At 54.6% G+C, this 115,343-nt stretch carries 105 protein-coding genes and 1 riboswitch (1 of these 106 running past the window's edge); of the genes, 51 read left to right on the top strand and 54 right to left on the bottom strand.

What is annotated here, in order from left to right; translation table 11 throughout:
• The 5 genes in view from rfbD to ACP5OT_RS09125 are tightly spaced (at most 2 nt apart) and all read left to right on the top strand, a layout consistent with a single transcriptional unit that may run on beyond the window.
• Positions 1–204: the final stretch of a dTDP-4-dehydrorhamnose reductase gene (gene rfbD, locus ACP5OT_RS09145; RefSeq protein WP_424674518.1), read on the top strand. It extends 645 nt beyond the left edge of the window; only the last 204 of its 849 coding nucleotides appear in the window; its start codon lies off the left edge, out of view; its stop codon occupies positions 202–204.
• Between the two features lie 2 nt (positions 205–206).
• Positions 207–1,163, top strand: coding sequence for a glycosyltransferase family 2 protein (locus ACP5OT_RS09140; protein ID WP_424674526.1), 957 nt, complete (start codon positions 207–209; stop codon positions 1,161–1,163).
• Positions 1,160–1,945: a dolichyl-phosphate beta-glucosyltransferase gene (locus ACP5OT_RS09135; RefSeq protein ID WP_424674517.1), complete on the top strand. Its 786-nt coding sequence runs from the start codon at positions 1,160–1,162 to the stop codon at positions 1,943–1,945. The genes ACP5OT_RS09140 and ACP5OT_RS09135 overlap by 4 nt, the downstream gene beginning before the upstream one ends.
• On the top strand, positions 1,945–2,232 hold the full coding sequence (locus ACP5OT_RS09130; RefSeq protein ID WP_424674525.1) for a YhbY family RNA-binding protein: 288 nt from the start codon (positions 1,945–1,947) through the stop codon (positions 2,230–2,232). The genes ACP5OT_RS09135 and ACP5OT_RS09130 overlap by 1 nt, the downstream gene beginning before the upstream one ends.
• Positions 2,229–2,609: a hypothetical protein gene (locus ACP5OT_RS09125; protein WP_424674516.1), complete on the top strand. Its 381-nt coding sequence runs from the start codon at positions 2,229–2,231 to the stop codon at positions 2,607–2,609. The genes ACP5OT_RS09130 and ACP5OT_RS09125 overlap by 4 nt, the downstream gene beginning before the upstream one ends.
• Here ACP5OT_RS09125 and ACP5OT_RS09120 read toward each other — a convergent pair.
• Complete coding sequence (locus tag ACP5OT_RS09120) at positions 2,572–3,027, bottom strand: hypothetical protein (protein ID WP_424674515.1); 456 nt, start codon at positions 3,025–3,027, stop codon at positions 2,572–2,574. The two genes, ACP5OT_RS09125 and ACP5OT_RS09120, sit on opposite strands and share 38 nt — an antisense overlap.
• Positions 3,028–3,192: 165 nt before the next feature.
• On the opposite strand from ACP5OT_RS09120, the gene ACP5OT_RS09115 reads away from it, so the two are divergent.
• The 3 genes from ACP5OT_RS09115 (at position 3,193) to ACP5OT_RS09105 (ending at position 8,561) form a co-directional block, all read left to right on the top strand.
• Positions 3,193–3,690, top strand: a complete 498-nt coding sequence (locus tag ACP5OT_RS09115; RefSeq protein WP_428111287.1) for a flavin reductase family protein — start codon at positions 3,193–3,195, stop codon at positions 3,688–3,690.
• A 63-nt stretch (positions 3,691–3,753) separates the two neighbouring features.
• The gene (locus tag ACP5OT_RS09110; protein ID WP_428131954.1) at positions 3,754–7,812 is read left to right on the top strand and encodes a response regulator; all 4,059 of its coding nucleotides are present in this window, start codon (positions 3,754–3,756) and stop codon (positions 7,810–7,812) included.
• Positions 7,813–7,955: 143 nt separating this feature from the next.
• Complete coding sequence (locus ACP5OT_RS09105) at positions 7,956–8,561, top strand: hypothetical protein (RefSeq protein ID WP_424674512.1); 606 nt, start codon at positions 7,956–7,958, stop codon at positions 8,559–8,561.
• 65 nt (positions 8,562–8,626) lie between these two features.
• On the opposite strand, the gene ACP5OT_RS09100 is transcribed toward ACP5OT_RS09105, so the two are convergent.
• From ACP5OT_RS09100 to ACP5OT_RS09080, 5 genes are all read right to left on the bottom strand, one after another.
• Positions 8,627–9,082, bottom strand: coding sequence for an anti-sigma factor (locus ACP5OT_RS09100; protein ID WP_424674511.1), 456 nt, complete (start codon positions 9,080–9,082; stop codon positions 8,627–8,629).
• A gap of 3 nt (positions 9,083–9,085) precedes the next feature.
• A complete protein-coding gene (locus ACP5OT_RS09095; RefSeq protein ID WP_424674510.1) occupies positions 9,086–9,760 on the bottom strand; it encodes an RNA polymerase sigma factor in 675 nt (224 codons plus the stop codon).
• Between the two features lie 149 nt (positions 9,761–9,909).
• Positions 9,910–10,122, bottom strand: a complete 213-nt coding sequence (gene yidD, locus ACP5OT_RS09090) for a membrane protein insertion efficiency factor YidD (protein ID WP_424674509.1) — start codon at positions 10,120–10,122, stop codon at positions 9,910–9,912.
• 4 nt (positions 10,123–10,126) lie between these two features.
• On the bottom strand, positions 10,127–10,765 hold the full coding sequence (locus tag ACP5OT_RS09085; protein ID WP_287904450.1) for a 4-vinyl reductase: 639 nt from the start codon (positions 10,763–10,765) through the stop codon (positions 10,127–10,129).
• A gap of 79 nt (positions 10,766–10,844) precedes the next feature.
• Complete coding sequence (locus tag ACP5OT_RS09080) at positions 10,845–11,354, bottom strand: MogA/MoaB family molybdenum cofactor biosynthesis protein (protein ID WP_424674508.1); 510 nt, start codon at positions 11,352–11,354, stop codon at positions 10,845–10,847.
• A 300-nt stretch (positions 11,355–11,654) separates the two neighbouring features.
• Here ACP5OT_RS09080 and ACP5OT_RS09075 point away from each other — a divergent pair, with 300 nt between their 5' ends.
• The 3 genes from ACP5OT_RS09075 to ACP5OT_RS09065 are packed head-to-tail and all read left to right on the top strand — an operon-like array spanning position 11,655 to position 13,046.
• Complete coding sequence (locus tag ACP5OT_RS09075; protein WP_424674507.1) at positions 11,655–12,050, top strand: metal-sulfur cluster assembly factor; 396 nt, start codon at positions 11,655–11,657, stop codon at positions 12,048–12,050.
• Positions 12,043–12,417: a hypothetical protein gene (locus tag ACP5OT_RS09070; protein ID WP_428131952.1), complete on the top strand. Its 375-nt coding sequence runs from the start codon at positions 12,043–12,045 to the stop codon at positions 12,415–12,417. The genes ACP5OT_RS09075 and ACP5OT_RS09070 overlap by 8 nt, the downstream gene beginning before the upstream one ends.
• Positions 12,372–13,046: an amidohydrolase family protein gene (locus ACP5OT_RS09065; RefSeq protein WP_428131949.1), complete on the top strand. Its 675-nt coding sequence runs from the start codon at positions 12,372–12,374 to the stop codon at positions 13,044–13,046. The genes ACP5OT_RS09070 and ACP5OT_RS09065 overlap by 46 nt, the downstream gene beginning before the upstream one ends.
• 128 nt (positions 13,047–13,174) lie before the next feature.
• On the opposite strand, the gene aroQ is transcribed toward ACP5OT_RS09065, so the two are convergent.
• The 11 genes from aroQ to infC all read right to left on the bottom strand — a co-directional run bounded on the left by aroQ (position 13,175) and on the right by infC (position 29,260).
• Positions 13,175–13,618, bottom strand: coding sequence for a type II 3-dehydroquinate dehydratase (aroQ, locus tag ACP5OT_RS09060; RefSeq protein ID WP_424674504.1), 444 nt, complete (start codon positions 13,616–13,618; stop codon positions 13,175–13,177).
• Between the two features lie 37 nt (positions 13,619–13,655).
• Entirely contained in the window at positions 13,656–18,806 is a 5,151-nt protein-coding gene (locus ACP5OT_RS09055; protein ID WP_428131947.1) for a beta strand repeat-containing protein, read from the bottom strand.
• A gap of 10 nt (positions 18,807–18,816) precedes the next feature.
• Positions 18,817–22,443 (bottom strand): beta strand repeat-containing protein, encoded by a 3,627-nt coding sequence (locus ACP5OT_RS09050; protein WP_424674502.1) that lies wholly within the window; start codon positions 22,441–22,443, stop codon positions 18,817–18,819.
• Between the two features lie 224 nt (positions 22,444–22,667).
• Positions 22,668–23,663, bottom strand: a complete 996-nt coding sequence (locus ACP5OT_RS09045) for a sugar phosphate isomerase/epimerase family protein (RefSeq protein WP_424674524.1) — start codon at positions 23,661–23,663, stop codon at positions 22,668–22,670.
• A 115-nt stretch (positions 23,664–23,778) separates the two neighbouring features.
• A complete protein-coding gene (locus ACP5OT_RS09040; protein ID WP_424674501.1) occupies positions 23,779–24,702 on the bottom strand; it encodes a DMT family transporter in 924 nt (307 codons plus the stop codon).
• Complete coding sequence (locus ACP5OT_RS09035; RefSeq protein WP_424674500.1) at positions 24,699–25,571, bottom strand: hypothetical protein; 873 nt, start codon at positions 25,569–25,571, stop codon at positions 24,699–24,701. The genes ACP5OT_RS09040 and ACP5OT_RS09035 overlap by 4 nt, the downstream gene beginning before the upstream one ends.
• A gap of 3 nt (positions 25,572–25,574) precedes the next feature.
• A complete protein-coding gene (gene pheS, locus ACP5OT_RS09030) occupies positions 25,575–26,624 on the bottom strand; it encodes a phenylalanine--tRNA ligase subunit alpha (protein ID WP_424674499.1) in 1,050 nt (349 codons plus the stop codon).
• A gap of 50 nt (positions 26,625–26,674) precedes the next feature.
• Positions 26,675–27,454, bottom strand: a complete 780-nt coding sequence (locus tag ACP5OT_RS09025; protein WP_424674498.1) for a TrmH family RNA methyltransferase — start codon at positions 27,452–27,454, stop codon at positions 26,675–26,677.
• A gap of 284 nt (positions 27,455–27,738) precedes the next feature.
• Positions 27,739–28,098: a 50S ribosomal protein L20 gene (gene rplT / locus ACP5OT_RS09020; RefSeq protein WP_287904416.1), complete on the bottom strand. Its 360-nt coding sequence runs from the start codon at positions 28,096–28,098 to the stop codon at positions 27,739–27,741.
• 150 nt (positions 28,099–28,248) lie between these two features.
• Positions 28,249–28,455: a large ribosomal subunit protein bL35 gene (locus ACP5OT_RS09015; RefSeq protein ID WP_287904413.1), complete on the bottom strand. Its 207-nt coding sequence runs from the start codon at positions 28,453–28,455 to the stop codon at positions 28,249–28,251.
• Between the two features lie 55 nt (positions 28,456–28,510).
• Positions 28,511–29,260 (bottom strand): translation initiation factor IF-3, encoded by a 750-nt coding sequence (gene infC / locus ACP5OT_RS09010; RefSeq protein WP_424674523.1) that lies wholly within the window; start codon positions 29,258–29,260, stop codon positions 28,511–28,513.
• A 226-nt stretch (positions 29,261–29,486) separates the two neighbouring features.
• A riboswitch (TPP riboswitch) is annotated at positions 29,487–29,609 on the top strand.
• Between the two features lie 105 nt (positions 29,610–29,714).
• On the opposite strand from infC, the gene thiM reads away from it, so the two are divergent.
• From thiM to ACP5OT_RS08990, 4 genes are all read left to right on the top strand, one after another.
• Positions 29,715–30,551 carry a hydroxyethylthiazole kinase gene (thiM, locus tag ACP5OT_RS09005; RefSeq protein ID WP_424674497.1) on the top strand — a complete coding sequence of 279 codons (837 nt, stop codon included), beginning with the start codon at positions 29,715–29,717 and terminating at the stop codon, positions 30,549–30,551.
• 59 nt (positions 30,552–30,610) lie between these two features.
• Positions 30,611–31,276, top strand: coding sequence for a thiamine phosphate synthase (gene thiE / locus ACP5OT_RS09000; RefSeq protein WP_424674496.1), 666 nt, complete (start codon positions 30,611–30,613; stop codon positions 31,274–31,276).
• Between the two features lie 31 nt (positions 31,277–31,307).
• Positions 31,308–32,099 (top strand): bifunctional hydroxymethylpyrimidine kinase/phosphomethylpyrimidine kinase, encoded by a 792-nt coding sequence (gene thiD / locus ACP5OT_RS08995; RefSeq protein ID WP_424674522.1) that lies wholly within the window; start codon positions 31,308–31,310, stop codon positions 32,097–32,099.
• Positions 32,100–32,229: 130 nt separating this feature from the next.
• Positions 32,230–33,039 carry an SDR family NAD(P)-dependent oxidoreductase gene (locus ACP5OT_RS08990; RefSeq protein WP_424674495.1) on the top strand — a complete coding sequence of 270 codons (810 nt, stop codon included), beginning with the start codon at positions 32,230–32,232 and terminating at the stop codon, positions 33,037–33,039.
• Between the two features lie 67 nt (positions 33,040–33,106).
• On the opposite strand, the gene ACP5OT_RS08985 is transcribed toward ACP5OT_RS08990, so the two are convergent.
• From ACP5OT_RS08985 to ACP5OT_RS08910, 16 genes are all read right to left on the bottom strand, one after another.
• On the bottom strand, positions 33,107–34,090 hold the full coding sequence (locus tag ACP5OT_RS08985; RefSeq protein WP_428131944.1) for a LamG domain-containing protein: 984 nt from the start codon (positions 34,088–34,090) through the stop codon (positions 33,107–33,109).
• Between the two features lie 67 nt (positions 34,091–34,157).
• Positions 34,158–35,477 (bottom strand): NAD(P)/FAD-dependent oxidoreductase, encoded by a 1,320-nt coding sequence (locus tag ACP5OT_RS08980; RefSeq protein WP_428111265.1) that lies wholly within the window; start codon positions 35,475–35,477, stop codon positions 34,158–34,160.
• Positions 35,474–36,514: a lysylphosphatidylglycerol synthase transmembrane domain-containing protein gene (locus ACP5OT_RS08975; RefSeq protein WP_424674492.1), complete on the bottom strand. Its 1,041-nt coding sequence runs from the start codon at positions 36,512–36,514 to the stop codon at positions 35,474–35,476. The genes ACP5OT_RS08980 and ACP5OT_RS08975 overlap by 4 nt, the downstream gene beginning before the upstream one ends.
• A 110-nt stretch (positions 36,515–36,624) precedes the next feature.
• On the bottom strand, positions 36,625–37,278 hold the full coding sequence (locus ACP5OT_RS08970; protein ID WP_424674491.1) for a phosphodiester glycosidase family protein: 654 nt from the start codon (positions 37,276–37,278) through the stop codon (positions 36,625–36,627).
• A 386-nt stretch (positions 37,279–37,664) separates the two neighbouring features.
• Positions 37,665–38,132: a flavin reductase family protein gene (locus ACP5OT_RS08965; protein WP_424674490.1), complete on the bottom strand. Its 468-nt coding sequence runs from the start codon at positions 38,130–38,132 to the stop codon at positions 37,665–37,667.
• Positions 38,129–38,626, bottom strand: coding sequence for an acyl-CoA thioesterase (locus ACP5OT_RS08960; RefSeq protein WP_424674489.1), 498 nt, complete (start codon positions 38,624–38,626; stop codon positions 38,129–38,131). Before ACP5OT_RS08960 ends, ACP5OT_RS08965 begins: the two co-directional genes overlap by 4 nt.
• 94 nt (positions 38,627–38,720) lie before the next feature.
• Positions 38,721–39,860, bottom strand: a complete 1,140-nt coding sequence (locus ACP5OT_RS08955) for an ABC transporter permease (protein ID WP_424674488.1) — start codon at positions 39,858–39,860, stop codon at positions 38,721–38,723.
• A gap of 24 nt (positions 39,861–39,884) precedes the next feature.
• Complete coding sequence (locus ACP5OT_RS08950) at positions 39,885–41,438, bottom strand: ABC transporter ATP-binding protein (RefSeq protein ID WP_424674487.1); 1,554 nt, start codon at positions 41,436–41,438, stop codon at positions 39,885–39,887.
• A gap of 190 nt (positions 41,439–41,628) precedes the next feature.
• The gene (gene add / locus ACP5OT_RS08945; protein WP_428111261.1) at positions 41,629–42,669 is read right to left on the bottom strand and encodes an adenosine deaminase family protein; all 1,041 of its coding nucleotides are present in this window, start codon (positions 42,667–42,669) and stop codon (positions 41,629–41,631) included.
• Positions 42,670–42,726: 57 nt separating this feature from the next.
• The gene (gene prfA, locus ACP5OT_RS08940) at positions 42,727–43,812 is read right to left on the bottom strand and encodes a peptide chain release factor 1 (protein ID WP_424674485.1); all 1,086 of its coding nucleotides are present in this window, start codon (positions 43,810–43,812) and stop codon (positions 42,727–42,729) included.
• Between the two features lie 158 nt (positions 43,813–43,970).
• Positions 43,971–44,174 carry a 30S ribosomal protein S21 gene (gene rpsU / locus ACP5OT_RS08935; RefSeq protein ID WP_012256396.1) on the bottom strand — a complete coding sequence of 68 codons (204 nt, stop codon included), beginning with the start codon at positions 44,172–44,174 and terminating at the stop codon, positions 43,971–43,973.
• Between the two features lie 212 nt (positions 44,175–44,386).
• The gene (locus ACP5OT_RS08930) at positions 44,387–46,294 is read right to left on the bottom strand and encodes an alpha-amylase family glycosyl hydrolase (protein WP_424674484.1); all 1,908 of its coding nucleotides are present in this window, start codon (positions 46,292–46,294) and stop codon (positions 44,387–44,389) included.
• Positions 46,295–46,354: 60 nt separating this feature from the next.
• Positions 46,355–47,455 carry a sugar ABC transporter permease gene (locus ACP5OT_RS08925; RefSeq protein ID WP_424674483.1) on the bottom strand — a complete coding sequence of 367 codons (1,101 nt, stop codon included), beginning with the start codon at positions 47,453–47,455 and terminating at the stop codon, positions 46,355–46,357.
• Positions 47,448–48,527 carry a carbohydrate ABC transporter permease gene (locus ACP5OT_RS08920; protein ID WP_424674482.1) on the bottom strand — a complete coding sequence of 360 codons (1,080 nt, stop codon included), beginning with the start codon at positions 48,525–48,527 and terminating at the stop codon, positions 47,448–47,450. Before ACP5OT_RS08920 ends, ACP5OT_RS08925 begins: the two co-directional genes overlap by 8 nt.
• 88 nt (positions 48,528–48,615) lie before the next feature.
• The gene (locus ACP5OT_RS08915) at positions 48,616–49,851 is read right to left on the bottom strand and encodes an extracellular solute-binding protein (protein ID WP_424674481.1); all 1,236 of its coding nucleotides are present in this window, start codon (positions 49,849–49,851) and stop codon (positions 48,616–48,618) included.
• 75 nt (positions 49,852–49,926) lie between these two features.
• Positions 49,927–50,379, bottom strand: a complete 453-nt coding sequence (locus ACP5OT_RS08910; RefSeq protein WP_424674480.1) for a MarR family winged helix-turn-helix transcriptional regulator — start codon at positions 50,377–50,379, stop codon at positions 49,927–49,929.
• Between the two features lie 231 nt (positions 50,380–50,610).
• Here ACP5OT_RS08910 and ACP5OT_RS08905 point away from each other — a divergent pair, with 231 nt between their 5' ends.
• On the top strand, positions 50,611–52,167 hold the full coding sequence (locus ACP5OT_RS08905; protein ID WP_424674479.1) for a PucR family transcriptional regulator: 1,557 nt from the start codon (positions 50,611–50,613) through the stop codon (positions 52,165–52,167).
• A gap of 65 nt (positions 52,168–52,232) precedes the next feature.
• On the opposite strand, the gene ACP5OT_RS08900 is transcribed toward ACP5OT_RS08905, so the two are convergent.
• Positions 52,233–53,642 carry an LCP family protein gene (locus ACP5OT_RS08900; protein ID WP_428111256.1) on the bottom strand — a complete coding sequence of 470 codons (1,410 nt, stop codon included), beginning with the start codon at positions 53,640–53,642 and terminating at the stop codon, positions 52,233–52,235.
• A gap of 190 nt (positions 53,643–53,832) precedes the next feature.
• Here ACP5OT_RS08900 and gnd point away from each other — a divergent pair, with 190 nt between their 5' ends.
• The 4 genes from gnd (at position 53,833) to ACP5OT_RS08880 (ending at position 57,998) form a co-directional block, all read left to right on the top strand.
• The gene (gene gnd / locus ACP5OT_RS08895; protein WP_428111254.1) at positions 53,833–54,735 is read left to right on the top strand and encodes an NADP(+)-dependent, decarboxylating phosphogluconate dehydrogenase; all 903 of its coding nucleotides are present in this window, start codon (positions 53,833–53,835) and stop codon (positions 54,733–54,735) included.
• Positions 54,736–54,759: 24 nt separating this feature from the next.
• Complete coding sequence (gene zwf, locus ACP5OT_RS08890; protein WP_424674476.1) at positions 54,760–56,280, top strand: glucose-6-phosphate dehydrogenase; 1,521 nt, start codon at positions 54,760–54,762, stop codon at positions 56,278–56,280.
• Between the two features lie 155 nt (positions 56,281–56,435).
• Complete coding sequence (locus ACP5OT_RS08885; protein ID WP_424674475.1) at positions 56,436–57,569, top strand: glucose-6-phosphate dehydrogenase assembly protein OpcA; 1,134 nt, start codon at positions 56,436–56,438, stop codon at positions 57,567–57,569.
• Positions 57,570–57,629: 60 nt separating this feature from the next.
• A complete protein-coding gene (locus ACP5OT_RS08880; RefSeq protein WP_424674474.1) occupies positions 57,630–57,998 on the top strand; it encodes a hypothetical protein in 369 nt (122 codons plus the stop codon).
• A 121-nt stretch (positions 57,999–58,119) separates the two neighbouring features.
• Here the strand turns inward: ACP5OT_RS08880 and secA are convergent, their stop codons facing one another.
• The 3 genes from secA to ACP5OT_RS08865 form a co-directional block, all read right to left on the bottom strand.
• Entirely contained in the window at positions 58,120–61,098 is a 2,979-nt protein-coding gene (gene secA / locus ACP5OT_RS08875) for a preprotein translocase subunit SecA (RefSeq protein WP_424674473.1), read from the bottom strand.
• An 89-nt stretch (positions 61,099–61,187) separates the two neighbouring features.
• Positions 61,188–63,410 (bottom strand): HD domain-containing phosphohydrolase, encoded by a 2,223-nt coding sequence (locus ACP5OT_RS08870; protein WP_424674472.1) that lies wholly within the window; start codon positions 63,408–63,410, stop codon positions 61,188–61,190.
• Positions 63,376–64,440 carry a sensor histidine kinase gene (locus ACP5OT_RS08865; RefSeq protein ID WP_424674471.1) on the bottom strand — a complete coding sequence of 355 codons (1,065 nt, stop codon included), beginning with the start codon at positions 64,438–64,440 and terminating at the stop codon, positions 63,376–63,378. The genes ACP5OT_RS08870 and ACP5OT_RS08865 overlap by 35 nt, the downstream gene beginning before the upstream one ends.
• 168 nt (positions 64,441–64,608) lie before the next feature.
• Between ACP5OT_RS08865 and ACP5OT_RS08860 the strand changes: the two genes are divergently transcribed.
• Positions 64,609–65,223: a sialidase family protein gene (locus ACP5OT_RS08860; protein WP_424674470.1), complete on the top strand. Its 615-nt coding sequence runs from the start codon at positions 64,609–64,611 to the stop codon at positions 65,221–65,223.
• On the opposite strand, the gene ACP5OT_RS08855 is transcribed toward ACP5OT_RS08860, so the two are convergent.
• Positions 65,224–66,852 carry an McrB family protein gene (locus ACP5OT_RS08855; RefSeq protein ID WP_428111250.1) on the bottom strand — a complete coding sequence of 543 codons (1,629 nt, stop codon included), beginning with the start codon at positions 66,850–66,852 and terminating at the stop codon, positions 65,224–65,226.
• The gene (locus ACP5OT_RS08850; RefSeq protein ID WP_424674468.1) at positions 66,852–67,517 is read right to left on the bottom strand and encodes a hypothetical protein; all 666 of its coding nucleotides are present in this window, start codon (positions 67,515–67,517) and stop codon (positions 66,852–66,854) included. The genes ACP5OT_RS08855 and ACP5OT_RS08850 overlap by 1 nt, the downstream gene beginning before the upstream one ends.
• 320 nt (positions 67,518–67,837) lie before the next feature.
• Between ACP5OT_RS08850 and dnaX the strand changes: the two genes are divergently transcribed.
• The 4 genes from dnaX (at position 67,838) to ACP5OT_RS08830 (ending at position 71,402) form a co-directional block, all read left to right on the top strand.
• A complete protein-coding gene (gene dnaX / locus ACP5OT_RS08845) occupies positions 67,838–69,679 on the top strand; it encodes a DNA polymerase III subunit gamma/tau (RefSeq protein WP_428111248.1) in 1,842 nt (613 codons plus the stop codon).
• A 175-nt stretch (positions 69,680–69,854) separates the two neighbouring features.
• On the top strand, positions 69,855–70,157 hold the full coding sequence (locus tag ACP5OT_RS08840) for a YbaB/EbfC family nucleoid-associated protein (protein WP_015941905.1): 303 nt from the start codon (positions 69,855–69,857) through the stop codon (positions 70,155–70,157).
• 18 nt (positions 70,158–70,175) lie between these two features.
• Positions 70,176–70,793 carry a recombination mediator RecR gene (gene recR, locus ACP5OT_RS08835; protein ID WP_424674466.1) on the top strand — a complete coding sequence of 206 codons (618 nt, stop codon included), beginning with the start codon at positions 70,176–70,178 and terminating at the stop codon, positions 70,791–70,793.
• A 237-nt stretch (positions 70,794–71,030) separates the two neighbouring features.
• The gene (locus ACP5OT_RS08830) at positions 71,031–71,402 is read left to right on the top strand and encodes a hypothetical protein (RefSeq protein WP_424674465.1); all 372 of its coding nucleotides are present in this window, start codon (positions 71,031–71,033) and stop codon (positions 71,400–71,402) included.
• Here ACP5OT_RS08830 and ACP5OT_RS08825 read toward each other — a convergent pair.
• The 4 genes from ACP5OT_RS08825 to ACP5OT_RS08810 all read right to left on the bottom strand — a co-directional run bounded on the left by ACP5OT_RS08825 (position 71,397) and on the right by ACP5OT_RS08810 (position 75,135).
• Positions 71,397–71,825, bottom strand: a complete 429-nt coding sequence (locus tag ACP5OT_RS08825; protein ID WP_424674464.1) for a DUF3037 domain-containing protein — start codon at positions 71,823–71,825, stop codon at positions 71,397–71,399. The two genes, ACP5OT_RS08830 and ACP5OT_RS08825, sit on opposite strands and share 6 nt — an antisense overlap.
• Positions 71,806–72,582 (bottom strand): HipA family kinase, encoded by a 777-nt coding sequence (locus ACP5OT_RS08820; protein WP_424674463.1) that lies wholly within the window; start codon positions 72,580–72,582, stop codon positions 71,806–71,808. The genes ACP5OT_RS08825 and ACP5OT_RS08820 overlap by 20 nt, the downstream gene beginning before the upstream one ends.
• Entirely contained in the window at positions 72,582–74,333 is a 1,752-nt protein-coding gene (locus tag ACP5OT_RS08815) for an alpha-amylase family glycosyl hydrolase (protein ID WP_428131942.1), read from the bottom strand. The genes ACP5OT_RS08820 and ACP5OT_RS08815 overlap by 1 nt, the downstream gene beginning before the upstream one ends.
• A gap of 127 nt (positions 74,334–74,460) precedes the next feature.
• Positions 74,461–75,135: a uracil-DNA glycosylase gene (locus tag ACP5OT_RS08810; RefSeq protein ID WP_424674461.1), complete on the bottom strand. Its 675-nt coding sequence runs from the start codon at positions 75,133–75,135 to the stop codon at positions 74,461–74,463.
• Between the two features lie 102 nt (positions 75,136–75,237).
• On the opposite strand from ACP5OT_RS08810, the gene ACP5OT_RS08805 reads away from it, so the two are divergent.
• The 8 genes from ACP5OT_RS08805 (at position 75,238) to ACP5OT_RS08770 (ending at position 84,460) form a co-directional block, all read left to right on the top strand.
• Positions 75,238–76,122 (top strand): alpha/beta fold hydrolase, encoded by an 885-nt coding sequence (locus ACP5OT_RS08805; RefSeq protein WP_424674460.1) that lies wholly within the window; start codon positions 75,238–75,240, stop codon positions 76,120–76,122.
• Between the two features lie 157 nt (positions 76,123–76,279).
• A complete protein-coding gene (locus tag ACP5OT_RS08800) occupies positions 76,280–77,335 on the top strand; it encodes an SAF domain-containing protein (protein WP_428131940.1) in 1,056 nt (351 codons plus the stop codon).
• A 105-nt stretch (positions 77,336–77,440) separates the two neighbouring features.
• Positions 77,441–78,691: an AAA family ATPase gene (locus tag ACP5OT_RS08795; protein ID WP_424674458.1), complete on the top strand. Its 1,251-nt coding sequence runs from the start codon at positions 77,441–77,443 to the stop codon at positions 78,689–78,691.
• Between the two features lie 50 nt (positions 78,692–78,741).
• Positions 78,742–80,133, top strand: coding sequence for a CpaF family protein (locus tag ACP5OT_RS08790; protein ID WP_424674457.1), 1,392 nt, complete (start codon positions 78,742–78,744; stop codon positions 80,131–80,133).
• 43 nt (positions 80,134–80,176) lie between these two features.
• Entirely contained in the window at positions 80,177–81,175 is a 999-nt protein-coding gene (locus tag ACP5OT_RS08785) for a type II secretion system F family protein (RefSeq protein ID WP_424674456.1), read from the top strand.
• A 9-nt stretch (positions 81,176–81,184) separates the two neighbouring features.
• A complete protein-coding gene (locus tag ACP5OT_RS08780) occupies positions 81,185–82,120 on the top strand; it encodes a type II secretion system F family protein (protein WP_424674455.1) in 936 nt (311 codons plus the stop codon).
• Positions 82,121–82,122: 2 nt separating this feature from the next.
• Positions 82,123–82,479 carry a DUF192 domain-containing protein gene (locus ACP5OT_RS08775; RefSeq protein WP_424674454.1) on the top strand — a complete coding sequence of 119 codons (357 nt, stop codon included), beginning with the start codon at positions 82,123–82,125 and terminating at the stop codon, positions 82,477–82,479.
• Between the two features lie 16 nt (positions 82,480–82,495).
• Positions 82,496–84,460, top strand: a complete 1,965-nt coding sequence (locus ACP5OT_RS08770; protein ID WP_424674453.1) for a glycosyltransferase family 39 protein — start codon at positions 82,496–82,498, stop codon at positions 84,458–84,460.
• A 15-nt stretch (positions 84,461–84,475) separates the two neighbouring features.
• On the opposite strand, the gene ACP5OT_RS08765 is transcribed toward ACP5OT_RS08770, so the two are convergent.
• The 4 genes from ACP5OT_RS08765 to ACP5OT_RS08750 all read right to left on the bottom strand — a co-directional run bounded on the left by ACP5OT_RS08765 (position 84,476) and on the right by ACP5OT_RS08750 (position 87,180).
• The gene (locus tag ACP5OT_RS08765; RefSeq protein WP_424674452.1) at positions 84,476–84,658 is read right to left on the bottom strand and encodes a hypothetical protein; all 183 of its coding nucleotides are present in this window, start codon (positions 84,656–84,658) and stop codon (positions 84,476–84,478) included.
• Positions 84,658–85,236, bottom strand: coding sequence for a stage II sporulation protein M (locus tag ACP5OT_RS08760; RefSeq protein WP_428131938.1), 579 nt, complete (start codon positions 85,234–85,236; stop codon positions 84,658–84,660). The genes ACP5OT_RS08765 and ACP5OT_RS08760 overlap by 1 nt, the downstream gene beginning before the upstream one ends.
• Positions 85,237–85,420: 184 nt before the next feature.
• Complete coding sequence (locus ACP5OT_RS08755; RefSeq protein ID WP_428131936.1) at positions 85,421–86,227, bottom strand: isopentenyl phosphate kinase; 807 nt, start codon at positions 86,225–86,227, stop codon at positions 85,421–85,423.
• 5 nt (positions 86,228–86,232) lie between these two features.
• Positions 86,233–87,180, bottom strand: a complete 948-nt coding sequence (locus ACP5OT_RS08750; protein WP_424674449.1) for a decaprenyl-phosphate phosphoribosyltransferase — start codon at positions 87,178–87,180, stop codon at positions 86,233–86,235.
• A gap of 162 nt (positions 87,181–87,342) precedes the next feature.
• Here ACP5OT_RS08750 and rdgB point away from each other — a divergent pair, with 162 nt between their 5' ends.
• The 4 genes from rdgB (at position 87,343) to ACP5OT_RS08730 (ending at position 90,157) form a co-directional block, all read left to right on the top strand.
• Positions 87,343–87,948, top strand: coding sequence for an RdgB/HAM1 family non-canonical purine NTP pyrophosphatase (rdgB, locus tag ACP5OT_RS08745; protein ID WP_424674448.1), 606 nt, complete (start codon positions 87,343–87,345; stop codon positions 87,946–87,948).
• A gap of 69 nt (positions 87,949–88,017) precedes the next feature.
• Positions 88,018–88,938, top strand: a complete 921-nt coding sequence (locus ACP5OT_RS08740; RefSeq protein ID WP_424674447.1) for a branched-chain amino acid transaminase — start codon at positions 88,018–88,020, stop codon at positions 88,936–88,938.
• Positions 88,939–89,120: 182 nt separating this feature from the next.
• The gene (locus ACP5OT_RS08735; protein ID WP_424674446.1) at positions 89,121–89,828 is read left to right on the top strand and encodes an ABC transporter ATP-binding protein; all 708 of its coding nucleotides are present in this window, start codon (positions 89,121–89,123) and stop codon (positions 89,826–89,828) included.
• A gap of 131 nt (positions 89,829–89,959) precedes the next feature.
• Complete coding sequence (locus tag ACP5OT_RS08730; protein WP_424674445.1) at positions 89,960–90,157, top strand: hypothetical protein; 198 nt, start codon at positions 89,960–89,962, stop codon at positions 90,155–90,157.
• A gap of 80 nt (positions 90,158–90,237) precedes the next feature.
• On the opposite strand, the gene pknB is transcribed toward ACP5OT_RS08730, so the two are convergent.
• Both pknB and ACP5OT_RS08720 read right to left on the bottom strand, forming a co-directional pair.
• On the bottom strand, positions 90,238–92,040 hold the full coding sequence (gene pknB, locus ACP5OT_RS08725) for a Stk1 family PASTA domain-containing Ser/Thr kinase (RefSeq protein ID WP_424674444.1): 1,803 nt from the start codon (positions 92,038–92,040) through the stop codon (positions 90,238–90,240).
• Positions 92,041–92,072: 32 nt separating this feature from the next.
• Positions 92,073–92,579 (bottom strand): ribonuclease H-like domain-containing protein, encoded by a 507-nt coding sequence (locus ACP5OT_RS08720; RefSeq protein WP_424674443.1) that lies wholly within the window; start codon positions 92,577–92,579, stop codon positions 92,073–92,075.
• Between the two features lie 188 nt (positions 92,580–92,767).
• Here ACP5OT_RS08720 and ACP5OT_RS08715 point away from each other — a divergent pair, with 188 nt between their 5' ends.
• Positions 92,768–93,727 (top strand): nucleoside hydrolase, encoded by a 960-nt coding sequence (locus ACP5OT_RS08715; RefSeq protein WP_428131932.1) that lies wholly within the window; start codon positions 92,768–92,770, stop codon positions 93,725–93,727.
• A 12-nt stretch (positions 93,728–93,739) separates the two neighbouring features.
• Here ACP5OT_RS08715 and murJ read toward each other — a convergent pair whose 3' ends face one another.
• The 3 genes from murJ to ACP5OT_RS08700 all read right to left on the bottom strand — a co-directional run bounded on the left by murJ (position 93,740) and on the right by ACP5OT_RS08700 (position 97,455).
• Complete coding sequence (gene murJ, locus ACP5OT_RS08710; RefSeq protein WP_424674441.1) at positions 93,740–95,293, bottom strand: murein biosynthesis integral membrane protein MurJ; 1,554 nt, start codon at positions 95,291–95,293, stop codon at positions 93,740–93,742.
• A 5-nt stretch (positions 95,294–95,298) separates the two neighbouring features.
• Entirely contained in the window at positions 95,299–96,411 is a 1,113-nt protein-coding gene (locus ACP5OT_RS08705; protein ID WP_424674440.1) for an LCP family protein, read from the bottom strand.
• Positions 96,412–96,651: 240 nt separating this feature from the next.
• Complete coding sequence (locus ACP5OT_RS08700; RefSeq protein WP_424674439.1) at positions 96,652–97,455, bottom strand: biotin--[acetyl-CoA-carboxylase] ligase; 804 nt, start codon at positions 97,453–97,455, stop codon at positions 96,652–96,654.
• A gap of 149 nt (positions 97,456–97,604) precedes the next feature.
• On the opposite strand from ACP5OT_RS08700, the gene ACP5OT_RS08695 reads away from it, so the two are divergent.
• The 5 genes from ACP5OT_RS08695 to ACP5OT_RS08675 all read left to right on the top strand — a co-directional run bounded on the left by ACP5OT_RS08695 (position 97,605) and on the right by ACP5OT_RS08675 (position 102,955).
• Entirely contained in the window at positions 97,605–97,739 is a 135-nt protein-coding gene (locus ACP5OT_RS08695) for a hypothetical protein (RefSeq protein ID WP_015941933.1), read from the top strand.
• A gap of 144 nt (positions 97,740–97,883) precedes the next feature.
• Positions 97,884–100,226, top strand: coding sequence for a hypothetical protein (locus ACP5OT_RS08690; RefSeq protein WP_428111226.1), 2,343 nt, complete (start codon positions 97,884–97,886; stop codon positions 100,224–100,226).
• Positions 100,223–101,182, top strand: coding sequence for an ABC transporter ATP-binding protein (locus ACP5OT_RS08685; protein ID WP_424674437.1), 960 nt, complete (start codon positions 100,223–100,225; stop codon positions 101,180–101,182). The genes ACP5OT_RS08690 and ACP5OT_RS08685 overlap by 4 nt, the downstream gene beginning before the upstream one ends.
• Before the next feature lie 10 nt (positions 101,183–101,192).
• On the top strand, positions 101,193–102,254 hold the full coding sequence (locus ACP5OT_RS08680) for an ABC transporter permease (protein ID WP_424674436.1): 1,062 nt from the start codon (positions 101,193–101,195) through the stop codon (positions 102,252–102,254).
• Between the two features lie 551 nt (positions 102,255–102,805).
• Entirely contained in the window at positions 102,806–102,955 is a 150-nt protein-coding gene (locus ACP5OT_RS08675; protein WP_424674435.1) for a hypothetical protein, read from the top strand.
• Positions 102,956–103,177: 222 nt separating this feature from the next.
• On the opposite strand, the gene lexA is transcribed toward ACP5OT_RS08675, so the two are convergent.
• Positions 103,178–103,828 carry a transcriptional repressor LexA gene (gene lexA, locus ACP5OT_RS08670; protein ID WP_424674434.1) on the bottom strand — a complete coding sequence of 217 codons (651 nt, stop codon included), beginning with the start codon at positions 103,826–103,828 and terminating at the stop codon, positions 103,178–103,180.
• Between the two features lie 182 nt (positions 103,829–104,010).
• Here lexA and ACP5OT_RS08665 point away from each other — a divergent pair, with 182 nt between their 5' ends.
• The 8 genes from ACP5OT_RS08665 (at position 104,011) to ACP5OT_RS08630 (ending at position 112,420) form a co-directional block, all read left to right on the top strand.
• The gene (locus ACP5OT_RS08665; protein ID WP_428131929.1) at positions 104,011–105,426 is read left to right on the top strand and encodes a hypothetical protein; all 1,416 of its coding nucleotides are present in this window, start codon (positions 104,011–104,013) and stop codon (positions 105,424–105,426) included.
• A gap of 8 nt (positions 105,427–105,434) precedes the next feature.
• The gene (acpS, locus tag ACP5OT_RS08660) at positions 105,435–105,860 is read left to right on the top strand and encodes a holo-ACP synthase (protein ID WP_424674432.1); all 426 of its coding nucleotides are present in this window, start codon (positions 105,435–105,437) and stop codon (positions 105,858–105,860) included.
• A gap of 130 nt (positions 105,861–105,990) precedes the next feature.
• Positions 105,991–107,631 (top strand): NAD(P)H-hydrate dehydratase, encoded by a 1,641-nt coding sequence (locus tag ACP5OT_RS08655; RefSeq protein WP_424674431.1) that lies wholly within the window; start codon positions 105,991–105,993, stop codon positions 107,629–107,631.
• 24 nt (positions 107,632–107,655) lie between these two features.
• The gene (locus tag ACP5OT_RS08650; RefSeq protein WP_424674430.1) at positions 107,656–108,960 is read left to right on the top strand and encodes a pyrimidine-nucleoside phosphorylase; all 1,305 of its coding nucleotides are present in this window, start codon (positions 107,656–107,658) and stop codon (positions 108,958–108,960) included.
• Positions 108,961–109,024: 64 nt separating this feature from the next.
• Positions 109,025–109,408: an FmdB family zinc ribbon protein gene (locus tag ACP5OT_RS08645; protein ID WP_424674429.1), complete on the top strand. Its 384-nt coding sequence runs from the start codon at positions 109,025–109,027 to the stop codon at positions 109,406–109,408.
• An 81-nt stretch (positions 109,409–109,489) separates the two neighbouring features.
• Positions 109,490–110,662: an ArsA family ATPase gene (locus ACP5OT_RS08640; protein ID WP_015941945.1), complete on the top strand. Its 1,173-nt coding sequence runs from the start codon at positions 109,490–109,492 to the stop codon at positions 110,660–110,662.
• 110 nt (positions 110,663–110,772) lie between these two features.
• Positions 110,773–110,937, top strand: a complete 165-nt coding sequence (gene rpmG, locus ACP5OT_RS08635) for a 50S ribosomal protein L33 (protein ID WP_015941946.1) — start codon at positions 110,773–110,775, stop codon at positions 110,935–110,937.
• Positions 110,938–111,013: 76 nt separating this feature from the next.
• Positions 111,014–112,420: a DUF4129 domain-containing protein gene (locus ACP5OT_RS08630; protein ID WP_428131926.1), complete on the top strand. Its 1,407-nt coding sequence runs from the start codon at positions 111,014–111,016 to the stop codon at positions 112,418–112,420.
• Between the two features lie 20 nt (positions 112,421–112,440).
• Here the strand turns inward: ACP5OT_RS08630 and glmS are convergent, their stop codons facing one another.
• Positions 112,441–114,303: a glutamine--fructose-6-phosphate transaminase (isomerizing) gene (gene glmS, locus ACP5OT_RS08625; protein ID WP_424674427.1), complete on the bottom strand. Its 1,863-nt coding sequence runs from the start codon at positions 114,301–114,303 to the stop codon at positions 112,441–112,443.
• Positions 114,304–115,343: the final 1,040 nt, after the last annotated feature.

The raw sequence follows: 115,343 nt of genomic DNA, 5'->3' as shown, positions 1-115,343 counted from the left end.
GAGTTTGCCGCCGAGATCTTGCGCCAAGCGAGGATTGATATGCCGCTGCTACCGATCCGGTTACGTGATTTTCAGCGCGATAGTACCCCGCCACCCTACACACCGTTGGCGAATATCGCCGGGGCTGCACTCGGGATTACCTTCCGTCCGTGGCAGGAGGCCGTTGCCGATTATCTGGAGCGTCTGCGGTCTGCGCACGTATGACCATGATCGATGTCATCATTCCTAATTACAACGGACGTGAGTTATTACCGACGTGCCTCGACTCGTTGCGGGCGCAGACACGGCGTGATTTTCAGGTAACGGTGGTTGATGACGCGAGCACCGATGACTCGGTCGCACTGATCCGGTCCCGTTATCCTGAAGTGCAAGTGGTGCAGTTGCCCCAGAATCGCGGTTTTGCGGCTGCCGTCAATGTCGCTTTGGCGCAGACGGATCGGCCGTTTGTGGTACTGCTCAACAATGACACAGAGGCCGATCCACAATGGTTGGCAGCGTTGATCGGTGCGCTCGAACGTTGGCCGCAGTTTGCTTTTGCCGCCTCGAAGTTGCGATTGTTTGATCGGCGTCACGTACTCCATTCAGCCGGTGATTTTTACCGATTGAACGGTGAGCCAGGTAATCGCGGTGTGTGGGAAGTTGATCGTGGTCAATACGATGTATTTGTCGAAGTGTTTGGGCCGTGTGCCGGCGCAGCGGCGTATCGGCGAAGCGCTTTGGAGTTGCTTGCCACAGATGGGTATGTATTCGACGAAGAACTGGTGATGTACTGCGAAGACGTTGATCTGAACTTGCGTGCGCGACGAAGGGGGTTGCGCACGATTTTTGTGCCGACAGCGGTGGTGTATCATCGGCTGAGTGCGAGTGGTGGTGGCGTCTTGGCAAGTTATTATTGTGGCCGCAACATGCCGTTGGTGTGGGTAAAGAATATGCCCACTCCGTTGGCCCGTCGCTATTGGCCAGCTTTGCTTCTTTCCCAACTGCGGTTTGCCCTCCACAGTCTGCGCCATATTCGCGAACCGGCTGCACGGGCACGTTTGCGCGGTCAGTTTGACGGTTTACGTGCGTTACCCCGCTTTCTTGCCCGTCGCGCTGCTAAGGTCCACGAAACAGCCACGTTCATTGCCGCGGTAGATCGCTCTAGCTATGCGAGATTCCCATGACGACCATTGATGCCCCATTCCTATCGATTGTTATTCCTGCCTACAACGAGGAGCGACGCCTACCATCTACCCTCGCAACCATCATGGCGTTTCTCGCCCACGAACCGTATACCGCCGAGGTGATCGTTGTTGATGATGGAAGCGACGATCGGACTGCTGAGATCGCAGCGACAACTCCCGGCGTGACCGTGTTACGCTGCGAGCATCGGGGAAAAGGTTTTGCGGTACGGGCCGGTGCTTTAACCGCGCGGGGTTCGATTATTTTACTCTGCGATGCTGATCTGGCAGTACCGATTGAAGAATGGTCGCGGTTGCGGGCTGCAATTGAGGCCGGTTATCCGATCGCAATTGGCTCGCGTGAAGGTCTCGGTGCATCGCGTGAAGGTGAACCGTGGTATCGTCACGTAATGGGCCGAGTGTTTAACTGGATCATCCAGATGCTTGCCCTACGTGGGATTAACGATACCCAATGCGGCTTCAAGGCATTGCGTCGTGACGTAGCCTGTGATCTCTTTAAACGGATGCGCATTTACGGCGATGATGCCCCGGTGGTCCGTGGTCCGGCCGTCACCGCCTACGATGTAGAATTGCTGTTTCTTGCCCGACGGCGTGGCTATTCGATTGCTGAGATTCCGGTTATTTGGCGCTATGGCGCCGAAACAAAGGTGAACCCATTACGCGATTCGTGGCGTAATCTGCGCGATGTGCTGCGAGTACGCCTCAACGATCTTTGTGGACGTTACGATACGACTTCAGCCCCGGTCGAGGAGGTTGCACCGTGATGAAACCCGCTCAACGTGCGTATTTACGTCGGCTCGCCCATCCGTTGCCGGTGACGGTTATGATCGGTAAGCATGGACTGACTGAAAATGTGCTCTCGAAGATTGAACAAGAACTCGACGCTCACGAATTGATCAAGATGCGCTTTCTTGATTACAAAGATCTGAAAGAGCCGTTGTTAGAGGCGATTGTCGCGACAACAGGTGCTGAATTGGTGGCAACGATTGGTCATACTGCCATTCTCTATCGTCAGCATAGCGACCCGGCACAGAGGAAGATTGTGCTATGAATACGAAAGCCTTACAACGCGGGTTTTGGCTCTCGTTTTGGTCGGTCGTCACTATTATGACGGTGCGGGGGGCGCTTATTCCGGCACGACTGCGCAATCCACGGATCACGAGTCTCAGCGGAATCGGGCCGGTGTATGCAATGCTCAGTTGGGGATATAGTGCAGGCGGCCGACCGGTGAATGTCATTTTTGATTTGCAATTCACCGGTGGCGCCACAGGGAGTGTGACCGTTGATGGTGAAGCGTTGGAAGCCGAGGTGCCATTGATCGGCATAGCACACATCGGCGAGGCTTACACGATTACGGCGACGTTGGTCTACCGCTGGCTTGGGTGGACGTTTACTCGCCAGATGCAGGTGTCGGGTCAGGTTGGTTAGCCTGTGCTTCGAGTTCGGCAATGCGAGCGCGGACTTCTGCGGCTAGTCGCTGCAATTCGCGGTTTACCACATATTGCCATTCTGCCGCTTCGTGATCTTCAAGCGCACCACCACCATATTTGAGTTCCATAGCCAAATGCCATCCCTTCCGTTCCGCGAACTTCTCGATCTCCGCGCAACGGCTCGGTGGCCAACGCCGGCGAATGAACTGGCGAAATGCTCGTTCCATTCGCCCCGATCCGTCAGGATTGAGTGATGGGAGCGAGAAGAATGGCTCCTGATCGCGTGGATCGGGCGCGGTGGCTTTACTGAAGTAGAGGGTGCGCTGGGTGATTGAGTAGCGCCATTCGCCATCGCCATGGTAGTTGCCGGGGTTGTTGGCGATGGCACCGGTCAGCATGCGGTCGGTGATGGTCATAGTGGCACCTGTTCTACACAAACCGATCTTACGACAGTAGCCCGTTCAGTACAGCATAGCACAGAGCCTATAAAGAGACAACTGGGACTTTCACTATTTTACGCTGACACCGAATTGGCGTATACTTCCATAAGGAAGATATTTTGAAATGGGTAGAGCTATTCTATGACGATTGATCCACGAGAGTATCGAGCAACGATCGGTCTCTTTGCCACCGGTGTCACCGTTATTACGGCAGATGATGGTAAACAGGTGCGGGGGATGACGGCTAATTCCTTGACATCGGTTTCCCTCGAGCCACTACTCTTGTTGGTTTGCGTTGACCGTAAGGCACGGATGGCTCCGGTGATTAGTGCAGCAACGCACTTTGCCGTCAATATTCTGCGGACCGATCAGGAAGCGATAGCACGTCATTTTGCCGGGCGTCTACAGCCCGATCTCGAAATCCTATTTACCGAACTAGCCGGGGCGCCGGTGTTGCACGATAGTCTGGCCACACTTGTATGCCGACGTGATCGGATTCTTGATGGTGGTGATCATGTAATCGTTCTTGGTCAGGTCGTTGCGCTCAGACGTGCCCCCGAAGGAGAGCCATTGCTCTATTTTGCCGGTTCATACCGTCAACTAGCAGAGCCGTCGCCAACATTGGCAGCAGCCGATTAGCTGTGCTACGATACACTCTGGTAGTAGAGAAGGCTTTTTTGCCTTCCTACCGGAGTTTTACCTATGGGCCGGTTGTACCAGCGCTATCTGTTTGGTTTCAGCCTTGTATATGCTGTACTCATCTGGCTAGACGTACAGCTTGCGTTGGTGCGCTCTGATACCCTATTAGTGTGGTTTGCTACCGGGTTGTCAATCGGTGGCGTATTGGCCTTTGGGAACCGGGCGCTTTGGCCGGTCCTCTTTGGGATGCTCGTCGGATGGAGCGTCGTATGTTGGCAACTAGGCCTTGAGCCGTACCTCCTGATCACCGTGACGATGCTGTTTGCCTTCAGCGCCGTAGGGCAGGCGTGGTTGGCCGGTTGGTTAGTGTGCCGATTTGGTCGTTCACTGCCACCCGCTTCGTTGCGCTGGGGGTTGCATACGTGCGGATTGCTGGCGCTGGCTGTACTACCGGTGCCGGTGTTATGGTTAACGGTACTAACTGCCCTAGATGTGGTGGTGGTATCCGATCTGTGGATCGCTGCTCTCCAATGGTGGCTCAATCTCCTGACCGGCGTTTGGTTGGTCGCACCTTGGGTGGTTTTGGCTGTTACCTATTGGCGACGAAAACCAATACGTGAGCCGTGGCTGTGGCCGGTAAGTAGTCTACTGCTAGCGTTGTTATTGCTTACCCTCCAGCTCGTTTGGCGCGATGCACAGCAGCGTTACGCAACAAAGGTGCAGTCCGAAGCAGACGAAATAGTGAGCGTTATTGATGATCGTTTGCTCCGCTACGAACAGGCGATGCAGAGCCTGAGTGCATTCTTTTATGCGTCACAGTTTGTAGAACAGCACGAGTTTAGTGTTTTTGGGCGCATGATCCTCGAACAACTACCGGCGGTGCAGTCGGTGGGATGGGTGCGTCGGGTACGACAGGCCGAGCGGTTAAACTTTGAGTATGATCAGCAGGAGCGTGGGATACCCGACTTTGTAATTCGCGAACCGGGTGTTACGGGGCCACCAACCGCAGTCCGCGATGAATATTACCCGCTGATCTACGTTGAACCATTCGCGACTCGTCGTGCATTGTTGGGGATGGATATGGCTATGGAGCCATACCGACGCGATGCGTTGTACCAGGCACGTGATAGTGGACAAGTGGTGATGACAGGGCTGATTCAGCCCTATGCGACCGATGTCGAATCGCCGGCTGTGCTCTTGATCATGCCGGTTTATACGTCTGGCCCACCTCCGCAAACCGTGGAGGAGCGACGGCAACGGATTCAAGGTGTGGTCTTGATGCTCGTATCACCGGCAGAGCTGCTCAAACAGGCGCTACAACCTATCGCTGCCCCCGATTTCGACATCCTTCTGATTGATGCAAGTGCAGTGCCACCTCGTCCCCTCGCCTTTCATTCGTTAGCGACAACGCAGGTCGATACAGTACCCGACCCGGTGAGCTATGTGCGTGAGGCAATCATTATTCACGAACTATCACGTTATGGTCGCGTATGGCAAGTTGCGGTCCGTCCCGGACCGACCTATCCACAGCGTTGGTTAGATGGGGATGCCATACGGCGTAGTGTGTTGGCGGTAGGTAGTGTAGCGATCTTTTTTCTCTTCGTTGGTGTGCGCCAGCGTCACGAAGTTCGCCAGCGTCGGCTCACGCGGACCTACGCCCTGCTTAGTGCCATCAACCAAATGATTATTCGCGAACGTGAACCACTGCGTATCTTTCAGGCAGTCTGCCAAATTGCCGTGAAACAGGGTGGTTTTCGGATGGCGTGGGTAGGGTTACGGAATACGACGAATAACCGTCTTGAGCCGGTTGCAGTTGCCGGTAAGGCAGATGATTATCTTGCCCAACTCGATATTGCGTTAACCGAAGATAATCCCTGTCCCACAGCGCAAGCATTGCTCCTCAAGCAGGCGATCATTGTCAACGATGTTGCTAACGATCGGCGGGTAGCGATATGGCGTGAGTCGGCGTTACGTTTAGGGTATCGTGCATTGGCGAGTTTTCCAATAGTGGTTGATGGTGAAGTATATGCCACGCTCAGTTTGTATGCCGCTCAGCCGGGATTTTTTGATACAGCGGAAGTTAAGTTGCTGAGGGAACTGGTGCAGGATATTGCCTTTGCCATTGTCGTTGGGCGGCAAGAAGCTCAACTACGGGCGAGCGAACAACGGAATCACTTGATCGTTAGTACGTTACCCGATATCGTATTTCGCCTCAACCGGGAAGGACGGATTATCGATGTTGCGGCCAGCAATACGAACAGTTTGCTCAAACCACCGGCAGAAATTCTGAACCAGACGTTGGAAGACTTGAGCGATGTGCTGAGTTCAGAAGTGATTAGCCAGCTTCACTCGGCATTGATAGCCGCTTTTGCCAGCGGCGAACTACAAACGGTGGCGTATGAGATGCTCTTTTCAGGTCAAGAACGCTTCTTCGAGGCGCGGGTCAAAGCCATCCCGACCGGTGATGAAGCGATTGTGCTGATGCGCGACATCACTGCCTGGCGAGTTGCCGAATTGCAGTTGCAAGCCGAGCGTGATTTGTTGGCGCAGCGTGTCGCGGAACGTACTGCCGAACTTAGTCGGGCCAATGCTGAACTGGCCCGGTCGGTGCGGGTCAAAGATGAATTTCTCGCTAATATGAGCCACGAGTTACGCACGCCACTCAACACCATCCTTACCCTGAGTGAGAGCTTGCTGGAAGAATTGCGCGGTCCGCTCAACGAACGGCAACGGGCATCAATCCAATTGATTGAAACGAGTGGTCGTCATCTATTAACGCTCATCAACGATGTGCTCGATGTGGCAAAGATTGAGGCAGGACGGATGGAGCTGGTCAAAGAGGTGGTTGCGGTCAGTGATGTGTGTGAGTCCAGTTTAGTTTTAATTAAAGAACAAGCGGCCAAGAAACAGATTCGGCTGCATTGTGTCATCGATGTTCCGCATACCCGTTTCCTCGCCGATCCGCGTCGTTTGAAGCAGATATTGGTCAATCTGTTGAGCAACGCCGTTAAGTTCACATCGGAAGGTGGTTCGATCGAGTTACGGGTGACTACCGATACGGCGCAAGGAACGATTGCGTTTGCAGTCAGTGATACAGGAATTGGGATTGCACCTGACCAGTTGCCACGACTATTTCAGCCGTTTGTGCAGCTTGACAGCAGTCTCACCCGACAACACGAAGGGACGGGCTTGGGGTTGGCGTTAGTGAGGCGGCTGGCCGATCTTCACGGCGGTAGTGTGAGTGTTACCAGCACGCCGGGATCAGGTAGCGTATTTACCGTCACGTTACCTTACCAACCACTCCAGTATGCGGTATCGAATACTGCGGCAAATGATCCATTACCGCCGGTGCGATCGGCACTGATTATTGAAAGTTCAGCCGTCGTTGCCGAACAACTAGCCCGCTACCTCGCCGATCAAAACATTCAGCCGGTGGTGTGGTTGTATGGTAATGGTGCGGTTGAGCAAGTAGCAGCCGTGCATCCTGATTTAATTGTGCTCAGTGTCGAGATGTCAGATCGCTCCGGCTGGGAGATTCTCGCCGATCTGCAACGTGATCCAGAGCTACGCCGCATTCCCGTGATCCTTGTCTCGGTAGTTGATGAACCGGAGCGAGGTTTTAGTGCAGGCGCTGCGGCGTATCTCGTCAAGCCGATCAATCGGGCGATGCTAAAGCAAGCATTGAGCCAAATCTCGTTTTCGGCTGTCTTACCCGCTGAGCCGGTAGTAGGAAAGGGTAACGGTGCGCGAGTGCTGGTTGCTGAAGACAATGAGATGAATCTCATGGTCTTGAGTGAATATCTGCAAGCTTGTGGTTACGAGGTGTGTGTGGCGCGGAACGGACGTGAAGCGTTACAGATGGCAGCAGAGTGGCAACCGAATCTCATCATTATGGATATCCAGATGCCTGAACTTGATGGCTTAGAGGTCATCCGTCAGTTACGGGCGCAGGCAGTGTATGCGACTACGCCGATCATTGCGGTAACGGCACTAGCGATGCTGGGTGATCGTGAACAGTGTTTGCTGGCCGGTGCAACTGACTATCTCACCAAGCCGATTAGTTTACGTCGGTTGGCTCAACAAATCGAACGATTGCTGACTCACTCGCCACATGCCAGATAATTCCGTTTCATCGGGTAAGCTGCATGTGCTACAATCAGACATAAGATAAGGCCGATGCAGTGCCTTTTTCCTGCGTTCGTATACCCGTACTTCCATCGGCCAATGGCGTTCGGCAACATCACAATCCTCGCGAGGAACGCACTATGTTTACCCGAATCGCGCTCAGCTTGTTGTTAGGGTTTATTTGCGGCACGACCGGTCTGGTCTTTATGCCGGATCTGGCGCGTGTGATGGGGCCATTGATCTGTGTTGGTGAGCTCCAGCCGGTACGCGATGAAGGGTCACTCCATTTTCGTTGCCGCACGGTTAATGGTACTGAGCAGCGACTTGATCTGAGGCAGATGCTACCGTATGCCGTGATCAGCACTTCCTTGCTCCTCATTCCACCGGTACACACAGCGATTCGCCGGTTTGAGCGTCGTTATATACTGATCCGGCAGGCGATGGAGCGTGATCTAGCGACTTCAGTGCCGGTACGTGCCGAGGTATTGAAGGTTGAGATGGTCGGCTCGTACAAACGGGCAATTCTCATGCGGGCGGTTGAACTTGAACTAACGCTATGGGTATATCCACCGGCGAATCGTCCGTATGAAGCACGGGTGCTGTGGCTCGTTGAAGAGACCGGTTTGCCTAAATTGCATCGCGGTACCATGCTCAATGGCCGGATCAACCCGTTGCGGCCACAGCGGGTCTACCCGGACGAAGAGTGGGCCAGCTATCTTTGGTCTGAACCGGTACCGACGGCATAAATGATGGGGTAGGTTGTCCACCTATCCCCACCCTGTCTTACCTCACCTGTTGGTACGATTATCGGCTATTGGTTGTGGGCAAGCTGGTGTTCCGATTGGGCAGCGTCGAGTAGTATCCAGAGAATGACTGCCAGCAATATCCAGTGCAACTGATCACGGATCAGAGCAGCGATACCGATCACTTCGCGGGCAAAGGGCACCATCGTATACAGCATCTGGAGGAAGCGGTCTGGCCATGCTTCCAGTTGAGTGAAGATCGTGTCAATACCAAGCTGGAACCAAAGGATCTGGTAGAAATAGGCTGCGCCAACAATTGAGAGCAGTGACGTTATGACGATCAAACCCAAAGCAAGATAAAGACGCCAGCGCGGCAGTGGTGCATCGGGGGTTGGGGGTACAGTTGCACCGGGCACCAGTTGTAGCAGACGGTTGGTCAGCTCTGGTGGTGCTTCCCACCGCAACTCGTGGCGGAGAGCTGCATCGAGCAATTCTTCTGGTGGTGTTGGCAATGGCGTGCTCATCCTTCACCTCCTCCCCCACCCCGGCAGCAGGCGTAGCGGTGTAATACACAGCAAGTGTTCGTCAGCCGGCTTCTGTGTCGGCTGACGAACAGCACGCGCTGTTGGTGGTTCATCGGCTTGTAACAGTTGGGCTAATCGCTCCTTACCGCGGCGGATGTGACTCTTGACCGTATTGAGCGGTAGGTCAAGGATTTCGGCAATATCGGTATACTTCAGGTCCTCGAAATAATACAGCGTAAGCACCAGCCGGTAATGTGGTTCAAGTTGTTCGAGCGCTCGTCGTACTTCTAGACGTAACTGGTTTAAGTCTAGGGACTGGGCAGGATCGATCAAGCGGTCAGTATCAGCCACCGTATGCAAGGCATCGAACTCATCGTCGTCGGGGGTAGGTGGCACAATCGGCGCTTGCCGTCCACGTCGACGGAGTTCATCGCGGCACAGATTCACGACGAGCCGGTACAGCCATGTGGTAAAGCGACTTTCGCCGTTGTACTGAGGAAGAGTACGAAACAGACGAATAAAAGCCTCTTGGGTCAGATCGGCGGCGTCATCAGCATTTTTCAACACGCTCATCGCGATGCTATAGACATAATGCTGTTGACTAATAATCAGATCGGTCAATGCCTGTTGATCGCCCTGTTGGGCACGCACAATCGTCTCGCGAGATGGTTCAGCCACAGTTCATACTCCTGATACCATCGGCGGTATCACATCCTCGCTGTAGCTCAGAGACAGCGAGCTTGGCTGAAGATATAGACGACGGCGCGGTGGAAAAAGTTGCGCAGAAAAAAACCGAGCGCCGCAGTCACGCGGCGCTCAGAATATGCTTACGGTACCGGATCGTAACCGCCGCGAGCGAAAGGATGGCAGCGAGCAATACGTTTAATCGTCAGCCAGCCACCACGCAAGGCACCGTACTTCTGTATCGCCTCGTAGCCGTAGTGCGAGCAGGTGGGGGTATAGATACAGCTCGGCGGCGTCCACGGCGAGATGGCGACTTGATAAAACCGAATGATTTTTAGAAGTAGCCAGCGGAGCATACGGTTACTCCAATGGATCCTTACCGATAGCAAAGGCGCACGACTCACAATTCCCCTGACCGATACATGAGATCTGCTCAACGGCGAACCGGCGTCCACCGCTCACCCAGGCGGTAGCCTCTTCGAGGATACCACGGGCGATATAGAACACCGGGCCGGGTTCAGGTCGGGTAATGCAGTTTGAGCAGCGGGTAATGTGGTAGACAAAGCGCCCGCGTTCCTCCTCGACATGGCTCGACTGGTCGGAGAAGCGGTCAAATGTTTGGGCAGTGGCGTTCAGCACGATCTTGAGTTTCATGGTGATCGGCATCAGCTTCAGTGCCAAATCCGCCATCCCAAGTAGCGGGCCGAACTCCTTCAGACCAAGCGAGAACGCAACCCGTCCGGCGCGCAACTCAAGACCGCGTGCTCCACGCGGCCCGTACATCGTGCCGAGCGCGACCGAATACTTCGAGATAGCCTCAAAGGGAAACTCGCGCTTCAAGTCGTTTGGCGGATAGGCATCGATGTACTGGTGCAGATCGGCAAGCCGGAGCAGGGCCTTCACGCCGTTCTGACCCATGACTTCCTCCAGCGACAGGAAGCAGAGTCGGCCGATCTTGTTAGGGTAGTACAGGCCGCGGAAGGCTTCTACTGACGTCATGGGTTCTCTGGCTCCTTCTCACAGCAACGAAGAGAACGATTTGTTCCACGAATGCTCATACTATAACAGAAAATCGCTATTAGCGCACCGTCTCCCATACCAAATGCGCTAGTTCGGGCAAGATGAGGCGTTCCATGCCGAGCTGGACGGCGTTAGGTGAACCCGGTAGACAAAAGATCAGTGTTTCACCGAAGACACCGGCAGTTGCACGTGAGAGCATTGCTGCCGGCCCAATTTCGGCGAAGGAGAGCATGCGGAATAGCTCACCAAAGCCGGGCAACCGTTTCTCGAGCAAGGCATCAATCGCTTCAAAGGTGCTGTCACGTCGGGCAATTCCGGTGCCGCCGTTGGTGATGATAACTTTACACCCTTCAGCAGCAAAACGACGCACCATCTCTACGATCTGCGCCGGCTCATCTCGCACCACGGCATATTGTACCACATTATGACCGGCTTGCGTCAATGTAGTACGAATAAAGTGCCCACTTTCATCGGTGGCTTCAGTACGGCTATCGCTAATCGTGAGGACTGCACAAGGAATGGATGCCGTTTGTGCTGCTGCCGACTGACGGTGTTCTTGGTGACCCATAGGATAGCCCTCGCCGTTGGTTAACTTGCTGTATCCTACCATATTTTGGGCAGATGTGCCAATGCGAGAACGACAAGCACGCAGTTGGTATACTGTCGCAATCAGTTCTCGATAAATGTGATAAACACTGAGGCAAATTTCTGCACTGTTATCTTGCAAATACCTTGTATTCCAAATCGGAATGTGATATAGTTGTCTCAGATCTCATCCCATCTTCACCCCTAATATTCCACAGCGTAGCGTTCCTCCTTTGCGTTCTCTCCTCGATTCGGTATTCGGCCTGCATCGGTGGAGGTGTCAATGTTAGCAACCACAACGGTTGGTGTCGATCACGATGAGGTGATAGCCGCTCTACGGCGCTGTTACGACCCATGCTGCAAGGAGCGACAGGTGAGTGTCGTCGATATGGGGCTGGTTGAGCGGGTAACGGTTGACGGTACACAGGTGGGGATCGATATTATTCTTACCACCGGTTGGTGTCCGTTTGCCGTTCATCTGCTGCAAATGATGGAAGAGGAGGTGAAGCGACTGCCCGGGGTCGAGCATGTGCAGGTGAACATTACGTGGGATACACCTTGGTCACCGGAACGGATGTCAGCTTTAGCCCGTGAACGGTTGCGGTTGCCACTTGAACAGTTGCTACCACTACGTGAAGCTCGGCTGCGGAGTGCGCAACAGGAGGTGCGCAATGATTGAAGACGCCTTTGTGTTCGATTGTGTCTGTCACGTGTTTAATTTTGATAAATCGAATGCGTTCGGCAAACCGGGTGAGATGTTTATTGATCATCTCTACGCCTTTCACCAAGTGCTGAATGCGCCCGGTGAGAAGACCCTCAGCCCCGAAGAGTATATGCGCCAGTGGCATCCTGAAGAGATCGGGCGCATGGTGTTTGATGAAAGCCCGACCGATATGATCGTCGCCCAACCGCTGCCGCTGACCGATTTGTTCAAAGATGGCTTGTCGTCGTGGGAGCGGTGCGCCGAGATGGCACGGCTCTACCCGGATCGAGCCATCTTTTGGGGACGATTAATCCCCTCGAGGGCAAAAAAGCGCTCGATCTGATGGAGATTCAGGTGAAGGAGTATGGCGCACGCGGGTTTAAGCTCTATAATGTCCGCTACGATTATGGTCAGCCCTTCCCATGGCGGATGGATGACCCACGAGTCGCCTTTCCAATCTTCGAGAAGGCGCTGGAATTAGGTGTCAATATCATCGGTGTGCATAAGGGCGTGCCGCTTGGCCCACAACCCATCGAACATACCCAAGCATGGGATATGGATGGTGCGGCGGCGAATTTCCCCGAGATTAACTTTATCATCTTCCACGTTGGCTTACCCTTCATCGATGAGGTGTGCTGGCAGTTGGTGCGCTATCCGAACCTCTATGCCTCGATTGCGGCAACGGTCAATTTCGTAACGCGGTCGCCGCGGGTGTTTGCCGAGACGATGGCGAAGCTGCTCTTCTGGTGCGGCGAGGATAAGATTATCTACGGTGGTGAGACGCCGATCTGGCATCTACGTGGTGCACTCAAGGCGTTCTGGGAGTTTGAACTGCCCGAAGATATTGTTGAAGGCTATGGTTGTGGCCAGTTAACGAAAGAGGCGAAGAAGAAGATTTTGGGCTTGAATCTGGCCCGCCTGCACGGGATTGACGTTGAGGAGAAGAAACGTAGCCTCGGTTTGGCAGCGTGACGAGTGACGGCTCCACGATGAGGTGAGGTACCGGCGGGTGCCATCTGTGGCAAGAGGGGTGATCGTCGGTTCACCCCTCTTGCGTTCTTTCGGTGTTGTGTTGGTGGTGCATAAGGCCACCGATACTGTTACGTGTCACGTAGCTCAGTTAATAACCATTCCAGCGCTAAGAGATACCCTCGCCAACCCAACCCGGTAATCTGACCACGTGCAATCGGGGCAATGACCGAGGTGTGACGAAACGCTTCGCGTTGATAGACGTTCGACAGATGAACCTCGATGATCGGCGTCGAAAGCATAGCAAGGGCATCACGCAAGGAGAGGCCATAATGCGTGAGGGCGCCCGGATTGATGATAATGCCCTGTGCATCCCAACCGTGGCGTTGAATGGCGTCGACGAGTTCCCCTTCGTGGTTCGATTGAATGCAGATGACCTGAACATCTGCCTCGGCACCACGCTGTTGGAGGGCGGTGTTGATGTCGGCCAGCGTGGTGGTGCCGTAGATGTGGGGTTCACGTCGGCCCAACATGTTCAGGTTGGGGCCGTGAATTACGAGAATGGTAGCTGTCATCACCGTGTTCTCTTTGGTATTGTTTCCAATTGATGATTTAGCGACTTACCAGTGGTATAAAGATCGGTTCGCCAAACATATCTGCCCGATAGAGATAGATCATTGAAAGCCGAATCCTACTCTGTTGTGACGGATCGCGCCGCGATGTCGCAGTAAGCACCAGGTCGTGGCGCAGTGCTGCCGGCTGGATCGGCGGGAGGTTGACGATGACCCTGATCCCAACATCGCGTTGGCCGCCGTTGAGGGTAATTTCGTTGGGGATCACCGTCACCCCGAACCTACTATCCAGCCCACTCACTGTCAGATCGAAGGTGTCGAGCGCATTGCCCAGATTTTCGAGTTCGATCCCACTAAAAGTGAGCCGGTTGATCCCAGACGGGATGCCACGTAGACGGTCACTGCTCAGTACGACACCGGTTACCAGCCCTACCCTCACCCGATCGAGCACACTTGCTTTGACCGACGGATCACTGCGAGAGATAGCAGTGACTCGCAAATTGCTCAGCACGGTATCGGCAGCAAGACCTGCTGGTAAGGTTAACAAGACCGCAATTTCACGACTTTCACCCGGTCCTAAATCAATTTGGTTCGGTGTCGCAATGGCGCTTAATCCGTCGCCTTGAAGTGCGGTAATAGTGTACGAATCGGCGCTGAAACCGATGTTGCGTACCGTGTGCGTAATGACGGTAGTCATGTCGGGTAATGCGATCACGTTACGTTCTGGTTCGATTACTACATTCCGTAAAGCACCGACTTGGATGGTGTGCTCGGCGCTTGCCAGTATGGTTGTGTCGCCGGTGGCGCGGGCAGTAACGGTGATCAGATTGCTGGTACCGGGTGGTGCGGTGGCAGGGACAGTGACAGTCACCGTAATGAGCATACTGCTTCCCGGCGTGAGGACGGGCGTGGTGACCGGTTCGATGACCGGTGCTGACCAACCGGGATCGGCACTCTGGGCGGCCAAATCATAGGCAGTAGTGGTTGAGCCGCTGTTCTGGAGGGTGTGGGTCAAGACAACGGTTGCGCCCGGCGTACTGTTCACCGTTGTGCCCGGCGAGAGTACAGCTCCGTTCACCGCATTGACGGTGACGCTATCAGCAACATCGGCATATACTGTCGGATTGCCTTGCGAGGTGGCGCGGATGGCGGCGGTTGCGGTTGCGCCGGCGGCGATGCCGGTTGGAACCGTGATCTGCACGGTCACCGTGATACTGGCATTACGCGCAAGGATAGGCGTCGCCACCGGATCGACCGTCGCCGTCCAGCCGCTCGGTAACCCGCTGAGGCTGAGGGTGAAGCGGTCGGGTGCATTGCCGGTGTTGGTCAAGGTGTGGGTAAAGGTGACGGTTGCCCCCGGATCGGCATTCGCATCGAGCGGGGTGGGCGCGAAGCTCAGATTGCGGATCGTCGTCACCGTTACCGTGGCGGTTGTACTCGCCGTGCTATCGGGTGCAGGCGGGGTCTGGCCGCCGTTACGGGCAATTGCACGCACTTCGATTAGCGTATCGCCGCCATCAGCCGTCGCTGGCACATCTACTTGTAAGGTGTATGTACAGGTGCTGCTATTGGTCGGCACTGGCGAGGGGCAGGTGGTGCTGCTACCGGCGAGGTTCCAGCCGGTAGGTAAGGTTTGCTCAAAATCAAACGGGGCCGGCGCATTGCCGCCGTTGCGCACGGTGATAGTGATCGTTGCCGTCGCACCGGGATCAACCGGGTTAGGGGCCACGATTGGCGTACCCACAAAGATCGGCGTGCCGCCGCCGATGACCTGCGCCGTGCCAGTCGCCGTGCGGTTGGCTGGCGGGTTAGCGCCGCTGGTGACACCGGCTTGGACGGTAAAGTTGTAGAAGCCAACCGGCTCACTGGCGCCAGCGGTAACGGTGAGAGTGATCGGGCGCGATTGTCCGGCGGCCAAGGTGAAGTTGCTGGCTGGGGCGGCGGCAAACGTCAGGCTGGAAGCGGGAGTTGTGCCGGTCGGTGGTGTGATGAGAAAGGTATCGGTAAAGTTGCCGGTGTTGGTCAGCACATAGCTAAACTCAACCGAACTGCCCGGTGTCAATTGGCGGGTGGTTGGGTCCAGAGCAGTAAACTCGAAGCTGCGCACCACCGGAACGCGCACAGTATCGGTCGTCGGCGGATCGCTCTGCTCCGTGAAGATCTGCGTGCCCTGCTGACTCACCGCGCGCACGCGGAATGCAAACGGGTAATCACCGGCAATGAGGGTTCCACTATCCGGTACATTGACGACAATGGTGAGTGTCGTCGTGGCACCGGCAGTCAGTGTTGTGCTGCCGAATGTAGCCGAAACAATACTCCATCCGGTCGGTGGCGTACCGCTGAATGCCGGTAAGCCGCTGCTGCCGTCAGGTCGGATCACGCTGAGATTACCGGTCAACTGGCCGGTATTGGTCACAGTATGGGTAAAAGTGATCGTATTCCCGCTGCGTTCGATAATGTAACCGGGCGAGACTACCGGTTGCGCGGGAGTAATGGTCGCGGCTTGGGCAACGGTCGTTAGGGTGATACTGTTCGAGACCGTTTGATCGCTGCGTGCGGTAACAGTCGTGGTGTCGGTATCACCGGCTGCCGCTGTAAACGGCACGAGAACGCCGATCAGTATCTCGGTGCTGCCTTGGGGTGGCACCTCGACCAGAGCGGGACCGCTCGTCCAGCCGCGATCGCTGGTAAGGTTTAAGGTATAGGTACGGGTGACCGATGCAGTATGGCTAAGAGTCAACGTGTACGTCGATGTGCTACCGATACTCACAACCCGACTACTGCCACCGGTCACGGTGAGCGTAGCGGTTGGTGTGGCACAGGCATCGGTGGCACTGACGTTGAGCGCGTTGGAGAACGGTGAACTATTGCCGGTTGTCGGATTGTGGACGGTAGCGGTGATATAACCAAGACAACCGGTAACGTTGGCGCTGAAACTGCCGCCGGTTGTCGTCGTAACGCTGGTCAAGAAGACCGGCCCCTCCCGATCGCGGTCGGTAATACTGGCGCTGGTGGTAAAGATTTCGACTACGCAGTTTGCTCCGCAGCCCGTCGATCCGGTGACAATTGGCGAACCGGCGGTAATCGGGTTGAAGGTTGGCGCGACTAACCCACCGTTAGCTCCACTACCAAGGCTAATACCGTCACCTTCGTTATTTTGGGTCGTGTTGCGCGAGATCAATACTCCCGAAATACTGTTGGCGACAAAGATACCATGACCGAAACTTAACCGACCATTGCGCACCAATCGGTTGCCGATTAGTTGGTTGTTGCTACTGTTAACGGTAATGCCGTGAGCGGTACTGAAGGGGTTTACATTAGCCTGGCCGGTAAAGGCGATAAGGTTATTTTCAATTCGATTATTACTACCACTATTGAGTTGGATACCATCTTTACGAGTAGTCGTACCACTTCCCGGTGTCTCGCTACTCGAAGCGCGGACACCGATACGGTTACCAACGATCAGATTACTACTCGCATTATTACGTATATTGATGCCGCGGTCGACGCCACCAATGAGATTGTTACGTACTGTCGTATTACTGACGCCACTTAGTCGTAATCCTTCACTCTCGGCAACAATGCTGCTGGCAAGGATGCCGTTACCATCAGCCCGCACACCGAGATAGTTCCCCTCTACGATGTTGCTGTTAGCGGTACAGGTAGTGCATGGTTCGATCAATACCGCTGCCCCCGATCCGGTATAAGCAAAGTTACCGGCGGCGATCACATTACGGTCGGACGGGTTGGGTCCGCCGATCTGCGAATTACTACCGTTCTCAATATAGACCGTGGCGTCACCAGTACCGTAGCCAACAGTTGGTTGGTTGATAGTGGTGGTGGTTGTTTGGGAACCAGTTGGATCGGTACCCAGATAGTTGCCCCGCACAATCGTGTTACCGGATCGAATGCGGATCGCATTCGTGCGCGCACCGACAATCACGTTGCCCGGCCCGATAACGGTGTTTACACTGTTGCGTCCAACGAAAACACCTTCACCACCGTTCACTTGATTGATCGTGCCGTTACCGACCGGGAAGGGATTACCACCTGCATTGAGGGCAACACCGATCCAGTTCCCGACAATAGTCATAGGGCCGGTCGCGAATTGGGTATCGCTGATCACAATCCCGCCGTTGGTGTTGCCGCTAATATAATTTCGCCCACCCACCGGGTCAATTGGATCACCGATCACCGTGTCGATTGCACCGTACACAGCGCCGCCCGAAACTAAAATACCGATCCGGTTGGCAATAACCGTACCGGTAGGTGTAACGCCGATCCAGTTGCCGGTAATCCGGGTAGTACGTGGAATGCTGGGCGAGCCGGCGCTTGTCGAGTTGCTAAAGAGCACAATACCGGCAGCGTTGGAACCGAGATAACCACCGATCACATTACCACTGATAATGGTGTCGCGGGCATATTGCTCAATAGCGATACCACCGAGGTTTGTCGTTAACGGTGTGACCGGTAGGGCGGCATCGCCGGCAACGGTCGTGCCGATGTAGTTGCCAAGGATTTGGTTACCACTAACGAAGGCAGTGCTCGTGGTATTACCAATCGAAATATCGGCAATGACATTACCACTTATGACATTACGATCAGACGGATCACCGGTTCCGATCCGGTTATTGCTTGCGCCACCATCGACGAGGATACCATACCCCGTGTTCGGTTCAGGCAAACCGTTCAGATGGCCGATCCAGTTATTAGCGATCAGATTGTTCTGCGCATTGTTATACAGGTAAATACCGGCACCGCCGACACTGGTACCGCGACTAAAGCGGATAATCACCAGTCCGCGAATAACGTTGTTATTGGATGCGATGCCCAAACCATGCGCTGGGATCGGGGTATCGTTAGCGTCACGCAACTGTTCGCCGCTGATGACCACCGTATGCCCATTGCCACCGTCAATCGTGGTATTGCCTTCGGTTAGTGGTGGTAGCCCGGCGTTTTGGATGTAGATCGTTCCGCTCACGCTAAAGGTGATCGTGTCGGGGATACCATTACTGTTCGCGGCATTGATAGCTTCGCGCAGTGTACATCCGTTGGCACTGGTGGTACAAGTCCCGTCGTCGGTGTCGGCCAGTGAGTTAACTACAAATGCAGCGGCGTAGACCGGTTTGGTTGTAGGCAACAAGCCGATCAAGATAATTATCAGGATGGCAACGTGCAGATGACGGTGCATAGGGCCATTCCTACTGGAGTATGAGCGGAATCCAGACTACCGGTACCAAGACGCCTGATGAGTCGCGGACAATTGCTGTATTCTGAACTTCTGCCCCGCTCAGCGGTTCAGTCGAACCGGGGATTGATGCCCAAATGCGTAACGTTTCGCGGCTACCGGGCAAAATCAATTCACTGATCCGTACTCGGACACGTAACGTAATCTGATTAATCCGACCGGCGCCGGCGATGTTGTCGAGTGTCACCGTATTGCCGCTGATCGTAACACCACTCGTTCCTGACTCAAAGGCTACCATTGTACTGCCACGGCTGGCGGCAAAATTGAGTTGGAAGGTTGCGCGGCCATTGCTGGTATTGCGCAGCGTGTGCAAGAAGACGACCTCGCGACCAGCTTGCACGTCTTGTTCATAGCTGCTGCGTAATTCGGCCCCATACCGCAACCCGACGCTGGTTGTGTCACTCATCGTGATGGTTTGTGCGCCGAAGCCACGTGGGGTAGCGGTAATCACGGTTGTGGCCCGTAGCGGATTACCGTCGGGGTCGGTAGTCTGGGCGGCTGACGGTACAGTGATACGAACTGCAATCTCGGCGCTGGCTCCCGGCGCTAATGTAACCGTCGGTGTCAACACAGTGGTGTTGTAGGTGTCTAGTCCAATCGGATCGGCGGTAGCGGCACTAACGTCAACCGGCACCGTCACATTACCATTGTTAGTGATGCGGTGGTGGTAGATGTACGTGTCGGCAGGGAGAACGGTCGCTGTACTATTAACCGGATCGGCGATGAGTACCGGTAGAGCCTGGACGGTGGTAGTGAGGGTTTGTGTAATCGGATTGAGAGCCGGCGCCGTTAGCGAGAGGGTTGTCGTGTCGGTAATCGGTACTTGCACCGATGGATGAGAACCCGTCGGCAGCGTGAGGGTAACGGTAAGGAGCTGGCTGGCACCAGGCAAGAGGGTAAAGCGTTCGCTCGGCGCGACGGTCGCTGTCCACCCGCTGAGGGTTCCGGTTGTGGTAAGCCGGATCCGATTAACGCCAAGGTTTCCGTGGTTTTCGATCCGTAGTCGGTAGTTGATGGTGCTACCGGGAGCAGCACTCTGTTCAATCGGATCGATTGGAATCAGTCGTAGATCAAAGACCGGTGTGAAGGAACGGAAGACTGAAGTATTACCGAATTGGTCGGTAGCCGCGAAGACGAGCTGACGATAGCTCTGTGGTGGCGGACTAAGAAGTGTGCTGAATGCACCGGCCCCATTCACACTGACATTAGCGAGTTGCTGCCAACCTTGCTCGTCCGGTGTCGGTAGATCGGGATCGGTGCTGTAAATTTGGATGGAACAACTAACACATGCCGATACCGGCTCAAGATTTGCTTCCTGTTCGGCAGTACTGGTAAAGACATTCCCACTCACACCACCGTCTTGGAAGAGCTGGAGGTTAAACGGCGGATCGATGCTATGGTTTGGCCGGTCGAGGTTCTGATCAGGATCAGGTAGTGTGCCGTTGTACAACGTTGTATTGACCAACGCGATCCCGCCCAGCGTATTGGCCGCCATCTGATTTTGTGTAATACTGACGCGGCGGGCGTTGTCGGTAACGCGGACGCCGTAACCGGTGTTAGCGCGTAATCGATTGGTCGTGATGGTAACACCGAGGCTCGTACCGCCAACTTGAACTCCATCTCCGTTGTTCTGCTCAATGACGTTATTATTGTTGATGGTGATGGCGGATGAATGAGTCAGTTGAATCCCATCATCTGCGTTGAGGCGGATTTGATTGGCAGCGAGGGTAGCCGTTGTCACATTGGTGAGGGCAATGCCAATCCTGGCCGGACGAGGGAGCGGGTTCGACCCACCGTTCGGATCGGCGATCCAGCCGATTTGATTCTGCTGAACGGTTACCTGCTCGACATTATGTAGTTCAATACCGGTATTGCTACCATCACCGGCGATCAGATTGTTGGCAATGGTTATCTGTGCGCTGTTCCCGACTCTAATTGCAGGGCCGTTGTTTGGGGCAGCAACACTAAACGCATCACCGGTTGTATCGCGGCGCAGCCCGAAGGTATTAGCACGAATAGTAATGGTTAGATTAGTCGTGCCACCGATCTCGATCCCAGGGCCATTGGTTGCTGCAATCACATTTCCACTACTATCACCGATGGTTACGTTGGCGCTATTGACTACCGTAATCCCGGCGCTCGTACTACCGAGTGCAGTACGACCATCGGCACTGAGACCGATGATATTACCGTCGAGCGTTACCCGGCCCACATTATTGATGTGAACATCATAATTGGTGTTGGCAGCAATGACCGATCTGGTCATTGTCACTTCAGCAACACCATCAAACCGGATACCGCCATTATTGACAAAGGTTGTTGTGACGTTGGGGAGAACGCCGACAAACGTGCGCGTGATGGTGGCGTTAGCAACCCCGTTACCGATCCAAATACCTGGTCCACCGTTACCGCCGATCTGCACATCTCCGTTATCACTGCCGATTGTTGCCGTGCCGGTGCTTTCGCTAAATCGGATCCCACCCTGGTTGTTCGGGCGGGTGCTCGTGCGGCTCCGACTTAGCCCAATCACTGTATACCCATTGATCATTGTTTGCACCGGTGCCGCTCCACCACCACTCCGCACGTGTATTCCATACCCGTTGTTACCGCTGATCACGAGCGGTTGGGTGACGTTAGGGCTGCCGATCATCGTTCCTCGGGCGCCATCTTCGATCCGGATACCATCGCCGCCGTTACCAAACGCCGGTTCACCGTCGAGATTTACGCCGATAAGGTTACTACTGATGGTTGTCGTATAAGTCTGTGTGCCGCCGATAAGAATACCGCTCAATGAATTCGCACCGATGATATTGCGTTCAGCATTTGTGGCGCCGCCGACAATGTTGAGTTCAGTTCGGGCATTAGGATCGATGGTAAGGTCGCTCAGAATCTGAATACCGTACCCACCGTTCGATCGAGCGACGGTTGAGGTTGTGAACAGCACACCGATCCGATTGGCCTTGATCGTGTTTTGTGAAGCGTTTGTGATGACAATCCCATTCGCGATATTACCGGCAATCGTATTCGGTTTGGTTACATCACCAATCTGATTATTACGGGCCGCACTGCCAATGATCACGATGCCGTTGCGATTCCGCTGGGCATCGGGTGGCACTGTTCCATCAAGCTGTAGTCCAATAATGCAATTCCGCACCGTATTACCGGCGCTGCTGATATAGATCCCACTGCCGCGATAGCTTCCGGCATCGCTACTAGCACCATAGATGACCAATCCTTCAATCGTGGCATTACCACCGTTCAGTACTAAACCCGCATCGGCGCCGTTGGCATTAATAGCAATCAGTGGAGTGCCAAACGATAGATCGGCGCTAATCACCACGTTTGGTCGGGTTAGCGGAGGCAGTCGTTCGGTTAGCGTAATGACGTAAGGAGGGGTGCCTACAGTACCTTCGGTGATCAAGTTGAAGTTGATACTGATCGGGTTTGTCCCGGAGGTGGCGTTTGCTTTGGCGATGGCTTGGCGCAGACTACAATTGTTGTTAGCGAGCGAGTCGATACAATGGTTATTCAGATCCGTGACTGCTGTATCGGCCAGTGTATCGACAAAAAACTCGGTCACTTCTGATTGCCCCAGACTCACTTTGGGCCATAGCAGTATACTTGCGATGAACAGAAGAATCGCAATCCACCATACTCTGCGCCTGTACATATCCTTTGCCTCAACGAACAATACGCAGCATTGAGGGTGCTGGTCACCCTTGATGTGCTTTGGCTTACCTGTTGCTGTTGATTGTAGCATGGCGGATTGGAATGATGTCGAGCAACAGGTCTTTAGTCCTGATTTTACAAGCGAGGTAAGACCCCAATGGTGCGCAGGTAGGCGATTGAAGTTGCGTACTGTTGATCTTCGTATAGACTGATCTGCTCTTCACCGGAACCGCGTTCCCACGGCGTGCGCCAGTCATCGTCACGGAGGCGCATCGTTTGGGCAAACAGCCGCAAGACCGGCAGCACCTCACGCACATCGCAGGGCGGATACCCTTGCCACCAGTCATCATCGAGAATACGCACGTGACGAGCACTATGACTGACCAGCTCAATCTGACACGCGACATCAGGCGCATACTGCTCGATCAGGCCAAACAGACGACGAATGTCCAGGTCGCCCTCGCCGAGCGCACAACGCACGAGTCGCCAACCTTGGGTGGTGGGGTACGTTTCATAATCGGCCAGATGTACATTCCGAATCAGTGGGCCGAGCCGTTCAAACGCCGTATACGGTGTTTCACCGACAACAAGGCAGTTCACAGCATCGAAGCAGACACCGATGAAGGGGCTATCGACTGCGGTGCAGATCGCAGCAAGATCGGCGCTCGTTGCATCCTGATGGTTTTCAACTGCCAGCACAATATTGTGTTCGGCGGCCAGATCGATCACCGCACGCAGACGGGTCGTGACATCGGCCAAATGTGCCGACCAGTTGTCGGTGAAAGAACGACGATACCCTTCAAGTACTGGGCTGATCAGGACACGCAGCACGTGTGCACCGAGTATCGCCGCTGCCGGAATATGAGCCTTTAACAGTTCGATGTCGACAATCTCGCTATCAACAACCGGTGTGAGACCACAGCGATTGCACCGCTCGCGGAGTGTACTGAGCCGGTTGGGCGACAGATCGGGTAGCATACTGAGGGGAAACTCAATACTTTGCAGACCGGCGCGGGTTGCCAGAGTGATGATATCTTCGACACCAAGTGGATGACTAACGGCACGCACCGTCCCACGCCCGATCAGGCCACAGCGATAGCTAAAACTTAAAGCGGAAAGACCGATGAACACGGCCAAACCTCATCAACACCAATAGTGTAGAACATTATGATACCACACGTGGCAGACGACGTGATTCGCGCGGGGTATGGAGACACGGATAGTGTTCTCCATTATTTACCCACTACTATGTACCGGCAGGTTGTTGAGTTGTGCTAGACGGAGCACGCTGTTCGGCGATGGAAGCTATCGCAATTCCGCTAAGCAGCAGCACGATCCCGCCGAACTGTAAGAGTGCCAGTGTCTCACCGAACAAGAAGAAGGCCAGCAGGGTTGAGCCGATGGGTTCGCCGAGAATAGCCACCGCGACGTAGGTCGCCGACAGACTGCTGAGCGCGTAGTTAAAAGCGGTATGACCAAGGAGTTGCGGGCCAACTGCCAGGCCAAGAATGAATAGGTAGGTGATCGGTGAGAAACCGAAGAATTGCTGACCGGTCACGATAGCCCACACGATCAGCACCACGGCTGCACTGGTGTAGACGAGCCAAATGTAGGCCAAGACTGATAATCGTCGGCGGAGATCGCGCCCGATCAGGAGGTAAGCGCTCGCAGTCATGGCACCGATCAACGCCAGTGCGTTCCCAAGCAGTGGGTTGCTTTGTACAAGATTGGTACTATCGCTCACGCTGATGGCAATTGTCCCGATGAGGGTCAGGGCAATCCCGAGCAGCGTCGTCCAATGCAGACGTTCACGAAAGAAAAAGAGCGATGCCAATCCGACCCAGAGCGGGTTTGTCGAGACCAGAGCCGCGCTGCTTGCAACCGAAGTATACTCCAATGAGCTGATCCAACTGGCGAAGTGAATGGCCAGAAAGACACCGGCTCCCATACCGAAGAGCACATCACGTCGGCGAAGCTGACGGATCTCGTGTCCGGCCCGACTCAAGGCCAACGGGGTCAAGATGAGTGCTGCCAGCCCAAGTCGGCCGGCGGCAATACTCAACGACGACATACCGGCCCCTTGCGCGTAACGGATCATGATCGAAGCCGTTGACGCGATCAGCACACCGGCGAACAGAACGGTATATAGCCACAAACGATGTCGGTTCATGCAGTTACTTTCGTCCAGCGTATCAGCGAAGCAGCGACCCAGGTCGGTGGTGGTGTCTGGTACAGTTGGGTGGCATCACTCGCCACCAGATCGAGAATCTCGCCGTGGAGGGGGCCGCGCAGGAAGCGGAAGACCTGCCCCGCATCACGGGCATCGCTTTTCGCGCGAACACAATGTTGGTTATACCCCCAATAATCTCCGGCAGCGAGTAAATGGATGCCTTCTTCAATGGTTTGGCGAGCCAGGGCAAGACCACCGGCTTCGGGAGCAAGCGATTGTTCAGGCGGATCGCCGTAACCGATACCGTGATGAAAGGGATCGGCGGTAGAGACGATGACGGCATCACGGGCCAGTTCGACCAGCTCGTCGATACCGGGCAACGCTTCAGGATGACCACCGGCCAGATAGGGATAGCGTTCGATCACCTGTGGCCCGCGAATACCGCGGCGACGAGTTTCTAGATCCCAAAAGAAGCGGAAGCTGTAAAGGGCATGGTCAAGCTGCCATTCATTACCACGGTCGAGACCCGGTCCCTGAATGCCCCAGTAGCGTTCGTGAGTAGGCGAACCACCGGCAGCTACCCGTCGGCGGGCCTGTTCCATCTCATCGTTCCACGCATGCAGCACACTAATCACCAATACACGGTCGGCGCCGCTATCGAGGCAGGCGTGAACTGCGGCGGCAATCTGGTACCCACAATCAGCTACCCCGGCATGCGGAAAGACGATCACGCCACCGGCAGCCAAGGTGGGTGCTAGATCCCACTGTCGTGCTCGCTCCAGTAACTCATAACCACCACGCTCGCCGAGCGCTTCGTGTTCGGCCCGATACAGATCGTGAATGGCTCGATTCAGCTCATCATGGCGCATACCTTACCCAAATTGCTCGACAAAGCGCTGATCGCCACTATAAAACCAACGGATGTCATCGATGCCGTATTTGAGCATTGCAACCCGTTCGGGGCCAAACCCACCGGCAAAGCCACTAAACTCAGCCGGATCGTAACCGCCGTTGCGCAACACATTCGGATGCACCATCCCACAGCCACCGATTTCAAGCCAGCCCGCATACTTACAAATCCGGCAGCCCTTTCCACCGCAGAGGAAGCAGGTCACATCCATCTCGGCGCTTGGTTCGGTGAAGGGGAAGTAGCTTGGGCGTAGCCGCACCTGCGTACCCGGCCCAAACATACGCTCGGCAAAGAAGCCCAATGTTCCCTTGAGATCGGCCATCGTCACATGACGACCGACTGCCAAAAACTCAAACTGGTGGAACATCATCTCGCTACGCACCGTCACTTGTTCATTCCGATAGACCTTGCCGGGGATCAGCACGCGCAGCGGGTTGGGTGCATTCTTTCGCATCGCGTGAATCTGGCCGGGAGAGGTGTGGGTCCGCAACAGTACCGATGGCGCACCGGCCGGCATCTCAACATAAAACGTGTCTTGCATATCGCGGGCCGGGTGATCGTCGGGGAAATTGAGCAGGCTGAAGTTAAAGGCATCGTATTCAACTTCAGGGCTTTCCCAAACCTGAAACCCCATTTCGGCGAAGATCTGCTGCACTTGACGCAAAATTTGGTTGGTGAGATGGACATACCCAACAGCAGGTCGGCGACCGGGCATCGTAATATCGATCCGTTCAGCAGCCAACTCAGCAGCAATCGCCTGGGCTTCCAACCGTTCTTTGGCGGCTGCGAACGCTGCTTCTAACTGTTCACGCAACGAGTTCACACGCTGGCCGGCCAAAGGTCGTTCGGCGACAGGGAGGGTACCGAGACTGCGGCTGAGGCGGGTCAGACGACCCTGCTTACCGATGAAGCGGCTCTTCCATTCGGTGAGGGCTGTCAGATCGGTAACGGTGTTGAGAGCGTCAAGTGCTTCTTGTTCGAGTGTAGTCAGTTCATCGAGCAGTGTGGTCATGCGGCACCATTTGCTTGTGATACGGGCAGTATTTGCGTTGCTATTATACCTTAGTTATGAGGTATGTTAGCTAACGGGTGTTCTGAGCGAATGGTTTGCTGGCGAAGCGCTTCAAACAGAATAATACTGCCGGCCACCCCGGCGTTTAGCGATTCGATAGGTCCGGCCATCGGGATGGTAATGGTGGAATGGGCAAGGGTACGCGCTGCGGTGCTCACACCGTGGGCTTCATTCCCGATGATCAATGCCGCCGGTTGGCGCCAATCGACAGTGTAGTATGGCTGTTGCGCAGCGCTATCGGCAGCGTATACCGTGTAGCCGGCCAATTCGGTTGCAATGTCGTCCCATGGGAGTAGGCGGAGTGGCACAATGAAATGTGCTCCCATCGCCGCCCGGGCAACTTTCGGGCTAAATGGGTCGGCTGTACCGGGAGCACAGATCACAAGACCTACTCCGGCAGCGGCTGCCGAGCGCAGCAAGGTACCTACGTTACCGGGATCTTGGATCTCGTCGAGTATGAGGCGGAGGCCGGGACGAGGTGGGAGGTCGGGCCAGGCGACCGCCGCAACCACTCCCTGTGGTTGTTCGGTATCGGCAGCAGCGGCGACGACAGCAGGAGTGGCCGGGAAACAGCGTGGCAAGTCTTGGAGCTGGGCAAGCAATGTCGCACCTGCTGCCGTTGTCGCTAATTGGTCGGGTGCATACAAGACTACCTGTAGATGGGCACCGGCGGCCAACGCATCGCTCACAAGACGGACACCTTCGATCACGAAACTACGCTCACGTCGGCGAAGTCGAGTGGTATCGGCCAGAGCACGCAGTCGTTTCACATGTTGATTCGCGGTGCTGGTAATCACAGTGTGTTAACCCAAGTTGTCTCCTACAGCGCCATTATACGACGGGAATGCCACAGACAGAGGATTTGTGCACCATCGCCTCGCTCGGTGCCGGTCCTGGTGGGTGTGATGCGGGTATCGGCCCACATTCGCCGGCAAGGCGGTGAAAGACACTTTGCAGACGATGGTTATGACAGAAAATTAGGTAGCAAGCAACCGGCTCGCTACCTGAAACCTCGGTAAACTATCGAGTATCGGAACGTCTTACGTCACTTACCTTAGGCTGCAACTGCTGCCTGCGCTTGTTGCACGATGCGGCTAAACGCCTGCGGATCACGCACAGCCAGATCGGCCAGCATCTTACGGTCAATCTGGATGTTAGCCTGCTTCAGCGCATTTACCAAGCGGCTGTAGGTCGTACCGTTAAGGCGCGCAGCGGCATTAATCCGCATAATCCACAAGCGGCGAAAATCGCGCTTACGCCGACGCCGGTCGCGGTAAGCATCGGCGAGGGCGTGCATCACTGCTTCGTGGGCCACTTTATAGTGGCGACTGCGGGCGCCACGGTATCCCTTCGCCTGTTTTAACAGTTTCTTATGGCGCTTACGCACCATTGTGCCACGCTTGACACGAGCCATATCTGTTCTCCTTTAGCGGATAGGTCAGGGGGTGGCAAACCGAACCCTGAACTACATCCGAACTCAAACGATTAACATGCTGGTATAACGAATTCGCAGAGATACTACTCTGCGGTAACAGGAACTGTGAGCAAGGTGTAGCCCACAAGCTTAGTCAAGGCCGTAAGGCAAGGCTACTTGCAGCAACCGGCGATTAGCCGGTGAGGTGGGTTGATCCTTACCCCACGCACGTTGTGAGCGGCTAGGCCGATTGCGCTTATTGCCACGCACACCACGCTGTTGCAGAAACTTACCTGACGCCGTTATTTTAAAGCGCTTTTTAGCACCTTTGTGCGTCTTCATCTTCAACTTTGGCATGAATAACTCCTTTACCGCGACCGAATCGGCAATATGCAAGCCGGTCTCGCATTAGTTACCGTCGCCGTCGCTCGCGCTCATCGTCCTCGTTGTCCTCGTCGTCCTCATCTGCGTCGTACTCCTCATCGATGATCTCATCGTCTTCGTCGTAATCTTCATCGATAAGGTCGTCTGCTTCTTCATCCTCCTCAACTTCCTCATCAGGAGGCGGCGTGTCAGATGTTGTGCTGCTGGTTTGAGCAGGGGCAGCACTTGTTGCCGCAGCCTGGCGCTGTGCAGCAGCCTTTTGGGCCTGCTGAGCTGCTTTCAGCACCTTCGCGTTCGGTGCTAGCAACATCGAAAGCACGCGGCCTTCCATCAGTGGTTTTTGCTCGATGATAGCAATATCACTTAACTGTTCGGCAATCTCATCGAGCATCTTGCGCCCGATTTCCGGGTGAGCCACTTCGCGGCCACGGAAGCGCAGGTTAAACTTCACTTTATCGCCGGCCAACAAAAAGCGCCGCGCTTGATTCGCCTTGACAGCGATATCGTGATCATCGGTTTTGGGCATCAGCCGGATCTGTTTGAGTTCCGACTGTTTCTGATTACGGCGCGCTTCACGCTCCTTCTTGCTCTGCTCGTAACGGAACTTACCGTAATCGAGCAGACGACATACCGGCGGAACCGCATTGGGTGCAACCTCAACGAGGTCGTACCCCCGCTCCTCAGCCATTGCCAGCGCCTCGCGTAAGGGGACGATGCCGACCTGCGTACCGTTTTCGTCGATCAGGCGGACTTCACGGGCGCGAATGCGATTGTTGATGCGAAACCGGTCTCTGATAGCGCGACTCCTTCGTCTGGTGAGCGATGACGGTTGTCGTCAGGTCAACCGTCATCGTAACGACTTTCCTCAAGTTAGACGACAATACAACATATCCGTGAACAGATTGCTCACGTCAAGCCTGCATTATACCAGTCTGTAAAAATGCCGTCAAACTGTCGCCGGTAGGAATTGCATACGCCGTCTATCCATGCTATGATGAGACTAACATGGATGCCAGGGGAGCCTGGGGGAGCCGGGCTGAGAGGGTACCTTTGGCTATTGCCACCGGTACCGACCCTCTGAACCTGATCTGGGTTATGCCAGCGGAGGGAGGAGCAGTTCGCAGACTCGCTATCTGAGTCTGTGCGATCGAGTATAACCGTCCTGCCGCGGCAGGGCGGTTTTTTTACCCCTATCGCCGCGCTCGTCCGTTCACTGGCGCAAGGAGGTTGTGATGACGTTCAATGACCGGATCGCCGAGTTGCGAGATCGGGTGCGCCAGCAGCGCCCTCTCATTCACCACATTACCAATTTTGTCGTAATGAACGATACGGCTAATGTAACCCTGCATATCGGTGGGCTACCGGTGATGGCGCACGACCGAGAGGAAGTGGCCGAGATGGTGGCGGCTGCTGGAGCGTTGGTGCTGAATGTTGGTACGCTTTCACCAGATTGGATCGAGGCGATGCTCATTGCCGGCAAGCGGGCAAATGAACTCGGTATTCCGATTGTACTCGATCCGGTCGGGGCTGGCGCAACATCGTTGCGCACGAGTAGTAATCGCCGCCTGCTGGAGACGTTGCAGGTTGCTGTGATCCGTGGAAATTCGGGTGAGATCGGTGCCTTAGCCGGGATGGGTGGTGTCGTGAAAGGGGTTGAGGCGGTCGTTGAGGCCGATGATCCGCTGGCCGCTGCCCAGGCACTGGCCCGTCAGTATCACACGGTGGTAGCCGTGACCGGACGACGCGATCTCGTCACCGACGGATCGCGGGTGTTGGCGGTTGATAATGGTCACGAATGGCTCAAGACGCTGACCGGTACCGGTTGCTCGGCAACAACGGTTATTGCCGCCTTTGCCGCAGTCGAGCGTGATTATCTCTTTGCCGCTGCTGCCGGCTTGGCTTGTTTTGGTTTGGCGGCTGAGCTGGCTGCACCACAGGCACGTGGTCCGGCCAGTTTTAAAGTAGCCTTCTATGATGCGATCTATCACCTCGCAACCGATCAGATTCGGGCAGGTGCGCGGGTAGTCGATCTCAGTACGGAACAGAGTAAGACAGTGGCGCAGTCGTAGTCGTGAGTGGTCGGTATGTGTGGTGCGGTGCCAGCATACCGGCCTTGTGAGGAATGGATATGGCGCTCAGGCAAGCCGTTGATTGGAGTTTGTATGTCGTTACCGATGCCGGTTTCTCCCGTGGCCGTTCGCATGTAGCGGTGATCGAGGCTGCAATTGCCGGTGGCGCAACGGTAGTGCAGTATCGGGAAAAGCAGGCCCCGACCCGACAGATGGTAGCCGAAGCTCAGGTCTTGCGTGAGTTGACGCGCCGCACCGGTGTGCCATTGATTGTCAATGACCGCCTCGATGTCGCGTTAGCTGTTGATGCCGACGGTGTGCATCTCGGTCAAGATGATATGCCGGCGGCGTTGGCCCGTCGCTTGATCGGTCCTGACAAAATCCTGGGTATTTCGGTGAATACGTTAGCTGAAGCTGTGCAAGCGGTGCAAGACGGCGCCGATTATCTCGGTGTCGGGCCGATCTTTGCCACACCAACCAAACCGGATGCTGCACCACCGATTGGTGTAGATGGTCTACGCTTGATCCGTCAGCACGTGTCGTTGCCAATCGTGGCGATTGGCGGAATCAATGCCACGAATGCGTCTGAGGTCATGGCTGCCGGTCCTGACGGGATTGCCGTGGTGTCGGCAGTGGTCGCCGCCGAAGATATTGCGGTTGCGGCCCAGGAGTTGCGTGCGATGGTAAACGCAAGCCGCCAACGCCGTGAAGCTGCGTCAGATTGAGGATACATATGGAAGAGGAGGCGAAATGCCGATGAGCTTGCCACGTTGTCTGACCATTGCCGGTTCCGATTCAGGAGGTGGCGCCGGTATTCAAGCCGATCTGAAAGCTTTTGCCGCCCTCGGTGTCTATGGGATGAGTGCTTTGACAGCGGTGACGGCGCAGAACACCATCGGTGTCCAGGCGGTGTTTGAATTACCGGCGGTATTGGTGGCACAGCAGATCGATTCGGTGGTTACCGATATTGGTGTTGATGCCGTCAAAACCGGTATGTTGGCGAATGCTGAGATTATTGCCGTTGTGGCCGAGAAAGCGCGCACCTACCGCTGGCCGTATCTAGTGGTCGATCCGGTGATGGTTGCTAAAAGCGGCGATCTATTATTACGCCCAGAGGCACGAACCGCACTGATCTCACTCCTGTTTCCACTGGCAACCATTGTGACACCTAACTTGCCCGAAGCAAAGGCGTTAACTGGTCTGAACATCACTTCTGTTGCCGAGATGGAACAGGCCGCCCAGCAGATTCATGCGCTCGGTCCACGGTGGGTGTTGGTCAAGGGCGGTCATTTGGCCGATGATAGCGTTGATGTGTTGTACGATGGCCATGGGTATCGTTATTTCAGTTCATCACGGATCGAGACAAGGCATACCCACGGTACTGGCTGCACGTTTGCCTCGGCGATTGCTGCCGGGTTAGCAAAAGGTTTGTCGGTGCCTGAGGCAGTGCAGGCAGCGAAGGACTACATTACGCTCGCTTTGCAACACGCACCCGGCCTGGGGCAAGGCCATGGTCCGGTGCATCACTTTGCCGCATGGTATAGGTGATGCAGGGGCGGGGGGATGGTGTACGTGCGGTCGCCTGGACCGGTACTATTCGTTGACGAAACAGATAATTAGGCGTATGGTATCCTCGTCGGTCAGCATGTGGCCGACATCTAAGGATGAGGATACCAGCATGCTTGTCAACAACAAAGTCATCGTTGTTACCGGTGGTGGTAGTGGCATCGGTCGAGCGCTTGTTTTGCACCTCCTGACCAAGGGGGCGCGCGTCGCTGCAGTTGATCTGAACCCGACTACCTTACAGGAGACGGCACAAATGGCCGGTTCATCGGCGAATCGGTTGTCTACCCACACGGTCGATATTACCGATCGGGCAGCGGTAGCGGCCCTGCCCGATCAGGTTATCGCGGCTCACGGGGTCGTTGATGGTTTGATCAATAATGCCGGCATCATCCAGCCGTTTCTACGGGTGCCTGATCTTGATGAAGCCACCATCGAACGGGTGATGAAGGTCAATTTCTACGGTACTGTATGGATGACCAAAGCCTTTTTGCCCCATCTCCTCTCGCGACCTGAAGCGCATATCGTTAATGTTTCGAGCATGGGCGGCTTTTTACCGGTACCGGGCCAGACGATCTATGGTGCGGCGAAGGCGGCGGTGAAGTTGTTTACCGAAGGTCTCTATGCAGAATTGCTCACAACAAACGTGTGTGTCACGGTTGTCTTTCCCGGCGCGGTGAGTACCAATATCGTTGCCAATTCGGGCGTGAATCGGTTACCGACGGGGACGACCAATAACCGGCGTGCGCCGACGGCACTTGCACCAGAGCGCGCGGCTCAGATAATTGTTGAGGGTATCGAACGCAACCGGTATCGGGTGTTAGTCGGGAGTGATGCGCGGTTGATGGATCTCCTCTCGCGCCTTAATCCGCAATTTGCGGCGCGCTTTATCTTTCGCCAGATGAAGAGTTTATTGCAGCAATAGCCATCACCAAGCAGTGCTGAAGTTTCTCTTCATGACTTTATAATCATCTGGATAAAGGCACGCGGCGTTAAGTTAAGGGGGTGCTGCTGGTGAAAGGGGTGTCGGTTGACCAGTGTTGTGCAGCGCCTTCGGGACGTGGTTTCAATTCGCCGGGGCTTTGGTTGCCTGGTGTGCTATCAGCGATTGTCGTACCACTACCTTCATCGAAGCGGTAAAGCGCGATGGTGTTTGCATCAATGGCGTGCGGTGTCGTGGGCCGGCTAAATGGGTCGGTGTAACGCACCACGTTTGATATGCGGACATCGTCGAGTAGGCCGTTGTAGTGAAGGCTACCAGTTACATTGTGTTTTTCAGCTCCAAACACAAGGTAGGGATCACTGTTGGGATAATCGGTGGGGCGATTGAGCCGGTAATCGATCCGTCCACTTGGTCCGATCATTGTTGCATCGAGCTGTCCATCAACGAACAAGCGTACTTCTCCGCTATTGGCGCGGGTAACGGCGATATGATGCCAGGCTCCGTCCGTGATGATGGTGTTGCCTTTGAGCAGCCGATCATCGCTATCAACGCTGAATCCGACCACGAGTTTGTTCGCGCAGATGGCAATACCGTAGTCACCATAATCACCTGCCCAAAAGACATCACGATCGATGATAATATTGCCGTAGTACCATCCATCACAATCAGGAGCGGTATTATCGCTGGCGGTGGCTTTCATCCAGAACTCAATCGTCAGATCGCCGCTCACATTGACCGGTCGGGAAGTGGTGAGCTGACCACTGCTATCGATAGTTCCCAGCGGTATCTTGATGCGGTCACGGTCGTCGTTACTACTGCCAAAGAAACGAATGGCATAGCCGGAGCTGGTTGGGGTAGCGGTTGTCGATGTCGTTGCCGGGACGCCGGTCGGCGGTAAAGCGGCGGTTGACGATCCGATAGTGGAGGTTGTAGTGGGCTGCTGAGCTTGCGTAGGAGCCGGCGTATTCACTCCGGCGCTACAGCCGATAATAAGCCCACAGAGGAGAACTATCAAGCCAAGCCGATATTGCAACTATCACCTCCCCTTATAGCGACAAACAACGTCTGTGTCGCTTTTGTACTACGCCGGTCTCTCTGTCTCAATAGCCTGATGGTACCGCCTGTGGCTTAGGGTGCAGGTGTTCGCGCATGATCCGTGCCGCCCGTCGGCCCAATTCGACTGCGTAGTTGGTGCCGCGATCCCACGGATAGACTTGGCTCATGCTAGCCCAATAGAGGCCGGGCAGGGGAGTTGGGATGGGCGGAATGTTGCGGCTATGGTTAACCGGCACAATCGGTTGAGCGTAGAGTTCGCGGTGTAGCCAATAGGCTCGTACCCATTCGCGTTGGAAGGCGGGGTTGATCTGGCGTAGTGCCGGCACAAAGCGTTCGAGCAACCCTTCTGGGGTGAGCCGAAAATACTCGTGGTCGGGGTCGAGATAATCGCCGCAGTAAATCAGATTATCACCGCCATAGCGACTCGGTTCAATAAAGTTCGTATGTTCAACCAGCGCCAGAAACGGGAATTCATCCTTCGGTAGATTGAGCCAGTAGATGCCGTTGGTAAGCGGTCGACGTAGAGCGATAGTCATCACAACTGCACCCATCGAACGCAACCGGTGTAATTGGCCGAGGTAGCCACTCGGGAGATGCGGAACCAGCCGTGCCAACAGTTCTGGCGATCCGGTAACGAGCAGAGCATCATAGTCGGTTGGCGGATGATCACCGGCCAGTACCTGCCAACCGCCGGCAGTTTGGTGAACGGCTTTCACCGGTGTTTGCAGTACAACCTGTACGCCGCGACGGAGGCATGCTGCACATAATGCGTCGGCGAATGCTTGAAAACCGCCGACAAAGTAGCCCAACTGAAAGCTACGTGCGCGAAGTCGTGCCCAGAGCCACGCCATATTGACCTCATCGGCGTGAAGACCGAACTTTCCTTCGAGTAATGGATGCCAGATTACCTGTGCAGCGTTCTTGCCCGAAAAGCGCTCGATCCATGCTGTAGCGGTGGTTTGTTCGAGTTTCTGCCAATTGTTCGTAAGATACTTGAGGTAAAACGCGGTCAACCCAAACCGTAACCGGTCGATGAAGGGTAAGCCGGGAAAACGTAACACCGGCAGCACGCCATCGAGGGCATAACCGCGTCCTCGCCACCATTGAGCCGTCACCGGACTGCGAAAGAAGAGCCGGTCACGCAGGCCGATCTCGTTGGTCAGGGCAATAATGGCATGATCGGTGGTGAAGATATGATGATAAAATCGCTCGAGCGGCCATTCCCACGTCGGATCGCGAAAACCACTGGCTAAGCCTCCTACCTGCTCGCCGGCTTCGTAGATCGTGACCGTATAGCCGTGGCCGGCAAGGTCATAGGCAGCGCTCAGACCGGCAAAGCCCGCACCGATGATCGCAACCTTCATGGCAGAACCTTTTGTGTCGTGATAGCTTCATCGTTGGCCGAGGGGCTTGTTTGAGATTGCAACGCTGCCGCTCGCTCCATATCGCGCCATGTCAGGCTTTGACGCAGCATATACCATGCACCAAGCAGGGTAACCGGCAACCATAACGCAACGTGTAATACCAGCGTATAGCCGGCAGCGATCGCATGGACAACACCGAATTGGGTCAAAATCGCAATGCCGGGCGCATCAAACGTACCGATATATCCCGGTGTGGAGGGGATGGTGGTAACGAGATTCACCACCGCCGTCATGAGCATCAAGACGAGAAACGATACTTCAAACGGAAAAGCATGCATCACAAACCAGTATTTTAACGTTTCACCTAACCAGATCAGCGTTGAGGTCATCAGAATAACCAGCATCTCACGTGGGCTACGCAGCGATTGTAGGCCGATGATGAACCGATCAAAAAGGCCGTGAATACGCGGGCGCAAAAATGGTGGGGCAAAACGATCAACGGTTAAGGTGTAGAGCCGACTCATACGTTGTGGATAAGCAGCGACGGCAATGAAGCCGATCAATGCTACGATAAACATCGCACTAAACCCGATCACGAGGGTGCGGAATGTGTTCGGCAAAGGAGCAAAGGGAAGGGTAATTGCGACGAACAAGAGCATCACCAGACCGTCAAACAGTCGTTCAAGTACGACGGTCGCCAACGAGGCACTCATCGCGATACCGCAATTGCGACGCAGCACATAGCTCCGCAACACTTCGCCGGCGCGTGCAGGGTAGACGTTATTCCCCATGTAACCGATAACCACAATTGGGAAGAGGGAGCGTAACGGCACAAAGGCAATGTGATTGAGCATCGATTGCCAGCGCCACGTGCGCACCCAGACCGTGGCAAAATAAACGACAATGCCCGGTATCAGCCACCAGTAATTCGCCTCGCGCAGTGCTTCCCAGAAATGGACGAGATCGAGACCGTAGAGGGCGACACCGAGGAATATGATACTAATGATGAATCCAAGCCATAATTTCCAGTTTCGCACCGATCTTCCTTATGTTCACCAAGTGGATGTGTGCTAACGAGTCGTTTTGTTCACTGCAGGGTGTTCGTACAGTGAATCTTTGAGCATCTTACCCTTGCTCTGACCGACTGTCAAAGGGGAAGTACCAGCAGGGCAAAGGGCAAAGGGACAAAGGAGTCGATCCGGATATTGCCGTGGTCACTCTGCGCCATCAATCCACTCGATGAGCCACCATCGAGATTAACAGCGATGGTAAGTTCAAGATCGGCGGTCGCTAAAAATTGTGACCATTCCGCAAGGCTAAAGCTGGCGGCGGGCGCAACGATGAGCAGCACATGTCCTTGATCATCGAGCGCGATAGCGCTGCGACGCGCGCGTTGACCATCTTCATCGGTATATGCGGCAGTGCCATCCGAACGTACCAACAGCGGCCATCCTTGAATTGCTTGCTCGAAAACGGTACCGTCGTAGGGTTGCTCGGCCAATGGCCACAGGTGCGGTCTCCCTTCTGCATCAACCGCAAACATTCCACCCTGCTCGACGTAACTTTGGCCAATGATCTGCCGATTACTGATCAGCAAGGCGACCGGCTCACCAGCTCTGTTAAAAAAACCACCGTTAATTGCAGCGACCGCACTGTATTGCGCAGCCCACGCACTCAGCATCCGTGGCGCGGTCGGATCGTAGCCTACTACGAACCGTACCTGCGTTGGATCGACGCGAATAACCTGCACGGATGAACCCGGTGCATCAAGGCGACGGAATTCAATCCCGGTTGTCAGCACTTGCCACTCCTGAACTGTGGCTGTCGGAGAAGCAGGGACGGTGGGCATGAGCGTAGGTATTTGAACCGGTCCGTGCATCGGTGTCGGTGACCCACTACACGCCGCTAACCAGAGGAGGCATAGCAGCCAGTACTTCAGTATGGCGGGCCAGTGCGATCTGAATTGGCAAGAAGGTCGGTAATTAGTCATACTGGTGCGGCTGCCATAGTTCATGCCGTTAACGTAACCATCAGCCGTGTCAGGGGATCGTGCTGATCGGTGTGTTTCCTTACAATAGCTTGGGGCAACTATACCACGCCCTTGTGGGTCACACACCACTGTGCTCATGCACCCGCCATCTATATCCGCTCTTGCCATTCATGAGTTGCCCGAACGCGCTGACTCACCTACCCCAACTGGTGGTACCCCGACCGATAGTACAGGAGCGGTCGTCCGCCAAACACACGTGCATCTACTACTTCGCCGGTAAAGATAGTATGGTCGCCACCGGGCAACGCACTATGCAGGCGGCACTCAATCTGGGCCAACACGCCATTGAGGAGTGGTAAGCCACGCGGCGAGAGGGTAAAACTGTGTGGCGCAAACTTTTCACCATCGTGCATGGCGAAGCGACGTGAGAGGTATTCTTGATCTTCAGACAGAATATTGACGGCGAACTGCCCGGCAGCAGCGATCACATCGTGGCTGGCGGCAGAACGGTCGATACATACGAGCACGAGTGGCGGATATAAGGAAAGCGACGCAAACGAACTGACCGTCAGTCCGGCCAACCGACCTTCGTAATTCGTGGTAACTACCGTCACTCCCGAGGCAAAATGGCTCATCGTTTGGCGAAACAGTGATTCGTCGATCATCGTTTTCCTGCATTACGGCGCGCAGCGATGGCAGCGTGGATCTCGGCTCCAATCGCGTGTTCGGCGCGGGCTTCGTCGTCAAGTAAGAGGAGTTGCGGCACGGTTGGCGAAGGGCCACCGTCACGATTAATCGCAACCATACTAAAATAGCCAGTTGTACAGAGGCGACGGTCGCCGATCAACGGATGTTCGGCGAAAAGGTGAACGCGTACAACCATTGAGCTGCGTCCGACATAAATCACACGTGAGAAGGCTTCAACGATTTCGCCTTGCCCAATCGGCGTGCGAAAATCGATCCGTTCCGTTGAAGCCGTAACAACCGGCAAACGGCAGAAGCGCAGGGCGGCGATAGCAGCAGCTTTATCCATCAGTGCCATCACGTCACCGCCAAACATCGTTCCGTAGCCGTTGGTCTGATGTGGCAAGATGATCTCGGCCATCCGCTCTTCGGCGGCAGCTTTAGCCGGACGATTTTGCATGGTGATGTCATCCATAGTGTTTGCTGAGGTATAGAGCGGCGCTCACCTGAGCGCCGCCGTTGCGATATTCCTCTGTGCGATAGAAGTTGGGGCTGCGTGGTCGGTACCGTTACCCGCCCCATCCCTTCGAGAGTTGCGTCTCTTCGCCGGGTTTACGTTTGGGTAGCCGATAGATAAACCGCACAATCTGGTCGGCGGCAACGAACATAATGATCAGTGCCTGGACTATCTTGATCACGTCGATGGACAGGCTAGCTCGTACCTGCATTAGGCGAGCACCGGTCAGCAAACCGCCCCACAGCAACCCCGAAAAGATAATCCCAACCGGATTAGCACGGGCCAAAAGGGCTACGGCAATCGCGTCGAAGCCGAGGCCGGAAAAGAAATCAGCACTCAGCGCCCCCCGAACACCGATCACTTCAATTGCACCGGCAATCCCGGCCAGCCCACCGGCCAACGCCATCGCCAAAACGATGGTGCGAGGCACGCTCATCCCGGCGTAGCGGGCAGCATTCGGATTTGTGCCGGCAGTGCGCATCTCGAAACCTAGCGTCGTGCGGTAGAGCAGCCAGGCGACGACAAAGACAAGTACGAGTGCTAGCGGAATGCCGAGGTGCAGTACCGTCGAACTCCCAACTTGAATACCGGGTAAGCGAGCTGTCTCAACAATCAGCCGTGACCGGGCACCGGTCGTGTCGGCAGGATCGCCCAAAATGTAGGGTGTCTTACTACGGATGAGCCAGTCGGTCATACGAAGGGCAATGTAGTTGAGCATGATCGTATTGATCACCTCGTGCGCCCCGGTGCGAGCTTTGAGAAAACCGGCAATAGCGGCCCAGGCTGCCCCACCAAGTGCGCCGGCGATCAACGCGGTCGGAATGTGAAAAATCGCCGGCATTTGCAACGTTGTCCCGATCACGACCGCAGCAACAGCCCCGGCGTAGAGTTGGCCTTCTGCACCAATATTAAACAAGCCGGCTTTGAAGGCTAACGCTACGCACAAACCACAGATGATAAACGGTGTCGAACGCACAACCGTATCGGCGATGGCCCGTGGCGAGCCAAATGAGCCTTCCCAGAGGCCAATATAGGCGGCTTGCCAGTCCGCACCGGTAATTCCGATAATGAATGCGCCGACCACCAACGCGCTAAACACCGCAAGGATCGGCACTAGTATTCCCGACCAGCGATCCCAAAAGTGGCGGAGCGCCGAGGGTCGTACTCCTGTTTCGGTGGCTGCTTGCGCCATGCTGTTCTCCCTGACTGCTCGCGCTTAGGCAACAACCGGTAGCGAGCGATCGAGCGTCGCACCGGCCATCAACAGACCAAGTTCTTCGCGTGAGAGTTCGCCGTTTTTCACCGTTGCGACGATCTGGCCGTGATACATGACGGCAATGCGGTCGGCCAGAGACAAAATCTCATCGAGTTCGGCGGATACCAGTAAGATAGCAACGCCCTCATCACGCTTTTTCACGATCTGATTATGGATAAACTCTATCGAACCGACGTCAATCCCACGGGTTGGTTGAGCCGCGATCAGCAATTTCAGCGGGCGGGTAAACTCGCGGGCCACAATCAGCTTCTGCTGGTTACCACCGCTCAGTGAACTAGCCGGTACGTGGATGCTCGGTGTGCGCACATCGAACTCGGCAACCAAACGTGTGCAATGCTCGCTAATGGCCTGATCGTTGCGCACAATCCCGTTGGCAAACGGCGGCAAATAGTACAATTCCAGAACTGAGTTATCGGTCAGCGGGTACGAGGTCACTAACCCGTCGCGCTGACGATCTTCGGGAATATGGGCCACACCCAACTCGCTAATGTTACGTGGTGTAGCGTTGGTCACATCAACACCGGCAATCCGAACAGTGCCGGCTTCACTTGGCCGCAGACCGGTGAGTGCCGCAACCAGTTCGGTTTGGCCGTTGCCTTGTACGCCGGCGATTCCGAGGATCTCACCTGCGCGTATTTCGAGAGTGACTCCACGTACTGCCAACAAATGACGGTCATCGCGCACATGCAAGTCACGGACTTCGAGAACCGGCTCGCCGGGGTGAGCCGGCTGCTTCTCAACTTTTAAAATAACTTCGCGTCCGACCATCATCGCGGCCAGACTCGCTTCAGTCGCTTGCGCCGGGGTCGTTTCACCGACTACCCTACCATTACGCAGCACGATAATCCGGTCGGCAACCTCAAGAACTTCACGCAACTTATGCGTAATGAAGATGATCGAAGCGCCTTGAGCCGTCAGTGTACGCATAACCCGCACGAGATCGTCAGCCTCTTGCGGCGTCAGCACTGCGGTTGGCTCATCGAGAATGAGAATATCGGCGTTTCGATAAAGCGCCTTGATAATCTCAACGCGCTGCTGTGCCCCTACATCAAGATCGGCAACTAAAGCATCAGGGTCAACGGGGAGGCCATACTGGGCGGAGATAGCCCGAATGCGTTCAGCAGCCTGTTTGCGGTTAAGGAACGGGCCGTTGGTGACTTCGTTCCCGAGGATGATGTTTTCGGTTACGGTCATCACCGGTACCAATTGGAAGTGCTGGTGTACCATTCCGATCCCACGGGCAATCGATTCATGCGGATTACTAATCCGGATTGGTTCACCCTTGACAAAGATTTCGCCCTCGTCTTGATGGTACAGCCCGTACAGAATATTCATGAGTGTTGATTTACCGGCGCCGTTTTCGCCGAGCAAGGCCAATACCTCGCCCTTGTGTAGCTTCAGCGACACATTGTCATTAGCGATGACACCGGGAAAGCGTTTGGTAATCCCGCGAGCTTCCAGTACAACTGATCGTTCCTGGCCGTTCTGTGTCACTGGTGACCTCGTGTAACTTGACTATCGCCGATTGAATTGATAAGCACGTCTTGTACAGACAGCGCTGGGGATCGTTTCCGCAGCGCAGATTCACGCATCGGTGCGCACCGGCTTGCCTTGCCGCAGTACGAACGCTCCATTCACGATATATCGTATTGTAGCATATTCTGTCGGTTGCACCGGCAATTGTTCATACACCGAGTTCGGTGCGTAGGGTTTGGAGATGATGTTCAACGGTGGTGATAAGGGCAGCCCGTTCATCTATCGGTAAGAAGGCGGCTTGTGCCGCAGTGCGTGTGATCTGACAGAACTCATCGGCAGTAAAACCGAGATAGGTGACCGCACGGCGAAATTCTTCACTGATCGTGGTCTCGAAGAAGGTGGGGTCATCGGAATTGATCGTGACCAATACGCCGTTATCGTATAACCGACGTAGGGGATGACTCGACCATGTTGGAACCGCTTTTGTGCGAACATTGCTACTCGGACAAACATCGAGCACGATCTGGCGTTCGGTCAGGGTCTGCATCAGCAACGGATCATTCACACTGCGGATGCCGTGACCGATCCGGCTTACTGCGAGGACATCAATTGCGCCCCACACACTGGTCGGCCCAACCACTTCGCCGGCGTGGGCCATCACTCCTAGGCCGGCGGTGCGGGCGGCGGTGAACAGATCGATAAACTCTTCGGGTGGATGACCGATCTCATTCCCACCGATTGACCATCCTACCACACCGTAGGAACGGCATGCGATGGCCGTCTCGAGGATCGGCCATGCAGCAGCGGCACCATACTGGCGGCCATAATCGAGGACCAACCCCACCCGTGGCCCTCCGTATTGCGCAGCACGGGCAAAACCGGCGGCAGTACCGGCCAGCGTCTCGACGAGATCGACGCCACGCCGCACGTGTTGCATCGGTGACAACATCACTTCGGCGTAGACAACACGCTGTGCTGCCAGTTGCATGCCCAGTTCGAAAGCCAGCAATTCAAAATCTTCGCCGGACACGATAGTTGCCGCGAGCGCCATAAATGTATCGAGAAAGGCGTGAAAATCGTCGTAATGGAAGAGTTGCGCCAATTCTTGTTCGGTACTCACGGGAAGAGGGATACCGTTGCGTCGGCTTAGCTCTAGAAAGGTGCGAGGGGCAACGGCACCTTCGAGGTGAAGGTGTAATTCGATTTTGGGCATGCGTTCAATAAAAGCCGCGAGCGCCGGTGTCAGCATGATTTTCTTCCCGGAGTCGGAACGATATTGCGTAGTATTATAGCGTGTCTACGTAAGTTAATTGTTGCTGATGCCGCTCGCTCGCAGCCGTTCGGCAGTATCGTACACGATCAGGGCCTCGATGATCTTATCGAGTTCACCGTCGAGTACTGCCGGCAAGTTTGAGAAGTTTTGACCGATGCGATGATCGGTAATGCGATCTTGGGGGAAGTTGTAGGTGCGAATCTTTTCAGCGCGCTCCCCACTGCCGACTTGAGCCAGCCGTGAGGCACCGATTTCGCGTTGGCGCTTCTCTTGTTCACGCGCATAGAGCCGAGCGCGCAAGACGGTCATAGCTCGTTCACGGTTTTGAATCTGCGAACGGCCATCTTGGCAGGTGACGACTATCTCTTCCGGGGTGCCGGGCTTGTACACGATCCGCACTGCCGAGTCGGTCGTATTCACTCCTTGCCCACCGTGACCAGCACTGCGAAAGACATCGATACGTAAGTCTTCGGGTTTGATCTCGATCTCGGTCTCTTCGACCTCCGGCAACACAGCGACGGTCGCGGTTGATGTATGGATGCGCCCACGTGCTTCGGTTGCCGGTACTCGTTGCACGCGATGTACCCCACCCTCGTATTTCAACTGACTGTACGCACCTTCACCGTGAATCTGGAAAATGACTTCTTTAATCCCGCCAATACCATTTTCGGTAAGGCTATCGACTTCTACCTTCCATCCTCGCGACTCGGCAAAGCGGGTGTACATGCGGAAGAGGTCGGCGGCAAACAAGGCTGCTTCGTCGCCACCTTCACCCTGCCGAATTTCCATAATGACATCTTTCGAGTCGTTGGGATCGCGTGGCAACAAGAGTACTTTCAATTGCTCTTCGAGGGTAGCAAGCCGCTTACGTTGGGTATCGAGTTCCTCTTGCGCCAAAGCGCGCAGTTCGGGATCGTTCTCATCGAGCATCGCCTCGGCCTCAGCAATGGCACGCTGGGCCACCTGGTATTCGCGGTAGGTAGTAACAATATCTTCTAATTCACGCTGTTCACGCGCATACTGCTGCAAGAGGGTGACATTGGTTGCCACCTCGGGCTGAGCCATAAGCTGAGTCAATTCATCGTAGCGCTGAGCAACAGCTTCAAGCTTATCAAACATATGTGACGATTCCTTGGGATGATTTTATCTTTTGGTTAAAAACACTTGCCGGCAAAGCAATGGCTTTTCGTATCACGATCTCTCATGTATTTTTAGATAGTTAGTGGCACAATGCGCGCGTAACCGCATCAGCGCATCGTGCCACCGATAAACGTCTCCTACAAACCAAGAGCGGCAGCTTTCGCCAGCTTCTTGCGGCGATTGCGTTCGGCGCGGCGGCGCTTCTCTTTGCGCTGCTCGCTCTTCGAGATGAAGTGCATCTTCTCGCGGTATGTCTTGGTGATTCGCTCGGCAACGACACCTTTATTGAAGCGACGAATCAGTTGTTCTACCGTTTCACCTTCACGACGTTCAACTCGCATAGCGCTGCTGGATCGGCGGCACGGCACTCACTATCGGCATAGAACTGTCATGCGGCGTGGGGCGTCGCCCAGCTCTATGGTCGTATCCGCGATCCTCTCTCATCACCTCCTTCGTGCTAGATTTGGTGTGCCCCGCAGCAGCGGCAATGCCGTGATCCCTACACCGAAGCAATAGTATACCGGAAGGTTCTCGAAACTGCAACTCTCCAGTTCTAGGACAATTGTCGTAACACAGCACCGCCATACGCCGGGAGCCACACCTTTCCGGCAACGATTTCGGCAGTTTGCGTGACGAACGCTATGTCCCATGTTCCTGCCGGGAGTGGTATGCTACCGGCCTGTGATGAATGATGAAGCGCAACCAACCACGTTTCGCCGTTGGCAGTACATGTATAGGCGAGTTGTCCGTGGTGGTCATCGATGTGGGAAAAGGTGCGCTGACCACGCCAGACGGCCGTTGTAGACCGGCGGAAGGCGCCGAGTCGACAGTAAAATGCCAACAGTTCACGATCTTGGGCCTCACTCCACAGCATCGGTAGCCGTGATTCTTCAGGGTGACCACTGCCATCGGCATGGCGAACATCGAGGCGCTGGCTTAGTCCGACTTCCGTACCGTAGTAGAGAATCGGTGTGTGTGGTAGTGTGTATTGACAGAGGGCGGCGAGCCGGAGCCGACGGGTATCACCACGGACCACCCACAAAAAGCGGTTCATATCGTGATTGTCGAGGAAACTGGGCAAAGCGAAGCCGGTGGGGAAGTATGCCAAATGACGTTGGAGAAAGACGGCAAAGGCGCTGGCATTCATTTCATCGAAAGCGAAGAAACGACGCAACGCTTGCAACAGCAAGAAATCGAGACACCCATCGAGCCGACCGTAATACGAGCGCAGAATGTCGGCAGTATCGACTGCTTCACCGAGCAAGACACAATCAGGCTTGACGGTACGCATCGCAGCCCGAAAGACCGTCCAGAAATCGTGTGAGGGGCCAATGGTGTAGTCGAGCCGGTAGCCGTCTATTCCCTGTTCGAGCCAGTAACGAGCCGCATCGATCATAAATTGTCGCGCCGCCGGATGATCGAGATCGAGTTGTGGTAATTCGTGTACGCCAAAAAACGAGACGTAGCGGTCGGGGTAGCGGGTAAAAATAAACCAATCCCGTTCTGGGCTGGTCGGGTCGCTGATTGCACGTTGGAAGATGGGGTGTTGGTTCGAGAAGTGGTTGGCGGTGAAATCGAGGAGCACGCGCAGGCCGCGATCATGAGCGGCAGCAAGTAGATGTTGCAGATCGATCATGGTACCTAACCGCGGCTCGACGCTGTAGTAATCGGTGGCATCGTAGCCGTGGTGAGACGGTGAAGGAAAGAGTGGGGAGAGCCAAATGGCAGTTGTGCCCAGACTGGCGATATAGTCGAGCTGAGCGGTAATACCGGCTAACGTACCCCCGTAAATCCCCATCGGTGTCGGTGGATCGGCGAATTGCCGACCGGGGCCGGGGTGAAAACGGTCGATAAAGATATGGTAGATCAGCGCTTCATTGAGCCACGCCGGTGTTCCCTCATCGCCGACGCGGTAGGCACACGTGCGGGGACGACGGTAGAACGTGAGGTTGAACTCTGCGCCCATCTCGCGCAGATAGTGATCGCCGGGGCCGGGTTGCCCGATCACGCTCCCATCGCCTTCAGTCGCGCCGATCACTTCGCTGTACCATAGCGAACCCTTGCCTTCACGTAGCCACGCTTCAATCCGATAACGCACGACGGTGCCGGTGGCCTGGGGAGGTAACTCTATCATCCATTCTTCGGCATACCCCCACAGCAAGGTGTCCCACTGACTGGCGATGCGCTGACCGGAAGCTACTGCACTGCCGGGCGCAGGCTGACCACGCTGCCCCGCCGGTTCGCTGCCATCGGTGGTGTAGTAGACACTGACGCAATCGGCAGTAATCGATGGACCAAGAGTCACAAATAGCCGCACCGGCTCACCGGCTTTGGGGGCAGATGGTTCCATACGGTAGCGGTGCGAAATACCGGCCAATTCAGCGCGCACATAACCAAGCCGGCGGCTGTCGGTGGCCATCGTGCCAAAAATAAAATCGGCAGAAACGTGTATCTGTTCCACAGTGATCAATCCTCTAATAGACAGTACTACTTCGGCGACGGTGTAGTGTCGCTATCGAGATTACCCCTTCACGCCACCTAGGGTTAGCCCACCGACGATATACCGCTGCAACAGTAGATAGACAATCGCTACCGGCAGCGACAACAAGATCGAAAACGCAGCGAAACGCGACCACGGAATTTGCCCGGCGTACTGGCCGGTCATATTGTAAAGGGACATCGCCAACGTAAAATCTTTAGGATCGGTAAGGAACTGCCACGACAAAAAGAACTCGGTCCAACCGCCGGCAAAGCCCAGAAACCCGGTCACGGCTAATGCAGGAGTAGCCAGCGGTAACACTATCTGAAAGAAGACCTGATTAGGAGAAGCACCATCGATAATCGCAGCTTCTTCCAGCTCTTTCGGAATCGTATCGAGATACCCCTTAAGGTTCCAAATTGCAAACGGTAGGGCGCCTGATACCATTGCAATGCCGACCCCAAGCAACGAATTGCGCAACACAAACACGTCGCTCCGTGCTGGAGTTAACCCGCCATAGATCAAACCAAGACTGATAACTAAGCCCACCGCGCCGAAGAAATAGTTGCCCGGCCCGGCAGAACCCAAGCGAATAGCCGGAGCAACGGCGAATATGGTCAGTCCAAGGAGCATCAGACCTGCCAGTATCAACACGATACTCAGTATCGCACTACTAATGCGGATACTATTGAGCAGTGCGAAGAGCGGGGCAATAGTAGCGACACTCGGCAGGACGGTAATCGCCAGCACGGCAATCATCATAAACTGACGACCGGGAAATTTAAACCGCGAGAACGCATACGCTGCACTGACGCCGACAAGTAACGAAAATGCCGATACGCCACCGGCAAGGCGAACACTGTTGAAGGCCAGTTCGGCGAAGGTCACCGGATTGGCGGTTGGGCGGTCGAGCACCTGCAAATACGCTTGGAGGGACGCGCCGGGAGGGATCAGGTTTAGCTCGGTAGGACGCGAGATGTTCCGTGGATCGAGCGACATGCTCACAATCCAAAGGATGGGAAACAGCACCGTCGCGGCGATAAACAGACAGATTGCCTGCAAGATCAGTTGCTGCCACCACTGTAACCGACGACCGGCGGAGGTACTGCCTGAACGGCGAGGATGAGCAGTTACACTAGACATCGTAGCTCTCCGTGGCGCGCGAAATCTTGTTGGTAATTAAGAAGATCGGGATCAGCACCAGCGCAATGATTACCGAGAAAGCGGCTGCGACGCCGTAGAGTTGGTTAACGTTGATCAGCTTAAACGCCTGCGTCACCATGATCTCGGTACGACCGAGTGGCCCACCACCGCTCATAAAATAGATCACGTGGAAGAGGTTGAATGTCGTTACAATTCCAACCATTGCAGCCGGAACCATTGCCGGACGTAGCAATGGTAGGGTGATCCGCCAAAACTGCTGCATCCCGGTTGCACCGTCAATACTCGCCGCTTCGTACATCTCTTTTGGGATCGACTGCAACGCACCAGTGGCGACGATGGTCATAAACGGCCAACCGAGCCAAATGTTGGCGATAAGCATTGCGTAATAGCTGAGCGGTAGGCCAATGCCGGGAATAGGGTCTTGGATCTGATTAAACCAGCGGATTTGGACCGGATCGAAGCCAAAAGGGGTGATAATAAGGTTGATCAATTGGTTGATCGAACCATACTGATCATCAAACATGTTACGCCAGACGGTGGCAACCACAATATTGGGTAACACCATCGGTAAGATATAAATAGCACGGTAGATTTTACGTCCCCAAAGACCTTCTACATTCAGCAGGACAGCAATAATGATACCAAGTGCAACGTGAAACCCAACATTTGAGAAGGTCCACCATAGATTAAATGCAAGTAATCGCCAAAAGTCAAAATTACCGCCCAGTCGAGCAACGAATTGGGGGTTGTTGGTAATAATATCGAGATAATTTTTGAAGCCAACGTATTGAGCTGGGCGGTAGTTAGGTGGCGTAGCTCCATTAGGACCGAAAGGGTTGAGGGTTTGCTTGCCCTCTTCTTTGATTACCCCGTAATCGGTAAACGACATCCAGACTTGAAATGCCAGCGGGTAGAAGGTAACGACCAGCATAATGATCAGCGCCGGCAACAGGTAGATAAGCGGGGTACGTAATTGTTTCCACCCCTCACGCAGGGCCGATCGCGACGTCTGGGCCGATGGTGAGGCCAGCTCCGGGTTCGTGATTGCCATATGCAATTCCTCTCGCGGTTGGACTTGGTGCCGATAATGATACCATTGCCGGCCCCTCAGTGTCGAGGAGCCGGCAAGGTACAGGCATTTACTTACCGTTTGCGGTGTTCATCAGCGCACAGGCTTCGGCCACAGCCGCAGCCGGATCGGCGCCACCATCGAGTACCTTCGTCATGGCGTCGCCAAAGGGGCCCCAGTAGTTGTCGAGTTCAGGAATCTGTGGCCGTGGTACACCGGTCGCCGAAGCTTGGGCAAACGCTTGCACTAGTGGGTCGGAAATCTGAACTTTGGTGCTTACCGGCACATGACCGGCCTCGTCGACATATACCTTCATCGACTCAGGGCTGGTCAGGAACATTGCTAATGCGACGGCACCGGCAATGTTTTGGCTGTTGATGCTAACGTAGAAGCCATCAACACCGGTGAGCGGCCCGGCAGGTTTGGTAGCGCCTGGCATCGGTGCCACACCGAGGTTATCGCCTAACACGGCGCGGTAGTCACCGAGTACCCAAGGGCCGTTGATGATCATGTCGGCCTTGCCATCCTTGAACAACGAATCGGCCTGCCCACCGTCGGTCGAGAAGGTGACGGTTGGCACCTCCTTCAACGCCTTGAGGTAAGCGAACCACTCAGGACCACCGACCTGATCGGCAATGCACTTGCCGTTATTATCCATCAGTTGGCCGCCAAATGCCTGCAACCAGCCGAAATTGTGGTAGGCATTCTGGTTGAGCACCAGCGTCTTGCCCTCTTTGACCATGGCCAACAGCTCATCGGTCGTTGTTGGCGGGTTTGTAATCTTGCTCTTGTTGTAATAGAGCGCTACCGCCTTGAACGACTCGGGAATACCGTATAGCTTGCCATTGAGCGACATACCGGCCACACCGGTCGGCGCGACATCGGTCAGCATGCTCTGATACTCGCTGAGATCGGCCAAGACGCCGGCGCGAATCTGGCTACCGAGACTATCGTTCGGGGCGATGAACATATCAGGCCCACCACCGGACGATACTTCGTTGTTGAACTTGTTGAAAATCTGGTCGAATGGGATTTGTAACACATTGATGGTAGCCTGCGGATACGCAGCACGGGCACGGTCGATCAGTAGATTGATGGCCTTCTCTTCGGCGCTGCCGGTTCCGTAGGCGTGCCAGAGCGTGACAGTACCGGTAATCGCCATTCCGCCGGTAGCAGGTTGGCTAGCAGCAGTCGGTTGAGCGGGGGCCGATGTCGGCTGAGCGGGAGTGGGAGCTGAACCACAAGCAGCGAGGAAGGTAGCGAACAGAGCGAGCAGGGTAAGCAGTGAAAACATCGAACGCTTCACAAGTTCCTCCTTTGTTCGAGGCAACAGTGCCTAATCAACCATATAACACCGTTCGAGAGTTGTTGAGTATGTCCATTAACGATCAGATTCGAGCGATAGATCACCTCCCTTTGTATCAAACTTACCGTGCTGCGAGATGTTCAATTGGTGGCGGAGTTTGAGCAGCAAGCGGGTAAGCGTATCGCACTCAGCTTGATCAAGCACCGACCACCGTCGGATAAGCGATTCACGGTGAGCTGCTCGTACCTTTGCCAGATGTAAACGACCCTGTGGCGTGAGAACGATCCGCTGAACTCGCCGATCGGTTGGATCCGCTACTCGTTCAACGTAATGAAGAGCGCACAACCGATCGACCAGGCGCGTGGTACTACTTTTGTCGATCAAAAGATAGTGGCTCAGATCCGACAACCGTACCCCATGGTGCTCATCCAGCAGCAACAGTGCTGCGTACTGGGTAGGATTGAGCTGGAATTGGCGTAATACGCGACGATCGCCATCGTCCAGCAGAACATAAATTTCTTGGATCATACGGTGCTGCTCGATGCCGGATGGCGCCATAGAATTACTTTGTTGTCAATCGAATAGTTGTATTTTGAATTATTGTGTAAGCGATTATATCCCATGAGACAACTGTTTGTCAAGCAGTGACGTTGTACCTCTGCTGCCGAAGCCGATGGGCTTCCCGGTGCTTATCGATACGGTTCAGAAACGGGTATAATATGAATTAGACTCTGTGATAACGATTGTTGTTGGGTTTGTATGACAACCATCACCGTGCGCGATGTTGTGCGATTGGCGTTGCCGGATGGAACCACGGTAGCTGCCGGTACTGCTGGCTTAGGCCGTCAAGTGACTTGGATTGCCACCCTGCGAGCAACATTACCAGCCTTTGCCGAACTTCGCGGCGGTGAACTTGCCTTGCTATCGGTTGCAGCGGCACAAGCGCTTGATCCACGGTTAACGCTGGACGTATTGATACGTCGCTTGGCGCAAGCACCGGTGCCAATTGCCGGGGTGGTTGCCTTAGGTGCCATCACGCCGAGCGATGTGCAGGCGGCGGAGGAAGCCCGGTTACCATTGTTGCAATTGCCCGATGATGCCGATCTACGGGAAGTTGAGCGCGAGATTAAGCGTTTGATTACCGATTATGAAGCGCAGTTTGAACGTCGCGCTGCTCAACTGTACGACTTGCTTACCCAGTGCTCGTTGCAAGGTGGCGGGATCGGCGGGTTACTCGATCTGTTGCACGAGCGGACCGGCCAGAGTATCGCTTGTTATGCTCCAAACGGCGTACTGCGCGCGCAACGTGGGCGTGGTCAGGCGCGGTTGGCGTTGCAGGCTTTGCGCCCAACTGCGCGTGGTGAGATAATGTTGCTCAATCAGCAGGTTTGGGTTGAGCCGATCGGTAATCAAAATGTACCAACCGGCTACGTCGCCATTGCCGGTCCTACGCTTGATCGGTGGGATCAGACGGCTGTGCAGCGGGGTGCGCTGGCGTTGGCGTTAGAGCTGGCGAAGGAACAAGCCGTACAGGCGGCTGAGGAACGGCTGCGCGGTGACTTTATCGCCAGTATTCTGGTCGGTACCTCCGGTGATTTCACCGCCGCGATCCAGCGCGGTCAAGAGCTTGGTTATACGCTGAATATGCCTCATACCGCATTGTTGATACATATCGATGCGGCGAGTGTGGCAACCTTAGGACGTGCGGCGGCCAATATTCAGAGTGAGTTGAAGCACCTCAATATCAACGCGCCGATCTCGCGTCGTGAGAGTAGTGTGCTTTGTATGATACCGACGGTGAGTATCGCCCGAACGCGCGAGTTGGCCGAGCAGTTACGCGAACGACTGTTGCCAGATCACCCCAATCTGGTGATAGCGATGGGTACGCCGGTAGCGCATTTGTCTGAATGGCGACGTTCGCTCGAAGAGGCTGAGCAAGCGTTGAGTCTTGGACGCCAGCTTTTTGGCAATGATCGCGTGTTGGCTTTTGCCGATCTTGGTGTGTATCGCTTGTTAATCCGTTTGCGTGAGACGCCTGAACTGTGGTCGTTTTATCGTGAGACGTTGGCTAGCCTTGCGGAGTACGATGCACGCCAGCACGCCGATCTGATCAAGACTCTCGAAGCCTATTTTAACCATCTCGGTAATCTGCGGGCAACTTCTGAGGCGTTATACATTCACCGGAATACACTTCTTTATCGTCTTGAACGGATCAAAGAAATTAGCGGGATGGATCTCGATAATGCTGAAGAGTATTTTGCCTTATGGTTGGCGATCCGTGTCCATCGTATCCTGGCGACCCTAGACGATGGATAATGGACGCACAGGTCGTATCATTTGCGACGGTGCCTGTGTGTCTGCGGAATCGTCAGCCACAATCATTACGGGGCGCGGTCTTTCCCTACGATCACCACAATCTCAGCCTCGCTCACGATCCCCGGCGGTGCATCATTCACCAGATCGGCGTTAAGTACTTGGGCAAGGCGACGGGCGGTAAAGGGGGCATCACCGACCTGATAGACGATAGTTCGTGGGTAGTCTCCTGGTGGCGCATCGGCCGGCATGAGGACGGTAAACCCGTGCGCCTGTAGCTCGTCACTCGTCCACCGTGCTAGCCCCTTCACACCGACACCGTTGAAAACTTGGACTCGTGCCTGTTCGCTCGCTTCTCCCGGTGGGGTTAACCACCGGTCGACGAGTGTAGCTATGTCATTGGAATCCCAAATCAGGTTAGTGCCGTTCGTAGTGACACCCACCTTGCTCGGTTCAATCCGATAACGCCCGATCAGGGCCGGATCGAGGGTCATGGCGATATGCCCTAGCGCCAGTAGCGTATCAATATTCGACAACGGCAAGGTTGTGATGATGGCCGGTGTTGTGCCGTTGCCGGTCACAGCTTGCAGGACTCGTGGCAAGAGGAGGACACGCTCGACCCAGTTGCGTTGGCGAATCTCTTGCATAATTGCCTGCACAACCTGTTGCTGACGTTCGGTGCGACCAAAATCGCTATCGGCGTGGCGGGTACGAGCGTACATCAGCGCACGAGCACCGTCCATTCGTTGTAGGCCGGGTTCAAATTCAACCCGCATCATGCCGTAATCGGGTGTGGGGTAGGCATCGTCAACGATCCGTCGGGGGACATCAATGGTTATCCCGCCAAGCGCATCGATCAGGGCGGCGAAGCCATCGAAGTCGATCTGAACAATGTAATCAACCCGCATGCCGCGCTGATCGAGGTTGAGGAAGGAACTAACCGTCTCGGCGGCGAGGGCCATACCCCCCTGCTCCGGTGTAACTCCCTCACCGTACAGGTCGACGGCATGCCGATAACCGTAGGCATACGCAGCATTGATCTTGCTCGGTCCTCGCTCAGGGAGATCGATTTGGGTATCGCGTGGGATCGAAAGCAAATTGATCCAACCTTTCCTCCCGTCTAATCGTACTAACATCAACGTGTCACTACGTACCCCGTCTTCAGGACGGTCACGACGGATGTCTACCCCGACTACCAGAATGTTTGCTCCCAATAGCGGTGAGGCCGATGCCGACCCGCGTGGATCGGCGACGACAATCTGCCGAGCCAATTGGTGGATCTGCCAGTATCCGATGCCTACTACGGCCACCATCAGTATCGCCAGACCGAGAATAATTCGACCAAATAACCGGTACCAGCTTGGGGGAAGTGTGCTCGGTGGTGATGAACGACGGTGTTGTTTGGGATCAGGTGTACGCCGCATAACTACCGTTGTATCGGTGTAAGGTGAGTGGCCTGAAGGTGGTTGATTCGGCATAGATATACTCCATAGCCAGGTGAATGTTGGAACGCTAGCACGTGTCAATAGACAGATCGTCTGCGTAATGGGTGAGGAGTAGCGAGCAACGATGCTCGTTCATCCGAAACTTCCATTCTCAGACCGGAGTATAATGCCTGTGTCTGAATTGTCAATCGTCTAATAATTTGGAGTTGTCAAGGAGTAGATCATGGAAGTTGGACTGATCGGTCTTGGTCGCATGGGCGCCAATATGGCGATTCGGCTACGCCGTGGCGGTCATAGGGTGATTGTCTATAACCGTACAGTGGCGAAAGCCCATGAGTTGGCGACCGAGCACGATCTGATCGCTGCCGATAGTTTGGCCGATCTGGTTGCGATGCTGACCCCACCGCGCGTCGTTTGGCTCATGTTGCCGGCAGGTGCAGCCACCGACGAACATCTTGCAGCACTTATCCCGCTATTGACGCCGGGTGATATTGTCATTGATGGCGCAAACAATAACTACAAAGCGAGTATTGCGCATGCGGAGCAATTGACGGCGCATGGGTTGCGATTTCTCGATGCCGGCGTGAGTGGTGGCATCTGGGGGTTGCACGTCGGCTATTGTTTGATGATCGGCGGTGACGAAGAGACGTTCCGCTTCGTTGAGCCACTATTGCAGACGCTGGCCCCACCGGATGGTTATCTGTTGTGTGGGCCGCACGGTGCCGGTCATTTCGTCAAAATGATTCACAACGGTATCGAATACGGCATGATGCAGGCCTATGCCGAGGGGTTTGAGATTCTGCGTCAATCGCGTTACAATTTCGATCTCGCCAAGATTAGCCATCTCTGGAATCAGGGCAGTGTCGTGCGATCATGGCTGCTCGAGTTGGCCGAGCGGGCCTTTACTGCCGATGCCGATCTGAGCGGTATCCGCGGTTATGTTGAAGATAGTGGTGAGGGACGGTGGACGGTTCAAGAGAGTATTGATCTCGATGTCCCGGCTCCGATCATTACCCTGTCGCTGCAAATGCGCTTCCGGTCGCGTCAGGAAGATAGCTTTAGTGCGAAGGTGCTCGCAGCGTTACGCCAGCAATTCGGTGGTCATGCGGTGAAGAAAGTGGAATAGGGCTTGAACACAGGGTTTACCATCGTGACAACGTTAGCACAACAGAATCCACTGCGCACCGGATTGCGCATCGCTCGTACTCCCGAGCCATGTACTATGGTCATTTTCGGTGCCAGTGGTGATCTTACCAGTCGCAAACTCGTGCCGGCTCTCTACAACTTGGCCCGTGAACGTCGCTTGCCCGGCGGCTTTTCGGTTGTCGGTTTTGCCCGTCGAGACTGGACTGATGAATATTTTCGCGATTTGTTGCGTCAAGCAGTGAATGCCAATTCACGTTCAGGTGAGGTTGATCCAGAGTTATGGGCAAGCTTTGCCCAGGGTATCCAGTATCATCGCGGTACCTTTGACGACCCCACTGCGTATGATCGTCTGGCCGAACGTTTAGCAGCAATTGACGCTGAACGCGGGACGGCTGGGAATCGAGTCTTTTATCTTGCAACGCCGCCCGAAGCGTATCCAACTATCATAGCCCAGTTAGGCGCACATGGTCTTGCCCATTCCCATGGATGGACACGCATTATCATCGAAAAGCCGTTTGGTCACGATTTAGCGAGCGCACAGGCCCTCAATGCCGAGGTATTATCGGTCTTTCAGGAGGATCAGGTGTATCGGATCGATCATTATCTCGGCAAGGAGACGGTCCAAAACATCTTGATTTTTCGCTTTGCGAACGGTATCTTCGAGCCGATCTGGAATCGGAGTCATATCGATCATGTGCAGATTACCGTCGCCGAGACGATTGGGGTGGAGGATCGTGGCGGGTATTACGATACATCCGGCGCGTTGCGCGATATGATCCAAAACCACTTGATGCAACTGCTCTGTCTGGTGGCGATGGAACCGCCGGCAATTTATGATGCCGATGCCGTGCGCGATGAGAAGGTGAAAGTGCTACGCGCGGTACGCCCGTTGTCGGTGAATGATACGGTGCGCGGCCAATATGGGCCGGGGAGTGCGAACGGTATTCCGGTACGTGGGTATCGTGAAGAAAAGGGGGTATCGCCAACGTCCCAAACCGAGACCTACGTCGCACTCAAGCTGTTTATCGATAATTGGCGTTGGGCAGGTGTCCCGTTCTATCTTCGCAGTGGCAAACGTCTCCCGCGACGCGTCAGCGAGATCGCTATTCAGTTTAAAGCTGCACCGACGATGATCTTCGCCGATACTCCCCTGAACGATCTCGATCCCAATGTTTTGGCAATACGCATCCAGCCCGATGAGGGAATATCGCTGAAGTTTAGCTCGAAGACTCCCGGTCAGCCACAGATCCGTCCGGTCACGATGGATTTTCGCTATGGGGTCTCGTTCGGTGTCACCTCACCGGATGCCTACGAACGGTTGTTACTCGATTGTATGCTCGGTGACAGTACACTCTTCACCCGTCGCGACGAAGTCGAGGCCAGTTGGTCATTGTTAACTCCGATCTTACAAGCATGGGCCGAAGGGCCACCGCCACCGTTTCCCAATTACGAAGCCGGTAGTTGGGGGCCGGCCGCAGCCGATGATTTTATTGCCCGTGATGGTCGATCATGGCGACGATTATAAAGGTGTGTTGTTTTTCAATTCACCAACCTGATAGCCGATGCGTGCAGTGGGATGTGTTCCCCGGCGATGGTGCTTTTGCGGGCGAGGCACCGGTCTGACAATCGCAGGGCAACATCTATGCTGATATTCATCGCCCATGTCAAGACGGAGTAGGTATGAGCGAAGCAACGGTTGATATTCACGCCATCGAGCGTGAGTTACATCAGATGTGGCAAGAGCAGGCGAATCATCCCAATGCGGGTGGACAGGCAGTGATTCGAGCGCTTACGCTCAACCTGATCGTGCGTGCATATAATGACGAATGGGCTGAGCAAGCGCTGGCTGTAGCGCCGGTGCTTACGGCTCAGCATCCTAATCGCATGGTGATCGTCATCGATCGGCCCGGGGACAAGATCGAGTTGCAGGCAAGTGTGCAAGCACTTTGTACGCTCGCCAATGCGGGTCGGACACAAGTGTGTGGCGAACAGGTAACGATTAGCGCACAAGGTGCCCCCGCCGGTCAGTTAGCCAGTCTTGTTCTTCCCTTACTCTTACCCGATCTCCCGGTTGTGTTATGGGCACCAGGCCCACAACCGTTTACCCAGCCGTTGGTCCAACGCCTCTACCGCTTATGTGACCGTGTTATCGTCGACTCGACAACGTTTGCCGATCCGGTGCGTGAACTCGGCGCACTAGCGGCTTTTGAGCAGACGACCAACGGGTCGCCGGCGATAAGTGATCTCGGCTGGACTCGACTGACCCCGTGGCGTGAGTTAACTGCCCAGTTTTTCGATACGCGACCCTTTTTGCCGCATTTGCATCGGATTGACGAAATTGTGATCGAATATGCTGCCAACACCACCATTAATCCGGTGGGCGCACTGCTCTTTGTGGGCTGGCTGGCCAGTTGCCTGAAATGGATACCACTCGAAGATGCGGTTGGGATGGAAGGTGAGGTCATTCGGCTCTATCTACGCCGTCCAGCAGTTGGCGTCGGGCCGTCAGCGATCCGGTTGGTCAATGTTGAAATTCGTCCGGTGCCGCACGGTGGCGAAGGTTTCGTGCGTTTGTCAATGCGAGCTGTCGACAACCAGCAAGCCTCTTTCGTTGTCGAGTTGATTGACGATGAAGGTCACGCCTGCACACGAGCCACGATTGTCGGGACAGCCCCGATCGAACGTACAGTATCCATCGAACGACCAACGCTCGCCGATCTGCTCGCTACCGAGCTGCGCCTGCTCAGTCGTGACCGAACGTTTGCGGCAGCGCTCCACCTTGCCGGCGGGTTGGCCCAGCGTTTTACCTTGTAGTGAGCCAATATCCGCTATAATCGGGCGATGGGTAGTTGTGGTCAATAGGGATGGATGTAGATGTTTCCATTTGCCGAACTCTTTTTAAGTCCGCTAGGCGTAGGCATCATCATTCTGATGCTCCTCATCGAGTGGCAGGCAATGGTGCAAATCAAATGGCAGCCATTGTTCCGTTCATTAGGTGATGTTGTGGTTGCTAGCGCGGTCTCATCCGTCGTCATCGTGTTGTTAAGCCGCTTGCTATTAACTCTAGAAAATCCGTTGTTTGTCATCGTAGCTGCATTTGCGGTAGCCGTTATTGTCGAGGGATTTGTATTGATGTTGATCCGCAAGCGCAAAGCTGCTGCTAGTTATATGGCGGCTTTAATTGCCAATGCAGTCTCGTTTATTTTCTTGCTGATCTTTTATCTGTCGTTTTTGGCGATATAACAGCGATTTCGCTAAGAACGTGGTTTTTGAGGTACGGTAGGTTCACGTTTGCGACGGTACACCTACCGGATAACGGAGATGCGGCAGTCATACTGCCGCATTCCTGAGAGAGTTATACTTCTTATCGTTTCTTCCCTCGCGGGACAGCCTGAGGTTGTCGTCCACGAGGTGTCTTGGTGCTTGCATCCGGCAACGTCCCATTATCAATCGCTGCCCTGATCTTCGCCGCCTCTTCAGCGATAGCCGGCTTCACCGGTTGCGGCTCTTCCTTCGGTGTCGTCGTCGGTGTCTTATTCATAAAGGCGGCTAGCTCATGCTCCCGACCTAAATGGCAATGCTTGAACTTCTTGCCACTCCCGCACGGACACGGATCATTCCGCCCGATCTGCTGTACAGTGCGTCGTTGCGGCTTGCGCGTTTGTTCAACCTCACTGCTCCCACCGGCAATTTGTGCGGTTGCCAAACGACGTGCCTGCTCTTCAGCAATTTGGCGCAGATACGCTTCATACTGGAACGAAGCCGGAATAATGTTGTAGACAATGTCGTGCGCTATGTTCGCCTTCAATTCGTCGAACATGCGGAACGATTCGCGCTTGAATTCGACCAGTGGGTCTTTTTGCGCATACGCTTGCAACAAGATATTTTGGCGCAACTCATCCATCGCCGTCAGATAATCGACCCACTGGCGATCGATGGCTCCCAACATCACCCGTCGCTCGACGGTGCGCATCACCTCCGGCCCGATAGCCTTCTCCCGTTCGGCATACGTGGTCTCAAGGTGGTCGAGTAAGAACTGTTCGATCTCCTCCTTCGTTTTGCCTTTCAACGTCTCAGCCGTGACGGTTGCCGGCAGGGTGGGGTCAATCCGGCGGTACACGCGCAACAGCTCGGTCAGTCCGAACTCATCAACCCCATCGCTGAGATGTTCATCGATCTGGCGCTGAATCTCTTCGGCCATCAGATCAAGTACCCGTTCCCGCATATCGGCTTCGTCAAGGATCGCCTTGCGGTCGGCGTAGATGATCTGACGCTGCTTGTTCATCACATCGTCAAACTCGACGGTGTGCTTACGGATATCGAAGTTGTAGCCCTCGACGCGCGTCTGCGCACTCTCAATCGTGCGGTCGAGCAAGCCGGCTTGCAGGGGTATATCCGATTCCACAAACCGCTCCATCAAGCCCTTAATTCGCTCAACCGGCCCAAATCGGCGCAGCAGTTCATCTTCGAGGGAGAGGAAGAACCGTGACGAGCCGGGATCACCTTGGCGACCGGCACGCCCGCGCAACTGGTTGTCAATCCGGCGTGCTTCGTGACGCTCGGTGCCGATCACGTGCAATCCGCCCAACTGACGCACCTCCTCGCCTTCCGCCTCCGTCAACGCTTTAGCCTTTTTCCATGCTGCTCGCTTCTGCTCAGGTGTAGCCGTTTCCAGCGTCAGACCCTCTTTGCGCAAGAACTCTTCGACCAGACCATCGGGGTTACCGCCGAGTAAAATGTCGGTACCACGACCGGCCATGTTGGTAGCAACCGTCACCGCCCCCTTGCGTCCAGCCTGTGCGACAATCGCTGCCTCACGCTCGTGGTGCTTCGCATTGAGCACATTGTGCGGAATACCGGCTTGCTTTAGCATAGCGCTTAGTCGTTCTGATGTCTCGACTGAAGTGGTGCCGATCAACACCGGTCGCCCGATCTCGTGCATCTCTTGCACTTCACGCAACACAGCACGGAACTTCGCCTCTTCGGTAGCGTAAATCTGGTCGGGCAGATCCTTACGGATCATCGGCTTGTGGGTTGGGATGACCACCACGTCGAGATTGTAGATTTTGGCGAACTCTTCACGTTCGGTATACGCAGTACCGGTCATACCGGCCAGTTTCTTATACATACGGAAGTAGTTCTGAAACGTGATAGTAGCGAGGGTGACATTCTCGTTCTTGATTGGCACCCCTTCCTTTGCCTCAATGGCCTGATGCAAGCCGTCGCTCCAGCGCCGCCCTGGCATGGCCCGGCCGGTGAACTCATCGATGATCACCACTTCACCATTCGGCGTCACCATGTAATCGCGGTCCCGCTGGTAGATGAACTGCGCTTTGAGTGCATTCTCGACATAATGAGTCTTTTCGTAGTGTTCAGGATCGAATAGACTCTCGCCGGCAGGGATATTGAGCAGTTTTTCAAGCTTCTCAATCCCTTTTTCGCTAAGATAGATGCTCTTGGTCCGCTCATCGACGAAGAAATCACCGTCTGGCTCTAATCCTTCTTCCTTCACCTGTTTGGCCGTCACCGATGAGCGTCGCAATTGGCGCACCAGCTTCGCCATTTGCCGGTACAGGTCTGACGACTTCTGCGCGGGGCCGGAGATAATCAGCGGTGTGCGCGCTTCGTCAATCAAGATGTTGTCTACCTCGTCAACGATGGCGTAATGTAGCTCACGCTGAACAAGTTGCGACTTATCGTAGGCCATATTGTCGCGCAAATAGTCGAAGCCGAATTCGTTATTGGTGCCGTAGGTGATGTCGGCCAAATAGGCTTCGCGGCGGGTGCAAGGCCGCCAGTGGACGAGTCGTTGATCTTCCGGGTTGGCGTTGGGGTCGATATAATCAGGATCGTATAACGCACTCTGATCGTGGGCGATAAACCCAACCGACAAACCGAGAAAGTGATAGATCGGCCCCATCCACCCGGCGCCGACTTTAGCCAGATAGTCGTTGACCGTCACCAGATGCACGCCTTTGCCTTCCAGTGCATTCAAGTAAAGCGGCAGTGTTGCCACCAGCGTCTTTCCTTCGCCGGTCTTCATCTCGGCAATTTTGCCTTGGTGGAGCACAATACCACCGATCAACTGTACGTCGTAATGACGTAGACCTATGGTACGCGCGGCAGCTTCACGCACCGTCGCAAAGGCTTCGGGCAAAATATCATCGAGCGTCTCACCATCGGCAAGACGCTGGCGAAATTCATCGGTCTTGGCGCGTAATTCGGCATCGCTCAGCTTGGCGAATTCTGGGCCAAGCCGGTTGATCTCTTCCACTATTGGCTGTAGCCGGCGTATTTCTTTCTCGTTGCTATCGCCGAGCAAACGCCGGAAAAAATTCAACATACGAACTCCTTATATCCTGCGCTGTTGCACAGTGGATTGTTAGTCTTTGGTAAGAACGCTGAGCCTGCGCCATCATAACGAACAGACGCTCACTCCATTATAGCATTGCTCTCTATTTCGGCGATGACCTGCTCGAAGACTGCGACTACTTGCGGATCAAAGTGTCGTCCGGCTTGTTCACGGATATACGCCAATGCCCGTTCGCGTGACCAGGCTGCTCGGTAAGGGCGGTCACTGGTCAGTGCGTCGTACACGTCTACGACAGCAAAAATACGGGCTGCTAATGGAATCTCTTCGCCACGTAGTCCGCGTGGATAGCCGGTGCCATCCCATTTTTCATGATGGCACCATGGAATATCGAGTGCCGGAGCGAGAAATTCTATCGGACGGAGTAATTCCACCGCAAGCGTAGGGTGGGTGCGCATAATCGCCCACTCTTCATCGTTGAGCGGGCCGGCTTTGAGGAGAATTGCATCGGGAATCCCCATTTTGCCGATGTCATGCAGGAGGGCGCCCCTTCGGATATGAATCAGCTCTTCATCACGAAACCCCATCCGGGCTGCGATCCGAACCGTTAGCTCGGTCACACGGCGGGAATGACCTTCCGTTTCCCGATCACGTAGATCGAGTGCGCGTGACCAGCCCTCAATCGTTGCGTCGTAGGCGGCTCGTAGTTCGGCATTGGCCGTGCGCAGTTGCTCGAATAGGTCGGTACGATGCAGGACATTGGCCGCAAGTTCAGCGATGTCATTGAGGAGTTCGTGTTCCGCTTTGCTGAGCGGGGTATCCCGTGCCAGTAAGAGAACCCCTACCTGTCGGTTAGCAGTATTGAGTGAGATGCCGATAACCGTATGGTCGTGGATATGCTGCAGCGCAGTCACATCCACCCATCCGGTGCCAATCAGCGTCTCGCTTAGCACCGCCAGTATCTCTGGTTGATGCGAAAGCACCTCAAGCCATCCTCGTGTGCAATCTACAAGAAATCGTGCGTTATCCGTCCGCAAGAGGGCTACACTACTCGCCTGAAACACCTCCTGCACCTGTTCGAGCAAGATCGGCGTCAATTCGGCCCACGATTGTGCTGAACGAATGGCCGCCCCGATATTTGCCAGTATGGTCCGTCGTTGTTCACGCGCCACCTGCTCGGTAATGTCTTGCTTGATCGCAATGAAGCGATTGATCGCACCGGTTTCATCGGTGAATGGCGTGATCGTCATCTCTTCGTAGTAGAGACTGCCATCTTTACGCCGATTGATCAACCGGCCTCGCCATGGCTGACCACCGAGAAGGTGTGACCAGAGGGCAGCATAAAAGGTTTGATCGTGCTTACCTGAACGAAGGAGACGGGTTGATTGGCCGATGGCTTCAGCGGCAGTGTAGCCGGTCAGGGTGGTGAAGGCCGGATTTACCCACTCGATAATCCCATCGCGATTGGTGATGACGATAGCGTTGGCCGCGCTGTTAAGTGCCTGTGCCTGTAAGCGTAGCCGGTTGTTTTGTTGATGAAGTTGATCTCGATAATACGCATGTTCAATTGTAATCGACACTTGGCTAAGAAACGATTCGTGTTTGATAATGTAGTCACTTACGCCAAGCCGTAACGCTTGCAACGGAAACTCTGCGTTGCTCGGTTGGGCCATTACAATGATCGGTTGGGTGAGCCGACGAAACTGAGTCAGTTCTTTCACCAGATCGAGCATTGCCAGGCGGGGTTTGTCACAATCGATGACAATCACATCACCAACCGATTCCCGGTGGTCGATTAGGTTGAGGAAGTTGATCCCACCACGGACCGGGATACAGTGAATATGCGGTGCAGTACGTTGCAAAAAACGGATCGTTTTGTCACCATCGGTGGTGTCAATCTCGATGTACGAGACGGTAATGGGCTGATTGCGGCGGGCTTGTTGTGAGTGAAAACGCCGACAAGCTTGATCAATAATTGGTCCGATCCGGTCGAGGTAATCACCACGTTTAATGACATAATCATCAGCACCGGCTTTCAAGGCGCTGATGACCATCTGCTCGCCGCCACCTCCGGTAAGAATAATCACTGCCATCGGTAAATTACAGGCTCGAATATGTGACAACAGATCAAGCCCATCACCGTCCCGTAAATGGAGATCGAGAATGACAGCATCATACCCGGGTGCAATCGCTGATAGACTGTTGAGATAAGTATAGGCTGCGTGATATGAATGAAGATGGGTAATCGAGATTGCCGGTTCGTAGCTCTGCATCGCTCGCCGAAAGAGATCGGCATCGAAGAGATTATCTTCAATCAACAGCAAGCGGTATGGGTGTGCTGCCATGGGGTATCTCCAAGTAGAAGGTTGCCCCGGCGCCGGGTGTACTCTCGGCCCACACATAGCCGCCCATCCGTTCGATAGCTTTACGCACGATTGCCAAGCCAACCCCAGAGCCGGGATATGATTCTTGTGGATGTAAACGTTGAAAAATAGCAAATATGCGATCGTAATCACGTATATCGAACCCAATACCGTTATCTTTCACCCACAGTCGTACTCTATGGTCCTGTACTTCGGAGCCGATTGCCAGTCGTGGTTGAGGTACGTGCGCGCTAAACTTCAGGGCGTTATCGATCAGGTTGCGCAATGCGAGGCGCAGCCCGATCATGTCGGCGCGGATCGTCAGGCAGCGCAGGTCGCGCTCGATAATCACATTGCGTTCCGCAATTTGATCGGCGTAGGTTTCGAGAATCTCTTCGAGCAGATTGATGAGATCGATCTCGGTATATTCAAGCGATTTGCGCTCAATGTGGGTGTAGGTCAGCAAATCGTCAATGAGCTGATACATCTGTGTAACCGCAGTGCGAATGTTATGCAGGCACTGCTGTCCGTCGGCATCGAGGCGCTGAATGTGGAAGCGTAACAAGATTTGGCTGTAACCGTCAATCGTGCGCAGCGGTGCTTTGAGATCGTGTGATACAGCAGAAGTAAACTCTTCTAACTCTTGATTGATGTGACTCAATTCAGCATTGGCCGCTTGCAGCGGAGCCGTCCGTTCGGCAATGCGTCGTTCGAGCGAGTCGTTCAGCTCTTGTAGCTCGCTGTTTGCCGCCCGGAGTGCTTCATTGATCTGTTGTTGCTGGCTAAGCGTCCGCCATCGTTCGTATCCGAGCCAGCCTGCCATGACCAAGACGAAGAGCCAGCCTTTTACCGTTTGCCAGCTTGTCAGTTGTTCAGTATCACTCACGATCAGTGTGAGCAACCGATCAGAAAACGCAACCCATGCTCCGGCTAGAATGATATACCAACTCGTCAATCGTAAAGCACTGATCAACGGATTGCTGATCGCCTCGTGTGGTGTTACGGATGACATAGTGCTGTCCCAAGAGGTAGGACGTAAATGGGAATGAAGACATCGGACGGGAATGTAGGTGCAGAGTTTTCAGTATATCATAGCATACGGGTGTATTCGATGCTATGCTACAATTCATAGGCATTTGCACAGCTTGCGCCGGTTTGACGGCATTGCAGAGGAGGCGGCATGGCGAAGGCTGGTGTTCTCTATGTTGGGACTGATAGTGGTTTGTATATTTTGAGTGATCCGGGTGGATTAGGACGTTGGCGCTTGTTGCCCAATGTGGCGTTTCCTACTGAGCCGGTGTTTGGCTTGGTTGCTGCCGATTCGCGAAGTCTGGTGATCGCGACGAAACAAGCATTTTGGCGCAGTGATGATGGTGGGCAGCAGTGGCGTGAAGCTGATAGTGAGGATCAAGCATTGTTCAATTTTCTGGCCGGTGACCGGTTGCCGGTCGCAACGGTGCAAGGGATGGGAGTGTGGCGCGAGCATCACGTACCACTTGCCGGAGTTAATCTGCTTGCCGTTCTGTCAGGGAAGCAAGAGGTGTTGCTCGCGTCAGTCGATGAGGGTTCCCGTCTCCTCCGCAGTGACGATGGTGGCAAGTCGTGGCACCCTGTCACTACGGAGTGGCAGGGTGCTCTCAGTGCCTTAGCCCCCAGCAGCTACCATATCGATGTGGTATGGGCTGGGACCGATAGCGGTCAGATTTGGCGCAGTGATGACCGGGGGCGAACGTGGCAATATGTAAGCACAGTGCCGGCGGCAGTACGCTGTATGGCGGCAGTACGGGTGGCCTAGTTAATAGCCGTAGAAGTCGGTGTATCCTTCGCGGTCAAGGCGTGCCAACATCTGTTCGAGCCGTTCGGCGCTGCGCGGTAAGCGGCCACTACAGAGGGTAAGTAAGCTGCGCAGCGCTTGGCGGAACCGTGGTGTGTCATCACCACGGACACGAGGCAGTAATCGTTGCATAAGCTGCATATCGAGCGCTTCCAATGCACTCATTCCACTTGCTTGCTCGATGAAGCGCAACGTCTCACCGAGCGCTCGGTATCCCGCCGGCTTGCCGGCTGCACTCAGATGCATTTGGAACTCGGTGAGTAGGTGCCATACCTGTTCGTCAATACGCTGCCCATACATCGTGCGTAACGCTGGCAGATCGACCTGTTTTAACTCGATCAGATTGGCCCTGTCGAGCACTTTGTCGCTCAGCGCAAAGGTGCTTTCATCAACATTAACCGTGCCGATCAGCCGTACATTGATTGGTAAACGGAATGGATTACGCACGGTGCCACCGCCGGCGAGTGGTGTTTCGGCGAGCGGAGTACCCAGATCGATCAGTCCGTCGGCCGTTTCCATTGCCGACAAGATTGGGGCAAGGTAATATTCAGGTCGGGCCAGATTCATCTCATCGAGACAGACAATGTACGTTTGACCGGGATCGCCTGCGGCTGCAAGCAGGTGACGCAAAAATGGTGTTGGTTGGTATAGCCCGGTCAACGAATTGTAATACCCTAGCAGATCACGGGCGCTATGCCAGTCAGGTTGTACGGCTACCAGCAGATAGATTGGATTCGCTTGACCCTCTCCAACCCCGATCAATGCGTCGGCATACAGGCGGGTCAGCCACGTCTTACCACTACCGCTGGGCCCGGCCAGAATGACCAACGGCCGGGCTTGTACGGCGAGGTGAAAAGCGTATAGCGTTTGATCGTCGATCACCATCCCGCGTCGCCGAATAGTAGCTGCGATCTGCTCGAACAGCGGTGCTCCCGCTACATACACTGCCGGTGTTTCGCGGAGCGTATTGGTTGCTACCAGATCAAGCTCTGCTAGTTCCATCAACACTTCATTGAGCGGCAAGAGCGCACAAAGATCATCAATCAACCGTTCAGCCGATGGCAAATTCTCCCACGGATAGACAAATCCGGCCCACAGATACTGTGCCTGGCGTTGTGTCAAATAATGATCGATCCAGCGCATCCCCGGCAGTGGTGGCCGGCGACTGGTAAAGCGGGCCTGTCCCTCGGTGCCGATCCGGTCAATGAGCGGCTCCCACGAAGGACGGGCATCGCGCCAGAGTTGGGCTAATTGTGGCCGGCGGGTGCCCCAGAGTTGCAGGCCGGCTGCAACCGTGCGTTCTGCCCCACTTACCGTCAGCATAACCCCGGCGCCGCGCGGTGGCCGGTCAAATGCAAACCAGTAATCTTCAATCGGGTCACGCCGACCGCGCCCACGGTCAATTGCGCGACGTGTCTTAAAACTCAGCTCGTACAGTGGCCATTGGCGAGCCAACAATTTTGCTGCGCGCTCGGTAACTCGATTGGCGAGCGCCACCATTTCTGGATGGAGCAGGCGTTGCACCGCTTGCCAGCGTGGTCCAACGCCGGGTTCGAGCAAGGCTTGCAGGGCGGGTAACGAGAACGGCATCAGGCTGTGGGTGGTCGCAAATAGAATTGCGGATCAAAGCCGCGATCATTGTCTATTTTAGCGGCTTGAAATACATTGGCTAACTGTGGCAACATCTCACGAAGTTCGTTGCACAGCGTATCAATGGTCTCGGTTACCGAATCGACATTCAATTGCTCAACCGGGAAGAGGCGAGTCGCTGTCAGGTGTGCGAGGATCGATGCCTGACGACCCTGAGCACGCAGTACACCACTAATCTCAAGATTGTCTTCGACATTCGGTTGATCGATAAAGAGATCAAAGACTCTTGCTGCTAAGAGTTCGATATCCGCTGCTTGCCGTTCTTCGTCGCTCAGCGGGAGAAAGTAGGTTACTTCTAGCAACAGTGTGCTCAGCGGCTGGACTGATGGCATCTGTTCATTGACGATCTTATGAATGATGTCGATAATCGGTTGACCGTGCAGTGAAGCGACCGTCAGTTCAGCCGGCCAATTCACCGTGATCATCGCTCGGAGCGGCGGCTGCATCCACACCCCATTCGTATCCAAATTGGGCGGTAAACACGTAATGCGTAGGTTACGTCCAAGACTGTGAACGTCGAGCAGTTCCTGGGTGTGCGCAATTGGAAGGTCTTGTTCTTCAAGACTCTCAATGAGTAGTGAGATAAGTTGCTCGTAAGTGAGCATAAGCTATCCTCTGGCACAGTCTGGCGATACTGATACCTCGATTATACCATTATCGCTCTCACTACGGTGTGTTTTGGCCGCCTTGAGCTAACGAATTTGGCTACACCTCATTCAGCCGCCAAACCAACATGATGCGTTGAAGAGGTTTGCAGAGAAGTGTCGCATCTTGCCCATGTCAGTCATGTGCGTCGAGCATGTCGGCTTGTCCTGAGTTGTTGTATCGATCGGCGAGATACAAGTTCCCACTCCAACCCCAACTACAGCGCCCGTTGCTCTCTGGTATAATACCCTTTGCTGTTTGAACAATACCTGAAAGCACGATGGCAGTTCAATCACTCTACCGCAAATGGCGTTCCCAGACCTTTGCCGAGCTGGTAGGGCAAGAGCATGTGGTGCAGACACTGCGCAATGCAATTGCCGAAGACCGGGTCGGTCATGCCTATCTGTTCACCGGTCCGCGCGGTGTTGGGAAGACGACAATGGCGCGGTTGTTGGCGAAGGCGGTGAACTGTCTCCATCCCGATCCCGCGGCTCGTCCGTGCGGTACCTGCGAGATGTGTACCGCTATCGCTGATGGTCGTGCCGTTGATGTGATTGAAATGGATGCTGCCTCGCATACCAGTGTTGAGGACGCACGTGAGATTATCGAGCGGGTGCAGTTTCGCCCCAGCGTTGCTCGCATGAAGGTCTATATTATTGACGAGACCCACATGCTCTCGACGGCAGCGTTTAATGCCCTGCTCAAGACATTGGAAGAGCCGCCCGATCACGCCCTGTTTATTCTCGCGACGACCGAAGTGCATAAGGTGCCGGCGACAATTTTGTCGCGATGTCAACGATTTACCTTCGTGCGTCATAGTGTAACCTCGATGGCAGCCCACGTGCGCCGGATTGCTGCTGCCGAGGGTATTGTGCTCGCCGAAGGGGCGCCGGAAGCGATTGCCCGTGCTGCGACCGGGAGTATGCGCGATGCACTCGGTATTCTCGAACAGTTAGCCTCGTTCGTTGAAGGGCCGATCACGCTTCAGCATGTGCAAAGCTTGCTCGGTATGACCGCTGCTGCTGAGGTTGATGCGCTGATTGAGGCCCTGCTTTCCGCCGATCTGACCGCTGCGCTGCGTGCGGTGAATGCTGTGGCGAATCAGGGCGCCGATCTGCGCCAGTTCGCCCGCGATGTGGTAGAACGGCTGCGTGCCGTGATGTTGCTCAAAGCGACCGGCGACCGCACGCTGCTCGATCTTGGTGATGATGAGGTGGCGCAGTTGATGCAATGGGCACAGCGGGCCGAAATGGCGGCATTGGTGCAGTGGGTGAAACTGTTTAGCGGCCTCGATTATCAGTTACGTACCACTCCCTATGGTCATCTCCCGCTCGAAGTGGCGGTCGTCGAGGCGTTAGTAGCTCCAGCCCCCGTCGTCCAATCGGTCACGCCGCATCCACACGCAGTCCGTCCCCAACCGAGTCCGTCGGTGCCTGCTTCGCCCACCACTTCGTCGGCACGCCCAACCACCGATCAGAGCCTGGCGTTTGCGGTCGCCCCCGCACTCGCGCAACCATCGGCGCCGGTCAAACCGAGCCGCGCAACGCCTCCGCCGTCCACCGAGCCGCCAACCTCCTCTCCACTGCCCGCAACACCGCCGGTCGCGCCGCCAACCACCACCGAATCAGAAGTGGCGCCCACTGCCGATCCGCCGCCCCCGCCGCCGGCAGTATGGGCGGCAGTACAGCAGAGTCGCCCACCGGTTGATTATCCCGCGGCTCGTGCTGCCGATGCCGATCTGTCGCTCCTCGAACGCCTCGAAGCAACGTGGGAAGACTTCAAGCGCGATGTGCGCCCGCGTAGTCCTACCGTACAGGCTCTGCTCAACAGTGCGCGACCCTACGATGTCGAGGGGAATACCATCGTTTTGCTCGTCACTTCGACCTTCCATAAAGAGCGGCTAGAAGATCCGAAAAATCGCGCCATTATCGAAGAAGTTCTGCGTCGTCGGTTTGGTAAAGCGTATGCAGTGCGCTGTACGATCGAAGAGAAGTCGACTGAGCCGACCGATCTGCGCGGTAAAATTCGTGAAGCCCGCAAAGATGAATTAGTGCGCGCTGCCCTCAATATTTTCGATGCCCATATTGTCGGTATTGAGCCACTGGAGCAAGAACCGGAATAATTGCTGTACAATCTATCGGCAATATGGTACCCTGTGTAAAAGAAGTATATCGTGATATGGTGCTATTCAGCGAAAACGCAGATGGTGATAGTCCTGTGACAACGCGACATGATAACTGTCACCTTCCAAACCCGAACCTAAACCTCTTTATCCGTGTGTGAAAGGAGAAACCTCGATGAATCAACGCCAACTTATGCAGATGGCTCAGCAAATGCAACGCCAGATGCAGAAGGTGCAGGAAGAACTGGCCGCAACTATTGTCGAAGGGACGGCTGGTGGCGGCGCGATTGTCGTGAAAATGAACGGCCATCGTGAAGTGCAGTCGATCACTATTTCGCCTGAAGTGGTCGATCCTAACGATGTTGATATGTTGCAAGATCTTCTGCTGGTCGCGATCAATGATGCGTCGCGCAAGGCTCAGCAATTGGCCGAAGAGCGCATGCAACCACTGACCGGCGGTCTGAAAGGTCTTTTCTAAGTTCGTTATGGGGAAAGTATGACCGTTCACCCAGAGCATCATCTGATCGCCGCTCCGGTAGCCCGCTTGATCGAGGAGTTTGCCAAGCTGCCCGGTATTGGCCCGAAAACAGCCTCTCGCCTTACATTTTATCTGCTGCGCGCCGAACCAAAGCAAGCCCAAGCGCTTGCCCAGGCAATCCTCGATGTCAAAGCGCAGGTGGGTTATTGCCGACGCTGTTTCAATATTACGGTCGATGAGCTGTGCCCAATCTGCCGCGACCCCTCACGCGATCAGACCAAAATCTGCGTGGTTGAAGAGCCACTCGATGTACTCGCTATTGAACGTACTGGCGCCTATCGTGGTCTCTACCACGTGTTACACGGTCATATCGCTCCCCTCGAAGGTATCTACCGCGAGGATCTGAAAATCGATGAACTAATTGCTCGTGTGCGCAGTGAACCGGTGAATGAAGTCATCCTCGCTACGAATCCCAATACTGAAGGGGAAGCAACGGCGTTCCTGTTGCTCCGCGATTTAGCACCGCTTGGGGTCCGAGTAACGCGCCCGGCCCGTGGTTTGCCAACCGGTGGTGATTTAGAGTGGGCCGATCCTGAAACCCTCGGCTCAGCATTAGAGGGCAGACGGGAATTGTGAGAATATCGTGCGTGAGGTTGGGTGCAGGGTAATTCTGCCCCTTCCTCTGCGTATAGTCACTCTTTCCTTCTCCCCTGTCGTGAGGAGTAGCCGGGTATGAGGGGGATCATCCCCCACAAGTGAGCAGTACGTTCATCGCTATACTTAGCCCCTTCTCCCCATTGGCGAGGAGAAAGTCCAGGGATAAGGGGCTTCTTCCCTGCGTAAGTGCTTGACCATGCCTTGACAACGTAATCTATGAACGTCACCACGATCCTCAACGAAACTATCACCGGTGTCAAAGGCGCCCAATTTGCCGGGATTGTCGGCACTGATGGTCTCGGTGTCGCAATGGTGTACCATCCTGCTGCTGCCGAACTCGACCTTGACATCGAACTGGCCGAACTCGAACTCGCCGAACTGGCCTCGCGTGCTACTGCCGCTGCTGCACGCATTGGGGCCGGTTTCGTCCGTGATCTGGTCATTGAAACCGATGTCTTGCTTATGTTGGCAATCCAGATCATGCCCGGCTACTACGGTGTCCTCGGTGTCCTTAGCGAAATGGCTAATGTGGGAAAAGCACGCTTTGCCCTCCAAGCAATGGTCGAACGGCTACGAACTGAGCTATAAGCCCATTGCGGGCGTTTGTTGGTCGGCAATGACCCCGCCCGACATCGGCACCATCTGCCGAAAGATGTGGGTGAGCATTGTTGGGGCGTGTTCGCATAACCCGCAGTGTACCGCCGATGGTTGGATCATCGTGCTACGGGTAGCCGTCAGCCAGCGGAAGCGCTCATAAATCGGCAGTTCGCCAAGTGGGCCGGCTGCCGCACCGCCGGCACATATCAACTCAAAAGCCGTCAATTGCTCTCGTATTGGGCCAAGATCGAGGTCGGGCCAGAGTGCATGAATCCGTGCTTCATCGAGATGAAATTGAATACCAAGAAACCCCTGTTGCCGACAAAGCAAAACGACACCGATATTGATCTGCTCACCGCGCTCAACCCGCGGGACCAACCGCAAGAGGGCGTACTCAAAGGCGCTCGCGGGCATCGATAGCCTCCTGTACGAATGCACGCGGCGCTGCTAGCCGCAGACGAAGATACTCGATATACGCTTCCCGATGGGCTTCGAGCGATGGGAACCTTGGATCAACGAGCCATTCGTCCGGGACAAGCTCTACAATTTCCCTAAGTAATTCCGGGGTGATCCGATGTGTCAACTCGGTATCAGCCGCTGCCAAATCGTTTGCCGCCGGCAACAGCACATGATCGCGGATCTGGTTGAACGGCGCGCGGGCGCGTTGTTGATAGTCGTGCCACGTATAATGCATATAGAGCGCTGCGCCATGATCGATTAAAAAGAGCTGCCGGTGCCACCAAAGCATATTCGTGTTGCGCGGTGTCCGATCGACGTTGGTGATAAACGCATCAAACCAGACGATCATCGAAGCCAGCTTGGGATCGAGTTTGCGGGTCGTCGTTGGTTCAAACGCTAACGCGCCGGGCAAAAAATCTACCGCTAGATTCAAACCGGCGCTGGCCATTACCAAATCTTGTATCTCGCCGTCAGGCTCATTACGCCCAAGGGCTGGATCAACCTCGATCAGGACGAGTTCGGGTGCCGGTAACCCTACAGCGCGGGCGAGTTCACCACAGATCAACTCGGCTACCAGCACTTTAGGCCCTTGTCCCGCCCCACGAAACTTTACCACATACAGGCCATCGTCATCGGCTTCAACAATCGCCGGCAACGAACCGCCTTCGCGTAACGGTTCTACGTAACGGGTTGCAGTGACTCGCCGTAACATCAGCGCTCCAATTTCAAGATGTATCCCGTCTGAGCGGGAATCTCGCTAAACGGTTGATAGTCAATAATTGCTCCATCACTGATGGTCAACGGTGCCGGTGTGGTCGGTGGTGTTCCGTACAATGGTCTCAGCCGGTACGTTCCTGTCGGTAGATCACTTCCACTCACCGTAAGCGTGAACGGTTCGGTTGATGTGACATCGAAATTAATGATCACAAGAACAAGATCATCGCCGCTGCGCCGAATATATGCCGCTACATCATCACCGTTCGCTTGCAACGGTATCAAATCGCCGTGCGCCAATGCCGGTGTGTTGATGTGCAAGTGTATCAACTGCCGGTAGGCGTTGAGTAATGAATCTGGATCTTCGTCTTGCAGCATAACATTCTTGACCGGATAATCGGGTTGTGGCAGTTGCCACGGAAAGCCGCTGGTGAAGCTGCCAAACTCCTCTTTCGTCCATTGCATCGGTGTGCGAATGCGCTCATCGGGTTTGACACCAACCATCCCGATCTCTTCACCATAGTAGATGAAGGGTAATCCCGGTATTGTCAGCAACGCGAGCGCTGCCAGTTTGGCCTTGGCAATATCATCTCCCAGAATCGACATCACTCGATTTTGGTCGTGATTGGTCAAAAACGGTGCCCAACGTTGGTAGGGGAGTTGGGTATAGGCATCTTGAACTGCTCGCATAAAGAGCTTGCTTAGCCCGGTATTGGCCGCTCCGACGATCTGTTTGGCGACCTCAAACTCGAAATAGTAGTCGAGCTGGTCAGGGTAATAGGGCGCTAGTGTGCGCGGGTTACCGTTAAATACTTCACCGACGGTGAATGTTCCCGGTAGCTCGCGTTCAAGAAAACGACGGAAATTGCGCAGCCATTCAAATGTCTCGGCAGTATCTTCTTGCAGGGTGTAGTATTCGATCAGATGCTTGATCGCATCGAGTCGAAAGCCGGCCACGCCCATCTCTTCCACCCAGAAGCGGGCAATGTTGTAAGCTTCTGCAGTGACCTCAGGATTACGATAGTTGAGATCGGGCATCCCGCTCCAAAAAACACCATAGTAGTACTCATCACGGAACGGTGATTTGTGCCAGACGACGTTATTGCCGAACGGGCCGCGATAGCCGGGATCGATTGCCGACCAAAGATACCAATCGCGATAGGGAGAGGTGGGGTCGCGTAACGCTGCTTGGAACCAAGGGTGTTGCGTACTGGTGTGGTTTAACACCAGGTCGATAATAATCTTGATCCCACGCTTATCGGCTTCGGCGACCAATCGCTTAAAATCATCGTTGGTACCGTAGTCTCGTTCGACCGTGTAGTAATCAATCGTATCGTAGCCATGATAACTGGCTGCTTCGGCAACTGGCATCAGCCAAATGCAGTTGATCCCAAGATCGGTGGTGGTCGTTGGATCGCCGTCGTTCAGATAATCGAGCTTGGCGATAATCCCGTTAAGATCGCCATTCCCATCACCGTCACTATCGTAAAACGAACGCACGAAGATCTCGTAGCAGACGGCACTATTCCACCAACCGGTTGCAAGCGGAAACGGGGTTGCCGTCGGGCCGGGCGTGATCCGGGGTGGTAGCGTTGGCAAGCGCGGATCACGGGTTGGTGTCGGCGGACGGGTATTGGTTGGGGTGGCAGCCGTGGGAGGAGACGCAACAGGACTAGGGACTGTAGCGGTCGGTAGCCCACACGCTGCCAAGAGGATTGCAGTCAATAAGAAGAGAGATATTCGGTGCATACAAAACCGTTTTACTGTCAATCATTTTGTCTGTCTGCATTATATCAGAAACGGTGTCTTTGCGTCGCTTGGCGTCGTTGCGATAAGTCACTTTGCTCCTTAGCGTTGCGTGGCGTCTTTGCGTATTTCAGCGCCTTTGTGTTCCTCTACTACGCAACCCCTCGGTAAACCGGCGGGCGCCACCTTGTGCGGGATGGCGAACAGCATCATGCGCGATGCCGAGTTTCGTCAATGCTTGACTTGCGATCCGGCCCATCGCCACGACCGGACAACCGGCAAAGAGCGCGCAAACTTGAGCTAAGAAGGGTAACCCAAGCGCTAACTCATCGTGCCGCGGGGTGCGATTGCTGTGTGGATTACCGGGTTGGTGTGGATGCAACGGGAACGCATTCCAACCAACTGCAAACAGGTTCAGTGCTGCGAGTTCACGATAGACGATGGTTGCCGTCTGTTCACGCGAGATTCGCCCATCATTGGTAGCCAGCCGGAATCCGCGTGCCACGCCAAATTGACCAAGTGGCTCAATCCCGTCGAGCAGAATCTGTTCGCTGGTAAACGGGACTCCGGTACGGCGTGCCCCTTTGTATCCCGGCGCTTCACCGATTAACAAGAGATCGGGTCCTCGCTCTAGCGCTAACGCTAAGGCAAGGGCCAAATTGGCCCGTCTCGTCGCATTACCGCGTTCTTCTTCGCTACTGGTGGCCTCCCAAGCGTACATATTCACCGTATTGACCGGTGCTGGTAACGCAGCCAATGCTTCGATAATGGTTCTAATACTTGTCTCCGTTGCGTACAGCGCCATAATTGTGACTTAGCAAAATTATCAACTTCAAGCATTGTGCAGACAACACTCTGTAACTGTTTGGGATTATAGTGGATTCAGCGAATAATATGGAGGTGGGTCATGTCAACGTCACCGACAATTTGGGAGATAGAAAGTCCGGTAGGGCCGATTGCGTTTCGTGTATCTGGGCAAGGGCGACCCCTGATCTTAGTGCATGGGTGGGGAGGTTCAAGCCGGTACTGGCTAGCAGCGCCGGCATTTTTGCCCAACCGACGGCTCATTGCGATCGATCTGCCCGGATGTGGAGCATCACCGGCACCGCTTGAACCGGTAACACTCGATTCGTATGTTAAAGCCATCGTAGCAGTCGCCGATGAGCTAGGTCTCGATCGCTTTGCCCTTGCCGGGCATTCGTTGGGTGCAGCGGTAGCGCTTGCAGTTGCCGGTCAGGTTGGCGAGCGGGTGGAACGACTAATCTTGGTCAGCTTTGGTTTTGGCGCCAATGTCTACGAAGATAGTCTGGTGACGGTGGCCGGTGCCCAGTGGCAAGTAGCTGCTGCATATTGGCGTCCGTGGTTGGTATGGTGGCGTCCATGGTGGAGCGTCACTCAGCAGTGGCGCGAGGCATGGTGGACGTTACCACCGACACCGGAATTGCTCGCTCGCCCGATGGTCCATCGCCCACTCGACCGATCACTGCTAGCACAGGGAATTGCCGATTTGGTAGCCATGGATCCCTTAGTGGCGATTGAATCGGCGGCGATTATGGGCCATCCCCAGCTCAAGCGTGCTGTTCGCCGTCCTTTACCACCAATGTTGTTGATTAGTGGTCAGCATGATCCGGTTTTTCCGCCGATCAATGTACGGGCCTTCAACCGATATGTCCCTGAGGCGCAGGTTGTCTTACTTCCCAATTGTGGTCATGTACCAATGGTTGAAGAATCGGCTACGTGCTATCACACAATTGCACGCTTCCTCGATGGAGAAAACGATTATTCGTCGTAACTTTTAAACCATAGATAAACCATAGAATTGAGCGTAATGACTCATTGCCGCATGATAAAGAGCAACATTTCTGTCACCTCTTGCCTGTGTATGCTATAATGGGCAAGGTAATGCGCGGAGTCGACCGACTTCGCTCTGAACAGGAAGGTTGCCTTCTATGCGGCGTGGCGCGTTACTGTTTCTACTCATCGGACTCATCATCATCATCGGTGGATTTGCGGCTTTCTTGTTGCTACGTGGTGGTGCGACACGACCTAATGCCGGAACTGAGCCGAATGTACCTCCACCGCCAACAGTAATCCCATTGGTGAAAGTCGTACAAGCGGCTGTCGACATTGAAGCAAATACCTTGCTGAATGATCCGACCCTGCTCGAAGTCGTTGAGGTACCGATTACCGAATTCGATGAGCAAAACGAGTTTAGCAACATCAGTGATGTGCTCGGCAAGCTGCTGATCAATCCGGTGGTCGCCGGTCAACCCATTACGCGCAACAATATACGTGACGCCGGTCTTGCTCAGCGTCTACCCACGGCTGCACCCAATCAGCCGCGTGTGAAAGCCTACCCGCTTGTGGTCAACAGTCTCTCCGGGGTTGCTGATCAGATTGCAATAAATGACTTTGTTGATGTAGTGGCGACCTTCTCGGTCGAGCGCCAGATTATTCGGCCTGGACCTGCCCAAGTTATTACCGTGAATGATGTTGATCAACTCGTCCGTGAGTATCAATACGGTGAGACCCAGAACTTATTGACTACCAAGACCATTATTCAGCGTGCCCAAGTGTTACAGATCGTGCGGCCGGCAGCACCGGTACAAGAGGGTGAAGCGGCGCAGGGGCAAGGTACCGCCGGTGCCTCCAATTTGCAATCGTCATCAAGCTTGCCGCAAGTTGATGCTTCTGGTCAACCGATTACCGGGCCGCAGCTAGAAAATGCAACACCGCCGAGTACCTTGACGGAAGGGATTTGGATCGTTGTGTTGGCGCTGAACGATCAGCAGATCGAGCTGCTGGAGTTTGCGTTGCAATCAAATGCACGGATTGTGTTGGCATTGCGCAGCAGTGACGATGTGGCAATTGAGCAGACGACCGGTGTGACCATTGATTTACTGGTGCGTGAGTTTGGGTTGCCATTGCCACGCCCGTTGCCACCACGGGTGTATGGTGAAGCTGAGGTTTTCGTTCCTGAACCAACGCCAACTCCGCGGCCATGAACTATTCCAGAAGTGCTGGCTATAGGGTACAATTAGATAAGGTAGCAATGTTCGGTACTTGCGTCCGTTGCCAAGCAGACATATCATCATCCGAGGAGCCACCGCATGAGTGAGGGTGAAAAGATTCGAGTCATGATCGTCGATGATATTGTTGATACACGCGATCAGCTCGAAAAGTTGCTCTTCTTTGAAAAAGATATTGAGGTTGTCGCCAAGGCGAGCAATGGACGCGAAGCGATAGCTTTTGCCCGTCAATATCGCCCACAAGTTATCTTGATGGATATCAATATGCCCGATATGGATGGGATCGCAGCCACCGAAGCGATTCTTACCCAAGATCCGGGTATCCAAGTTATTATCATGAGCGTGCAGGGCGAGACCGATTATATCCGACGGGCGATGTTGGCTGGCGCTCGCGAGTTCCTGATTAAGCCGATCAGTGCCGATGATCTCTATCGCTCGATCCGTCATGTTGCCCGCTTGGCAGCAATGCGTCCGGTTGTGCCGGTGGCCGGCGGGGCAGTAGCCGGCGCGGTTGGTGCTGCTCAACCATCGGCCGATGGTCAGATCTTTGCCGTCTTTAGTCCTAAGGGTGGGGTTGGCGTTTCCTCAATCGCTGCCAATCTGGCCGTGGCTATCCGTCAGCAAACCAATAAAAAGGTTGCACTGGTCGATGGTAATGTTATCTTCGGTGATCTGAGCGTGCTGCTCAATCTCCGCGCCGATAAAACGATTATCGACGTTGCGTCGCGGATTGAGAACCTCGATCGCGATTTACTCAACGATGTAATGGCGACTCACCCAACCCAGGTGAAGGTGCTCTTGGCCCCCCCTGATCCGCAACGTGGTGAACTGGTCACAGCCGATCATATTCGGGCGATTCTTGAAATGTTACGGCAGGAGTACGACTATGTCGTGGTTGATACGCCGGCTTCATTCCAAGATCGCTCACTTGCCGCGCTTGATTTGGCTCAGCGTGTGATTACCCTTATGACCCTTGAGATGCATTGCATCCGCAATGTCAAGCTGTTTCTCGAAGTTGCCGATCTGCTTGGCTACCCGAACGATAAGGTCATGCTGGTGCTCAATAAAGCTACGAATCGCACCGGTATCCGCGCTGAAGAAGTAGAAAAGCATCTCCAGCGGAAACTCGCTCTGCAAATCGGTGATGCTCCTCACGAGATGACACTGGCGATCAATCAGGGTACACCGATTGTTATGGCAAAGCCTAATCATCAGGTGGCAAAAGATATTATGAATTTGGCCCGCGAGTTGGTGGTAAAGACCGACAAAGAGGCGGTTGCTGCGAGTAGTCCGAAGCCGAAGCTGTTCGGTCAGTGGTTACCACGACGTTAATGAAATCTTAGCTTCGTACAGTTACTTGCGCTTGTCAGGAGGTGATCGCGATGTCGTTATTGAAACGAATTGGTGGTGCAACTCCTCCGTCGGTAGAACCGACGGTGTCGCGGTCGCCGGTGCGCCCTGAAACCGGACGTATAGCGCCGGTTGGTGTGCCGAATACGGAAGACACCTTCCGAGAGTTACGTGCTCGTGTGCAGGATCGTCTCATCAACGAGCTAAACTCGCAAGTTGATTTGAATAATCAGGCGAAAGTGCGTAAGCAGGTTGAAGAAATCTTTAACTCGATTCTCGATAGCGAAAGTATTGTGCTCTCGCGGGCTGAGCGCCAACGCCTCTTCGAGAGCATTACCGCCGATATTATCGGTTTGGGACCGCTCGAGCCGTTGCTGGCTGACGAAGAGATTAGTGAGATTATGGTCAACGGCCCCAAGCAGGTCTATATTGAAAAGAAGGGTAAGTTGATCAAGACCGATGTGACGTTTGCCGATGATGATCATGTGATGCGGATTATCGACCGCATTGTGGCTCCGTTGGGCCGCCGGGTTGATGAATCATCGCCGATGGTTGATGCCCGCCTCAAAGACGGTTCGCGGGTGAATGTGGTAATCCGTCCGTTGGCGCTGAATGGACCGACAATTACTATCCGCAAGTTCCGCAAAGACAAACTCACCGTACAAGATTTGGTGCGCTTTGGCTCGATGTCGCAAGATATGGCTGATTTTCTTGCCGCTTGTGTGAAAGCGCGCCTCAATATTGTGGTTGCCGGCGGTACCGGTTCCGGTAAGACTACACTGCTGAACGTCCTGTCGTCATTCATTCCAGAAGATGAGCGGATTATTACCGTCGAAAATGCGGCGGAATTGCAACTTCGCCAAGAACACGTGGTGACCCTCGAATCGCGTCCGCCAAACGTGGAAGGTAAGGGCGAAGTCACGATCCGTGATCTAGTCATCAACTGTCTGCGGATGCGCCCCGAGCGGATTATTGTCGGTGAGTGTCGCGGCGGTGAGACCCTCGACATGTTGCAGGCGATGAACACCGGTCACGATGGCTCGATGACGACGATTCACGCGAACACACCACGTGATGCGGTGAGTCGTATCGAGACCATGTGCTTGATGGCCGGTATGGATCTCCCCGCACGTGCTATTCGCGAGCAGATCGCGTCGGCCATTCATGTGTTCGTCCAACAATCGCGCCTGAAAGATGGTTCACGTAAAGTGACCCAGATTACCGAAGTCGCCGGTATGGAAGGTGATGTGGTTGTTCTCCAAGATATTTTCGTCTTTGAGCAGACGGGTATTGATGAGAAAGGCAAGATTGTTGGTCATCTGCGACCAACCGGTGTTCGGCCGCGCTTCCTCGAAAAGTTTGAAGCGCTTAATATCTTCTTGCCGCCAACTATCTTTGGGTCGTCAGAACGATTTAGCTTCTGATCTGCTCACTGCTTACCGGCGCTAGAAGGAGGCGTTGATCAGTATGGATGCTTTGCTCTCACCCGAAATGATGCCGGTTGCACTCACTGTGTTGGGCTTGTTGCTCCTTGTACTGGTCGGAGCAGTGGTGATGCTGATGCGCCCATCGGCTACCGTCGATGTGTCACAGCGCCTTGAGACGTTTGCCGGCGGTAAGGTGCAAGAGCGCTCGAATGAACCAATTGCGCGACAGGCAATCGAACGGATCGACGCAGTGGTCGCCAGGAGTAAGCAGGGGAGTTCAATCAAGAATGAGTTGTCCCGTGCTGCTCTGAAGTTAACAGTGGCCGAGTTCTTCGGCTTGAAACTTGGCGCTGCCCTCCTGGGTGGGGTGTTCGGAGCATTTTTGGGACGGGCGAGTCCTTATGCTGCGCTCGCTTTAGGTCTGTTGTGTGCTATCATTTTCGCATTTCTCCCTGATATATACGTGAAAGTGCGTGCTGCACAGCGCGTGAAAGCATTCAATAATCAGTTGGGTGATGTGATAACGATGATGGCTAACGCCTTGCGTGGCGGCTATAGCTTTTTGCAAACGCTCGATATGGTTGCCCGCGAAGCACCAGACCCCGCTTCCACCGAGTTTCGTCGGGTTGTGCAAGAAGTTGGACTTGGTCGTTCAACCGAGGAAGCTTTGCAGAATTTGCTCCGACGGGTGCCGTCTGATGATCTTGATCTCCTCGTTACTGCGGTTAGTATCCAAATGGAAGTGGGTGGTAATCTGGCACAAGTACTCGATACCATCGGTCATACCATTCGTGAGCGCGTGCGAATCAAAGGTGAAATTTCAACGCTGACTGCCCAAGGTCGTATTTCATCGTGGATTATTACTGGTCTTCCAATCGGTCTAGCTGCGTTTATTACTGTTGTTAATCCTGAATATATGGCTCCTCTTTTTACATTTGGGCTGCCACCCCAAGCGTGGTGTTGCATGCCGGTAACGTCGCTGTTTATGATCGCATTAGGCTATTTTGCTATTCAGAAGATTATCGATATCGAAGTGTGAGGTGCAGCGATGATGGATATCTTAGTTCTCACCGGTGTTTTAGTGATAGGAGCTGCACTGATTATCATCGCCGTTAGGCAGATGAATCAGTCGCGTGCAATTAGTGAGCGTCTCGATCAATATACCGATGTTTCATTGTCGCTCGAAGAGTTGGAATTGCAGCAGCCGTTCCGCGAGCGTGTGCTTGTTCCAATGTTTCGCGCGTTGTTGAGTTATTTAGGTCGCTTTGGACTCAAGCAAAATCAGGAGCGCTTGCGGGCGAATCTGCAAATGGCCGGTAATCCCGGTAATATTTCACCCAATATGTTCATTGGGTTACGAATGGCGCTGGCTATTACGTTGGCGTTTGTCATCAGTCTCCTGGTGATAGGTCGCTTGCCGTTTATCCAGGCTCTGGCCGGTGTGGCAATTGTATTTATGATCGGCTATATTCTGCCTGGTATCTGGCTTGATCGTAAGATTAAAGAGCGCAAGAAGAATATTCTTAAAGCGCTCCCTGATGCGCTTGATCTGCTCTGTATTAGTGTTGAAGCAGGTCTCGCGTTCGATTTAGCACTGCAACGTGTGGCCCAAAAGTGGGACAACGAATTGTCGCACGAGTTTCAGCGTGTGCTGCAAGATATCCGGCTTGGCCGTACTCGCCGTGAGGCATTACGCGATATGGCAGTCCGTACCGGTGTCGAAGATGTGCAGACGTTCGTTTCAGCAGTGATCCAGGCCGATCAGTTGGGTGTCTCGATGTCAAAGATCTTGCGCATTCAGTCCGATCAATTGCGTACTCGCCGCCGCCAACGCGCTGAAGAGGCTGCCCAAAAGGCACCGGTTAAGATGTTGATTCCGATGGTCTTCTTGATCTTCCCGGCGCTGTTTGTTGTCATTCTCGGCCCCGCAGTGCCTCGGATTATGTCGGCATTGGGGGTGATGAATAGTGGCATGGGTAATTGAGTGTGAAGGTTCGAGTTGTAAACCAGACTCGGCGCGCTGTCCTCGCGTCGCACTGCGAGGTGGCGCGTACCTTTTTTTCTCGTGGCCGCGGTTTGTTGGGTCGCACCTCATTACCGGAAGGCGGCGGTCTGTTGATCGAGCCTTGTAACAGTATTCATATGCTGTTTATGCAGTTCCCGATTGATGCGATCTTTGTTGACTGTCATGGCAATGTGGTGGCACTGTATCCATCATTACCACCATGGCGCCTCTACGCCGGTCATCGCCACGCACGGTATGTGCTCGAACTTCCGGTTGGTGTGATCGCGACAACCCAGACGGCGCTCGGTGATCAGATCGTTATTCAGCCGACAACATAATAAGCGTTGTTTGAAGATGAGACAGCATCGTGTTGATTGGATTTGGCTGACGCCGGTGCTCGGCGTCGCTTTTGTTGTGTTGTATCTGACAACCCTCACCGGTGTCCATACGTATGATGCGCTTTCGTACATTCTCGATGTTGACCGTAAGCCGTGGCCGGAATTGTTCCATCCTCATCATCTCCTCTACGGTCCGTTAGGAGCTACAATCCGAGCCGTTGCCATTGGTTTGGGATGGCAGGGTAGCGCCGAATTGTGGCTGCAAGCTACCAACGCGCTGGTCGGTGTTGTCGGTGTGGTTGCAGTGTTCGTCCTCTGTCGTGTCGTGACTGGTACGACGGTACCGGCGCTGGTGGCAGCACTAAGCGTTGGCTCGAGCTATGCCTATTGGTACTACGCTGTCGAGGTTGAGGTCTATACGCTTGCTACTGTGGCCCTGATCGTTGCGTTGATCTTGTTGGTCCAATTGGTACGGACACCGCGCTGGCAGACGGCATGCTGGTTGGGGCTGATCAACGGGATTGCCGTATTGGCTCATCAAACTAACGTCTTGTTGGTCGTACCGGTACTGTTAACCATTGGATTAACGGTTTCCGATCTTCGTACCCGCTTGCGCTTTGCAATCGCTTATCTGCTCCCATTGGGACTTCTAGTTGGTGGGGCGTACCTTTGGGTCGCCTTTGGCGTGAGTGGGATGCGCCGTTGGCAAGATGTGTGGTTGTGGTTGACAGGCTATGCCCGCACCGGTTTCTGGGGAGGGGCGATTGATGCGTCTAAGCTGGCCGGCTTTGCTAAGGGCTGGCGTGAAACGCTGGCGATGAATGGTGGCGGTTGGGTGGGGTTGATTGCCCTCACCGTGTTACTAACCGGTTGGCGAGGAATTGCTCGGCTGCCCTTCCCGTTACTGGTTGGTGTCGTGAGTTGGTTAGTGGTGTATGGCCTGTTTTTTCTCTGGTGGGAACCGGACAATATCGAGTTTTGGATTGCTAGTTTACCACCGCTGGCAGTGCTGTTGAGTGCAGCATTGTCCGTTGATCATCCGCTTGAGCGGCTGCACACCGGTGGAGCCGGGGTGATCGGTTTACTGATCGCAGTCGTGCTCTTGAGCCTGAATCTGCCGGCAATTAAAGAGCGTGGAGATCCGACACGCGACCTCCAGCGTAGAATTGCGGCATCTTTGGTTGATGCCAGTAATCCCGGCGATCTGCTGATTGTTCCCGATGGAGTGCTCGAACTGTATTTACCGCACTACTGGCAGCGTGATACCGTTTACAGTCTGAATCAAGCAATGACTGCTGGCGGCGGTAATTGGTCTGTTGCTTGCCAACTTATTCGCCGACGGATCGACACAGCCTTAATGAGTGGCTACGCAGTGTTCATTGCCGATGACGCGCGACTGCCCTTGCCGGCGCCACCCGACCAGCCGCCTACCCCTGCCGAGCGGTTCGGTTTGGCTGCCGAAACGGTATCAGCTTGTTACACGCCGTTCGAGACAATGTTGCGTCCGTTGGGATTGGCCGATGATCTTCCTACCTATCGGATGATCCCAAGTGCAACGGCGCTCGCTGTCGGTGAGGGCTGGGATTTTCGTAATGGACGTTGGGGATGGCATGCAACCGGAGTTACGACTGAAACGATAATTACAACCGGTTGGCAGATGACACCGGCCATCGATCCAGCTTTGCTCAGCCCACCGGTGTCGTTCACGCTTGACCGAGTGACAGCACTAGAGGTTCGCATCGCCACCACGACGACGGCTCGTGATGCCCAGCTCTTCTTACTCGATCCGGCAGGTCAGACGAGTGAAGAACTCTCGGTGCATTTTACGCTTGATCGTGGGTCGGAAATGGCAACGTATCGGATTGATTTGACAGGATTAGCAGAACGGCTCGATCGGGTCGGTGGTTTACGCTTCGATCCGGTAGGTATTGGCGATGGTGGAACACTTATCGTTACGTCAATTCGGCTGATCTGGCGCTGAAGGGGGTGAACCGTCTCAAACTTCATGCCCGCTTAGGAATAAATACGTATAAAGTAACCCACCTGAACCAAGGGAAAGGATAAGTTTGAGCAAAAACGGCAGATCGGTTGGTGAGATAAATGCTTCGATCAGCCCTGCCGCAACTAATATCACGGCACAGCTGATCACGAGAATAATGGCGCGGCGCCTGGCGATCATCAGCGCATTCCGCCGGCTGAGTGTTCCCGTCCCGGACGTAAGATAGCCCACGCAAGTTGCAAACCGGCGCCACCGGCGATAAAAATGGCACTGAGTTCGAGCGCAAGATGGCCGATGACAAAACTCCACAAATTATCGGCGAAGGCGAAGCGTTGAGCAATCCCGGCAACAGTACCCAACAACAAGCCGTTTGTCAACAGAATATAGAAGGTGTAGATACCAAAGGTTATCCCACCGGCAAACGTGCGGATAGCAACATTCGTCATGATCTCGGCTGAAGCAGCAGCAGGCCCTTCGTTAATCCGTAACCACCACTCTTCACCGTTTTGAATCTGGGAGACAATACCGTCGATTCCGGGAACAAACGATTCACCCAAGGTCGGATCGCGAAATGCGGCGATAAACGCAATGATTGCCGGTAACAGAAAGACCAAGGCTGCGGTGAGCGTCATCAGCCAAGTTGCGCGAAACGTGCGCGGTAAGGTCGTGCGAAAGAACGTAAAAATCCGGTTTGGCTCGTTGAAACTGTAGCGATAGATAGTACCGTGGGCGCGGGCAACGAGCTGGTTGAGATACACAGTCTGTGGATGATCAGGGAAGTCGCGGCGTGCAATCGCTCGGTACAGACTTGGCGGTACAACTCACCCAATTCGCGTAGTTCCTCCGCCGGTAATTGGACAATGCTTTGATGCGCTTGATCAAGTAGCGCTTCAAGTCGCGCCCACGCGCTGCTGCGTTGCCGAATCTGACGGTCAGGTGTAATCATTGCTTGATGAGCGTACCGTTTGTTAACGGTTGGCCGAGCAGCGCTGCCGTCAGGAGTGACGGGTCTGGCCCAATCAGACGCACTTCAAGATCGGGAAGGGTCTCGACCAACTGCCACATCAATTCGAGTTTACTCCGCATCCCGCCGGTGACATCCGCAGCACGCGAGGCGCCGGCGCCGTGTAACACCTGTGCGATATTGGTGTGGTCGATCAGCGGGATTGGTTGGGCTGTCGGATCACGATGTGGATCGGCGGTATAGACTGCTGCTTCGCCGACGAGAATGATCCGTCGTGGGCGAATCGGGCTATGAAGGGCGAGAAAACGTAATAGTGCCTCGGTTGAGATAATCGCGGTGCCTTGCACGGTATCAAAGGCGACATCACCGTGGATCACGGGTACCAAGCGACGTTGCAATGCGGCACTAATAGGTCCGATCTCCCAGTGGGTAATTTGGCCGTGGGCACTGCTCAGGGAGGCCGATGGTTGCAAACAGACAGCCGGTACACCGGCTGTCAGCAGTGCATCAACCACAATCCGGTTGAGACGCAGGGCAGCGGCAGCAGTCAGCGCGAACCCGGTATGGTCAGCATCAATCGGTGTACCAAGATGGACACCATAGCGCGCGGCGTAGTGATGACCAAACGAACCGCTCCCGTGACCGAGCACGATGGCTAGGGTTGGATCGGCAGCGCGTGCTGCGGCAACTGCACCGGCCAATGCCTCGATTACAGCGAGATCGGCTGATTCACGACCGGTTTTATCGGTAATAACCGAACCACCGAATTTGACGAAGGTATACACAGCGTTTACGACGGAAAGATGATCAATACCCCTAATACGGTTATACCCCACAACACGATACTCAACGCTAACGGACGATCTTGCAACACCAGATCTTCGGGGGTGCCACCGCCGTCGCGCTGATAGATCAAATACAGGTAGCGAAAGATCGCATAGACCACGAATGGGATGGTGATCATGAGCATCGGAAACGGCTCTTTTGGGGCAACGGGTGCCGAAAAGGCTGTCATACTGTACGTCATCACGATGCTCGCTGTAACGATTGCCTGCATCTGATCGAGCAACGGGATCGAATACTCGTCAAGAATGCGCCGATGATTGCCGGCCCCATCTTCGAGTAACTTTAATTCGTGACGACGTTTACCAATACCGAGAAACAGGGCAAGTAGCCCCATACAAACGATCAGCCACGGGGTGATGATAATATCGATAACCGCAGCACCGGCAATCGCTCGTAAAATAAATCCGGCGGCAATAATTAAGATATCGAAAATGACGATATTTTTCAGCCAGAAACTATAAAGAAAACCCTGCACAATCACATAGATGCCTAGTATAAGAGCAAAATCGAGATCATTGTCAAGCCAGACGGCAAAGGGAAAGACGGTAATAATCAAAACAATGGCAGTTATCGTGGCGAGTGTCGGACTAAGTAGGCCGGCGGCGAGCGGACGGTAACGCTTTTTCGGATGAGCGCGATCTTTTTCGATATCGACAAGATCGTTAATCAGATAAATCGCGCTCGCCGCCATACAAAACGCGATGAACGCACCGATAACTCGCAAGAGCTGTATCGGTTCGGTATACCACAGTCGTTCTTCCGAAAAGGCAATTGCGGCGAAGACAAAGATATTCTTGATCCACTGCCGTGGACGCATTGTCCGCAACAGCGCGCGGAGTGACTGGATACTCAGTGGGGTGGTGCGTTCAATTGATTGAGAAAAATCTTTCATTTCTACCCTATGTGACATCGCTGCGATGCGCATTTGTCTTAATTGTACCACGAGTAATTAACCGCTCGTGCAGGTGTCAGTGTTTGCTCAACTTCTCTCATTCGTGTACAATGGCGCATAGACTATTGTCAACTGTACAATCGGGTAATTAATCTTTGCATCATGCGTGAATTGTTAATCGCTACCCACAATCCGGGAAAACTACGCGAGTTTGCTGCGATCTTTGCCGATCTCAACTTGCGGCTCTACTCCTTGAACGATCTCGGTATTACTACTGTGATTGAGGAGACCGGGCAGACATTTGCTGAGAATGCACGGCTGAAAGCCGAGGGTTACCGAGCGTTAAGTGGCTTACCGACACTCGCTGATGATAGCGGACTAGAGGTAGCGGCACTAGGTGGTGCGCCGGGTGTCCATTCAGCCCGTTACGGTGGAGTAACAGGTGCAGCGCAGTTGCAGTATCTGCTCGATCAAATGCGCGATATACCGTGGCACCAGCGCATAGCACGTTTCGTCTGTGTGATCGCTATCGCTCATCCCGATCATCCCACCGAGTTGGTCGAAGGTGTTCTCCCCGGAGTTATCGAATTCACTCCTCGGGGTAGTGGTGGGTTTGGATATGACCCTCTCTTTTACATTCTCGATGAAGATGCAACTTTAGCAGAGCTGAGTATCGAACGAAAAAATCAGATTAGTCATCGTGCTCAAGCGGCCCGCGCCGCACGTGAGATATTGGCTCGTTGGCAAAGTATGACCATCAACCCGTAGGAACGCCTGGTTGTGTGTTCCCTGGATTGGACACCCGGTTGTGCATGCTCGCAATAAAGGAGATGATCAATGCCGATCCAAAAAATGGATTACATCTGGTTCAACGGTGAGCTGGTGGAATGGGATAAAGCAACCGTTCACGTTATGGCGCATGTCATCCATTACGGCACCAGCTTTTTTGAGGGTATTCGCTGTTATGAGACGCCGCAGGGACCGGCCATTTTCCGTCTTACCCCTCATATGCAGCGGCTGATCGATTCGGCCAAGATCTATCGCACTACTATCCCCTATACGCTCGACCAGTTGGTTGCAGCAGTAAAGGAAACGGTACGCGCTAATCGTTTACGTTCTGGCTACATCCGGCCCGTCGTCTTCCGGGGTTATGGCGAGATTGGTGTAAATCCGCTGAACAATCCGGTTGAGGTTGCCATCGCTACGATTGAATGGGGAAAATATCTCGGTGCTGAAGCAATGGAACAGGGGGTCGATGTCTGCATTTCATCATGGAACCGCTTTGCCCCAAATACGATGCCGGCCTTAGCGAAGGCGGGTGGCAATTACATGAACTCACAGCTGATCAAAATGGAAGCGTTGACGAACGGTTACGCTGAGGGTATTGCCCTTGATGCTGATGGTCATGTGAGCGAGGGTAGTGGTGAGAATCTGTTTCTGGTGCGTAACGGTATCGTTTATACCCCACCGCTCACCTCTTCCATCCTGAGCGGTATCACCCGCGATACGGTGATGACCCTCTTGCGCGATCTGGGAATCGAAGTGCGTGAACAGATACTGCCACGCGAGATGCTCTATCTGGCCGACGAACTCTTCTTCACCGGGACAGCAGCCGAGATCACACCGATCCGTTCGGTTGATCGCATCCCAATCGGTATAGGCCGGCGTGGGCCGATTACTGCCGCAGTCCAGGCAGCCTTCTTTGGAATTGTTCAGGGTGAGCAGCCTGATCGCTACGGATGGCTGGAATACGCCTGACCGGATCATCGTTGAGTCGGTGCGTGTTCTATTCTAACCCGTCTGACTGATGCCAAGAGCGAGTTGCGCAACACTGATGCACCTCCTCTTGGCGTCAGTGTTGTGTGGCTGGAGACCATTGCCAGTTCTAGACAACATGCCGTATAATACAAATATATCTGTGCAAATGGTTTCTATATATAATGCAAATGCTTGACAAAACTGTCATCCGGTGTGATCGGGTTACGAAAACCTATACCGAGGGCGATGTGCAGCGCACGGTACTGCACGACATCACGATCACGGTCACTGCCGGTGAGTTCGTTGTGCTGCTCGGCAAGAGTGGTAGTGGGAAGAGCACCCTGCTGAATCTGGTGAGCGGGATCGATACCCCCACATCGGGGACGATCTGGGTAGCCGGTCAGCGGCTCGATCAGCTTAGTGAACGTGAACGAACGCTGTTTCGCCGTCATTCCATCGGGTTCGTGTTTCAATTCTACAACCTTGCCCCCACGCTGACTGCACTGGAAAATGTTCTGTTACCGCTGGAGTTGAACGGTCAACGCGGTGCGGCAGCGCGGTCAACAGCTTTAGCTATGCTCGATGCAGTTGGATTGGCAAATCGCGCTCATACCTACCCTGACCGTTTGAGCGGTGGTGAACAGCAGCGGGTGGCAATCGCTCGGGCGCTCGTCCATAATCCCGATCTCGTGTTAGCCGACGAACCGACCGGCAATCTGGATAGCGACACGGGTGCGCACGTGCTCGATCTGCTCGACCGGCTTACTCGCCAAGTGGGGAAAACACTCGTGATGGTGACCCACAGTCGCGAGATGATCGGGGTTGCCGATCGGGTGTTGCAATTACGCAATGGTCGAATCTTTGAAGATGCTTCATTGCCGACACGATGAGTAGCTTGTTAGCTGTAAACGATGAGATATTCAGCCGATCGCAAGGCGTATTGGTTACTGTAGCCTTGTTACCGGCATCTATATGATGAAGAGGTACAGTCAATTTTGAAATATAAGGAGGTACGTAACGAATGATCCATACCAACCACCATACAACCCCCAAAGCTCCACGCTGGATCAAGACCGAAGCAGGTTTGTGGGCGTGGGCTACGAATGAAGAGTGGCGCCGCTTCGCCGATCGGGCGCTGAGCGTGAGTGAACGTCAGCGATTGTTGGAAGAAGCTGAGCGGCTCCGTTCTCAGACGATGACTATTGCCGACCACGCTTAGTAGCGGGAATCGGTGCAATATAATTGCGGGTGGTACGATTGCCACCCGCATCATAGTTTAAGCAAAACATACGCTCATTCTTATTCCTCTGCTCTCACCCCTAGGACGATCCGACTACCGCGCGGAATGTAATCACCGTTGTTGAGACCAACATAACTATTCCCGGCTTCGCGTGCGGCGCTCACAACTTGATTCGGCGCATAGCGGTCAAAATCGGGAATACGATCACGTCCTTGCACATCAATAAATACGAGGATGACCCCCGGCGTATTGGCTAAAATGGCTTCTGCCTCTGCACGGCTGCGACCGATGACATCGGGAAAGCGCACGACATCGCCTAAGCTGACGTAGATCGTTACTCGATCACCCTGCGGAATACGCAGCGTAGCACTCGGTGATTGCCTGATGACGAAATCGGTATCAATCGTTGGATGTGGTTCCTTGACAATCTCCACGGCAAAGCCGGCGGCTTGCAATTGGTTAGCGGCAATATCTTCGCGGGTTCCGGTCACATTCGGTACTTCCACTAGCAATGGCCCTAAACTAACGGTGTACGATACCGGGCTGTTGACTTCGACAATGGTGCCGGGGGGTATGGTTTGCGTAATGACAATTCCCTGCGGTACATCGCGATTGTGTTCGCTGCTTGGCGCAGGGAGAAGCCGATTTTGCTGTAACCGTTCACGTGCTTCACCGTCACTTAGCCCCACGAGTTCTGGCACAGTTGTTGTCGTAACAAGGGTAGGTGTGGGGTCACTGTTCGTGCTTTGACCACCAGGCGATAGAGTTGTTGAGGGACGTATTGGGTTGTTTACAAACAGATTGTTAAAAACCCCGGTGCTGATCAGGAAAACGACGGCCAGTATTCCAACGAGCATCAACATGCCGACGAAAAATGCACCGCATCCCAAACCTTCTTGCCGAGAATTGCGTACCGCAGCTTGACGAGGGCTGGGAATAGCCGTCGGACGACTGGCGGTAATTTGCGCCGAACGCGGTGGGTTGGGATTGGGTGGGCGAGCCGGTGATGGTTCGAGTTGCGGACTGACAACGGTGACTTGGGTGACCAGTTGTTCGTAGTTATGCAATTCCTCGGCCAGCTCCAGAGCCGTGCGTTGGCGTTGGGTCGGATCTTTGGCGAGTGCCCGCAGAATAATCGCTTCGAGTGCCGCCGGGATGCGTGGATTATAACGCCGCGGTGGTGGGGGAGGCTCGCTGATGTGCTTCATCACCACAGCAACCGGGTTATCACCGGTGAACGGTAGCCGGCCGGTAAGCATTTCGTACAGCACGATGCCAACCGCATAAATGTCCGATTGTGGAGTTGCCGGGCGTCCTTGGGCTTGCTCAGGTGCAATGTAGTCGGCCGTACCCAACGTAATCCCGGTTTCGGTCATTGCCGTCGATAAATGACTTTTAGCGACGCCGAAATCGGTGATCCGTACTTGCCCGTCATCAGTGACGATAATATTTTGTGGCTTAATATCGCGGTGAATCAGACCGGCACGGTGGGCAGCGTGCAAGCCACGTGCGATCTGTTCGCCGATGCGAACGGCGCGTGGAACAGCAAACGGTGCTTCCCGGTTGATCAACTGCTTCAGCGTAACGCCGGCAACGTATTCCATCACAATATAATGTCGATCACCGTCCTGACCGACATCGTAGATGTCCACTAAATTGGGATGGCTGACCATTGCCGCAGCGTGGGCTTCATGCCGAAACCGGGCCAAGAAATCTGGATCGGTCATTAGGTGCGGGTGTGGGATTTTAATCGCAACTGGGCGTTGGAGGCGGAGATCACGGCCCAAGTAGACCCGAGCCATTCCACCTTCACCCAGCAGTTGTTCGATTTGATAGCGACCGTCAAGGAGTTGTGGTTGCATGGTTACATCATCATCAGATCAAAGTATTATGTTCATTCGATGATCACTTTCCGAGCCGGATTAGCCGTCGGAAGCGGGAGTGCATCGAGGTGAGCTTCAAGCACTGCCAAGTTGACCACATCATCACGATTGTACGTAAGAAGTGTTTGCAATGCAGTGTGATCACCGTACTGCTCATACCGTGCCCAGAGCTGAGGTGCATCGCGCCCACTAAGACCGGCAGATGCGCGTGTAATGCCGAGGCGATCTTCAACTCCTTTTAGCCCGCCGTGTAGCCCTCGCCGACGGCATTCGTATAATAGATCACGATGGTCAAATTCTGCTTTCAAATCGATATTCAATTGACGTTTGATCGTCGGTAAATCAAAGCTGCTGCCGTTAAATGTGACAATTGTTGAGATGCCTTCAAGCGCATCGTACAGTGTAAGATCGTAGATTCCACCGTTGATCAATTGGATCGTACCGCGATCATGTCGGTAAATCCCGATGACGCTGATCGTGCCGCTATATGTAGTTTCAATGTCGAGATAGGCACGCATGCTAGCTCCTCTGCCTGAGGCTTTCTGGCTTCATTATGGCATGTTACCGGCGAGGCGTCAATGCACGTTGCAACTGCCTTGCAGAAAATTATTTAGAAATTCTAAATAATCTATCTAAGTTCCCTGACAAAATATGCTATAGTGATCAACGTTTGCAAGGTATGATTTGTTTCATGTGAGGCAATCGTATGAGTTCCACTGTACGCCGGATCATCCTCGATACTGACCCCGGGATTGATGACGCGCTCGCGATCTTGCTTGCCCTCGCATCCCCCGAAATCGAACTCATCGGTCTCAGTGTGGTTCACGGCAACTGCACGCTGGCCGAGGCCGTTGCCAATGGGTTGGCCGTACTGGAATTGGGCGGCGGCCACCATGTGCCGCTCTTTGCCGGTTGTGACCGGCCATTGTTGCGCCCGCTGACCACCGCTCACGACACGCACGGTCAGCGTGGGCTTGGCTATGCCCACTTGCCGGCAGCCACCATCCAGCCGGCGTCTGGGCACGCGGTGGATTTTATTATCGACACTGTCTTGGCGGCACCCAGTGATGTAACCCTCGTGGCGGTGGGACCACTCACCAACGTTGCGCTGGCGCTCCGGAAAGAGCCGCGTCTGGCCGGTGCGCTACGCGAGATTGTGATGATGGGTGGTGCCTTACGTGCCGATGGTAATGTGACGCCGCGGGCCGAGTTCAACGTTTTCGTCGACCCCCATGCGGCGCAGATCGTCTTTTCGGCAGAGGTTCCCTTGATAATTATGCCTTGGGATGTTACCCGGCTTGTGCGGTTGCACGAAAACGAAGTGCAGCGGTTGGCGGCTGCTGGTAAGCCCATCGGCCAATTTATTGCCGACGCGACTCGCTTCTACATCGAGTTTCACCGGCGGTATTTTGGGTACGACGGCTGTGCCATCAACGATCCGGCAGCGTTGGCGCTCGTGTTCTACCCTGATTTAGCAACGTATGCTGATGTGTTTGTCACGGTTGAGACATGTAGCCCATTAACGATGGGGTTTACCGTCGCGGATTTTATGCTGAGCGATGGCCGTCGTCCGAATGCACGTGCGGTGGTGGCCTTTGATACGCCACGCTTCCTCTCCTTGTTCACTGAGCGAATGCAAGCCCTTGAGCGACGGTTGTACGGGTAATGTAGCCTTACTTTACACCCGCCGTAAACGCATTCGGATCACGTTTGCTAAAAAGGTCGCCGCTTCGAGGCGTAAAGCGATAGCGAGTAAGGTGTAGAGGACGACACCGATACTTCCGGCCACTACCACCTGCACGAGCGGTGACCAACTACTCCCGAAGGCTACGATACCGCTAACCGCTAAGGTCATTAGCGTACTTGCCAACAATCCTTTCAGCGTTGCCTCGCCGAGGCGTAATCCGTTCAGTGGTAGCGAACGTTGCAAAAGCCAAGCAGTGATGATCGCATGACCGATCCATTGCGCTGAATTCCCCAAGACCAAGCCCAAAAAGCCTAGTGACGTCCATTCAGCCAATGGAATGGCCACGGCGACATAACACAGAACGGCTGCACCCTGAATCAAGTTGGGTGTCAGCGTATTCTTGCGTGCATAAAAAGCAAACAGCAGTATTTGGTCGATGGCTGCTGCCGGTAAGCCGGGTAGATAGTAGAGCAGCGCCAATGCCGTAATCGCAGTATCCTCAGTGCTAAACGCACCGCGCTCGAAGAGGGTAGCCGTGATCGGTAAACTTAGCGCCGCCAAACCGGTTGTTGCCGGTAAAATGAGCAAGAGCACTATTTTGAGGCCCATCGCCAGGGTTGATCGGAATGCCGCTTCATCACCAATAGCACTTTGGCGGGAGAGGGTTGGTAATACAGCAAATGCTACTGCCGAGGCGACGAGACCTAATGGGAACTGGATCAGTGTCGTCGCAAAGCGCATTGTCGATAGGGCAGCCGGAAAACCGGAGGCCAGCCAACGGTCGATGGTGACACCAATCAGCGAGAAGCCGATTCCCAATGTGACAGGGGCGTAGAGACGCAAGATACGGCGTACCGCCGGATGGCTTATATCAAACCGGGGGCGGAATTGGGCATCACGCAATCCCGGTAACTGAATGGCCAGTTGGGCGCAGGCACCGAGCAGTGTTCCAGCGGCAAGGCTCTTGATGCCAATGTAGGGAGCAAAAACGATGATTCCTACGATCATGCCGGCGTTAAAAGCAGCAGCGACAAAAGCCGGTAATAAGAAGCGACGTTGTGCGTGTAAAACAGCCGTAACAACGCCGGAAATACCCATCAGCGTGACAGCCGGCACGAGCCAGCCGACAAGTGCAATCGCTTCGGCTTGCAACGCAGATTCGGCAGGACGTGAAAGCAAGGTGATGGCGAGTGGTGCTTGCCAGGCCAGCAGCGCGCTGGCAATGGTCAGCATAGTAAAGGCCAACGTGACCACTGTCGAGACAACGTACCAGAATTCAGTGCGGTCACGTTCGGCATACTCACTGAAGACCGGCACCAATGCTGCACTTACTGCACCACTAATCAGTAGCTCGTACAGTGCGTTGGGGAGTGTCCACGCGAGTGTAAACGCATCGACAGCCAATCCACGGCTAAAGTATGCGGCAATGATCGGTTCACGAATCAGCCCCAGCACACGGCTGGCGATATTTCCCAGACTAATGAGTAGTGCTGCCAGTGCGATGCTACGAAAGATACTACCGGTGGAGGAAGAAGTTTCTGTCACAGATACTACTCTCCGCCCGCCGTTGAGACAGCCTCACCGGTAAACTGAGCAACAATCCGCTTAAGCGCCTGTGGTTGGACACGGAACGTTGCCCCACCACCAAGCTCAACAATCGACGATGAGTCAATGGCATAGCGCAAGATATTCGCTTCGCTGACGGTGCGGGCAAAACTGACGAGTTCGAGCATCGTGCGTCGGTTGAGGTCGGTAAGGACATAACCGCGTAACGCCCCGGTATAATCGTCGATGCTGGTCACCTGTTGCAAGAGTCCGCGGTCACGGATCCGCTGAAAGATTGCCATTAATACCTGTTGCTGGCGTTGGTTACGACCAAAATCGCTGTCGGCGTGGCGTGTCCGGGCGTAGATCAGTGTGCGCTCACTATCCATCCATTGACGACCGGCATCAAATGACACCTCAATTGTGCCGTAATCTTCGGTGGGGTAAGCCGGGTCGTAAATCGGTCGTGGTACATCAATTTCAATACCACCGATGATATCAATGATCTTTTTGAACCCATCAAAGTTGATCAAGATAAAATTATCGACTGGAATACCGAGGAGTTTGCTAACCGTCGATTTTGCAAGCGCTGCACCTCCTCCCGGCCCAAAGCGATGTTCACCAATCGCGTAAGCGGCATTAATCCGCCCTTCGCCACCGGTTGGATAACTAACCCACAGATCGCGCGGAATCGAAAGCATACTTACTCGACCGGTATCGCGCGTGATATGCACCAAAACGATGGCGTCGGTACGAGTAGGTCCGGTATCATCCGGTCGTGCATCAGTGCCCAACAACAGAATATTGAGTTCAGGCCGACTGAGCTGCAGAGCTTCTGCCGTAGCGGTGGCCGATGGCGGATCGATCTGGGTAGTTGGGAGTGTCGTTGGCTGGGTGCTCGGAGGAGGTGGGGGACCATATAGTTCTTCTGGTGACGTGATTGGTTGTGCAGTCGGGAGCACAACCTCAGTTGGCAATGCCACTGGTGTAACAATCATTGCATCGATGTCGGCCAGCGCCTGACTCCATTCAAAGCCAATGCGTAGCAACGTGGCTACGACAATAACGCTTATGACGGTAGCGGCGCCGATCAGAATGCGCCTATGCAATGCTAACATATCCTCCTGCTCCGCAATCAGGTACCGTTCACTTCGGTGAACTGACGCAACATTGTGATCGGAGGTTGTATTGTTGCCGTCCACCTTGATCAGACGAGGATCGAAACGGTATCTGAACTGTCATCTTTTACACCGAGTGTTACTATACCATATCGAGCGAACCTCGTGAACTCTTGTCACAATGATGTGCGACTGAAAAATGACTGATGTGTGCAAATGAAGTCAGATAATTACGTTGATCTAACTTACCAATCCGACATCACCACTTTCAACCCGGTGAATGATCCCGTGCGGCGCACGGACGATCAGCGTACCTTGCCGATCAACATCGATAGCTTCACCGTGAATCACACTATAGCCAGTGTTGATAGTTACATTCTGCCCAAGCGTAAGCAGATGGTTACGCCATGTCGACCATAGGCTATCACCATCACCGGCGTACAGTCTTTGCATCCAGAAATCGTAACGGCGCAAAAGAGCTTGTAAAAAACGTAGACGGTCAACGTTGGGAGCGCCGGCTAGGGTCAGCGCGGTTGTCGGATAAAGCGTTGTCTGCGGATCAGGCGCGGCGCTGATATTAATTCCGCAACCGATGATTGCCCAGACCAATTGGCCTTCATCCCAGCCACCTTCAAGCAAGATACCGGCCGTCTTGGCCCAGCCGGCCGACGTGTTGACCAATACATCGTTTGGCCATTTTAAGCCGACAGTAAGCGATGTTTCGGCTTCAATCGTTTCGAGCAACGCTACTGCTGCGAGCCAGATCAAGGCCGTTGGGGTACTCGTGGCAGCGGCCGGTGGTTGTAAACCGAGTGAGAAGAGTAATGCACTGCCCGGTGGTGCGACCCAGCGCCGGCCAAGTCGGCCGCGACCGGCCGTCTGTTCTTCGGCGACGACTAAGACCGGCAACGCATTTGGTGGAAGGGTGGCAATGGCAGTGCGGGCCAGATCCATTGTCGAACCGACTTGGTCATAACAGTAAATGGTTACCGGTACAGTAGTACTCGGTGGTAACCCAGCCCGGATTGCATTGGGATCGAGCATGATGCATCCTCGGTACACAAAATGAAAAGTCACTAAAAATCCATCAAATGGTATGGACTCGGTAACAATTTTTCGTTATACTACTCACTACTGAAACTATGCACTTGCTCAGCGGGTGCTGACCTCTTCGCAGCGGAAAGGATTTGCGTATGATGACACTCATTCTACTGGCGGCAATGATCGTCATTGCCGGTGGAGTATGGCTATCGCTGCGTCAGGTGCAGCCCGAAGCGATACGGGTTCGGGTCCGCGATCGTGTTCAGCCGCGCCGTTGGTACCGCTAAGCACTGCTTATTGTACCGCAGCTTGTTCCTCCGCGCCTCCCTGTTGCGGGTAGGCGCGGTTGTGTTGTAACGGAACTTTTTGTCTGCCGGTACCGTCTTTCTCTAGAGTAGCCGCCTGACAGGTGATGGGAAAGGCATAATCGTATGGGTGTAAAGCAGGCGTGGCGTTGGCTAATGGTTCTCGTCGTGCTCACAATAGCGGTTGTCGGACAGTTTGCACCGGTAGCTGCTCAGAACACCGACGTGAGGCTAACGGTACGACCGGCATTTCAAGGATTCTTCCACCCCGGAACTTGGTTACCGGTCGAAGTTGAAGTAGCAAATGAGGGTGTCGATCGAACAGCAGAGATTGTCATCGGCCCGACCGGTGGCCCTTTTTTTAGTACTATCCTTGATCTTCCCGGTGGTAGCCGGAAAGGCGTTACGGTTTACGTCTATCTCTATAATCAACCATCTCGGATTCAGGCACAGTTGTTGGTCAACGGTACCGAAGTAGCAACTGCTACGGCTCAGGTCCAATCGGTACGCGAAGGGTTATTGATCGGAGTAGTTGGTACGCAGCAGCCGCGTTTACCGGCCCAGTTGGAAGATGGGACCCGAATTACGACGGTGCCGTTAACACCGAGTGATATCCCGGCTGATGGTCTTGGCCTGTCACCGTTCGATGCTTTGATCGTTACCGATGTTGCGTCAGATGAATTGCAATCTGATCAGCGTGAGGCAGTGCGAGCATGGGTGTTACGCGGTGGTACCCTGTTGATCAACGGTGATTCCGGTTTGGCCCATACCCTCGCCATCTTATCCGATGATCTCATTCCAGTAACGCTCGACGGTTTCTTGTCTCCCTTGGCCGATCTACCCTTGCGGCCACTGCGCCTAATACCGCGTACCTTTACGGTCGATCAACCATTTATGGTACCGTTGCCAAAATTACCCAACGGATTGGCATGGGGGCGTTGGTATGGCGATGGTCAGAGCATTGTGCTCGGCTTCGATCTTGCGACACCGGAATTGGTGAACTGGTCGGGATGGCATGCGTTGTGGCAAGTGCTCTTGCCACCTTCACCATTTGTCCCACCCAATTTGGCATCTATTACCAAGCTCTATCCTACCTTTCTCGAAGAGAATCTGGCGAATGCTTTGATGAGCTTGCCGGCATTCGATCTTCCATCACTCAATCTGATCGTTATCTTACTTGGTTGTTATGTAGTGGTGGTCGGTCCGGTAACGTATCTAGTGCTGCGCCGGCTTGATCGACTTGCCCTGGGGTGGATAGTCGTTCCGGTGGTAACACTCATGTTTGCGGTGATTGCCTATGGTATTGGTTACAATCTGCGTGGCGGTGACGTGATTATTAGTCAACTGTCGCTGATCAATACCTATGCTGCACCGATAGGACGTGAACGAAGCTTTGTAGGTGTCTTTTCTCCTGATCGGTCAACTTATCGTTTGCGTTCAACAGATGATGATGTGCTGATACGCCCCATTCAGGTCCAAGGGCCGTGGAGTTCAGAAGTACCGGCGAATGGTCGTTACCTGCAAGGAGTTTCTGATACAGTAGTAGAGGATCTTGAGATACCGCAATGGTCGTTGCGGGCCGTTGCAATTGATCGAGTCGTTCCTATCGATGTGCTCGAGGCACAGCTCATTGTCAATGGTGATGAGGTACAGGGGACGGTAGTCAACCGGGGAGAGCGAACTCTTGAGGATGTGGTTGTTGTGTACGGTGATCTCATCAGTCGTCTCGGTTCGCTTGCCCCTGGTGAGCGGTGGGTTAGTCGGCTTGAGCGTCCGGCCCACGCCTACGATGGCATCTCACTCAGCTACTTAATCTACGGTGAGCAGTTTGATGCGATGGCACGACTGGCGCGACCGATGCCAACAGATTTGCAATTGAAGAGTCGCGTGTTGGATGCGCTGTACGGGTATGGCACGGCGATCCGCGGCAAGCAACCGCTCGTATTTGGATGGTACACGATGCCAGAAACCATGATCACGCCGGTGGATCGTCGTGCTACAAGGCAGCAAATCGTGTTGCTGCATAGTTTGGCTCGCCTGCGTTTGGAAGACGGAGAAGAGGTGGTCCTGACCAATGGAGGCTTTGCAGCAACGTTTGAACGTATCACCAACGCAAGTAGTCCGTGCTATTCGGGTAATGTTCTCGGTGCTGCTCCTAACGTAGAGCCGGTCGTGTTACGGTTTACGTTACCCCGTGATCTGATCGGTCTCCGGCCAGATAGTATAACGATTAACGTGCGTGCGGATATGTTTTGGAGTGGGCAAATCGAGGTGTACGATTGGGTTGATGGTGTTTGGGTGCTGTTACCTACCGAGGCGGTCTTTCAGATGAGTAGTGTTGAGGTTCCGCAACCGGAACGGGTATTAGGCGGCCATGGTGTCTTACGGGTGAGGATGCAGAGTCGCGATCAAACGCAGGGAGTTAGCTGTATCTACCTCGATCCGACTGTGCAAGGACGACTACCATGACATTAGCAATCGAGACGATTGATCTCACCCACCGCTACAAGAAATTCATCGCGCTTGATCGGCTCAGCGTGCAGGTCGAACGGGGCTGTATTTACGGATTTATCGGGCCTAACGGGGCGGGCAAAACAACAACACTGCGCATTGTCGCCGGTTTGCTGCAACCGACGAAGGGTGAGGTGCGCTTACTGGGTGAACGGCTGACAACACGCACGGCGCAGCGTCTGGTTGGCTACATGCCCGATTTCTTCGGCGTCTACGATGATCTCCGGGTGTGGGAGTATCTCGACTTTTTTGCTCGCTGTTATGGGTTGCACGGATCACGTCTGCGCCAGGTTGTTAACGAACTACTCGATTTAGTCGATCTGAGCGAAAAGCGTCATGCGTTTGTGCAGACCCTGTCACGTGGTATGCAGCAACGGCTCTGTTTGGCCCATGCGTTGGTGCATGATCCACCTATCCTTCTGCTCGACGAACCGGCGAGCGGTTTAGATCCGCGAGCGCGGGTAGAGTTGCGTGAATTGTTGCGTACCCTGCGCGAGATGGGGAAGACCATCATGCTCAGCTCACATATTCTCAGTGAGCTAGCCGAAGTGTGTGACGCAATCGGGATTATCGATCATGGGCGAATGGTGTTCAGTGGCCCACTTGCCGAAGTACAACAACAACTTGCAACCGGCTCGCGGGCGCGCATCCGTGTGGCACGTACCGATAGCGTTGGGTTGGCCCTGACACTCCTCCAACGTCAGTCGTCGGTACGCACTGTGAGCGCTGCACCTGCCGATCCGCGAAGTTTAACCGTCGAGTTTAGCGAACCACTGAGTGAAATCCAATGTGCAGTGCTGCTCACCGAGTTGATCGGCGCAGGCGTAGCAGTCAGTGAGTTTAGCGCGCGGAGCGAGAATCTCGAAGAACTCTTCCTGCGGTTGACAACGCAAACGGCTGAGATGAAGGTATAGGAGAATACGTATGGCGACATCTATTCGTCGGCCATTGCTTAATCCGATCTTGGTGCGTGAGGCCCGCACGCGGATGCGCGGGTTTCGGCCGTACCTGATTTTGACCATCTTCTTGTTGCTGCTCATCATGACTGCGTTGGGTATCTATCAATACATGATCTTGCAGGCACGAAATGGTACCGTAGTGTTAAGTTCACATATCGGTCAAGCTTTGTTTCGTGGGCTGGCCTTTACCGAGATGCTCTTCATCGTTCTCGTTGCGCCGATTTTAACCAGTGGAGCAATTAGTAGTGAGCGCGAGCGTTTGACCTACGATATGCTGCTAGCCACACCGTTACAGCCGGGGCAGATGCTCTCTGGGAAGTTAGTCGGTGCGTTAAGTTACCTCTTGCTTTTGATTGTAGCATCGATCCCAGTCTTTAGTACGGTGTTGATGTTTGGTGGGGTCGATCTACGCACACTGGTATGGATTATCGTGCTATTAAGTAGTGCTGCACTCTTCTTTGGCACTATCGGCTTATGCTGTTCGGCATTATTTAAGCGCACGGCATCGGCCACGATTGCAAGCTATGCGGTTGTGGTCCTGTTATGTGGAGTTCCGTTGCTGATTGCGACGATTTGGCCACAATTTAGTAATCCGATGGGGCAAAGCCCACCGCCATGGTTGCTGTATCTCAACCCACTCAGTGCGATTGTGGCAGTAACGACAGTTGTTCCGATCATCAACCAGCCTGATATTCCATTTTTTAGCGTCAGCGATCCGTTTATGGTCGTACCGTTTCTGTCGCAATTTAGTGTTGGCGTTGTGCGCCATACAAATACAGGGCCGGTATTGATGCCGGTCTATCGGGCGACATTGTTAGGGTACTGGTTAGGGACATTTATGCTGCTCTGGCTGAGTTCGCATTTGGCACTCCCGGCACGACGTTGGCGACCGCGTTGGAGCGATTTAGGGTTTGTAGCGGTGGTAGGTGCGATTGCACTTTTAATGTGGGTGAGAATTGAATGGTGGTGGATTATACCACCGCCTGATCTATGGTTGGTACCAGACCAACCGGTACCGTTGCCGTAAGGTAGGTTGTTAGGAGGTGATTGAGCTTAAGGGTTATGACGCTGTTGTCGTGTTCACCGACAATGAGGTCGCCGTAAGGTAGGTTGTTAGGAGGTGATTGAGCTACCCCTTGACATCACTCTACGTTGAGTGACGGTGAGGTTTGCAGCATACCCACGTACCACTCGTCGTTTGGTGAGGGAAGCGGTGTTTCGCAGCGGCGGGGCAGGTACTCTTGCTTGGCGAGGGGCGAGATGGGTCGCAGCGGGGTATGTACCGCTCGTCGCTTGGTGAGGAACGCGGTTTGCGGAGTGAAGCTTCTTTGTCGTGATAGGGTCACGGCGTACCGTGACCGTTGCGCAAACCATGCCCAAACCTATTTCACCGACGGGGTGCTGGGGACCGGCATGACGCGGTTCCGCAGCAGGGCAAGCTCCCCAGGTGCGACTGCGTGAACGCACGGTAGTGTGTGCCGGGCGCTCCAGCTTCCTTCGTGCATCTACTAGCTGGTCGGCGCGTGAGCCTCGTGCATCCACAGCAACGCTGGTTGTGGTCGCTCGCGCAGGAGGTGGATGCAGAGTCACGTTACCGGTTGGCCGTTGTTCAGCGGGAACCGGGAGGTTGCTGCACCAGCCCATCCGCTATGCGGTGTTGGATGCGATACCGTGCTGGTCGATCCACGCGATCCGTTGTTTGGCGATGGTCTCGGTTCACGCGGGTAGATAATGCCACGGTAAAGTACAATATTGTCAACAGATGGCAACCCTATTGTTCATGTACGTTGTTCGCTGCCGCTCGTCGAACGCCTTATCCTGGTTTGTAAGTCAATGATACAACTACCGAAGCAGTTTAATCTGCTTACCGGATCCGCACGGCTCATTTGACGTGCCGACTATCAGACGTCGCCACACCGTACTGTGGGCACACGCCGGGTATGAATCAGACTATAATAAACTGCGCAGCACGCCGATCACACGGCCCTGAATCTGCACATTATCGGGCGCGGTATAGATTGGTGGCATCGTCGCATTAGCGGGTTGAAGACGAATCCGATCGTCTTCGCGATAGAACTTCTTTAGCGTCACTGCGTTTTCGTCAATCAGGCGAGCAGCAACCATCTGGCCATTCTCAGCGGTCTCTTGCCAGCGCAGCAAGACAATATCACCGTCGTCGATTAAGGCATCGATCATCGATTGGCCGCGTACCTTCATTGCATACACACCGTTGAGTCGGTTCGGTGGGATAACATCAGCCGGAATAACGATCTGCTCGGCACTGTTCAGATCGATCTCTTCGGGATCGGGTAATGGTGAACCGGCAGTAATAGTGCCGAGCAAAGGTACACGGCCAATGGCCTGGTCAAGACGAGCCGGTGTGAGGCCCGGCAAGCTGATGCCGCGTGAAATCTTGTCGTTTCGGATAATTTTTCCGAGGCGCTCAAGCACGTTAAGGTTATACGAAACGACCGAGGTTGACGAGATGTGCAGATCGTGTTGGATGTCTCGGATGGATGGCGAAATGCCACGCTCGCGGATAAAATCGACAATGTATTGGTAAATCTCCGCTTGTCGATCAGACATCTCACGTCTTCGCATGGCCGCTATCCTTTCAGTAGGCCGCGGCCCTAGCGGACTGCGGCAGACAAAACTAGAACTTATGAGCAATTATAACTTCCGAACACTTGTTTTGTCAAGTACGGATGTTCAAGTATATGCCGATGGCGCTGCCTATTGCAGTTTTGCTGAGTTGTTAGTCGCTTCGAGTATAATAACAAGGTATGGGAACACCAACAGTAATTTCGCATGATCGCATAACCGCTCAACGTCGCACGTTGCGAATTGCGTGGCTAACCCTGTTTGTTTTTTTTGCACTGTTCCTTGCTATTGTCACGATGGTCGTTCTGAGCCTCAGACAATGGTATCTGACGGTTACCGATGTCCATCGGGCAGTGTTAATTGTGCGAAGTTCTAATGAGAGTATTGTCTGGCAACCGGTCGGACGCACGATCTTTCAGGGGACGCGCGATCAGCAAGAGTTAGGTGAAGGCGACGTTTTGTGTGCATTACCGAATGTCGGATACGGCCAGGTCGCTTCGTTACGTTTGTTTGAGGGTAGCCAGCTCGATCTCTGGGCCGGGGCTGAGTTGCGCTTAGTCGAACTCCGTACTACGCGCTGGCATAGTGGAACGTTACAGATTATCCTCGAACAGACAGGTGGCTACATCCGGTACGACTTGCGCGGTGATCAGCCGTTTCAAACGGTACGATTTACCGTGCTCGTTGGTGATACGCGCGTCGAGTTGTTGCCCGGTGGTAGTTACAGCATCGGGATGTTTCCGCCCGAACGGCGGGTTATTCGGGTTGACGACCGTCCGGCATTGGTAGCCGATGTCGCGGTACGGGCCGGTAGTGCAACAGTGATCGGCGTGGTCGGTCAGGCGGTACGGCTAACTGCCGGTCAGCGGATCGAGATTGATCCGGCCGATTTGCCCGGTCTTCCGGTGCCGGCACGGTGGGAATTGATCCGCGATGGTGGCTTCTCCCGCTTTTCAGAGGTAGAGTATAACAATACGACGCGCACCGATGACCCAACGCTGACACGCGCAACGACGTGGCAGGTGTCGGGAACCCCGAGCTTGCCATTGTCCGAACGAGGCTTCTTTCGGCTTGCACCGATTTGTCGACCACCGAACGAGACGCTCGTTTGTCGCCCCGAAGATTGGCGTACTGCGGCATGGTTCTACCGTGTCGGTGGGCAGATAAACGGCTTTGTTACCAGTATTCGGCAAAACTTAGGCGTACAGGGAACCGGGGTAGATGTGTCTGAATTCCGGTCGCTCGTCTTTTCGTTGTGGGCGCGGGTCGATTATCAGTCGCTCACGGCAGCCGGTGATCGAGGGACCGAGTGTCCGGTTATGATTCGGATTGTAGCCCGTCGGACCAGCCCAACCGATCCTGATGAAGAACGGGTAGTGTGTATCTACACGGCGGTTAGTGATGATGCGTTACGGGTACGGGCTGATGGTGTTTTCTACGTGCGGATTGAGCCGTCGAAGTGGACTCAATTTCGGGTAGATTTGCGCGATCCGGGTTGGTTGCCCGATTATCGGTATCTGCGCAGTGTTGAAATCTATGCCAACGGGCATGACTATGACTCGCGGGTCGCAGAAGTCTCGCTGATCGGAACGCAGTAGGCCGTGTGATGTTGTACCACGGAGTTGATCTGGTTGAAGTGAGACGGATCCGGCAGGCGGTGACACGCTATGGACAGCGTTTTTTGGCCCGTGTCTATACCGCTGCCGAACGAGCCGATTGTGAGATTGCCCCTCAGGTGATGCGCTATGAGGCGTTGGCAGCACGGTGGGCTGCCAAAGAGGCGTGCGCCAAGGCGTTGGGGATCGGGTTGCGGGGTTTGGGGGCATTTGCCGTGGATCATCGGCCGCGTGCCGGCTTACATGATATTGAGGTAGTGCGTGATGCCGCCGGTCGTCCTACATTGCATTTGATCGGGGTAGCCGCGCAGACGGCCAACGCCTTGCAGATCCGTGCGTTGGCAGTAAGTTTGTCTCATACCGATGAGTTGGCAATAGCGAGTGTTGTGGCTTGGGCGGATCGTAGTGGGGTGTAACCGTATTTGTTGTTTATCCCACTAGTGGGGAATTGTCATCTACGCCAGACCTACTATAACAATAAGTACGATGGACAAACCGGAGAGCTGTTAACCAAGAGCAATATCAGCTTTCGTTTGGGAGCAGCGAATGGAAACGGATTTGCCATTTGTCGTGACCGCAGCACAAATGCGAGCGGCTGAAGAGGCAGCAGTAGCTCGTGGCGACGATTGGGCAGGGTTGATGGAACGAGCCGGTGCCGGGGTGGCGACTGCGGCATTGCACCATTTTGCACCGTTAGTCGGTCGTGATGTGTTGGTGTTGGTTGGGCCTGGTAACAACGGTGGTGATGCGTTAGTTGCAGCGCGTCATTTGGCCGATGCCGGTGCGCAGGTCATACTCTATTGCTGGCGACGTACAAAAGTCGATGCAAATTTGTCGGCGTGTCGCGCACGTCAGCCGTGTGAAGTACACGCGGCCGATGATACCGATGGCAAGCTGCTGAGCGCCGCATTGCAGACGGCGGTCTTGGTCATCGATGGACTGCTGGGGACCGGCGCGCGCCCACCACAAGCCGATCTGGCGGCAATTATTACTATGGTGAATGAGGTGCGTTCCCGACGCACCGATCTGCGCGTCCTGTCAATCGATATACCAAGCGGGGTTGCTGCCGATGATGGTCGGGTTGCGACTGTAGCGATTAAGGCCGATCTGACGGTCGCAACCGGTCTGCTCAAACGCGGGGTATTGCTCTGGCCGGGCCGTGGCTATGCTGGGACACTCGTCGTTGCACCGATTGGGTTGGGGGCGTTAGATGGAGCATTGACTATGAGTACACGATTAACCGGTGCACAGGCTCGTTCGCTGTTGCCGGCACGCCCGGCTGATGCGCACAAAGGAGTGTTTGGCAAGGTACTGGTCCTGGCCGGTTCGATAAACTATCCCGGCGCAGCGGTGTTAGCTTGTGCGGGTGCTCAGCGGGTTGGGGCCGGCTTAGTCACCTTGGCAACCGGGCGGAATGTGTTGGCGCTAGCTTCGTTACCACCGGAAGTAACCTTGTTACCGGTAGCCGAAGGTGATTGGGGAGCGATTGGGCCGGCAGCGATTGAAGAACTAGCCGATGATTTACCGCGCTATCAAGCTCTCTTAATTGGGCCGGGGCTGGGGCAAGCTGAAGCAACCCGTTCACTGGTGCTGCGCCTATTTGGATTAGATCAGGTACGTAGCCGCACGCGGGTTGGGTTTGTGGCGGTAGGTGAGACCGAAGATCATACACCGCCCCACACGGTAGAATTGCCGCCTACCGTCATTGATGCCGATGGCCTCAATTTGTTGGCGAGTGCTCATGGCTGGTTCGAGCGCTTACCGCTGGAACGGTGTGTACTGACCCCGCATCCTGGTGAGATGCGTCGGTTGCTCGGTGTGGAGGAATTGCCGCCGGATGTCGTAGCCGTAGCTGCGGAGGCGGCCCAGCGCTGGCGGCAGACGGTGGTGTTGAAAGGGGCAACAACGGTGATCGCCGCACCCGATGGGCGTACTGTGATTCACGACGGTGCTAATCCGGCGTTGGCGACTGCCGGTTCGGGTGATGTGTTGGCCGGTGCAATTGCCGGTCTGATCGCCCAAGGATGTGGACTATTTGATGCAGCAGTGTTGGGTGTCTATCTGCATGGTGCTGCCGGTGCAAAGGCCCGGTTGATGTTGGGTGATGCCGGTGTTGTGGCTGGCGATCTACTCCCGCTCTTACCGCAAGCGATCCGTGATTTGCGTGCAAACGCAAGCACCGGGTAAGCACGGTGGAAAGGAATGATCATTATGCGGATGGTTGAGATTATTGCCGCGAAACGTGATGGTCGCGCATTGACTACGGCGGAAATTGAGTGGCTCGTGCAAGGATACGCTGCCGGCGAGATTCCCGATTATCAGATGGCGGCCTTGGCAATGGCGATAGTGTTGCGCGGCATGGATGATCGCGAAACCGCCGATTTGACGATGGCAATGGCTCGTAGCGGCGACATGCTCGATTTACACGATGTCGCACCGCTAACGGTTGATAAGCATTCAACCGGTGGGGTCGGTGATAAAACAACGCTCGTGTTGGTGCCGATGGTGGCGGCGGTCGGGTTGCCGGTGGCGAAGATGAGCGGTCGCGGGCTTGGCTTTAGTGGCGGTACTATTGATAAGCTGGAAAGTATTCCCGGGTTTCGCGCCAACCTGAGCGCTGAAGAGTTTCGCCGCGCCGTCCGCGAGCTAGGTTTGGTCGTTGCTGCGCAAAGTGGTGATCTGGCACCGGCCGATAAAAAGCTGTATGCGTTGCGTGATGTGACTGCAACCGTTGAGTCTATTCCTCTGATCGCGGCAAGTGTGATGAGCAAAAAGCTGGCTGCCGGGGCCGATTGTATTGTACTTGACGTAAAGTATGGGCGTGGCGCCTTTATGCATACTCTCGACGATGCGCGGCAATTGGCACGCACAATGGTCGCGATTGGGCGACACGCCGGCCGGAAGGTGACGGCCGTGATCAGCAGTATGCAGCAGCCGCTCGGTTTCGCCGTCGGTAATGCGCTGGAAGTGCGGGAAGCAGTGGCGGCATTGCGTGGCTCAGGTCCCTCCGATTTGGTGGAGTTGTGTCTCGTACTTGGCAGTGAATTGGTGTGCATGGCCGGTTTGCGGGATGACACTGATACAGCGCGTGCCTTGTTGGTCGAAGCGTTGAACAATGGTGCAGCATGGGAAAAGTTCCGGGCGATGGTCGCCAATCAGGGTGGTGATGTGACAACGCTTGACCATCCTGATCGATTGCCAAATGCACCGGTTCACGTTGATCTGGCAGCACCGCGCGCTGGATTTATCACTGCAATTGATGGTCAAACATTGGGGTTAGTCGTGAATGCATTAGGTGGTGGTCGGGCGCAGAAGGAAGATACGATTGACCACTCAGTCGGACTAGTTTTGCGGGCAAAGGTCGGAGCGAGCGTTGCCGTCGGTGAGCCATTGGTGACCATCCATGCAGCTCGTCAGAGTGATGTAGACGCAGTTGCCGAACGGCTTGTCAGTGCCTATACTATTCATGACACGCCACCACCACCGTTACCACTCGTCGAGGAGATTATCCGGTGAAGTGCGTGATTGTTGGTGAGCATCTGCTGATCGCAACCACACACTGAGTCGTGCGAGGTTACCCATGCCGATCTATGAATACATATGCCCGGCTTGTAATGGGCAGTTTCAAAAATTAGTACACGGGTTTAGCGATCCGGCCGGTTTGGCCTGCCCGCGTTGTGGGAATACCGAGGTTCGCCGGGCGATTTCGCGTTTTGCGACGCTCAAGTCAGAAGATGACCGGATCGAAGCACTGGCCGATCCGGCAAACTTTATGGGGCTTGACGAAAGTGATCCGCGATCGATTGCCCGTTGGGCAAAACGTCTGGGGAAGGAGCTAGGTGAAGATGCCGGTGAAGATTGGGACGAGATGGTCGATCAGATGCTCGAAGAAGAGCTAAGTGGCAAGAAGGACGAGGACGACAGTGGTTCGACCGGTAAGCCCGATGATCTCGGCTGGGCTTAAATCTCGCTTTGCACAGTTTTGCATAAAAGACAATTTAGCGGTATTATAAAGTAAAGTCGCTTTTAGAATGAACGGTCGAGTATGCGCATCCTCTTCTATACCGGCAAAGGTGGTGTTGGTAAAACGAGTGTTGCAGCGGCTAGCGCCCTCCGCTGCGCCCAACTCGGATATCGGACAATTGTGCTCTCGACCGATGCAGCTCACTCATTGGGCGATTCGCTAGGGGTCGATTTGCGCGCAGAACCCTTACAAGTAGCGCCCAATTTATGGGCGCAAGAGATCAATGCCCTCCACGAGCTTGAGTCGAGTTGGGGTGTCGTCTCGCGCTATCTAGCCGATCTATTGGCATGGCAAGGGGTAGAAACGATTGCACAGGGCGAGTTATCGGTTATTCCCGGTACCGAGGAACTTTTTAGTTTACTTCAGATCAAGCGTCACTACGATGAAGGGAAGTACGATGTGATCGTAGTCGATGCGGCTCCAACCGGCGAAACGCTACGCTTGCTGTCTTTGCCCGATGTAATGAGATGGTGGATTGCCCGCCTGTTTCCGATTGCACGGGCCCTGTTGCGCGTCGTTCGTCCGGTGGCGCGACGGGTGACCGACATGCCGATTGCCGATGATGATGTGTTGGCTTCGGCGCAGCAAGCAATTGATGCCTTGATCGATGTGCGTCAGTTGCTGACCAACCAGCAAATCTGTACGGCGCGGATCGTGATGAACCTCGAAAAGATGGTTATCCGTGAGGCGCAGCGCTCATTGACCTATCTGAGTCTGTTTGGCTACGCCGTCGATGCGATTATCGTCAATCGAATTTTACCGCCGAACGTTGATGCTCACTTTGGGCAGTGGCGCGAGATGCAGCAACAGTATGCACCAATGGTGCAAGAGATGTTTGAGCCGTTGCCGATCTTACGTGCTCCGCATTTTTCGCAAGAGATTGTCGGCGTAGAATTGTTATCGCAGTTGGCCGATCATCTGTTTGGGCGGCGTGACCCGGCGGCATTCCTATACCAGGGTCCAACGCAGCGTCTCGAGAAGACGCCGGATGGGTACGACTTGATCGTGCCATTGCCGTTTGCTTCGGAAGATCAGGTGCATTTAGCCCAAAGCGATGATGAGTTGCTGATATCCGTTGGTTGGCATCGGCACCGTATTGTGTTACCACAGTCGCTGGCGCGGCTGCGGGCCCAAGATGCTTTCTTCGAGGACTCGTCGCTGCGGGTGGTCTTCCGACGCGAAGCGGCGGCTTGATACGTGTCGTTGTTGCTACAGTTGCTTGCGCTAGCCCAGTTATGGTATACTAGATGCCAGTGCGCCGTAGCGGCGCAATTTCGTGTGTAGTTCTGGGAAGAGGGATCGCTATGGCCAGCAAGAAGGGTAACCGCATCGTGATTAAGCTGAAGAGCACCGAAAGCGGTCACACCTATACCACCGAGAAGAATCGGCGCAACGATCCGAACCGTCTGGAGTTGCGCAAGTACGATCCGATTGTGCGCCGCCACGTGCTCTATCGTGAGACGAAGTAGGTGGATACAGGTTCGTCCGTCAACGGTACTGCGGGGGCACAGCGATGCTGCGCCCCCGCCGAGTTTTGAATACTAGATGATGCTCCGTCTTGTACGTATCGTTTCGCTGGTAGCTTTTGAAGCCACCGTGGTTGCGCTACCGTTGTTGTCTCTCACCGGTGTCGCTTTGCCGTGGCTGGGATTGGCCGGTGCAGTGTTGGTCGGTTGGCTGGCCGATACTGCGAGTCGGCGGTTGCGTTGGCCATGGCATCGCCTCGTCCTGGCGGTGGCTCCTCCGGTGGCTGCAACCGGCTTAGTCGGGTTGGCGTTCGGGCTAGCGCCGGTGGCCGTATGGGCCGCGCTGCTGCCGGGCCATCCACAGAGCGGCCTTGTCTATCTCACCGTCCTTTGTGCCTTTGTTCTGGTTTGGCGTGGGGTTAGGTTGGCCGAACACGACAGTGCCACACTGCTATCACTGGCCGGTAAAGTAGGGATCGTGGTGGTAGCTGCACTCTTGCTTGGCCCGCTGCTCCGCGCCGGTGCTGTCCCACAGCGTGAGTTGCTGCTGGGGTATGTGGTTACGCTGGTCGGAACGGGCTTGGCAGCTTTAGCACTTACCCACCTGGTTGAGACGGCAACCGTTCACGGGCAAAAACTCGATCTGCGCTGGACGATGTTGCTTGTTGGGATTATCGGCAGTGTCTTGCTAGTAAGTGTTGTACTGACTGCAACACTCAGTGGTGATGTGACACTAGATGCGATCGTGACCGTCTTGCGCTGGTTGCTGTTGCCGTTTGCGCTTGTCGGTGCGGGACTTGTCTACCTCTTCACAACCGTCTTTGGTGATCTGATCCGCTCACTCTTTGCGTTGTTAGGACAGGCATTGGTGCAGATGAATCTTCGCCCTGAGCCACCACCAACACCTGATACAGTACCGGTCGATGAGAGTTCGGTATCGGCAGTGATCACGTTGGCGCAGCAGGCAACATTTGTGTTAGCGTTGATCCCACTGGCTGCACTGTTGATTGCTGTGTTGCTGTGGCAGCGCCGAAGACGGTTTGTTGCTATAGATGAAGAGCGCGAATCGCTGGATGTCGGGCAAAGCGTGTTGAACGATCTACGCGATTTGTTGGGTTTGTTGCGTAATCCTTTTCAGCGTCGGTTGCGTGGGTTGCAGGCTGTGTTAGCGGCATTGCGTGGGAACGATCCGGTAACGCGAGTCCGCCGTGCGTATGTGCAGGTGTTGTTAGTGCTAGAACAGCGTGGTTTGCGTCGTGCGCCAGCCCAAACTCCGGCGGAATGGTACGCTACTGTTGCGCCAACTTTATCCGACCCAGCACCGCTAGCCGACTTGACAGCGGCTTACGAGCAGGCGCGATACCGACCTGATGGTGTTGATGCGGCAGAGGCCGGGCGGGCGGAGCAGGCAGCGCAAGCGTTGTATGATCAGAAAGATCAGATACGGCGTGATGAGGGGGGGATCGGTATGATCCCCCGTCTTTGACGGTGTTGCCTAATCGGTCACTACTCAACGGTGACGCTTTTAGCGAGGTTGCGCGGCTGATCGGCATCGCATCCGCGTAGTACGGCGACGTGGTAGGCGAAAATCTGCAACGGGATGACGTTCAGTACCGGTTGCAAGAGGGGCAACGTCGCCGGTACACCGATCAGATGATGAGCTTTTTCGGCGAGCAACTCATCGCCAAGGTGACCGATAGCGATCACCTGACCGTGACGCGCACGCACCTGTTCAATGTTACTCACCATCTTCTCGTAGATGTGGTCACGCGGGGTGATGCAGATGACCGGCATTTGCTCATCGATCAGCGCAATGGGGCCGTGTTTCATTTCGCCTGCCGGATACCCTTCGGCGTGGATGTAGCTAATTTCTTTCAGCTTGAGCGCGCCTTCGAGGGCAATCGGATAATTGATCTGGCGGCCAAGGAAGAGCGCATTATTCGCCTTGTGGTAACGTTCGGCAAGGGTAATACAGAGCGGCGTTGTCTGTTCGATAGTTTGGGCAGCCTTACCTGGCAATTCGATCAGGGCCTGAATGTGTTCGCGGATTTGGGCCGGGGTGAGTGTACCGCGCGCCTGCGCGAGCCGTAACGCAAACAGGTAGGCCGCTACCAGCATTGAGGTAAAGGCTTTGGTCGAAGCTACCCCGATTTCTGGGCCGGCGTGGAGATAGATCGGGCCACCGTCGGCCAACCGCGCCGCTTGGCTACCGATGGCGTTCACAATTGCCACGCTCGGTACCCCTTGGTTACGCGCCTCCTCCATCGCAGCCAAGGTATCAACCGTCTCACCACTTTGCGTGATCGCCAGGAGCAAGGCGTCACGCTCATCATCACTCTGCAAAACTGGGTTACGGTAACGAAACTCGCTGGCGTAATCGACTTCAACCCGCACTCTGGCGAGTTGCTCGATTAAAAACTTCGCTACCAAGCCGGCATGCCACGCAGTGCCACAGGCAACTGCATAAATACGACGCACCCGACGCAGATCAGCATCGCTCAGGCGAATATCCGTCAGTGTGATCCGTCCGTGCTCTTGGTCAATCCGCCCACGTAACACGTCCATCAGTGCGCGTGGCTGTTCATCGATCTCCTTCTGCATAAAGTGGCGATAATCGCCTTTCGCAGCCGCGACCGGGTCCCATGGAATGGCGTGGATTGTGCGTTCGACCGGAGTTCCATCGAGGTGCGTGATAGTGACCTCATGGCGGCGCACCACTGCAACATCCCGATCCTCAAGAAAGATCAAATTGCGGGTATAGTCGAGAATAGCCGGAATGTCTGAAGCAATAAACTGCTCATTATCGCCAAGGCCGATGACTACACCACCCGCATTGCCAAGCCGTGCTGCTACCAGGGTGTCCGGCTCGTGGATGCAGAATGCGACGATAGCGTTACCACCACGCAATTCCTGGAGGGTCTGGCGCACCGCAGTAACTAGATCGCGGTACTGATGGTAATAATGCCCGGCTAGCTTAGCAATCACTTCGGTGTCAGTCTGCGACTCGAACTGGTAGCCCAACTCGATCAGCCGTCCCTTGAGAGACAGATAATTTTCGACGATCCCGTTCTGAATGACCACAATGCCACCGCTCGCGTCACGATGCGGATGGGCATTGATTTCGGTCACACCACCGTGGGTTGCCCAGCGGGTATGGCCGATCCCAATATGCCCGCGAGTTGGTTCAGCGACCAGTCGCTGCCGCAAATTGTGCAACTTGCCGACGCTACGGCGTAATTGCAAGCCGATGGTAGGGTCGTAGATCGCAATACCTGCCGAATCGTATCCGCGATATTCCAGACGTTGCAAGCCGTTAATTACGACTTCGGTCGCGTCACGTGTACCAACATAGCCAACAATGCCACACATTGCAAACACTCCTCGTCTAGGCCGCACATAGTGCGGCCCTACACCATTCGTCGGCATCATCAAGCGGTACGGCGAACACCTCTGAGTAAAACGCCGTTACTGTGGTGATGCAGTCACGAGAGATAAGCTTGGGTGGGGGAAGGCTAGGTGGTGGGTCGCTACCGATGGCTTTGTCCTTGCCCGTTACCGGGAGGCGTTGCCCCATCGGTTTACCGGTGGCGCCCTGCACCGGGGAGGCTTCCGCTGATCTCTCGATGTTTCGGGTGGCTATCACCCGTTAGCTCCGGCTCGCACCGGGAACCTCCGTCCTCGTCAACTTCACCGTGGTGAAGTCCATGCGCTAGACTTATTAGTAGTACGTTCGGGTGTTTCTTTCCTCCCGGTTGCGCCCCCGCGCAACCATAACCGGCTCCTTTGATGCTCAGAGTATACCATGCTCTATATCGGTCATCGTGACAGTTTGCTCATCAGATAGCTGATAATTTCCTTATAATTTGACTGTTGCTTTGTTGAGAAATTAGGTGCTTTGTCTCATAAATAACCCACACTAATCTAAAAGGACTACATACCCTGTCGTCAAGCCATTTACACCTTCAACTATACTTAAACCCTTAGCAACATATTCACCAAACCATCGTGTAAATCCAGTTGCCACCAGCTCCCTCTTGTCAGTTCGGGCGCAGCGAGACATCTTTGTCAGTTCGAGCGTAGCGAGAAATCTTCGTCATTCTTCCCTACACACAGGATTTCTCGGGCGCTGGCGCGTCCTCGAAATGACCGGTGCGGTGCTCTCCTTCCCACGCGCAGATTTCTCGGGGGCTGGTGCGCCCTCGAAATGACAATGGGGTCGTGTGACGGGTAGGTCGCGCGGAGTACGGTTCTTGTGCGCAAACCACTGTCAGTTCGGGCGCAGCGAGACATCTTTGTCAGTTCGAGCGTAGCGAGAAATCTTCGTCATTCTTCCCCACACGCAGATTTCTCGGGCGCTGGTGCGCCCTCGAAATGACAATGGGGTCGTGTGACGGGTAGGTCGCGCGGAG

The sequence above is a fragment of the Chloroflexus sp. genome, from assembly GCF_049970315.1.
Lineage (GTDB): Bacteria > Chloroflexota > Chloroflexia > Chloroflexales > Chloroflexaceae > Chloroflexus.
This window is presented reverse-complemented; position numbering and strand designations above follow the sequence as displayed.

What these genes read in the sequence shown, in the direction of transcription:
- lexA (WP_424674434.1), bottom strand. Translation starts at nt 103,828, where the DNA reads ATGCGAAGACGTGAGATGTCTGATCGACAAGCGGAGATTTACCAATAC.
- ACP5OT_RS08825 (WP_424674464.1), bottom strand. Translation starts at nt 71,825, where the DNA reads ATGCCCGCGAGCGCCTTTGAGTACGCCCTCTTGCGGTTGGTCCCGCGG.
- add (WP_428111261.1), bottom strand. Translation starts at nt 42,669, where the DNA reads ATGCTGACACCGGCGCTCGCGGCTTTTATTGAACGCATGCCCAAAATC.
- rplT (WP_287904416.1), bottom strand. Translation starts at nt 28,098, where the DNA reads ATGGCTCGTGTCAAGCGTGGCACAATGGTGCGTAAGCGCCATAAGAAA.
- ACP5OT_RS08730 (WP_424674445.1), top strand. Translation starts at nt 89,960, where the DNA reads ATGATCCATACCAACCACCATACAACCCCCAAAGCTCCACGCTGGATC.
- ACP5OT_RS08965 (WP_424674490.1), bottom strand. Translation starts at nt 38,132, where the DNA reads ATGATCGACGAATCACTGTTTCGCCAAACGATGAGCCATTTTGCCTCG.
- glmS (WP_424674427.1), bottom strand. Translation starts at nt 114,303, where the DNA reads ATGTGTGGCATTGTTGGCTATGTTGGTACACGTGACGCGACCGAAGTC.
- ACP5OT_RS08910 (WP_424674480.1), bottom strand. Translation starts at nt 50,379, where the DNA reads ATGATCCAAGAAATTTATGTTCTGCTGGACGATGGCGATCGTCGCGTA.
- ACP5OT_RS08815 (WP_428131942.1), bottom strand. Translation starts at nt 74,333, where the DNA reads ATGCACCGAATATCTCTCTTCTTATTGACTGCAATCCTCTTGGCAGCG.
- ACP5OT_RS08925 (WP_424674483.1), bottom strand. Translation starts at nt 47,455, where the DNA reads ATGTCTAGTGTAACTGCTCATCCTCGCCGTTCAGGCAGTACCTCCGCC.
- ACP5OT_RS09075 (WP_424674507.1), top strand. Translation starts at nt 11,655, where the DNA reads ATGTTAGCAACCACAACGGTTGGTGTCGATCACGATGAGGTGATAGCC.
- ACP5OT_RS09135 (WP_424674517.1), top strand. Translation starts at nt 1,160, where the DNA reads ATGACGACCATTGATGCCCCATTCCTATCGATTGTTATTCCTGCCTAC.
- ACP5OT_RS08785 (WP_424674456.1), top strand. Translation starts at nt 80,177, where the DNA reads ATGGATGCTTTGCTCTCACCCGAAATGATGCCGGTTGCACTCACTGTG.
- rdgB (WP_424674448.1), top strand. Translation starts at nt 87,343, where the DNA reads ATGCGTGAATTGTTAATCGCTACCCACAATCCGGGAAAACTACGCGAG.
- ACP5OT_RS08820 (WP_424674463.1), bottom strand. Translation starts at nt 72,582, where the DNA reads ATGTTACGGCGAGTCACTGCAACCCGTTACGTAGAACCGTTACGCGAA.
- ACP5OT_RS08685 (WP_424674437.1), top strand. Translation starts at nt 100,223, where the DNA reads ATGACATTAGCAATCGAGACGATTGATCTCACCCACCGCTACAAGAAA.
- ACP5OT_RS08905 (WP_424674479.1), top strand. Translation starts at nt 50,611, where the DNA reads ATGACAACCATCACCGTGCGCGATGTTGTGCGATTGGCGTTGCCGGAT.
- ACP5OT_RS08790 (WP_424674457.1), top strand. Translation starts at nt 78,742, where the DNA reads ATGTCGTTATTGAAACGAATTGGTGGTGCAACTCCTCCGTCGGTAGAA.
- ACP5OT_RS08960 (WP_424674489.1), bottom strand. Translation starts at nt 38,626, where the DNA reads ATGGATGACATCACCATGCAAAATCGTCCGGCTAAAGCTGCCGCCGAA.
- ACP5OT_RS09070 (WP_428131952.1), top strand. Translation starts at nt 12,043, where the DNA reads ATGATTGAAGACGCCTTTGTGTTCGATTGTGTCTGTCACGTGTTTAAT.
- ACP5OT_RS09115 (WP_428111287.1), top strand. Translation starts at nt 3,193, where the DNA reads ATGACGATTGATCCACGAGAGTATCGAGCAACGATCGGTCTCTTTGCC.
- acpS (WP_424674432.1), top strand. Translation starts at nt 105,435, where the DNA reads ATGTTGTACCACGGAGTTGATCTGGTTGAAGTGAGACGGATCCGGCAG.
- ACP5OT_RS08955 (WP_424674488.1), bottom strand. Translation starts at nt 39,860, where the DNA reads ATGGCGCAAGCAGCCACCGAAACAGGAGTACGACCCTCGGCGCTCCGC.
- ACP5OT_RS08990 (WP_424674495.1), top strand. Translation starts at nt 32,230, where the DNA reads ATGCTTGTCAACAACAAAGTCATCGTTGTTACCGGTGGTGGTAGTGGC.
- ACP5OT_RS08860 (WP_424674470.1), top strand. Translation starts at nt 64,609, where the DNA reads ATGGCGAAGGCTGGTGTTCTCTATGTTGGGACTGATAGTGGTTTGTAT.
- pheS (WP_424674499.1), bottom strand. Translation starts at nt 26,624, where the DNA reads ATGACCACACTGCTCGATGAACTGACTACACTCGAACAAGAAGCACTT.
- ACP5OT_RS08680 (WP_424674436.1), top strand. Translation starts at nt 101,193, where the DNA reads ATGGCGACATCTATTCGTCGGCCATTGCTTAATCCGATCTTGGTGCGT.
- ACP5OT_RS08645 (WP_424674429.1), top strand. Translation starts at nt 109,025, where the DNA reads ATGCCGATCTATGAATACATATGCCCGGCTTGTAATGGGCAGTTTCAA.
- ACP5OT_RS09110 (WP_428131954.1), top strand. Translation starts at nt 3,754, where the DNA reads ATGGGCCGGTTGTACCAGCGCTATCTGTTTGGTTTCAGCCTTGTATAT.
- ACP5OT_RS09125 (WP_424674516.1), top strand. Translation starts at nt 2,229, where the DNA reads ATGAATACGAAAGCCTTACAACGCGGGTTTTGGCTCTCGTTTTGGTCG.
- ACP5OT_RS08855 (WP_428111250.1), bottom strand. Translation starts at nt 66,852, where the DNA reads ATGCCGTTCTCGTTACCCGCCCTGCAAGCCTTGCTCGAACCCGGCGTT.
- ACP5OT_RS08805 (WP_424674460.1), top strand. Translation starts at nt 75,238, where the DNA reads ATGTCAACGTCACCGACAATTTGGGAGATAGAAAGTCCGGTAGGGCCG.
- ACP5OT_RS08770 (WP_424674453.1), top strand. Translation starts at nt 82,496, where the DNA reads ATGAGACAGCATCGTGTTGATTGGATTTGGCTGACGCCGGTGCTCGGC.
- ACP5OT_RS08630 (WP_428131926.1), top strand. Translation starts at nt 111,014, where the DNA reads ATGATGCTCCGTCTTGTACGTATCGTTTCGCTGGTAGCTTTTGAAGCC.
- ACP5OT_RS08695 (WP_015941933.1), top strand. Translation starts at nt 97,605, where the DNA reads ATGATGACACTCATTCTACTGGCGGCAATGATCGTCATTGCCGGTGGA.
- secA (WP_424674473.1), bottom strand. Translation starts at nt 61,098, where the DNA reads ATGTTGAATTTTTTCCGGCGTTTGCTCGGCGATAGCAACGAGAAAGAA.
- thiM (WP_424674497.1), top strand. Translation starts at nt 29,715, where the DNA reads ATGACGTTCAATGACCGGATCGCCGAGTTGCGAGATCGGGTGCGCCAG.
- thiE (WP_424674496.1), top strand. Translation starts at nt 30,611, where the DNA reads ATGGCGCTCAGGCAAGCCGTTGATTGGAGTTTGTATGTCGTTACCGAT.
- ACP5OT_RS08705 (WP_424674440.1), bottom strand. Translation starts at nt 96,411, where the DNA reads ATGTTAGCATTGCATAGGCGCATTCTGATCGGCGCCGCTACCGTCATA.
- ACP5OT_RS08980 (WP_428111265.1), bottom strand. Translation starts at nt 35,477, where the DNA reads ATGAAGGTTGCGATCATCGGTGCGGGCTTTGCCGGTCTGAGCGCTGCC.
- ACP5OT_RS09120 (WP_424674515.1), bottom strand. Translation starts at nt 3,027, where the DNA reads ATGACCATCACCGACCGCATGCTGACCGGTGCCATCGCCAACAACCCC.
- pknB (WP_424674444.1), bottom strand. Translation starts at nt 92,040, where the DNA reads ATGCAACCACAACTCCTTGACGGTCGCTATCAAATCGAACAACTGCTG.
- ACP5OT_RS09040 (WP_424674501.1), bottom strand. Translation starts at nt 24,702, where the DNA reads ATGAACCGACATCGTTTGTGGCTATATACCGTTCTGTTCGCCGGTGTG.
- ACP5OT_RS08655 (WP_424674431.1), top strand. Translation starts at nt 105,991, where the DNA reads ATGGAAACGGATTTGCCATTTGTCGTGACCGCAGCACAAATGCGAGCG.
- ACP5OT_RS08700 (WP_424674439.1), bottom strand. Translation starts at nt 97,455, where the DNA reads ATGCTCGATCCCAATGCAATCCGGGCTGGGTTACCACCGAGTACTACT.
- aroQ (WP_424674504.1), bottom strand. Translation starts at nt 13,618, where the DNA reads ATGACAGCTACCATTCTCGTAATTCACGGCCCCAACCTGAACATGTTG.
- rpsU (WP_012256396.1), bottom strand. Translation starts at nt 44,174, where the DNA reads ATGCGAGTTGAACGTCGTGAAGGTGAAACGGTAGAACAACTGATTCGT.
- ACP5OT_RS08765 (WP_424674452.1), bottom strand. Translation starts at nt 84,658, where the DNA reads ATGATCGCCAGGCGCCGCGCCATTATTCTCGTGATCAGCTGTGCCGTG.
- ACP5OT_RS08900 (WP_428111256.1), bottom strand. Translation starts at nt 53,642, where the DNA reads ATGCCGAATCAACCACCTTCAGGCCACTCACCTTACACCGATACAACG.
- yidD (WP_424674509.1), bottom strand. Translation starts at nt 10,122, where the DNA reads ATGCTCCGCTGGCTACTTCTAAAAATCATTCGGTTTTATCAAGTCGCC.
- ACP5OT_RS08850 (WP_424674468.1), bottom strand. Translation starts at nt 67,517, where the DNA reads ATGCTCACTTACGAGCAACTTATCTCACTACTCATTGAGAGTCTTGAA.
- ACP5OT_RS08795 (WP_424674458.1), top strand. Translation starts at nt 77,441, where the DNA reads ATGAGTGAGGGTGAAAAGATTCGAGTCATGATCGTCGATGATATTGTT.
- prfA (WP_424674485.1), bottom strand. Translation starts at nt 43,812, where the DNA reads ATGTTTGATAAGCTTGAAGCTGTTGCTCAGCGCTACGATGAATTGACT.
- ACP5OT_RS08920 (WP_424674482.1), bottom strand. Translation starts at nt 48,527, where the DNA reads ATGGCAATCACGAACCCGGAGCTGGCCTCACCATCGGCCCAGACGTCG.
- recR (WP_424674466.1), top strand. Translation starts at nt 70,176, where the DNA reads ATGACCGTTCACCCAGAGCATCATCTGATCGCCGCTCCGGTAGCCCGC.
- ACP5OT_RS09140 (WP_424674526.1), top strand. Translation starts at nt 207, where the DNA reads ATGATCGATGTCATCATTCCTAATTACAACGGACGTGAGTTATTACCG.
- rpmG (WP_015941946.1), top strand. Translation starts at nt 110,773, where the DNA reads ATGGCCAGCAAGAAGGGTAACCGCATCGTGATTAAGCTGAAGAGCACC.
- ACP5OT_RS09105 (WP_424674512.1), top strand. Translation starts at nt 7,956, where the DNA reads ATGTTTACCCGAATCGCGCTCAGCTTGTTGTTAGGGTTTATTTGCGGC.
- ACP5OT_RS08665 (WP_428131929.1), top strand. Translation starts at nt 104,011, where the DNA reads ATGGGAACACCAACAGTAATTTCGCATGATCGCATAACCGCTCAACGT.
- ACP5OT_RS08715 (WP_428131932.1), top strand. Translation starts at nt 92,768, where the DNA reads ATGAGTTCCACTGTACGCCGGATCATCCTCGATACTGACCCCGGGATT.
- ACP5OT_RS08740 (WP_424674447.1), top strand. Translation starts at nt 88,018, where the DNA reads ATGCCGATCCAAAAAATGGATTACATCTGGTTCAACGGTGAGCTGGTG.
- ACP5OT_RS08780 (WP_424674455.1), top strand. Translation starts at nt 81,185, where the DNA reads ATGATGGATATCTTAGTTCTCACCGGTGTTTTAGTGATAGGAGCTGCA.
- ACP5OT_RS09015 (WP_287904413.1), bottom strand. Translation starts at nt 28,455, where the DNA reads ATGCCAAAGTTGAAGATGAAGACGCACAAAGGTGCTAAAAAGCGCTTT.
- ACP5OT_RS08800 (WP_428131940.1), top strand. Translation starts at nt 76,280, where the DNA reads ATGCGGCGTGGCGCGTTACTGTTTCTACTCATCGGACTCATCATCATC.
- ACP5OT_RS09100 (WP_424674511.1), bottom strand. Translation starts at nt 9,082, where the DNA reads ATGAGCACGCCATTGCCAACACCACCAGAAGAATTGCTCGATGCAGCT.
- ACP5OT_RS08720 (WP_424674443.1), bottom strand. Translation starts at nt 92,579, where the DNA reads ATGCGTGCCTATCTCGACATTGAAACTACATATAGCGGCACGATCAGC.
- ACP5OT_RS09130 (WP_424674525.1), top strand. Translation starts at nt 1,945, where the DNA reads ATGAAACCCGCTCAACGTGCGTATTTACGTCGGCTCGCCCATCCGTTG.
- ACP5OT_RS08880 (WP_424674474.1), top strand. Translation starts at nt 57,630, where the DNA reads ATGTTTCCATTTGCCGAACTCTTTTTAAGTCCGCTAGGCGTAGGCATC.
- ACP5OT_RS08830 (WP_424674465.1), top strand. Translation starts at nt 71,031, where the DNA reads ATGAACGTCACCACGATCCTCAACGAAACTATCACCGGTGTCAAAGGC.
- ACP5OT_RS08735 (WP_424674446.1), top strand. Translation starts at nt 89,121, where the DNA reads ATGCAAATGCTTGACAAAACTGTCATCCGGTGTGATCGGGTTACGAAA.
- ACP5OT_RS08750 (WP_424674449.1), bottom strand. Translation starts at nt 87,180, where the DNA reads ATGAAAGATTTTTCTCAATCAATTGAACGCACCACCCCACTGAGTATC.
- ACP5OT_RS08840 (WP_015941905.1), top strand. Translation starts at nt 69,855, where the DNA reads ATGAATCAACGCCAACTTATGCAGATGGCTCAGCAAATGCAACGCCAG.
- ACP5OT_RS09035 (WP_424674500.1), bottom strand. Translation starts at nt 25,571, where the DNA reads ATGCGCCATGATGAGCTGAATCGAGCCATTCACGATCTGTATCGGGCC.
- dnaX (WP_428111248.1), top strand. Translation starts at nt 67,838, where the DNA reads ATGGCAGTTCAATCACTCTACCGCAAATGGCGTTCCCAGACCTTTGCC.
- ACP5OT_RS08690 (WP_428111226.1), top strand. Translation starts at nt 97,884, where the DNA reads ATGGGTGTAAAGCAGGCGTGGCGTTGGCTAATGGTTCTCGTCGTGCTC.
- ACP5OT_RS09080 (WP_424674508.1), bottom strand. Translation starts at nt 11,354, where the DNA reads ATGGGTCACCAAGAACACCGTCAGTCGGCAGCAGCACAAACGGCATCC.
- ACP5OT_RS09085 (WP_287904450.1), bottom strand. Translation starts at nt 10,765, where the DNA reads ATGACGTCAGTAGAAGCCTTCCGCGGCCTGTACTACCCTAACAAGATC.
- ACP5OT_RS08650 (WP_424674430.1), top strand. Translation starts at nt 107,656, where the DNA reads ATGCGGATGGTTGAGATTATTGCCGCGAAACGTGATGGTCGCGCATTG.
- ACP5OT_RS08885 (WP_424674475.1), top strand. Translation starts at nt 56,436, where the DNA reads ATGAGCGAAGCAACGGTTGATATTCACGCCATCGAGCGTGAGTTACAT.
- thiD (WP_424674522.1), top strand. Translation starts at nt 31,308, where the DNA reads ATGAGCTTGCCACGTTGTCTGACCATTGCCGGTTCCGATTCAGGAGGT.
- ACP5OT_RS08870 (WP_424674472.1), bottom strand. Translation starts at nt 63,410, where the DNA reads ATGGCAGCACACCCATACCGCTTGCTGTTGATTGAAGATAATCTCTTC.
- ACP5OT_RS08865 (WP_424674471.1), bottom strand. Translation starts at nt 64,440, where the DNA reads ATGTCATCCGTAACACCACACGAGGCGATCAGCAATCCGTTGATCAGT.
- ACP5OT_RS08640 (WP_015941945.1), top strand. Translation starts at nt 109,490, where the DNA reads ATGCGCATCCTCTTCTATACCGGCAAAGGTGGTGTTGGTAAAACGAGT.
- ACP5OT_RS08675 (WP_424674435.1), top strand. Translation starts at nt 102,806, where the DNA reads ATGCAGAGTCACGTTACCGGTTGGCCGTTGTTCAGCGGGAACCGGGAG.
- ACP5OT_RS08810 (WP_424674461.1), bottom strand. Translation starts at nt 75,135, where the DNA reads ATGGCGCTGTACGCAACGGAGACAAGTATTAGAACCATTATCGAAGCA.
- ACP5OT_RS09055 (WP_428131947.1), bottom strand. Translation starts at nt 18,806, where the DNA reads ATGCACCGTCATCTGCACGTTGCCATCCTGATAATTATCTTGATCGGC.
- gnd (WP_428111254.1), top strand. Translation starts at nt 53,833, where the DNA reads ATGGAAGTTGGACTGATCGGTCTTGGTCGCATGGGCGCCAATATGGCG.